Annotated in this window: 104 protein-coding genes and 2 pseudogenes; 57 read left to right on the top strand and 49 right to left on the bottom strand. The window is 40.8% G+C overall.

Annotated features, from left to right (window positions below; translation table 11 throughout):
• Positions 1-239 precede the first annotated feature (239 nt).
• Entirely contained in the window at positions 240-833 is a 594-nt protein-coding gene (locus ACE01R_RS11230) for a Maf family protein (RefSeq protein ID WP_395551269.1), read from the bottom strand.
• On the bottom strand, positions 833-1,216 hold the full coding sequence (locus ACE01R_RS11225; RefSeq protein WP_086196374.1) for a DUF2237 family protein: 384 nt from the start codon (positions 1,214-1,216) through the stop codon (positions 833-835). The genes ACE01R_RS11230 and ACE01R_RS11225 overlap by 1 nt, the downstream gene beginning before the upstream one ends.
• A 141-nt stretch (positions 1,217-1,357) precedes the next feature.
• On the opposite strand from ACE01R_RS11225, the gene ACE01R_RS11220 reads away from it, so the two are divergent.
• The 4 genes from ACE01R_RS11220 (at position 1,358) to ACE01R_RS11205 (ending at position 5,080) form a co-directional block, all read left to right on the top strand.
• Positions 1,358-2,545: a phosphoglycerate kinase gene (locus ACE01R_RS11220; RefSeq protein ID WP_395551268.1), complete on the top strand. Its 1,188-nt coding sequence runs from the start codon at positions 1,358-1,360 to the stop codon at positions 2,543-2,545.
• Between the two features lie 142 nt (positions 2,546-2,687).
• Complete coding sequence (locus ACE01R_RS11215; protein ID WP_395551267.1) at positions 2,688-2,960, top strand: hypothetical protein; 273 nt, start codon at positions 2,688-2,690, stop codon at positions 2,958-2,960.
• Positions 2,961-3,082: 122 nt separating this feature from the next.
• The gene (gene fba, locus ACE01R_RS11210) at positions 3,083-4,120 is read left to right on the top strand and encodes a class II fructose-bisphosphate aldolase (RefSeq protein ID WP_395551266.1); all 1,038 of its coding nucleotides are present in this window, start codon (positions 3,083-3,085) and stop codon (positions 4,118-4,120) included.
• Between the two features lie 96 nt (positions 4,121-4,216).
• The gene (locus ACE01R_RS11205) at positions 4,217-5,080 is read left to right on the top strand and encodes an EamA family transporter (protein ID WP_395551265.1); all 864 of its coding nucleotides are present in this window, start codon (positions 4,217-4,219) and stop codon (positions 5,078-5,080) included.
• 348 nt (positions 5,081-5,428) lie between these two features.
• Here ACE01R_RS11205 and ACE01R_RS11200 read toward each other — a convergent pair whose 3' ends face one another.
• Entirely contained in the window at positions 5,429-5,599 is a 171-nt protein-coding gene (locus tag ACE01R_RS11200) for a hypothetical protein (RefSeq protein ID WP_395551264.1), read from the bottom strand.
• 174 nt (positions 5,600-5,773) lie between these two features.
• On the bottom strand, positions 5,774-6,427 hold the full coding sequence (gene nfsB, locus ACE01R_RS11195; protein ID WP_395551263.1) for an oxygen-insensitive NAD(P)H nitroreductase: 654 nt from the start codon (positions 6,425-6,427) through the stop codon (positions 5,774-5,776).
• Between the two features lie 251 nt (positions 6,428-6,678).
• On the opposite strand from nfsB, the gene hpaI reads away from it, so the two are divergent.
• Positions 6,679-7,476, top strand: a complete 798-nt coding sequence (hpaI, locus tag ACE01R_RS11190) for a 4-hydroxy-2-oxoheptanedioate aldolase (RefSeq protein ID WP_395551262.1) — start codon at positions 6,679-6,681, stop codon at positions 7,474-7,476.
• 87 nt (positions 7,477-7,563) lie between these two features.
• On the opposite strand, the gene ACE01R_RS11185 is transcribed toward hpaI, so the two are convergent.
• Positions 7,564-8,283 (bottom strand): UDP-2,3-diacylglucosamine diphosphatase, encoded by a 720-nt coding sequence (locus ACE01R_RS11185; protein ID WP_395551261.1) that lies wholly within the window; start codon positions 8,281-8,283, stop codon positions 7,564-7,566.
• Between the two features lie 118 nt (positions 8,284-8,401).
• The gene (locus tag ACE01R_RS11180; RefSeq protein WP_166168257.1) at positions 8,402-8,911 is read right to left on the bottom strand and encodes a peptidylprolyl isomerase; all 510 of its coding nucleotides are present in this window, start codon (positions 8,909-8,911) and stop codon (positions 8,402-8,404) included.
• Positions 8,912-9,076: 165 nt separating this feature from the next.
• Here ACE01R_RS11180 and ACE01R_RS11175 point away from each other — a divergent pair, with 165 nt between their 5' ends.
• The 3 genes from ACE01R_RS11175 (at position 9,077) to ACE01R_RS11165 (ending at position 12,424) form a co-directional block, all read left to right on the top strand.
• Positions 9,077-10,801, top strand: a complete 1,725-nt coding sequence (locus tag ACE01R_RS11175; RefSeq protein WP_395551260.1) for a glutamine--tRNA ligase/YqeY domain fusion protein — start codon at positions 9,077-9,079, stop codon at positions 10,799-10,801.
• 130 nt (positions 10,802-10,931) lie between these two features.
• On the top strand, positions 10,932-11,843 hold the full coding sequence (locus ACE01R_RS11170) for a bestrophin family protein (protein ID WP_395551259.1): 912 nt from the start codon (positions 10,932-10,934) through the stop codon (positions 11,841-11,843).
• Between the two features lie 119 nt (positions 11,844-11,962).
• Entirely contained in the window at positions 11,963-12,424 is a 462-nt protein-coding gene (locus ACE01R_RS11165) for an SRPBCC domain-containing protein (RefSeq protein ID WP_395551258.1), read from the top strand.
• A gap of 139 nt (positions 12,425-12,563) precedes the next feature.
• Here the strand turns inward: ACE01R_RS11165 and ACE01R_RS11160 are convergent, their stop codons facing one another.
• Positions 12,564-13,097 (bottom strand): lecithin retinol acyltransferase family protein, encoded by a 534-nt coding sequence (locus ACE01R_RS11160; RefSeq protein ID WP_395551257.1) that lies wholly within the window; start codon positions 13,095-13,097, stop codon positions 12,564-12,566.
• A 184-nt stretch (positions 13,098-13,281) separates the two neighbouring features.
• Here ACE01R_RS11160 and ACE01R_RS11155 point away from each other — a divergent pair, with 184 nt between their 5' ends.
• Positions 13,282-14,016 carry a phosphodiester glycosidase family protein gene (locus tag ACE01R_RS11155; RefSeq protein WP_395551256.1) on the top strand — a complete coding sequence of 245 codons (735 nt, stop codon included), beginning with the start codon at positions 13,282-13,284 and terminating at the stop codon, positions 14,014-14,016.
• 16 nt (positions 14,017-14,032) lie between these two features.
• Here ACE01R_RS11155 and ACE01R_RS11150 read toward each other — a convergent pair whose 3' ends face one another.
• The 4 genes from ACE01R_RS11150 to putA all read right to left on the bottom strand — a co-directional run bounded on the left by ACE01R_RS11150 (position 14,033) and on the right by putA (position 21,214).
• Positions 14,033-15,277, bottom strand: coding sequence for an OmpP1/FadL family transporter (locus ACE01R_RS11150; RefSeq protein ID WP_395551255.1), 1,245 nt, complete (start codon positions 15,275-15,277; stop codon positions 14,033-14,035).
• A gap of 286 nt (positions 15,278-15,563) precedes the next feature.
• Positions 15,564-15,791 carry a hypothetical protein gene (locus ACE01R_RS11145; RefSeq protein WP_395551254.1) on the bottom strand — a complete coding sequence of 76 codons (228 nt, stop codon included), beginning with the start codon at positions 15,789-15,791 and terminating at the stop codon, positions 15,564-15,566.
• A gap of 254 nt (positions 15,792-16,045) precedes the next feature.
• Positions 16,046-17,128 (bottom strand): tRNA (uridine(54)-C5)-methyltransferase TrmA, encoded by a 1,083-nt coding sequence (trmA, locus tag ACE01R_RS11140; protein ID WP_395551253.1) that lies wholly within the window; start codon positions 17,126-17,128, stop codon positions 16,046-16,048.
• Positions 17,129-17,443: 315 nt separating this feature from the next.
• Positions 17,444-21,214 (bottom strand): trifunctional transcriptional regulator/proline dehydrogenase/L-glutamate gamma-semialdehyde dehydrogenase, encoded by a 3,771-nt coding sequence (gene putA / locus ACE01R_RS11135; RefSeq protein ID WP_395551252.1) that lies wholly within the window; start codon positions 21,212-21,214, stop codon positions 17,444-17,446.
• Between the two features lie 118 nt (positions 21,215-21,332).
• Between putA and ACE01R_RS11130 the strand changes: the two genes are divergently transcribed.
• Positions 21,333-21,824 (top strand): Lrp/AsnC ligand binding domain-containing protein, encoded by a 492-nt coding sequence (locus tag ACE01R_RS11130; protein WP_395551251.1) that lies wholly within the window; start codon positions 21,333-21,335, stop codon positions 21,822-21,824.
• Positions 21,825-21,906: 82 nt separating this feature from the next.
• Here the strand turns inward: ACE01R_RS11130 and putP are convergent, their stop codons facing one another.
• The gene (gene putP, locus ACE01R_RS11125; RefSeq protein ID WP_395551250.1) at positions 21,907-23,445 is read right to left on the bottom strand and encodes a sodium/proline symporter PutP; all 1,539 of its coding nucleotides are present in this window, start codon (positions 23,443-23,445) and stop codon (positions 21,907-21,909) included.
• Between the two features lie 460 nt (positions 23,446-23,905).
• Here putP and aspA point away from each other — a divergent pair, with 460 nt between their 5' ends.
• From aspA to ACE01R_RS11100, 5 genes are all read left to right on the top strand, one after another.
• Positions 23,906-25,354 (top strand): aspartate ammonia-lyase, encoded by a 1,449-nt coding sequence (gene aspA / locus ACE01R_RS11120; RefSeq protein ID WP_395551249.1) that lies wholly within the window; start codon positions 23,906-23,908, stop codon positions 25,352-25,354.
• Between the two features lie 137 nt (positions 25,355-25,491).
• Positions 25,492-25,845 (top strand): hypothetical protein, encoded by a 354-nt coding sequence (locus ACE01R_RS11115; RefSeq protein WP_395551248.1) that lies wholly within the window; start codon positions 25,492-25,494, stop codon positions 25,843-25,845.
• A gap of 135 nt (positions 25,846-25,980) precedes the next feature.
• The gene (gene mfd, locus ACE01R_RS11110) at positions 25,981-29,439 is read left to right on the top strand and encodes a transcription-repair coupling factor (protein WP_395551247.1); all 3,459 of its coding nucleotides are present in this window, start codon (positions 25,981-25,983) and stop codon (positions 29,437-29,439) included.
• A gap of 233 nt (positions 29,440-29,672) precedes the next feature.
• Positions 29,673-30,107 carry an HIT domain-containing protein gene (locus ACE01R_RS11105; RefSeq protein ID WP_092819429.1) on the top strand — a complete coding sequence of 145 codons (435 nt, stop codon included), beginning with the start codon at positions 29,673-29,675 and terminating at the stop codon, positions 30,105-30,107.
• Between the two features lie 64 nt (positions 30,108-30,171).
• Positions 30,172-31,632 (top strand): adenylate/guanylate cyclase domain-containing protein, encoded by a 1,461-nt coding sequence (locus ACE01R_RS11100; protein ID WP_395551246.1) that lies wholly within the window; start codon positions 30,172-30,174, stop codon positions 31,630-31,632.
• 71 nt (positions 31,633-31,703) lie between these two features.
• On the opposite strand, the gene fdx is transcribed toward ACE01R_RS11100, so the two are convergent.
• The 8 genes from fdx to ACE01R_RS11060 all read right to left on the bottom strand — a co-directional run bounded on the left by fdx (position 31,704) and on the right by ACE01R_RS11060 (position 37,888).
• Entirely contained in the window at positions 31,704-32,042 is a 339-nt protein-coding gene (gene fdx / locus ACE01R_RS11095; protein ID WP_395551274.1) for an ISC system 2Fe-2S type ferredoxin, read from the bottom strand.
• Between the two features lie 13 nt (positions 32,043-32,055).
• Positions 32,056-33,918, bottom strand: a complete 1,863-nt coding sequence (hscA, locus tag ACE01R_RS11090; RefSeq protein WP_395551245.1) for a Fe-S protein assembly chaperone HscA — start codon at positions 33,916-33,918, stop codon at positions 32,056-32,058.
• Positions 33,919-33,965: 47 nt separating this feature from the next.
• A complete protein-coding gene (gene hscB, locus ACE01R_RS11085; RefSeq protein WP_395551244.1) occupies positions 33,966-34,481 on the bottom strand; it encodes a Fe-S protein assembly co-chaperone HscB in 516 nt (171 codons plus the stop codon).
• Positions 34,482-34,586: 105 nt separating this feature from the next.
• Positions 34,587-34,907 (bottom strand): iron-sulfur cluster assembly protein IscA, encoded by a 321-nt coding sequence (gene iscA, locus ACE01R_RS11080; RefSeq protein WP_395551243.1) that lies wholly within the window; start codon positions 34,905-34,907, stop codon positions 34,587-34,589.
• Positions 34,908-34,945: 38 nt separating this feature from the next.
• The gene (gene iscU, locus ACE01R_RS11075) at positions 34,946-35,332 is read right to left on the bottom strand and encodes a Fe-S cluster assembly scaffold IscU (RefSeq protein ID WP_086174262.1); all 387 of its coding nucleotides are present in this window, start codon (positions 35,330-35,332) and stop codon (positions 34,946-34,948) included.
• Between the two features lie 103 nt (positions 35,333-35,435).
• Complete coding sequence (locus ACE01R_RS11070) at positions 35,436-36,653, bottom strand: IscS subfamily cysteine desulfurase (protein ID WP_395551242.1); 1,218 nt, start codon at positions 36,651-36,653, stop codon at positions 35,436-35,438.
• A 1-nt stretch (position 36,654) separates the two neighbouring features.
• Positions 36,655-37,128, bottom strand: coding sequence for an Rrf2 family transcriptional regulator (locus ACE01R_RS11065; RefSeq protein ID WP_395551241.1), 474 nt, complete (start codon positions 37,126-37,128; stop codon positions 36,655-36,657).
• A 112-nt stretch (positions 37,129-37,240) separates the two neighbouring features.
• Entirely contained in the window at positions 37,241-37,888 is a 648-nt protein-coding gene (locus tag ACE01R_RS11060) for a hypothetical protein (protein ID WP_395551240.1), read from the bottom strand.
• A gap of 189 nt (positions 37,889-38,077) precedes the next feature.
• Between ACE01R_RS11060 and ACE01R_RS11055 the strand changes: the two genes are divergently transcribed.
• The 3 genes from ACE01R_RS11055 to ACE01R_RS11045 all read left to right on the top strand — a co-directional run bounded on the left by ACE01R_RS11055 (position 38,078) and on the right by ACE01R_RS11045 (position 40,977).
• Positions 38,078-38,545, top strand: coding sequence for a phasin family protein (locus ACE01R_RS11055; protein ID WP_395551239.1), 468 nt, complete (start codon positions 38,078-38,080; stop codon positions 38,543-38,545).
• 159 nt (positions 38,546-38,704) lie between these two features.
• Positions 38,705-38,977, top strand: coding sequence for an HU family DNA-binding protein (locus ACE01R_RS11050; protein ID WP_004651791.1), 273 nt, complete (start codon positions 38,705-38,707; stop codon positions 38,975-38,977).
• Positions 38,978-39,108: 131 nt separating this feature from the next.
• Positions 39,109-40,977: a SurA N-terminal domain-containing protein gene (locus ACE01R_RS11045; protein ID WP_395551238.1), complete on the top strand. Its 1,869-nt coding sequence runs from the start codon at positions 39,109-39,111 to the stop codon at positions 40,975-40,977.
• 59 nt (positions 40,978-41,036) lie between these two features.
• Here the strand turns inward: ACE01R_RS11045 and ACE01R_RS11040 are convergent, their stop codons facing one another.
• Positions 41,037-41,909 (bottom strand): DUF2797 domain-containing protein, encoded by an 873-nt coding sequence (locus ACE01R_RS11040; protein ID WP_395551237.1) that lies wholly within the window; start codon positions 41,907-41,909, stop codon positions 41,037-41,039.
• 34 nt (positions 41,910-41,943) lie between these two features.
• Here ACE01R_RS11040 and ACE01R_RS11035 point away from each other — a divergent pair, with 34 nt between their 5' ends.
• Positions 41,944-42,414, top strand: a complete 471-nt coding sequence (locus ACE01R_RS11035) for a DUF6231 family protein (RefSeq protein ID WP_395551236.1) — start codon at positions 41,944-41,946, stop codon at positions 42,412-42,414.
• A 98-nt stretch (positions 42,415-42,512) separates the two neighbouring features.
• Positions 42,513-43,148 carry a YidB family protein gene (locus ACE01R_RS11030; RefSeq protein ID WP_395551235.1) on the top strand — a complete coding sequence of 212 codons (636 nt, stop codon included), beginning with the start codon at positions 42,513-42,515 and terminating at the stop codon, positions 43,146-43,148.
• A 74-nt stretch (positions 43,149-43,222) separates the two neighbouring features.
• Here the strand turns inward: ACE01R_RS11030 and ACE01R_RS11025 are convergent, their stop codons facing one another.
• From ACE01R_RS11025 to ACE01R_RS11015, 3 genes are read right to left on the bottom strand one after another with little or no spacing between them, the layout of a single operon-like run.
• On the bottom strand, positions 43,223-43,840 hold the full coding sequence (locus tag ACE01R_RS11025; protein WP_395551234.1) for an OB-fold-containig protein: 618 nt from the start codon (positions 43,838-43,840) through the stop codon (positions 43,223-43,225).
• A gap of 17 nt (positions 43,841-43,857) precedes the next feature.
• Entirely contained in the window at positions 43,858-44,169 is a 312-nt protein-coding gene (locus ACE01R_RS11020) for a Rieske (2Fe-2S) protein (RefSeq protein ID WP_395551273.1), read from the bottom strand.
• Positions 44,170-44,183: 14 nt separating this feature from the next.
• Entirely contained in the window at positions 44,184-45,188 is a 1,005-nt protein-coding gene (locus ACE01R_RS11015; RefSeq protein ID WP_395551233.1) for an adenosine kinase, read from the bottom strand.
• A gap of 136 nt (positions 45,189-45,324) precedes the next feature.
• On the opposite strand from ACE01R_RS11015, the gene ACE01R_RS11010 reads away from it, so the two are divergent.
• The 3 genes from ACE01R_RS11010 (at position 45,325) to ACE01R_RS11000 (ending at position 50,287) form a co-directional block, all read left to right on the top strand.
• Entirely contained in the window at positions 45,325-45,774 is a 450-nt protein-coding gene (locus ACE01R_RS11010; RefSeq protein ID WP_395551232.1) for a GNAT family N-acetyltransferase, read from the top strand.
• A gap of 394 nt (positions 45,775-46,168) precedes the next feature.
• The gene (locus ACE01R_RS11005; RefSeq protein ID WP_395551231.1) at positions 46,169-49,108 is read left to right on the top strand and encodes an insulinase family protein; all 2,940 of its coding nucleotides are present in this window, start codon (positions 46,169-46,171) and stop codon (positions 49,106-49,108) included.
• Between the two features lie 24 nt (positions 49,109-49,132).
• Complete coding sequence (locus tag ACE01R_RS11000; RefSeq protein WP_395551230.1) at positions 49,133-50,287, top strand: phospholipase A; 1,155 nt, start codon at positions 49,133-49,135, stop codon at positions 50,285-50,287.
• A 65-nt stretch (positions 50,288-50,352) separates the two neighbouring features.
• On the opposite strand, the gene ACE01R_RS10995 is transcribed toward ACE01R_RS11000, so the two are convergent.
• Together ACE01R_RS10995 and ACE01R_RS10990 are read right to left on the bottom strand one after the other, a co-directional pair.
• Positions 50,353-51,693: a TrkH family potassium uptake protein gene (locus tag ACE01R_RS10995; RefSeq protein ID WP_395551229.1), complete on the bottom strand. Its 1,341-nt coding sequence runs from the start codon at positions 51,691-51,693 to the stop codon at positions 50,353-50,355.
• A 3-nt stretch (positions 51,694-51,696) separates the two neighbouring features.
• Positions 51,697-52,347, bottom strand: coding sequence for a potassium channel family protein (locus ACE01R_RS10990; protein WP_395551228.1), 651 nt, complete (start codon positions 52,345-52,347; stop codon positions 51,697-51,699).
• A 283-nt stretch (positions 52,348-52,630) separates the two neighbouring features.
• Here ACE01R_RS10990 and ACE01R_RS10985 point away from each other — a divergent pair, with 283 nt between their 5' ends.
• Positions 52,631-53,176, top strand: a complete 546-nt coding sequence (locus ACE01R_RS10985; protein ID WP_395551227.1) for a hypothetical protein — start codon at positions 52,631-52,633, stop codon at positions 53,174-53,176.
• A 61-nt stretch (positions 53,177-53,237) separates the two neighbouring features.
• Here the strand turns inward: ACE01R_RS10985 and ilvA are convergent, their stop codons facing one another.
• A complete protein-coding gene (gene ilvA, locus ACE01R_RS10980) occupies positions 53,238-54,776 on the bottom strand; it encodes a threonine ammonia-lyase, biosynthetic (protein ID WP_395551226.1) in 1,539 nt (512 codons plus the stop codon).
• Between the two features lie 106 nt (positions 54,777-54,882).
• Here ilvA and rpiA point away from each other — a divergent pair, with 106 nt between their 5' ends.
• Together rpiA and ACE01R_RS10970 are read left to right on the top strand one after the other, a co-directional pair.
• Complete coding sequence (gene rpiA, locus ACE01R_RS10975; RefSeq protein WP_395551225.1) at positions 54,883-55,554, top strand: ribose-5-phosphate isomerase RpiA; 672 nt, start codon at positions 54,883-54,885, stop codon at positions 55,552-55,554.
• 143 nt (positions 55,555-55,697) lie between these two features.
• Positions 55,698-56,384 carry a M48 family metallopeptidase gene (locus tag ACE01R_RS10970; protein WP_395551224.1) on the top strand — a complete coding sequence of 229 codons (687 nt, stop codon included), beginning with the start codon at positions 55,698-55,700 and terminating at the stop codon, positions 56,382-56,384.
• A gap of 22 nt (positions 56,385-56,406) precedes the next feature.
• Here the strand turns inward: ACE01R_RS10970 and ACE01R_RS10965 are convergent.
• Positions 56,407-56,580: pseudogene (locus ACE01R_RS10965) on the bottom strand (ribonuclease E inhibitor RraB); the annotation flags it as partial.
• A gap of 272 nt (positions 56,581-56,852) precedes the next feature.
• On the opposite strand from ACE01R_RS10965, the gene argC reads away from it, so the two are divergent.
• From argC to ACE01R_RS10935, 6 genes are all read left to right on the top strand, one after another.
• The gene (gene argC, locus ACE01R_RS10960) at positions 56,853-57,908 is read left to right on the top strand and encodes an N-acetyl-gamma-glutamyl-phosphate reductase (protein ID WP_395551223.1); all 1,056 of its coding nucleotides are present in this window, start codon (positions 56,853-56,855) and stop codon (positions 57,906-57,908) included.
• 78 nt (positions 57,909-57,986) lie between these two features.
• Entirely contained in the window at positions 57,987-58,742 is a 756-nt protein-coding gene (locus tag ACE01R_RS10955; protein WP_395551222.1) for a DUF6776 family protein, read from the top strand.
• 18 nt (positions 58,743-58,760) lie between these two features.
• On the top strand, positions 58,761-59,183 hold the full coding sequence (gene clpS, locus ACE01R_RS10950; RefSeq protein ID WP_395551221.1) for an ATP-dependent Clp protease adapter ClpS: 423 nt from the start codon (positions 58,761-58,763) through the stop codon (positions 59,181-59,183).
• 9 nt (positions 59,184-59,192) lie between these two features.
• Positions 59,193-61,469, top strand: coding sequence for an ATP-dependent Clp protease ATP-binding subunit ClpA (gene clpA / locus ACE01R_RS10945; RefSeq protein ID WP_395551220.1), 2,277 nt, complete (start codon positions 59,193-59,195; stop codon positions 61,467-61,469).
• Positions 61,470-61,599: 130 nt separating this feature from the next.
• On the top strand, positions 61,600-61,953 hold the full coding sequence (locus ACE01R_RS10940; protein ID WP_395551219.1) for a YnfA family protein: 354 nt from the start codon (positions 61,600-61,602) through the stop codon (positions 61,951-61,953).
• Positions 61,954-62,224: 271 nt separating this feature from the next.
• Positions 62,225-63,808 carry a hypothetical protein gene (locus ACE01R_RS10935; protein WP_395551218.1) on the top strand — a complete coding sequence of 528 codons (1,584 nt, stop codon included), beginning with the start codon at positions 62,225-62,227 and terminating at the stop codon, positions 63,806-63,808.
• Between the two features lie 32 nt (positions 63,809-63,840).
• Here the strand turns inward: ACE01R_RS10935 and ACE01R_RS10930 are convergent, their stop codons facing one another.
• The 3 genes and pseudogenes from ACE01R_RS10930 to ACE01R_RS10920 form a co-directional block, all read right to left on the bottom strand.
• The gene (locus ACE01R_RS10930) at positions 63,841-64,314 is read right to left on the bottom strand and encodes a hypothetical protein (RefSeq protein ID WP_395551217.1); all 474 of its coding nucleotides are present in this window, start codon (positions 64,312-64,314) and stop codon (positions 63,841-63,843) included.
• Between the two features lie 101 nt (positions 64,315-64,415).
• The gene (argF, locus tag ACE01R_RS10925; protein ID WP_395551216.1) at positions 64,416-65,336 is read right to left on the bottom strand and encodes an ornithine carbamoyltransferase; all 921 of its coding nucleotides are present in this window, start codon (positions 65,334-65,336) and stop codon (positions 64,416-64,418) included.
• Between the two features lie 110 nt (positions 65,337-65,446).
• Positions 65,447-66,084: pseudogene (locus tag ACE01R_RS10920) on the bottom strand (TetR/AcrR family transcriptional regulator).
• Positions 66,085-66,421: 337 nt separating this feature from the next.
• On the opposite strand from ACE01R_RS10920, the gene prpB reads away from it, so the two are divergent.
• On the top strand, positions 66,422-67,297 hold the full coding sequence (gene prpB, locus ACE01R_RS10915) for a methylisocitrate lyase (protein ID WP_395551215.1): 876 nt from the start codon (positions 66,422-66,424) through the stop codon (positions 67,295-67,297).
• 24 nt (positions 67,298-67,321) lie between these two features.
• A complete protein-coding gene (gene prpC, locus ACE01R_RS10910; protein ID WP_395551210.1) occupies positions 67,322-68,458 on the top strand; it encodes a 2-methylcitrate synthase in 1,137 nt (378 codons plus the stop codon).
• Between the two features lie 33 nt (positions 68,459-68,491).
• On the opposite strand, the gene ACE01R_RS10905 is transcribed toward prpC, so the two are convergent.
• The 3 genes from ACE01R_RS10905 to ACE01R_RS10895 form a co-directional block, all read right to left on the bottom strand.
• Positions 68,492-69,115 (bottom strand): aminotransferase, encoded by a 624-nt coding sequence (locus ACE01R_RS10905; protein ID WP_395551209.1) that lies wholly within the window; start codon positions 69,113-69,115, stop codon positions 68,492-68,494.
• Positions 69,108-69,593 carry a CinA family protein gene (locus tag ACE01R_RS10900; protein ID WP_395551208.1) on the bottom strand — a complete coding sequence of 162 codons (486 nt, stop codon included), beginning with the start codon at positions 69,591-69,593 and terminating at the stop codon, positions 69,108-69,110. Before ACE01R_RS10900 ends, ACE01R_RS10905 begins: the two co-directional genes overlap by 8 nt.
• A gap of 586 nt (positions 69,594-70,179) precedes the next feature.
• On the bottom strand, positions 70,180-70,602 hold the full coding sequence (locus tag ACE01R_RS10895; RefSeq protein WP_395551207.1) for an internalin: 423 nt from the start codon (positions 70,600-70,602) through the stop codon (positions 70,180-70,182).
• A 226-nt stretch (positions 70,603-70,828) separates the two neighbouring features.
• On the opposite strand from ACE01R_RS10895, the gene ACE01R_RS10890 reads away from it, so the two are divergent.
• From ACE01R_RS10890 to ACE01R_RS10855, 8 genes are all read left to right on the top strand, one after another.
• The gene (locus ACE01R_RS10890; protein ID WP_395551206.1) at positions 70,829-72,469 is read left to right on the top strand and encodes a CTP synthase; all 1,641 of its coding nucleotides are present in this window, start codon (positions 70,829-70,831) and stop codon (positions 72,467-72,469) included.
• Positions 72,470-72,499: 30 nt separating this feature from the next.
• Complete coding sequence (kdsA, locus tag ACE01R_RS10885; protein ID WP_086196319.1) at positions 72,500-73,357, top strand: 3-deoxy-8-phosphooctulonate synthase; 858 nt, start codon at positions 72,500-72,502, stop codon at positions 73,355-73,357.
• Between the two features lie 60 nt (positions 73,358-73,417).
• On the top strand, positions 73,418-74,707 hold the full coding sequence (gene eno, locus ACE01R_RS10880; RefSeq protein WP_395551205.1) for a phosphopyruvate hydratase: 1,290 nt from the start codon (positions 73,418-73,420) through the stop codon (positions 74,705-74,707).
• Positions 74,708-74,714: 7 nt separating this feature from the next.
• Positions 74,715-75,119, top strand: coding sequence for a septum formation initiator family protein (locus ACE01R_RS10875; protein WP_395551204.1), 405 nt, complete (start codon positions 74,715-74,717; stop codon positions 75,117-75,119).
• Entirely contained in the window at positions 75,109-75,801 is a 693-nt protein-coding gene (gene ispD, locus ACE01R_RS10870; protein ID WP_395551203.1) for a 2-C-methyl-D-erythritol 4-phosphate cytidylyltransferase, read from the top strand. The genes ACE01R_RS10875 and ispD overlap by 11 nt, the downstream gene beginning before the upstream one ends.
• Before the next feature lie 76 nt (positions 75,802-75,877).
• Positions 75,878-77,014, top strand: coding sequence for a rod shape-determining protein RodA (gene rodA, locus ACE01R_RS10865; RefSeq protein ID WP_395551202.1), 1,137 nt, complete (start codon positions 75,878-75,880; stop codon positions 77,012-77,014).
• A 55-nt stretch (positions 77,015-77,069) separates the two neighbouring features.
• Complete coding sequence (locus ACE01R_RS10860) at positions 77,070-77,231, top strand: hypothetical protein (protein WP_395551190.1); 162 nt, start codon at positions 77,070-77,072, stop codon at positions 77,229-77,231.
• A complete protein-coding gene (locus ACE01R_RS10855) occupies positions 77,232-77,744 on the top strand; it encodes a DUF6988 family protein (RefSeq protein ID WP_395551272.1) in 513 nt (170 codons plus the stop codon).
• Positions 77,745-77,789: 45 nt separating this feature from the next.
• Here the strand turns inward: ACE01R_RS10855 and ACE01R_RS10850 are convergent, their stop codons facing one another.
• The 10 genes from ACE01R_RS10850 to ACE01R_RS10805 all read right to left on the bottom strand — a co-directional run bounded on the left by ACE01R_RS10850 (position 77,790) and on the right by ACE01R_RS10805 (position 85,688).
• Positions 77,790-78,086: a cyd operon YbgE family protein gene (locus ACE01R_RS10850; RefSeq protein WP_086196312.1), complete on the bottom strand. Its 297-nt coding sequence runs from the start codon at positions 78,084-78,086 to the stop codon at positions 77,790-77,792.
• A 3-nt stretch (positions 78,087-78,089) separates the two neighbouring features.
• The gene (gene cydX / locus ACE01R_RS10845; RefSeq protein WP_002120988.1) at positions 78,090-78,191 is read right to left on the bottom strand and encodes a cytochrome bd-I oxidase subunit CydX; all 102 of its coding nucleotides are present in this window, start codon (positions 78,189-78,191) and stop codon (positions 78,090-78,092) included.
• 24 nt (positions 78,192-78,215) lie between these two features.
• Positions 78,216-79,361 (bottom strand): cytochrome d ubiquinol oxidase subunit II, encoded by a 1,146-nt coding sequence (cydB, locus tag ACE01R_RS10840; protein ID WP_395551180.1) that lies wholly within the window; start codon positions 79,359-79,361, stop codon positions 78,216-78,218.
• The gene (locus ACE01R_RS10835; protein ID WP_395551175.1) at positions 79,358-80,944 is read right to left on the bottom strand and encodes a cytochrome ubiquinol oxidase subunit I; all 1,587 of its coding nucleotides are present in this window, start codon (positions 80,942-80,944) and stop codon (positions 79,358-79,360) included. The genes cydB and ACE01R_RS10835 overlap by 4 nt, the downstream gene beginning before the upstream one ends.
• Positions 80,944-81,135: a cytochrome oxidase putative small subunit CydP gene (cydP, locus tag ACE01R_RS10830; protein WP_395551174.1), complete on the bottom strand. Its 192-nt coding sequence runs from the start codon at positions 81,133-81,135 to the stop codon at positions 80,944-80,946. The genes ACE01R_RS10835 and cydP overlap by 1 nt, the downstream gene beginning before the upstream one ends.
• Before the next feature lie 441 nt (positions 81,136-81,576).
• On the bottom strand, positions 81,577-82,659 hold the full coding sequence (locus tag ACE01R_RS10825; protein WP_395551173.1) for a porin: 1,083 nt from the start codon (positions 82,657-82,659) through the stop codon (positions 81,577-81,579).
• Between the two features lie 256 nt (positions 82,660-82,915).
• Complete coding sequence (locus tag ACE01R_RS10820; RefSeq protein ID WP_395551172.1) at positions 82,916-83,329, bottom strand: HIT family protein; 414 nt, start codon at positions 83,327-83,329, stop codon at positions 82,916-82,918.
• 32 nt (positions 83,330-83,361) lie between these two features.
• The gene (locus ACE01R_RS10815) at positions 83,362-83,631 is read right to left on the bottom strand and encodes a YARHG domain-containing protein (protein WP_086196306.1); all 270 of its coding nucleotides are present in this window, start codon (positions 83,629-83,631) and stop codon (positions 83,362-83,364) included.
• A gap of 82 nt (positions 83,632-83,713) precedes the next feature.
• Positions 83,714-84,586, bottom strand: a complete 873-nt coding sequence (locus ACE01R_RS10810; protein ID WP_395551171.1) for an NAD(P)-dependent oxidoreductase — start codon at positions 84,584-84,586, stop codon at positions 83,714-83,716.
• Positions 84,587-84,596: 10 nt separating this feature from the next.
• Positions 84,597-85,688 carry an alpha/beta fold hydrolase gene (locus ACE01R_RS10805; protein ID WP_395551271.1) on the bottom strand — a complete coding sequence of 364 codons (1,092 nt, stop codon included), beginning with the start codon at positions 85,686-85,688 and terminating at the stop codon, positions 84,597-84,599.
• A gap of 135 nt (positions 85,689-85,823) precedes the next feature.
• Here ACE01R_RS10805 and ACE01R_RS10800 point away from each other — a divergent pair, with 135 nt between their 5' ends.
• The 9 genes from ACE01R_RS10800 to trpB all read left to right on the top strand — a co-directional run bounded on the left by ACE01R_RS10800 (position 85,824) and on the right by trpB (position 93,534).
• Positions 85,824-87,011 (top strand): O-succinylhomoserine sulfhydrylase, encoded by a 1,188-nt coding sequence (locus tag ACE01R_RS10800; RefSeq protein ID WP_395551170.1) that lies wholly within the window; start codon positions 85,824-85,826, stop codon positions 87,009-87,011.
• Between the two features lie 45 nt (positions 87,012-87,056).
• A complete protein-coding gene (locus tag ACE01R_RS10795; RefSeq protein ID WP_395551168.1) occupies positions 87,057-87,386 on the top strand; it encodes a YbaB/EbfC family nucleoid-associated protein in 330 nt (109 codons plus the stop codon).
• Between the two features lie 12 nt (positions 87,387-87,398).
• The gene (recR, locus tag ACE01R_RS10790) at positions 87,399-87,995 is read left to right on the top strand and encodes a recombination mediator RecR (RefSeq protein WP_395551161.1); all 597 of its coding nucleotides are present in this window, start codon (positions 87,399-87,401) and stop codon (positions 87,993-87,995) included.
• Between the two features lie 224 nt (positions 87,996-88,219).
• Positions 88,220-89,362, top strand: a complete 1,143-nt coding sequence (locus ACE01R_RS10785) for a ribonuclease D (protein WP_395551157.1) — start codon at positions 88,220-88,222, stop codon at positions 89,360-89,362.
• Between the two features lie 129 nt (positions 89,363-89,491).
• Positions 89,492-89,800 carry a YcgL domain-containing protein gene (locus ACE01R_RS10780; RefSeq protein ID WP_395551270.1) on the top strand — a complete coding sequence of 103 codons (309 nt, stop codon included), beginning with the start codon at positions 89,492-89,494 and terminating at the stop codon, positions 89,798-89,800.
• A gap of 22 nt (positions 89,801-89,822) precedes the next feature.
• A complete protein-coding gene (locus ACE01R_RS10775; RefSeq protein ID WP_395551156.1) occupies positions 89,823-90,206 on the top strand; it encodes a hypothetical protein in 384 nt (127 codons plus the stop codon).
• A gap of 21 nt (positions 90,207-90,227) precedes the next feature.
• The gene (locus ACE01R_RS10770; RefSeq protein WP_395551155.1) at positions 90,228-91,079 is read left to right on the top strand and encodes an AAA family ATPase; all 852 of its coding nucleotides are present in this window, start codon (positions 90,228-90,230) and stop codon (positions 91,077-91,079) included.
• A gap of 13 nt (positions 91,080-91,092) precedes the next feature.
• A complete protein-coding gene (locus ACE01R_RS10765; protein ID WP_395551154.1) occupies positions 91,093-92,280 on the top strand; it encodes a VWA domain-containing protein in 1,188 nt (395 codons plus the stop codon).
• A gap of 45 nt (positions 92,281-92,325) precedes the next feature.
• Positions 92,326-93,534, top strand: a complete 1,209-nt coding sequence (gene trpB / locus ACE01R_RS10760) for a tryptophan synthase subunit beta (protein WP_395551153.1) — start codon at positions 92,326-92,328, stop codon at positions 93,532-93,534.
• Positions 93,535-93,694: 160 nt separating this feature from the next.
• Here the strand turns inward: trpB and ACE01R_RS10755 are convergent, their stop codons facing one another.
• The 3 genes from ACE01R_RS10755 to ACE01R_RS10745 all read right to left on the bottom strand — a co-directional run bounded on the left by ACE01R_RS10755 (position 93,695) and on the right by ACE01R_RS10745 (position 95,006).
• Positions 93,695-94,126, bottom strand: a complete 432-nt coding sequence (locus ACE01R_RS10755; protein WP_395551152.1) for a CBS domain-containing protein — start codon at positions 94,124-94,126, stop codon at positions 93,695-93,697.
• 132 nt (positions 94,127-94,258) lie between these two features.
• Positions 94,259-94,633, bottom strand: coding sequence for a DUF2750 domain-containing protein (locus ACE01R_RS10750; RefSeq protein ID WP_395551151.1), 375 nt, complete (start codon positions 94,631-94,633; stop codon positions 94,259-94,261).
• Positions 94,634-94,772: 139 nt separating this feature from the next.
• Entirely contained in the window at positions 94,773-95,006 is a 234-nt protein-coding gene (locus ACE01R_RS10745; RefSeq protein ID WP_166168431.1) for a hypothetical protein, read from the bottom strand.
• Between the two features lie 223 nt (positions 95,007-95,229).
• On the opposite strand from ACE01R_RS10745, the gene ACE01R_RS10740 reads away from it, so the two are divergent.
• Both ACE01R_RS10740 and ACE01R_RS10735 read left to right on the top strand, forming a co-directional pair.
• On the top strand, positions 95,230-95,589 hold the full coding sequence (locus ACE01R_RS10740) for a hypothetical protein (RefSeq protein ID WP_395551150.1): 360 nt from the start codon (positions 95,230-95,232) through the stop codon (positions 95,587-95,589).
• 109 nt (positions 95,590-95,698) lie between these two features.
• On the top strand, positions 95,699-96,016 hold the full coding sequence (locus tag ACE01R_RS10735; protein WP_395551148.1) for a hypothetical protein: 318 nt from the start codon (positions 95,699-95,701) through the stop codon (positions 96,014-96,016).
• Here the strand turns inward: ACE01R_RS10735 and ACE01R_RS10730 are convergent.
• Both ACE01R_RS10730 and ACE01R_RS10725 read right to left on the bottom strand, forming a co-directional pair.
• Positions 95,946-97,526: an insulinase family protein gene (locus ACE01R_RS10730; protein WP_395551146.1), complete on the bottom strand. Its 1,581-nt coding sequence runs from the start codon at positions 97,524-97,526 to the stop codon at positions 95,946-95,948. The genes ACE01R_RS10735 and ACE01R_RS10730 overlap by 71 nt on opposite strands.
• A gap of 11 nt (positions 97,527-97,537) precedes the next feature.
• On the bottom strand, positions 97,538-98,851 hold the full coding sequence (locus tag ACE01R_RS10725; protein ID WP_395551145.1) for a M16 family metallopeptidase: 1,314 nt from the start codon (positions 98,849-98,851) through the stop codon (positions 97,538-97,540).
• Between the two features lie 253 nt (positions 98,852-99,104).
• Here ACE01R_RS10725 and ftsY point away from each other — a divergent pair, with 253 nt between their 5' ends.
• From ftsY to ACE01R_RS10705, 4 genes are all read left to right on the top strand, one after another.
• Positions 99,105-100,220 carry a signal recognition particle-docking protein FtsY gene (ftsY, locus tag ACE01R_RS10720; protein ID WP_395551144.1) on the top strand — a complete coding sequence of 372 codons (1,116 nt, stop codon included), beginning with the start codon at positions 99,105-99,107 and terminating at the stop codon, positions 100,218-100,220.
• Positions 100,221-100,394: 174 nt separating this feature from the next.
• The gene (locus tag ACE01R_RS10715; protein WP_395551142.1) at positions 100,395-101,081 is read left to right on the top strand and encodes a nitroreductase family protein; all 687 of its coding nucleotides are present in this window, start codon (positions 100,395-100,397) and stop codon (positions 101,079-101,081) included.
• Positions 101,082-101,268: 187 nt separating this feature from the next.
• On the top strand, positions 101,269-101,862 hold the full coding sequence (locus tag ACE01R_RS10710; protein ID WP_395551140.1) for a nitroreductase family protein: 594 nt from the start codon (positions 101,269-101,271) through the stop codon (positions 101,860-101,862).
• A 201-nt stretch (positions 101,863-102,063) separates the two neighbouring features.
• Complete coding sequence (locus tag ACE01R_RS10705) at positions 102,064-102,732, top strand: DUF2057 family protein (protein WP_395551138.1); 669 nt, start codon at positions 102,064-102,066, stop codon at positions 102,730-102,732.
• Positions 102,733-103,086: the final 354 nt, after the last annotated feature.

The raw sequence follows: 103,086 nt of genomic DNA, 5'->3' as shown, positions 1-103,086 counted from the left end.
GGAAACGTGTGGCATGGATGCCACACTCATGAATTCAATACTTACTAAAATCTATTTTAAATTTTGGCTTCAAGGACGAATTTTAGTAATAGAAAAATGATTTATGAAAGAAGTCTACTATAGATTTTAAATTGAATTTATCGGAGTTGTACTTTGCTGTATTAAAAATAAGGGACATTCAGCGAGTGATGCTATTGATAAATTGGGGGGGAATATTAAATTCCCCAAATAGGATGATTTTAAGGCACTAATACATTTAACTGACGCAGAATATGACACAGCTGAATCATCGGCATACCCATTAAAGTAGTCTGGTCTTGACCAATCATCTGTTCAAACAAACTAATCCCCAAGCTTTCACACTTAAAACTGCCGGCACACATCAAAGGCTGTTCGACTTCAATATAGCGTTCAATTTCAGCCAGACCCAGTTTACGGAATTTGACCTTGTAATGTTCAACCAAGGTTTTTTCAAAGCCAGTAGAGAGTTGTTGGACACTTAAAGCAGTACTGAAATAAACAATTTTGTCAGAATTGGCCTGTAACTGTTTAATAGCCTTTTCCACAGTCAAAGGTTTGCCAATAAAAATATCCGGTGCACCTTCACGCCAGGCCACCTGGTCAGAACCAATCACAATCGCTTCGGGATGCTGTTCTGAAATCGTTTTGGCTTTTTCAAAAGCCAGTCGCTGGGCTAAATGATCGGCATGATTTTCACCGCGAGGTGATTCATCAATATTTGGCACCATACTTTGATAATCAATACGAAGGCGATCCATCAGGTCTTTACGGGTTTGACTGCTTGAAGCCAAGATTATTTGGGGAGTATTCATCACACTGCATATTCCATAAGCACATCAAGCGGGACATAGGAGAGCACAGCTTGATGGCAAGCTTGAATTTTAATGGGAGGGGCAATACCGGCCTGGTACGCTTCAACCCAACGGGTCACACAAATACACCAGAAATCACCCGGCTCTAAACCCGGAAAATCTACTTCTGGCAAAGGCGTGATCAAGTCATTACCTACTTTTTGAGAGAAATTCAGAAACTCAGCGGTCATTTGTGCACACATGGTATGCTGACCTAGATCTGTCGTCGCAGTATGGCAAAAGCCGTTACGAAAATAGCCCGTAATAGGAGAGTAGCAACAGCTTGCCAAGGGTTCGCCTAAAACATTCAAGCGATTGATATTTGGATCTGGATGAATAGACATAAGCTCTAAATCATGAGGTGGCTTTTGACTATGATAATCAAAACTTTGTCTTTCGACAGCTTTTCTGCAAAAGATGCTAACCTTTTTCTACATAATCATTTAAAATCGGGGCGTTTTTTATATCTATAAAGTGAGCTCTACATGAACTTTCAGCGTATGACTGACCTGGATTTGGCAGGTAAGCGTGTACTAATTCGTGAAGATTTAAACGTGCCTGTTAAAAATGGTGTAATTACCAGTGATGCACGTTTGCGCGCAGCATTACCAACAATTAAGGCGGCCTTGGAAAAAGGTGCAGCAGTAATGGTTTATTCACACCTTGGTCGTCCAGTTGAAGGTGAGCCAAAACCTGAACAATCTTTAGCGCCTGTTGCAGCTTATTTAACTGAAGCTTTGGGTCAAGAAGTAAAATTATTTACTGATTATTTGGATGGTGTTGAAGTTGCGGCCGGTCAAGTCGTATTACTTGAAAACTGCCGTTTCAATGTAGGTGAAAAGAAAAACAATCCTGAACTTGCACAAAAATATGCAGCACTTTGCGATGTATTTGTGATGGATGCGTTCGGTACTGCACACCGTGCAGAAGCGTCAACTGAAGGTGTAGCGCGTTTCGCTAAAGTGGCTGCTGCGGGTCCATTGTTGGCAGCTGAGCTGGATGCTTTGGGTCGTGCACTTAAAACACCTGAAAAACCAATGGTTGCCATTGTTGCGGGTTCTAAAGTTTCAACCAAACTAGACGTGTTAACTTCACTTTCTGATATTTGTGATCAAATTATCGTAGGTGGTGGTATTGCCAATACATTCCTTGCTGCGGCAGGTTTCAATGTTGGTAAATCATTATGTGAAAATGATTTGATCGACACAGCCAAAGCGATTGCGGCAAAAGTTTCTGTACCGCTTCCAACAGACGTAGTGGTTGCTGATGCTGCTGAAATTAATTTTGATGATTTCCTGGGTTCATTGGCTGCGGCTAAAGCTATAGTGAAAAAAGTTGAAGATGTTGCAGACAACGACATGATTTTGGATGTAGGTCCAGAAACTGCCAAAGCCTTTGCTGAAATCTTGAAAACGTCAAAAACTATTCTTTGGAATGGTCCTGTAGGCGTATTTGAAGTGGATCAATTTGGTGAAGGCACTAAAGCGCTCTCTTTAGCTATTGCTGAATCGGAAGGTTTCTCTATTGCAGGTGGTGGTGATACTTTGGCTGCAATTGATAAATACGAAGTTGCAGACAAGATTGGCTACATCTCAACAGGTGGCGGTGCATTCCTTGAATTTGTAGAAGGCAAAACGCTTCCTGCAGTTGCTGTGCTTTTAGAACGTGCTTAATTAAGCAGTTTGGCAGCAATGAAAAAAAGGTTGACTTCGGTCAGCCTTTTTTTCATTTGAGTGATTCATTTTTTAGTCATAAAAATGCAATATAACTGAAATAAAATTCCGGTCATTAAATCTCCTGTCGTAGGAAAATGTGATGAACTTAAAATTAACACTTGCAGCACTTGTGATTTTACCTTTAGCTTTGACCGCGTGTGCCAAGAAAGATGAAGCGCCTAAAACTGAAACTGCAGCTTCTGCAGCAGCAGAGGAGCAAACAACACCAGAACAGCAAAAAGCGATTGATGCACTGGATAAGCCAGTTCTGGATGAAAAAAATACCGATGTACCAGCTGAAGTGGCAAATGCACCAGCAGATGAAGCGACTGCCGCTACCGATGATGCTGCTTCTACAGCAACTGCCCAATAAGTTTGTCATTTTTTATTTAAAAGTCCCTGCATAAGCAGGGATTTTTTTTGAAATAGTGTGTTTTGTTGCTGAATTGAAACCTGAGTCCATGTAGAATATGGCGCATTACCTGGGAGGATATTATGGCTCTAATCTCAATGCGCCAGCTCTTGGATCACGCTGCAGAACACAACTACGGCGTACCAGCGTTTAACGTAAACAACTTAGAACAAATGCGCGCAATTATGTTAGCCGCAGACGAAACGAATTCACCTGTTATTGTTCAAGCATCTGCGGGTGCTCGTAAATATGCAGGCGCTCCGTTCTTACGTCATTTAATTTTGGCAGCAATTGAAGAATGGCCACATATTCCAGTGGTTATGCATCAAGATCATGGTACTGACCCTGATGTATGCCAACGCTCTATCCAGTTAGGCTTTTCATCTGTAATGATGGATGGTTCATTGGGTGCAGACGGTAAAACGCCTACAAGTTACGAATACAACGTAGACGTGACTCGTCGTACAGTTCAAATGGCGCACGCTTGTGGTGTTTCAGTTGAAGGTGAAATTGGTTGCTTGGGTAGCCTTGAAACTGGTATGGCTGGTGAAGAAGATGGCGTAGGCGCTGAAGGCGTTCTTGACCACTCTCAACTCCTTACTTCTGTAGAAGAAGCACGTTCGTTCGTTGCTGATACCGATGTAGATGCCTTGGCGATTGCGGTAGGTACTTCACACGGTGCTTACAAATTCACTCGTCCACCTACAGGCGACATCCTGGCGATTGACCGTATTAAAGAAATTCATGCGGCGTTACCAAATACCCATCTTGTCATGCACGGTTCAAGCTCTGTGCCACAAGAATGGTTGGCTGTAATCAATGAATTCGGCGGCGACATCAAAGAAACTTATGGTGTGCCTGTTGAACAACTGGTTGAAGCAATCAAACACGGTGTTCGTAAAATCAATATCGACACTGACTTGCGTTTGGCTTCTACTGGTGCAATGCGCCGTATGATGGCTGAAAAACCAAGCGAATTCGACCCACGTAAATTCTTCGCTGCAACTGTAGATGCGATGAAACAAATCTGTATCGATCGTTATACAGCATTTGGTACTGCCGGTCATGCAGACAAGATTCGTCCAATTTCTTTAGAGAAAATGGTGAATCGTTATAAATAATCGATAAAGATTATTTATAATCAAAAGCCCACATTTCTTGTGGGCTTTTCTGTATCTAATTCTAAACCATTATAAATCAGGAAAATAAGGCAAAAGATGGAACTTATATTGGCTGCTGCATGCTGTAGTGTCATCATCTCGATTTTGTTGAAATTATGCAAGGCTAAAGGTTTTGATGCCTTGCAGATGATAGTCTGGAATTATGCGTCTGCAAGTGTACTCTGTTTTTTATGGTTTAAGCCGGATTTACAGCATGTTTCTGTCATGGATACGCCATGGTGGCTCATTGTAGCTTTAGGTGTGTTATTGCCGAGCATTTTCCTATGTCTGGCGAAATCCTTGCAATATGCCGGTATTATCAAAACTGAAATTGCCCAGCGTTTATCTGTGGTTTTATCGCTCTTGGCCGCCTTTTTTATTTTTCAGGAACAGTTTAATAGCTTGAAAATGATCGGGATCGGATTAGGAATTTCCGCCGTACTGAGTATTTTATTTTCACATCAAGCAACAGCACAAGAGCAGTCATTTTCAAAGCAAGGCTTGCTTTATCTGGCATTGGTCTGGTCAGGATATGCCTTGATCGATGTGCTGCTCAAGTACACGACAGGCTTAGGTGTGCAGTTTGCTGTGGCACTAAACTTGATGTTTATCTGTGCCTTTATCTTGTCGTTGGCTTATATAGCCCTTACAACGAAAACAGTGGGTAGTAAAAAGAACATCTTGGCTGGGTTGGGGCTAGGCGTTTTAAATTTTGCCAATATTGCCCTGTATGTTAAAGCACATATGTTATTAAAAGACACACCTGCAATTGTGTTTGCAGGCATGAACATTCTGGTAGTAATTTTGGGGGCCTTAAGTGGCTTAATTCTCTTTAAAGAAAAATTAAAACCTGCAACAGCATTTGGTCTGGTTTTAGGATTAGCCAGTGTTATTTGCTTAGCTTATGCCATGTCTGTTTGATATAACTCGATACAAAAATCAAGGGATGTTGCAGGAAATCTTCCTTTTCAGCCAAACCCAACAGCAAACCATTTTGATTACAACTAGGACAGGCTGGATAGTGGTGATCTTTTTGTTGATAGAGGTGAAGATAATATTGCTGGCAATGATGACACTCAAATTTCATAGGCATCGGCATAAACATAGACATAGTGAACCTCTTAAAAATTTTAATTGGTATAGATGGGGATGAAGCAAAAAACAGACCATAAAATAGTCAGTGCAAAAAATTGAAATTAAATATACAGCCCATTTAAATGCGCTGTATTTGAAAGCTTTTAGTTTTATAAAATCAAGATATTGGCTCAATCATGAGCGTTGAAAGCGCTGTAATATATCTTTCCAATAGTAGTTGGCCATAGCAATAGGATGTTTGAGTAGATCTTGCATTTCAATCGTGCCCTGAAGTTGACCGGGTTGCTGACAATGAGGGCATTTAGGATAAGAAATCGAAATAGCATCTAAGCTGTATTTCTGCATGTAAACCATTTTGCAAGATAGACATTCAAATTTTATGGGCATTTTAGAAGCAGCAAGCATAACAGGTACTACCGTTTATTTTTTGCGCCAATATACCTTAATACTGTTGCAAAAATAAGTCCTGAAATGACATGAAAGGGGCTTATAAGCCCCTTTTATTGTAATTTTTTTTAATCATAGCTTGGTGAAAATTTCTTCACGACTCAGCCGTGACTTCGGCAACTGAGCATTGAAATCATTTTCGCTGCGATAACCCAGTGTCATAATCACTGATGGAATTAAACCTTTTTCATCTAATTCCAATTCCTGGCGAATGATCTGTTCATCAAATCCGCCAATAGGCGTGGCATCAACACCTTCAATACCAGCTGCTAGCAGTAGTTGACCTAACGCAATAAAAGTCTGATTTTCTGCCCAGCGCTGAATATCCCCTTTTTCATTACGGTAATAATCCACATAACCGCTACGGCTGTCTTTTTGCCCCTGTTTGGCTTTTTCATCTTTAAAACGACCGCTGATATCATCCTGGTTAAGCAAGGTATCTAAATGCTGTTCACTAATATCCGCTTTGGTACAGAATAGAATGGTATGAGAAGAATCTAAAACTTTCGGCGCATTGTAGGCATATTTTCCAACCAGTGCTTTGGCGATACGTTCTTTGGCAGTTTGATGATCTGCAATAAAAAAATGCCAGGGTTGAATATTGATGGAAGATGGAGTGAGACGCAGAATTTCTAATAAACGTTCAAACTGCTCTTGAGGAATTTTTTTACTTGGATCATACGCTTTTGTGGTGTAACGTGATTTTGAAACGTTTAATAAATCCATGAGTGACTTTTCCACTATTAAATTTTTTATGATTTTACCTGATTCATTGCGGAAATAGCTTAGAAGAATTTTTAGATAACTTATATTTTGGCATAAAGAGTGCGAACATTTATTGTAATTTAGAGTAGAAAACTTAATAAAATGAATAAATAATAGCTATATGTAATGACTAAATACGAAATCAATATTGGTACTTTTTGCTAAATCACGTTTAATCGAATAATCACATCGCCTTTAGATTGAGTCGGACAATGATAGATTATACAAACTATTTTAAAAAACGATTAAAAACCCAACAGCAGATTGGATTGTGGGTTGGTCTGGCAGATGCTTACGGCACTGAAATTGCTGCCAATGCGGGCTATGACTGGTTACTCATCGATGGTGAACATGCGCCGAGTGATTTAAGAACCACACTGGCACAATTACAAAGTATTGCGGCCTATCCCTCGCAGGCTGTGGTTCGTCCACCTATAGGCAGTGTACAGCTGATTAAACAATTACTGGATATCGGGGCGCAAACTTTACTGATTCCGATGGTGGAAACGGTTGAGCAGGCTGAGCTGATGGTGAAAGCGGTACGCTATCCGCCAGAAGGGATTCGTGGTGTAGGTGCGGCACTGGCACGTGCAACGCGTTGGAACAGTATCCCGGATTATTATGCAACAGCCCATGAAAATATTTGTCTGCTGATTCAGATTGAATCGGTGACAGGTCTGGAAAATCTGGATGATATTTTAAAAGTGGAGGGAATTGATGGTGTATTTATTGGCGCTGTAGATTTGTCTGCCACTATGGGCTATCAGGGGAATCCTAATCATCCGGAAGTACAAAAAGCGGTTGTTGATGCCATTCAACGCATTCGGGCATCTGGTAAAGCAGCGGGGATTTTATCAACGGCGCATGAAGTGACGCAAAAATATATTGATTTGGGTACCGAGTTTGTTGCTGTAGGTGTGGATACCAGTGTCTTGATGAATTCACTACGCGAACTTTTGGCAAAATATAAAAGTGATGCAGAAGTGGTAAAAACTGAAGGTGGTTATTAATCTCTAATATGAGCTTCTATATTAAGTATCATGGAGTCTGAATGACTTTAGCTGTAATGATAGAAGCTCAGCAATAAAAATTTGTAGTTAATAAGCCCAAGTCTTTAATTCTAATTTTACATTTTTTTGCTCAGAGTCAATCTCTAAAATTTGTGCTGAATGTTCACGCCAGTCTCCCAGCACAATCCGTTTTTTACCCTGAATATCATGTATCGCAGGGCGATGTGTATGGCCATGAATCAGGATATCGACATCATTTAATCCAGTTTTTACCGCCTGCTGGTTCACATCCATGATGTCATAAGACTTCACTTGCTTGGTTTCTGCACTTTTTTTACGAAAACCATTGGCCAGTTTTTGTCGAAAACTTAAAGGCATGCGTTTTAACACAGCTAAAAGGAATGGATTACGAATGATTTTACGGAACTTTTGGTAAGACACATCATCTGTACAGAGCAAGTCACCATGTTCTAAACGGTATGTGGTTTCGGATATTTTTAAAATGGCTGGTTCAGACAGTAATGTGCCATTAAATTGTTTTAAGAATTTTCTGCCTAAAGCAAAATCACGGTTGCCGGCCTGAAAATAAACATGATTACCAGCGTGATGAAAATTTTGCAGAGCATGGATAATTTCATCTAGCCAAGGGGCAGTATAGTCATCGCCAATCCAGGCATTAAACCAGTCCCCCAAAATATAGAGTTGGGTATTTCTATCTTTATAACTGTCTAATAAATCCAAAAACCCCCGAACGAGTCGAGGGTGTTCAGGTGACAAATGTAAATCAGAGATAAACAGATAGGTCACTTATTTTCCTTAATACTTCCTCTCAAAGTCCGTCTATTGGATAGAGGAACTATATCCTTAACATTATTCCGTTTTAAAGCAGTGCTTTAAAACTCATTAAAGACGGAGAGGACGTTTTTTATTCAGAAATGATTTTTGCAGATTCAATTACAACGTTCTCTAGAGGAACGTCAGCGTGGTAGCCACGGTTACCTGTACGAACGCCTTTGATATCAGCAACAACGTCCATACCTTCAACTACTTTACCAAATACGGCATAACCCCAACCTTGAGCTGTTTTACCAGTATGGTTAAGGAAAGAGTTGTTTTTCACGTTAATGAAGAACTGAGCAGAAGCTGAATGAGGAGCTTGTGTACGCGCCATTGCGATCGTACCTTCATCATTGCTTAAACCGTTGTCTGCTTCGTTTTCAATTGAATCGCGAGTTGCTTTTTCTTTGAAATTTTCATCCATGCCACCGCCCTGGATCATGAAACCGTCAATCACACGGTGGAAAATTACGCCATCATAAAAACCATCACGAACGTATTCCAAAAAGTTAGCAACAGTTTTAGGTGCTTTTTCTGAGTTAAGTTCAAGAACAATACGTCCTTTATTGGTGTTTAATTCGACTTGAGGAAAACTCATTCTATAATCTCCTGATCATGGACAAAAAAGCCATGGGTTTTTGGTTGAGAGAAGCATAAGCAAACTGTAAACTACAAGGCAAGCAAAAACGTTATTTTCTTTGTTAAAAATGGAGAAAAGCGTTTTAATTATCCTATTTTATCTTATAGAAGTGATTTATCAACTATGAAGCCGAATGATGTTGTTTCATCCCTGCCAAATAACCCGACAACAAGTACTCAACCTGTCGATGCTGCGCAGCAAGAACAACAGCCGGGCTTAGATTTTGTACGTCAGATCATTACTGACGATTTGGCAGCAGGCCGCACACAGCAAGTGGTGACGCGTTTTCCACCAGAGCCAAATGGTTATTTGCACATTGGTCACGTGAAAGCGATTTGTTTGAACTTTGGTATTGCGCAAGAATTTGATGGCGTATGTAACTTGCGTTTTGACGATACCAACCCAGACGCAGAAGAACAAGAATATGTGGATGGTATTGCCAACGATGTAAAATGGCTCGGTTTTAACTGGAATGGTGAACCGCGCTACGCATCAAGCTATTTCGATCAATTGTACACATGGGCGGTACAACTGATTGAACAGGGCGATGCCTATGTAGATTTACAAACACCTGAAGAAATCAAGTTAAACCGTGGTTCATTTGTAGAGCCAGGTAAAAACTCTCCATACCGTGATGCGACTGTAGAAGAAAACCTGGCGCGTTTTGAACAAATGCGTAATGGCGAGCTGGGTGAAGGTCAGGCAGTACTGCGTGCCAAAATTGATATGGCATCACCGAACGTACATATGCGCGATCCGATTATGTACCGGGTATTGCATTCTGAACATCACCAAACCGGCGATAAATGGAAAATGTACCCGATGTACGACTATGCGCATCCATTATCAGATGCCATTGAAGGTGTTACACACTCGCTATGTACTTTGGAATTCCAGGATCACCGTCCATTCTATGACTGGATTGTGGAGAAAGTGAAATCACCAGCTGTTCCGCATCAGTATGAATCTAGCCGTTTAAATGTCGATTACACCATCACCTCTAAGCGTAAACTGCGTAAACTGGTAGAAGGTGGCTTTGTACAAGGTTGGGATGATCCACGTATGCCAACCGTAGTCGGCATGCGCCGTCGTGGTTTTACACCAGAAGGCCTGCGCGATTTCTGTAAACGTGTCGGTGTATCGAAGGTCGATGGCAGTATTGTCGATGTAGCCATGCTTGAATACTGCATTCGTCAGTCTTTGGAAAATACCGCTGCACGTGGTATGGCTGTGCTTGATCCAATCAAAGTGACATTAACGAACCTACCAAGCGATATGGATCTGACTCACTCACGTCATCCAAACGTCGACATGGGCGAGCGTATCATTCCATTAACGTCTGAGATCTTCATTGACCGTAAAGACTTTGAAGAAGTGCCGCCTAAAGGCTTTAAACGTTTAATCCCACAAGGTGAAGTGCGTTTACGTCATGCCTACGTGATTAAGTGTGATGAAGTGATTAAAGATGAAAATGGTCAAGTGGTTGAATTGAAATGTTCAATTGACCCGGAAACTTTAGGCAAGAACCCGGAAGGACGTAAAGTGAAAGGCGTTATTCACTGGGTATCTGCAACTCAAGGTGTGCCTGCAGAAGTGCGTATCTACGACCGTTTATTCACCGAATCTGACCCAGAAGTGGGCGATGACTTCCTTGCCAACTTAAACCCTGCATCACTCAAAGTGGTTCAAGCGGTGATTGAACCTGCTTTGGCAGAGGCGAAGCCTGAAGACCGCTTCCAGTTTGAGCGTGAAGGCTACTTCGTGGCAGATCAATATGATCACACAGCAGCAAAACCAGTGTTTAACCGTATTCTGGACTTAAAAGACAGCTTTAAGCCTGGAAAATAACTTTGTTGATTGTCTAGGATGATTCACTGTTGAGTCAAAAATGTTTAGATCAAGCTCAACTTCGGTTGGGCTTTTTCATGACAGCTATTTTATAAACATTGAAGCGACTAGGTTTCATGAGGGTAAATTTGTGATTATTCGAGATAAGAATAATAGCTTTATGCTGTTATTTGCGTGGCATGGCACAATTTTACCGAAAGTGATGCCAGCTCTAGCGGTTGTAGTCAGTTTATCGGCACTGTTGGTGTATTTAAGTGCAGCACATTTCTTGAGTATGCCAGAAGTTCCTGCCATTGGCTTTACCATCTTCGGTGTGATTCTTTCGATCTTCTTAAGTTTTAGGAATACGGCTTGTTATGACCGCTGGTGGGAAGGGCGCAAGCTTTGGGGTGCACTGATTGCCAATACACGGCATATTATTCGTGATGGTCATGTGCTGGAAAATTCTCAACGTCAGATTTTGATGTATCGGGTTATGTTATTTTGCTACCTGCTACGCGACCGGTTACGTCATCAAGCAACAGATATTCAACATTTCCGAAATGCTGTCAATTTAAGCGATGTGCAATGGCGGCAATGTGCTGAACATATCAATGCACCACAGTATTTACTTGAGATCATCCAGAAAGATTTGGTGCTGTGTTATAAGCAAGGTCAAATCAGCGACATTATTTATAGCACCTTGACTCGACATACGGTTGCCATGGGCGATATTCATGCAGGCTGTGATCGTATTATGACTACGCCATTGCCATTTTCTTATTCAGTTTTATTGCATCGGGCAGTTTATTCATTCTGTTTAATTTTGCCGTTCAGTATTGAAGCGAGTTTCGGTATTTGGACACCTGTAATTGTGGCATTAATTGCCTATTTGTTTTTAGGTTTGGATGCGCTCAGCGCAGAGTTGGAAGAACCATTTGGACTTCAGGAAAATGATTTACCCCTTAATTCGATTGTGCGAAATATTGAACGGGAAATGTTAAGTTCATTAGGGGCTGAAATTCCGCCAGTACTTTCAAGCTATAAAGGTAATTTAAGTTAAGTTTAGAAAAATCATTTTTGCTTCTACACGGCGCCGTTTAAGTCTTTAACAATTCAGTGATAGCCATGAATTTCAGATGTGTGCTATCACTGAGAAGAAGAATAAAAAGGAAGATATCAATGAGCGTAGTCATAGAAACCCAGATGTTAATTCGCAAACCGGTTGCAGAGGTGTTTAATGCCTTTATTGACCCCGAAATCACCAGCAAGTTTTGGTTTACTTCATCTACCGGACACTTGATAGAAAACTCAACGGTAGACTGGTATTGGGAAAAATATGAAGTGACCATAAGTGTGTACGTAGAACAGTTGATTAACAATGAACTGATCCAGATCATCTGGGGCGAGCCCAAGAGCACGGTAGACTTCATTTTTGAGAAGTTGACAGCACACGAAACTTATCTTCGCATTCGCAATTATGATATTCCACTGGAAGGCTCAGACTTACTTGCTTTTGCTATTGAGCAAACAGGCGGTTTTACTACTGTGCTGGATGGCTGCAAAGCTTATCTGGAATATGGCGCGCAGTTAAATCTGGTGAATGACAAGTTTCCGCCCTTTGCTGAAATGGGGGTGATATAAACCTGAAGTTAAACGGTCTTGATCGTTGGTTACTTGGTATGCAGGTGGAGAAGTAGTTGCCCTAAAGCTGGCTAAAATATCTGGATGTCTAGGGGTGATTGCAATTTTATTCTGCAACAGAAGAGACAGGCCGGTTTAATCACTGCTTGGGATTTTGTTCTTTTAACAATAAATAATGCGGAATCCTTTTTTTTGCCTTATCGCGTAACTTTTTCTTGATGTACAACACTAGGGCAAAACAGGTGGTGGTGAGGGTCAGCAACATGCTGTTCATAAAGCTCATGAGGGAACTGACATAACCAATGGTGGTTAAACGGTTCATCATGTGGATGACCTGCGGACTACTTTCGACACCGGTAATGGCCCAGGTACATAAGTGTTCGCAGTTGTTAATAATCAGATGATACTGGTTTTCGTTCATGCGCGAACGCATACGCCGTACCACTTTGCGGCCGCGAAATTTGGGATTGTGATATTGCTGGATAATAATGGTTTTGCCAAAGCTGAATTTTTCTACTGAGGTAATCTCAATGGGGCGTTTCTTAAATAAATGGGCAAAACCTGAATAATGAATAACCCGGCCACGACCTGCATAGATGCCGTGATGAGAATATCCAAAGTGTTTAACTATAAGATGTGCCCCTAAAGGAAATCGTATTTTCTGCTGTTGCATGTAGACGTTTAACCAATAAAGTTACAAATATATTTTAGTGAGCTAGTTTACTTCTTCTTTGTGAAAGAATCGACTGTTTCACTAAGCTGACAGGCTTTTATATCACAACTACATCACAGTATAAATGTGAGGATTCAGCATACCTCATGAGCCATACCAGCATGAAGAAAATATTGTTAATAAAATGTGCAGTTATCACCTTACTCGGTTTGACCAGCATCACTTATGCAGACCTTTATACCCAGCACTGGCAGAGTGTACTGTGGATGTAGACATTGTTCAGATTGATCAGCCACAAAACCTGCGCCTGTTTTTAAATGATAGCCAAACCCATCAACCGCTGCGTAAATTCAAGGCCGTAGCAGAGCAGCTGAAACCATGTGAAAAGCTATTATTTGCCATGAATGCAGGTATGTATCATACAGACTATTCTCCGGTCGGGTTATATATTGAAGCATCCCAGCAACAGCAAAAACTTAATACGGTAAAACAGGCATATGGCAATTTTCATCTGCAACCGAATGGTGTATTGGCCTGGAATCAGCATCGCAGCCTGATCGCAAAGACGGAAGATTATCAAAAGCTTAGGTTTAATGCTGAATACGCGACACAATCTGGACCCATGCTGGTGATTGATGGGCAGATTAATCCCAGGTTTTTAAAAAATTCCGACTCATTTAAAATTCGTAATGCCGTGGGCATTAAAGATCAAACCTTATATTTCGTCATCAGTCGAAATGCGCTGAGTTTTTATCAGTTTGCACAATTTTTTAAACAGCAGCTTAAAGTGCAACAGGCCTTATATCTGGATGGCTCAATCTCAAGTGCCTATATTCCACAATTAAAGCACGCAGACTCACTGTTTAATTTAGGAGCAATAGTTGCCTATGTCGAGCAACGTAACTGTTTTGCTCAATGAATTAAATCATCAATAATTAAAATTTGTAGCCAATTTTTAAACCGTAGCCTATGGCATGGTTATGATTAAACTCACCGACTTGGGATGCTTCAGATACACCGGGAAGGGGAAGATAATAAGTACCATCTTGTGCAGTTGCATCACCGAGCCAATAGTATTTGACGCCGCCTGAAATAAAATAGTTGGGTTCAGGATTAAACTGTAATCCCAGGCCGATGCTCTTATAGCCTTTTGTAGGATTTAAAATTGATGCAGGATTCCCCGTGCCTGAATCCCAACCGAGATCAAATGCAGCGGACCATTTCGTGGTCAATTGTTGTGCCATGCCTAAAGTTACACTCCATTGGTCCTTTTGATAATCATCCAGATTAAAGCCTTCGCTATAACTGCCATTGCTGAGCGCAGTTGTGGCAAGCTCCGATAATGCACCGAACTGGGTAGGACGTATCACAAAATCTTTCCAGTTGACCCAGCGAATGGTCGAGTACAGTAAAGTTCCATCCATAATACCGGTCTGGAAATCCAGATTGACCGATTGCGGGGTAGAAACTCTGGTTTTGGCATTGTCTATAAGCAGTAGCGGGGTACCTAAAATGTTTTCTTCTACATTGATTTTATGATTGATTTTTGAGTGGTAGGTCAAGGAGGCTTTTAAGGCGAGCTCGGGAACCTGATAGGCAAGACCCGCTTTCCAGCCGAGGCCAGAATCTTGTTTAAATTTGGCGTTATAACCATTAAATTCTGCATATACTCGCCCACGAAGTGCAATATGACCTTCCACGGTTTGATAGGCGGGACCGGCATAGAGATTAATATTTTTGAAAGGTTGATAGCCTAAAATAAAACCCAGGTTTTGGCTGTCGACATTGACCTGAGTACCTTGCTGGCTAAGCGCTGTATCGGAGAAACTGCCATTGTCTTTTAATGGATAGTGTAAATCTGAACCAAAGGGCTGATCATAGAGAATGCCAAAAGAAAAATTTGGAATGAATTGCAGTTTCAGCGCGGCACTATGGTACTGGAAAGTCTGGGCAATATTATCGGTTGTAGAGTCGGTACTGTCAGGGTTAACCAGATCTGGACGTGAACCGAGGGTATGCCCGGACACTTCAGGATCTGCAGCAGTAATGGTGGCTTCAAAATAATGTCCGGATTCCAGAAAAGGCAACACGGATTGTCCTGATTGATCCATGGCTGCCGCCAGACTATGGGTTGAGATTAGGCTGCATAATATTGCCAGTCTAGGATAATACCGTTTCATATATTTTCCTTTTTCGGCTTATTTTTATTTTTGCTCTTGTTGTTTTTTATCTTGTATTCTTGCTTGCTTTTATTCTTACTTGTTTAGCTGTTCTATCGGTTTGTTAAAATTCTTATTCTAGTAGAGCATTTTTACATTGTGTGGCATAGCAGATTCTGGAAAAATGATGGGAACTATGTTTCGAAGTATTAAAATTTGGCCATAACGGGCTATACAACAATTTTCGGGGACAAATAAAAAGGCATTTAGTTGACTAAATGCCTTTATCTAGAGGGTTTAGACTCTATTATTGAAGTGGTAGATGCTGTAATTCATTTAACTCTTTACGGCTATAACCTCTCGAAATTAAAACTTTTTTAATTCCGGTGATGACTTTTTCATCTGTTGCTTTAGTTAAAGCTTGGATCAATTGTTCATTCGATTTACAAGAGCAATCATTTTCGACACACGAGATTTGATTCTTGTGTTCGTTTTGCTGTTGATTAGCAGAAAACAGCTTTTGCCAAAAACTCATAGAGCCTTCATACGCAACCTAACATAGATCGAAATATATCCAGTTTTATGAGAAATACAAGACTATAGCAGTGATAAAAGCAGCAGTTAGACACAAAAATTTCCGATAATGTCATAATAAGTTAACGGTAATATGACAGTCACTACTTAGTGATTCTTTATAAGCATTTAATTTACAATACAATAAAAAATGAAGCCCAAGTGGACTTCATTCATAAGTAAAGCAATTCAGAACAATATAATGAAATAAATTGTTTAAATCTTTTCCAGTAACACACCTGATTCGACATGATGGGTATAGGGGAACTGGTCAAACATCGCAAACTGGCTGATTTTATGCGTCGTTGACAAGGTCTTTAAATTGTCCTGCAAAGTGTCAGGGTTGCATGAAATATAGATGATGCGTTCAAAACGCTGTAGCAGTTTTAATGTTTCATCATCAATACCTGCACGTGGCGGATCAACAAATACTGTATCAAAGTCATAGCTGGTGATGTCGATTTCTGCTTCCTGCAAGCGACGGAATTCACGTTCGCCATTATAGGCCTCGGTAAATTCTTCAGCTGATAAACGTGCCACCTGAATATTGTCAATCTGGTTTTGTTCAATATTCCACTGCGCCGCATAGACCGATGATTTGGCCAATTCGGTTGCCAGCACGCGATTGAATTTTGTTGATAAAGGCAAGGTAAAGTTACCATTGCCACAGTACAATTCGAGCAAGTCTTTATCAGACTGTTTGGCCGCGTTACAAGCCCATTCCAGCATCTTTTGGCACACTTGAGCATTGGGTTGGGTAAAGCTGCTTTCGATTTGCTTATATTGATAAGTACGATCGAATACTTTTAACTCTTCCACCACATAATCATCTGTCAAAATGACACGTTGACCACGGCTACGACCATAAATTTTAATGTTGAGCTTATCAGACAGTGCTTTTGCTGCAACTTCCCATTCTGCATTGAGGGGGCAACGGTAAACCAGTGAAACCAGCATTTCACCTTTTAATGTTGCTAGAAAATGAACTTCAAATAAACGCTTAGATAGAATTTCTGTCGCTTTCAGTTCTTTTAACAGAACAGGCATTAAATCGTTAATGCTTTTATCTGCAATTGGAAATTCGTCAATGCGAATCACCTGTTTTTGATTATCTTCACTGCGTTCAAACATCGCATAAAACATATCGTCGTCAGTATGCCAAATGCGGAATTCTGCGCGCATACGGAAGTTTTGTTCAGGCGACTGAAATACTTCTAAAGAAGGAGGATTAAACTCGGCAAATTGAGCAGAAATACGTGCAATCTTGGCATCAAGTTGTAACTGATAAGCTGAAGTCATATGCAGTAAAAATCACAAACACATTGAAAACAGGGATGGTAACAAAGTTTGCCTAAGATGACTAAACTTATTCCCCGATAAGCAGTAGAAATATACAGATTGAGCTCAAATTCAAATGCGATTTTTTGATATTAAGAATGATAAAGGCAGATTTTTATTCAAAGGAAAAAAAGAGGGTCGTTGGAATGGTTTCGGAACAAAAAAGAAACCAAGTCAACCAGACCAGGGAGAAGTTGACTTGGCAAAGAGGAAACGACATTTCGTTATATTGTTAAGCACTGAAGTATTTTTTAAGTTTGGGATGACGTTAAAGTTTTAATTTAAGGTCATCAGGCTGGCATTACCTCCTGCAGCTGCAGTGTTAATACTGATGGCACGTTCAATCACCAATCGCTCTAAAGGAATATCATGATCAAGAGATTTTAAATGCGTGATACCAATAATCGCACCTGAACGGGCAGCAATTTGAGTTTGCAAATATTGCAGTTGGGCTTGGGTGCCATGATGCAACACGGCATCAAACTCACCGCTTTCAATGTTCTGGATCACGGCAAAACGCTGTGCAATTTCTTTTGGCATTTTAGCTAGATACTTCAGAACAAAGATATTATTTGCGAGTACCACGGGTTGACTGCCAACTGCAAAAATTGCAGCCAATTGTTGAATCTGATCCTGTTCCTGCTCCGCCAGAGAAAGTACGCGTTTTCTTGGCAAAACTACATATTGATTACTTTCACCGGTCGGGCCTTGCAATTCATAATGATGGCCAGCACAGAATGCAGGGCACGGTTGCAATTCATATTGATGGAAGGTCTTTTCTGCCCAAGCGTAAAACAGTTCATATAAAAGCTGATGTGCTGGCTGTTTGACCTGTGCCAGAGTTGCGAAAGGCTGAGCCAGTTTTTTCGCAGAACAATGCTGCATCAGACGGTATAGATAGATCGGGCCGCCAGCTTTAGGGCCGGTACCGGATAATCCTTCACCGCCAAAGGGTTGAACACCCACCACAGCACCGACAATATTACGGTTGATATATAAGTTACCGACTTCTGCCTGTGCAATGACAGTCTGAATGGTCTCATCAATACGGGTATGCAGTCCCATCGTCAGACCATAACCTTTGCTATTGATCTGCTCAAGTAACTGTTCTAATTGACCGTATTTATAGCGAATGACATGCAGCACTGGACCAAATACTTCACGCTGTAAATCATCTAGATTAGGTAATTCAATCAAGGTCGGTGGAATAAAGGTGCCTTGACTTAAAGCCTGATCCTGTGCTGTATTCAGCATCAGCTGATGAACGGGATGACCTTTAGAGCGCATTTGATCAATATGTTTTTGAATATTGCTTTGTGCCTCAAGATCAATCACCGGGCCGATATCGGTTTTAAGCAGGAAAGGATTGCCGACTCGAAGTTGTTGCATGGCGCCTTTGAGCATGCGGATGACAGTATCTGCATTATCTTCTTGAACGCAGAGCACACGCAGGGCGGAACAGCGCTGACCTGCACTGTCATAGGCTGAACTGACTACATCCAGAATCACTTGTTCGGTTAATGCAGATGAATCGACAATCATGGCATTTTGACCGCCGGTTTCTGCAATTAAAGGAATTGGATGACCTGATGGACTCAGTCTTTGCGCCAGCGTCTTTTGTAAAATTTTGGCGACTTCGGTTGAACCGGTAAACATGATGCCTTGAATACGCTCATCAGAACTTAATTGTGCACCGACCGTTTCACCTTGTCCTGGCAAGAGTTGTAGTACGTCATTTGGAATGCCGGCTTCCCATAAGATTTGAATCGCTTGTGCAGCAATCAGTGGTGTCTGTTCGGCAGGTTTGGCAATCACGATATTACCGGCAACCAGTGCCGCGGAAATTTGCCCGGTGAAAATGGCTAAGGGGAAATTCCAAGGGCTGATACATAACACCGTACCCAGTGGCTGAATAACGGCATCATCGTCCAGATCAATCATTTGTGCTGCGTAATAACGCAGAAAGTCTATTGCTTCACGAACTTCGGCAATCGCATTGGCATAGGTTTTACCACTTTCACGGCATAACAGAATCATCAGTTCTTGCATGCGTGATTGCATGATATCCGCTGCACGCTGTAGGCAAGCGGCACGTGTATCTTTAGCTGTATTGCTCCATTCAGCTTGAGCATTAACGGCATTATCTAGGGCTAGACTCACTTGTGCAGCAGTTGCTTCATGCACGTGGCCGACAAGATCAGAGTGATTTGCAGGATTCACAATAAGAAGTGATTGTGAAGTTGCCTCATTTGAGTCATTTTCAAGACCGAGGTTTTTACCCAAAGCCTGAGCTTGCCATTGCTGCTGACTAACATCCTGTGCAGTTTGATTTAGTAGCATTAACTCATGATCATTGGCTAAATCCAGACCAGCAGAGTTTGGACGGATATCGCCGTATAAATCTGCAGCCAGAGGAATAGCAGGGTGCTTTTGACCAATATGTGATTCTTTGGCTGCATTTTTCAAAATTTCTGCATGCGGATTTTCAATCAGGTCCTCAATTTTTAAGGTTTTGTCTGCAATCCGGTTAACGAAAGAAGTATTGGCGCCATTTTCCAGTAAACGACGGACTAAATAAGCCAGCAAGGTTTCATGATTCCCTACAGGGGCATAGATACGGCACGGCACCCCCAGTTTGTTATCTGTTTTATTCCCCACCACCTGTTCATACAGTGGTTCACCCATGCCATGCAGGCACTGGAATTCATATTGACCCGCATAGTAATGGTTTGGATCTGCCAGATGGTAAATAGTCGCCAGTGTTTGGGCATTATGGGTGGCAAACTGCGGGTAAATCTGCTCTGGGGCTGCAAGTAACTTTTTAGCGCAGGCAATATAAGATAGGTCAGTATGCATTTTACGGGTAAACACCGGATAGTCCGTCATGCCTTCAATTTGGGCTTTCTTGATTTCGCTATCCCAGTACGCGCCTTTGACCAAACGGATCATCAGGCGTTTTTGACTGCGTTTGGCCAGATCCACCACATAGTCCACCACGTAGAAACAGCGTTTCTGATAGGCCTGAATCACAAAGCCAATGCCCTTCCAGTCAGTAAGAGTCGGTTCAAAACACAGACGCTCCAGTAATTCTAGGGAAATTTCCAGACGTTCAGATTCTTCTGCATCAATATTCAGACCAATATTGTATTGTTTGGCAAGTTGAGCCAGCTGCAGTACTTTTGGATACAGCTCCTCATGCACACGGTCAATCTGCGCACGCTGATAGCGTGGATGCAGGGCAGAAAGCTTGATCGAGATGCCGGGGCCATCGTAAACATCTTTGTCTTTGGAGGCCTGACCAATGGCATGTATGGCATTGTTATAATCCTGAAAATAACGTTCAGCATCATGTTCGGTCAGCGCGGCTTCACCGAGCATGTCATAGGAATAACGGAAACCTTTATCTTCTAGAGGTTCTGCATGTTTTAGCGCTTCCTGAATGGTTTCACCGGTGACAAACTGTTCACCCATCATGCGCATCGCAACATCGACGGCCTTACGGATAATGCCACGACCACTACGGGCCAAAAGACCGGTCAGTACGCTAGACAAACTTTTCTGTTTGGGTGTTTCCATCAGCTTGCCGGTCAGCATGAGGCCCCAGGCTGCAGCATTAACAAACATCAGGTTGCTTTGCCCGACATGTTCTTTCCAGTTGCCCTGATTGATCTTGTCACGAATCAGCAAGTCACGCGTAGCACTGTCTGGAATCCGCAGCAGAGCTTCTGCCAGACACATCAGGGCAATGCCTTCTTGCGAGGAGAGGGAAAATTCCTGTAATAAACCCTGAACAATCCCGGCTTTACCGGCAGAGCTTTTGCGTTCACGCAAGCTATGAGCCAGATTAAACGCTAGATCATAAATGCGCTGATTCAGTTGTTCAGAAATCTGGCTATATTCAAGCAGGTTTTCAACACACTCGGGTTCAGCACGGCGCCAGGCAGTATTAATTTCAACTTCATAATCATTCTTTTCTTTGAATTCAGTAATATATTCAAAGTGAGGTTTTGCTTCATCGAAGTGAGTTTCGGTATCCATCATATTCATGCCAACGTCCTGTGCTGCCAATATTTTTGTTGAGTCAAATGCCTTATATAATTTATGATTACAGAATGAACGCCGAATAACTCACTATAATTTGTATTCATTTTAGAGAATAATTCTGATGACAAGCCCGATTTTCACCTTGGACAGAACGGATATCAAAATTTTAGATATTCTGCAAAATGATGGACGCATTTCAAATATAAAACTGGCTGAAGCGGTGAATCTATCCGCCACAGCAGCGTTGGCACGGGTGCAGAAATTAGCCAAAGATGGTTTTATTTTAGGCTATGAAGCCAAGCTTAATCCTGACATGCTGAATGCCAGTTTCGTGGTTTTTGTCGAGATTTTACTGGATAAAACCACCCCCAATGTTTTGGAGGAATTTTCAGATGCCATCATGCAATATCCTGAAATTGTGGAATGCCATATGATCAGCGGCGGTTTTGATTTTGTAGTGAAAATACGCTGTGCCAATATGGAAGAGTTCCGCAAAATTTCAGGACAAGTGCTGTGGCAATTGCCTGGAATTAAAGAAACACGAAGTTATCCGGTGATGGAAGTGATTAAAGAAAGTTCCAAGATTTATCTGAAAAGCAAAGGGTCTAAGTAAGGAAAAGTAAAAAGTTAAATAGAGCTAAGGGGCATCAAGCCCCTTAAATCCAATGATAATTCAGTTCATATTTATTTAAATTTTATAACGAATTTTCAGGTTGAGCCGGTATGCTATTTTGCAATTCAGCCATTTCTTTTTTATACAATTCATCGGCTTGTTCAAAACGTTGAATCACGTCCTGAGACGGTGCTTTTTCTAGCAAGCTCACAACAACAATGCTGACAAATGAAAGAATGAAACCGGGAATAATTTCATATAGTCCGGTACCGGCCATGGTGTTTTTCCATACAATCACGGTCAGGGCACCGACAATAATGCCTGCAATTGCGCTGTTTAAGGTCATGCGTTTCCAGAACAGCGATAGGATAATCAGTGGTCCAAATGCAGCGCCAAAACCTGCCCAAGCATAGGCCACCAGACCAAGCACTTTGCTGCTTGGGTTACTTGCAAGCACTATGGCAAGTACGGCAATGGCTAAAACCATAAAACGTCCCACCCAAACCAGTTCCTTTTGAGATGCATTTTTACGTAAAAATGATTTATATAAATCTTCGGTCAGGGTGCTTGAGCAAACCAAAAGCTGACAGCTAAGGGTACTCATGACCGCAGCTAAAATGGCAGCCAAAATGACTCCAGCAATCCATGGGTTAAACAGGATTTTGGTTAGTTCCATAAAGATGGTTTCCGGGTTTTGAGAAACTACAGTAGCCAGTTCAGCATGTTGCTGGAAATAGGCAATACCAATAAAACCGGCACCGACTGCACCACCCAGACATAGAATCATCCAGCTCATGCCAATACGACGTGCCGCTGGAATGGTTTTCACCGAATCGGCCGCCATAAAACGCACTAGAATATGGGGTTGCCCAAAATAGCCTAAGCGCCAAGCCAGCGAGGATAAAATGGCGGCAGTACTTAATCCTGAAAGCATATTGGTCGCATGAGGGCGGGCAGTTTCAATCATGGTTGCGAACTGCTGACTATGATCACCAATAGCCATATACGCCATGATCGGGGTGAGTAATAGGGCGAAAATCATCAAGCCAGCCTGGAAGGTATCTGTCCAGCTAATCGCGAGAAAACCACCGATGCATACATAACTAATGGTCGCAATCGCACTGATCCAAAGCGCCGTGGTATAGGACCAGCCAAAAATGCTTTCAAATAATCGTGCACCAGCCACCATGCCCGAAGCACAATAAATCGAGAAAAACACCAGAATAACCAAAGCGGAAATAATGCGTAAAACACGTTTGGAGTCACCAAAACGACTGGTGAAATAATCGGGCAGGGTGAGGGCATTGTTTTGCACCTCGGTATGTACCCGCAAGCGACCGGCGACCAATAGCCAGTTCAGCCATGCTCCGACAATCAGTCCAATCGCAATCCATGCTTCGGATAATCCTGAAAAATAAATGGCGCCGGGCAAGCCCATGAGTAACCAGCCACTCATATCGGAGGCACCTGCAGAAAGAGCAGTGACCACACTGCCCAGGCTGCGGCCACCAAGGATATAATCTGAAAAATCGCTGGTGGCTTTATAAGCATAGAGCCCAATCCCCACCATGGCGACAATATAAAAAATAAATGTGATTAAAGTCGGGTTCAGTTGACTCATGTACTCATCCTTCTGTCCATAGAAATACATCTGTCCAAGATGAATTTTTATCCATATTCGGTAAGGAGCTGATTCAAGCACAGAATCAAAATTACCTTCTGTTACATTTCTAAGGGATTTAATTATATGTTCTGTAGTGGAATGTATCTTTAGATACAATTAATAAAAAATTAGTAAAATTATATAATTACAAATATGGTGCTAAATGTCATTTATCAAATGAACAGCAATGCATATGTTTAATTGAAAAATCAGGCGATATGATTTGGAAATTGTATTTGTTAATTGGAACATTCAAGAGCAGACGGAAATTTACAACTGCTTACATTCGCTACAAAGTTCGACTCATTTGTTATAGAGCATTGCCAAATCAATATCGTTTTACTGTATTTAAAATTGAACAAAGCTTTAGGATTTCGATATTGCATCATTCTAGTCCATACCTGTGAGTATATAAAAAGTGTCTATAGTACAACCTGATAATACAAGAATAGAACGTGATTTGCTGGGAGCCAAGGAAGTTCCAGCAGCATGTTATTACGGCATTCATACTTTAAGGGCTTTGGAGAACTTTCAAATCTCCAATCAGAAAGTAGGGCATCAGCCACATTTTATTCGTGCCTTGGCACAGGTGAAAAAGGCTTCGGCTCAAACCAACTTCCAATTTGGCAAACTTTCAGAACAACTGAGTCAAGCTATTCAGCATGCCTGTAATGTCTTGATCGAACAACCTGAACAATGGCGTGAGGCTTTTCCTTTAGATGTCTATCAGGGCGGAGCCGGAACCTCGATCAACATGAATACCAATGAAGTACTGGCCAATATTGCACTGGAGCATTTGGGTTTTCATAAGGGGCAATATGAACATATTCATCCCAATGATCATGTTAATAAATCCCAATCGACCAACGACGTTTATCCTACGGCACTGCGTTTAGCGACTTATTATAGTCTGGATGATTTGCTGCTTCAGATTCAAAAACTGATTGATAGCTTACAGATCAAGGTAGCAGAGTTTCAGTTTGTATTGAAAATGGGACGGACCCAATTACAAGATGCTGTGCCGATGACCTTGGGACAGGAGTTTCGTGCTTTTGCCACATTGCTCAAAGAAGATCTACGTCTGATTCAACATACCCGTGAGCTGTTGCTGGAAGTCAATTTGGGCGCAACGGCAATTGGGACTGGAGTAAATACGCCTAAAGGTTATGCATATCAAGCTGTCCAGGCCTTAAGTAAAATCACCGGTCTGAACCTGATGGGCGCGGAAGATTATGTCGAAGCCACCAGTGATTGTGGGGTCTTTATTATTTTATCCAGTACCCTGAAACGACTGGCAGTCAAACTTTCAAAAATCTGTAATGACTTGCGCCTGTTGAGTTCTGGGCCACGAACCGGTCTGGCGGAAATACGCCTACCGGAATTACAGGCGGGTTCATCCATTATGCCGGCCAAAATCAATCCGGTGATTCCAGAAGTGGTCAATCAGATTGCCTATAAAGTGATTGGCAATGATCTCACCGTGACCATGGCCGCAGAAGCAGGGCAATTACAGTTAAATGTAATGGAACCGGTGATCGCTCTTTCGATTCATGAATCGATTGAATTGCTGACTCAAGCTATTGCCAGTCTGGAAAGTAAATGTATTTCAGGCATTCAGGCCAATGAGCAAACCTGTTATGACGCGGTGATGCGCAGTGTCGGCATTGTCACTTTACTTGATCCGATTTTAGGGCATGCCAAATGTGATGAGATCGGCAAGCAATGTATTGCCGAAAACAAAACTATTCAACAAGTGGTTTTGGAGCTGAAATTACTGACTCAGGTGCAGCTGGATGAAATATTTGCATTTAGCAACCTGGTTTCAGAAGTAAGCCTGCAGCATGAACCTTTGGCACAGGTCGGCTAATTGCTTGTTACAAGAATTAAATATGACGCTAATAGAAAGGTAGCTGTTTAAACTGCTACCTTTTTTATAAAAAATAATCTCTAGATCAGGCTGTACAGGGTTAAAATAGCAGGCGATCTTAAATATTTGTAATGCTTATGTTGAATAAACTGACTGGACTGTTTAAAAGTTCAAAACCTACTCCCGAACAGCTGTATCTACAAGAAAATAATATCCAGTTCGATCCGGAGCAAGGGTATATCGTTGATGGCTTAGTCGTCAATGAATGGTCAGAACGTTTAAGTTATTTCTCTAATCGCAAATTAACCAAGTTTGATGATTTAAAAGCCTTGTATTTCACAGCCATGATTATCAATGAAAAAATTGATCTGGAAATTGCCAATCAGCGTTTTGTCGCACATTTAGGCAATACGGAAGAAAATCTGTTGCAGTTGAAGCAAGTGGTCAAAAAGCTGAATGACTATTATCGCAACTTTAAACGCGAAAAATAATCACCTCATCCTATATGAGTACATGACATTTAAAAGGATTTAGCTGTCATGATTTGTGGAATATAAAAATAACTCAACCAAGAAAAAACCCATGTTAATATACTGCTCATGTCATTTAGACCAAAAGCTATATACATGTTCCAACAAGAAATTTCCCAATTAAATCTGCAACAGTTAAAGGCAGGTGAAAAACGCTGGGTCGGTAATTTACAAGGCTCATCTGCTTCTTTATTGTTTAAAGAAATTGCAGCACAAAGCCAGCAGTTATTTATTGTGGTGGCCAGAAATAACCAGCATTTGGGACAGTTGGAAAGTGAACTGGAATTTTACGGGATTAAACCCACCATTTTTCCGGATTGGGAAATTTTACCCTATGACAGATTGTCGCCCCATCAGGATATTGTGTCAGAACGTCTTTCGATTTTATCCAATATGCCAAAGCAGGGTGTGTTGCTGCTTTCGGCATCGACTTTAGTTCAGCGCGTTGCGCCAACCTCTTGGGTATTAGGTGAACATTTTGATATTAAAGTAGGACAAAAGTTTGAATTAGAACAGCAAAAACTGCGTTTGATTCAGGCTGGCTATCATCTAGTTGATACTGTTTATGATCATGGCGAATTTGCGGTGCGCGGTAGCATTATGGATATTTATGCGTCGGGTCAAAATGCGCCTATCCGTATAGATCTGTTTGATGATGAAATTGAAAGTTTAAAATTCTTCGATCCAGAAACACAAAGAACGACACAAACACTGCAACAGTTTTCAGTTTTGCCTGCCAAGGAATTTCCACTCAAAGAAGGACGCGCGACTTTCCGTGACCGTTATGCAGAAAGTTTCCCTAATGCAAATCCCAAGAAAAATCCGGTCTATCAGGATGTTTTAGAAGGCATTGCATCACCCGGACTAGAGTTTTATTTCCCTTTATTCTTTAGCAAAGAAGCCATGCAAAGCCAAAGTACACTCATGGCGTACTTACCAAAGAATGGCATTGTCATTACAGATAAGCATTTAGATGAAGGTTTAAGCAATTTCTGGAAAGATGTGCTGCATCGTTATGAAGATCGTCGTCATAATGTCGATCATCCAATTTTGCCGCCAGAAGACATTTTCTTGCAGCCGAATCAGGTGCTGGAACAGCTGAATCACTTTGCGCGAATTATTGCCTCACCTGAAGAATTTGTAGAAAAATCCGGGGTGATCAATTTCAATACTGAAATACCGCCACGTTTGCCGGTAGATCCAAAAAAAGAGAAACCGTTCGCTGTTGTTAAAAAATATATTGATGCGGTCAATCATCCAGTGCTGCTTGTGGCAGAAAGTGCTGGTCGCCGTGAAACACTCAAGGACGCCTTGCGTCCAGCGCTGGGAGACATTCCCAATGTTGAAAATTATGCACAATTCACAAGCTCTTTACATGCTATAGCCATTACCAGTGCACCGCTGGATCGGGGTCTGGTCATTCCTGATCAGCTTACCATCATCTCGGAAAACCAGCTCTATGAGCATCGGGTGGTGCAGCGCCGCCGCAAGCGTCAGCAAGAAGTATCCGAAGAATTCCTGATTCGCAGTTTAACTGAACTGAGTATTGGTGCCCCTGTGGTGCATATCGATCATGGGGTCGGACGTTATGCCGGCCTGGTCACTTTAAGCATTGACGACCAGGAACATGAATTTTTACAGTTGGATTATGCTGATGCTGCCAAGGTCTATGTTCCGGTCACCAATCTGCATTTAATCAGCCGTTATAGCGGCGGCGATCCAGATTTGGCCCCCTTGCATAAACTGGGCACCGATGCCTGGAGCAAGGCAAAACGTAAAGCGTTGGAACAAATCCATGATGTTGCTGCTGAACTGCTGCATATTCAGGCACGCCGTCAATCTAAACCCGGTTTCAGCTTTGAACTGGAACAAAGTCCATATATGCAGTTTGCCAGCGGCTTTGCCTATGAAGAAACCTTGGATCAGGCCAATGCCATTGAGGCGACTTTGCATGATATGCAACTGGCCAAACCGATGGATCGTCTGGTGTGTGGTGATGTTGGTTTTGGTAAGACTGAAGTGGCGATGCGTGCAGCATTTGTTGCAGTACAAAACAACAAGCAGGTGGCTGTTTTGGTTCCCACCACCTTGCTGGCACAGCAGCATTATGAATCGTTTAAAGACCGTTTTGCTGACTGGCCGATCCGTATTGAAGTGCTGTCACGGTTTGGTTCAAGTAAATCCCATAGTAAAACCATTGAAGACCTGGCTGATGGTAAAGTCGATATTGTGATTGGTACGCATAAAATTTTGCAGCAGAATATCCAGTTTAAAAATCTGGGCCTGATGATTGTCGATGAAGAGCATCGTTTTGGGGTACGTGATAAAGAACGTATTAAAGCTATGCGTGCAGATGTCGATATGCTGACTCTCACCGCGACGCCAATTCCACGAACTTTAAATATGGCCTTTAGTGGGATGCGCGACCTTTCGATTATCGCTACACCGCCTGCACGTCGTCTGGCTGTAAAAACCTTTGTACAGGAACAGACCAGTGAGTCGGTTAAAGAAGCCATTCTGCGTGAATTGCTGCGCGGTGGACAGGTATATTTCCTGCATAATGAAGTGGATACCATTGAGCGCACTGCTGAAAATATTCGTGAACTGGTGCCTGAGGCCCGGGTGGCGGTTGCTCATGGCCAAATGCGGGAACGTGAACTGGAGCAGGTGATGCAGCAGTTCTATCATAAAGAATACAATGTGCTGGTCTGTTCAACCATTATTGAAACCGGGATTGACGTTCCCAATGCCAATACCATTTTAATTGAACGCGCTGATAAGCTGGGGCTTGCCCAGTTGCACCAATTACGCGGCCGTGTCGGACGTTCACACCATCAAGCTTATGCCTACTTGCTGGTACCTTCAATCAAGGGGTTAAAGGGAGATGCGGAAAAGCGTCTGGATGCGATTCAGCGCGCATCGAATTTAGGGGCTGGTTTCATGCTGGCGACGGAAGATCTGGAAATTCGTGGTGCCGGTGAACTGTTGGGCGAACAGCAAAGTGGTTCCATGCAGGCGATTGGTTATAGCCTGTATATGGAAATGCTGGAAAAAGCCACCAAAGCCATCCAAAAAGGCAAAACCCCGAATTTCGATGCACCATTGTCCCTGATTGCGGAAATCAATCTACATATGCCAGCCTTGATTCCAGATGAATATCTGGGAGATGTGCATCAGCGCCTATTGTTCTATAAACGCATCAGTAATACCGATACCCAGGAAAAACTCGATAATATCCGCATGGAGCTGATTGACCGGTTTGGTGTGCCACCGCAGCCAGTGAAGCAGTTATTTGCTGTGCATCAGATTCGTTTGAAAGCTGAGCAGCTGGGCATTACCAAAATTGATATCAGTGCTAATGGTGGTCATATTGAATTTTCACCAGAAACACCAGTACAGGCCATCAGTATTATTCAAATGATGCAAAAACATCCGACCTTTTTCCGCATGGATGGCGGGCAACGCCTGAAAGTCATGGTCATGCTGGAAGATTATCAAAAACGTATCCAGTTTATTATCGATTTATTGGACAGTTTATTGAAAGAAATTCATTGATTTGACAGGGAGTGCATAAGATTTATGCACTCGCTTTGCAATTTGTGCATATTTTAAAAATTAGTGCGATGAACCGCTTGATTTTTTTAAGAAATTTATTAAATTCTTCAGTGCTCAGGTATTCATTGCAAATAGTGGTTTATTTGTAATGAAACACATAGCATAGAATATTCACGTCCCATAGTATGTGATAGTATTAGCCATCATTCTAATTTTGCATAATTTATAAAGATATGTTTAGTTTGCATCCACAACTTGCTCAAGATACTTTTTTTGTAGGCGACTTTCCACTGTCAACATGTCGTTTAATGAATGATATGCAATTTCCGTGGCTCATATTAATTCCACGCGTACCTGGCGTGAGCGAATTATATGAATTAAGTCAGGCTGACCAAGAACAATTCCTTCGCGAATCTAGCTGGTTATCCAGCCAGCTTTCACGTGTATTCCGTGCCGACAAAATGAATGTGGCAGCACTTGGAAACATGGTTCCACAATTACATTTTCATCATGTTGTTCGTTACCAAAATGACGTGGCTTGGCCAAAACCAGTTTGGGGAACACCTGCAGTTCCTTATACCAATGAAGTCCTTGCACATATGCGCCAAACTTTAATGCTTGCGCTGCGTGGTCAGGGTGATATGCCTTTTGACTGGCGCATGGATTAATTCCTGCCATTAAAAGCCATAGTATGGAATTTATGGTGTAAAGACTCGGATCAGGAGTGATTGAGTGTCATTAGACGACTGGATTAGAAAAGAACCCAGACAATTTGAATATTTCCATCGTTTGATGGGATATATGATGTTGTCCTTACTCGTTATTGTCTACCATTACACGGCTTCTGACACTCAATACCAGATCTATATTCCATTTTTCCTGTTGTTCATTTTTCTGATTACACCGAAATTATCGACCTGGCTCCAGTACCGTTATAATTCCAATATAAAACGTAGCGTCTTATTTATTATCGATGTTATTGTTATTTCGGTGATTTTATCTGCTATTCATTTAAACCTGGTTCTGACGTTTATTTCTCTGTTTGTTATTTTATATACCGCAATCAGTAACAAAATTTCTTTTTTAGCGGTGTCATTGGCAAGCCTGATTGGAATCGCAAATTTTTATCTGTGTAACATTCTGGTTTTCGGTTTTGGCGAGTATTTTGAACAAACCACAGGTGAGTTAACCGTTTTAGGTTTTATCTGCTTAATTACTTTTTTTGGTGTGGGCAGTTTTTACCAAAGCAGCCAGATTCAGCATATCAGTGATCGCCGAACCTATTATTACGATCAAATGAATCGTTATATGGAGTTCGCAAATCAGCTGAGCCGATATGCACCTGTGCAATTGTGGCAGTCGATCATGAAAGGCGAATCGGAAGCCAAAATTGAATACAAGCGTAAGAAAATGACCATTTTTTTTTCGGATATTCAAGGTTTTACCGAACTTTCTGAAACGCTGATTCCTGATGATTTAGCCTTCCTGCTCAATGACTATTTAAGTCATATGACCGAAATTGCCAAACAGTATGAAGCGACTGTCGACAAGTTTATGGGGGATGCCATCCTGATTTTCTTTGGTGATCCGATCTCGCAGGGTGTTGAACAAGATGCCAAAACTTGTTTAGACATGGCGATTGATATGCGTCAGCAAATGAAACTGTTACGTGAACGCTGGATCAAGATGGGCTATCCGGCTCTGCATATCCGTATGGGGATTAGTACAGGATATTGTCACGTGGGTAACTATGGCGCGGCACATCGAATGGCCTATACCATTGTCGGACGTGATGCCAATTTGGCCGCGCGTCTACAAAGTGCAGCAGCAGTTGATGAAATCCTGATTTCTGATGAAACCTATAATTTAATTAAAAATGACTATTTATGTGCACCTAAAGCACCGATTACACTGAAAGGCATTCAAGGTCCAGTGAAGACCTGGCAAGTCATGGAAAAATATACCTCGCGTAAATCGGATTATCAGCGCTGGTTTGATTATGAGTACAAGGGCTTCCATTTATTGTTGAATTTGGATGAAGTTCAAAACTATGAATATCCAGAGCTGATTCAAGTCTTAGAGAAGATGATTAAGCGAATTCAGAAACAACAAAAAATGACCAATTCAGAAGGTATTGTTCGACTCAATTTAGCAGATGTGATTGAAGATGAGAAAAACGAACAGTATCACTAAAAATAATTATTTTGATGAAGTTTTAAAGATAAAAAACCACGCAATTGCGTGGTTTTTTATGGCTAAAAATCTTAATGATTTTCAGAGGCGTGGTTGATGGTGTATTTTGGAATTTCAACTTCCAAATCTTCATCGACAATTTTAACCTGGCATGAAAGACGTGAATCAGGTTCAAGACCCCAGGCGCGATCGAGTAAATCTGCTTCAACATCGCTCATTTCTTCAAGGCTGTCAAAGCCTTTACGAACAACGACATGGCAAGTGGTACATGCACAAGACATGTCGCAGGCATGTTCAATCTTGATGCCATTTTTTAAAAGGCTTTCGCAAAGGTTAGCATCTTGTTCAACTTCAAACTCGGCACCATTAGGGCAAATTTGCGCATGTGGAAGAACTTTAATACGTGGCATAATTTTTTCCTGTTTATTGGTCCGAGTTTGACCAGTCATCAAGTTTAGTACCTTTTAGCGCTGCATCAATATGTTGATTCATACGCGCAGCAGCAAAAGCATCACTGTGTATTTTAAGCTGTTCTACAGCCTGTTCAATAGCTTTGATATCGGTGGTTTCGAGTTGAGCTTCAAGTTGAGCTTTGGCTTGATTCAAGGACGCTAACTGTTCCGCAGTTAAAAGCTGAGCATCCACTTTAAGTGCCTGTTCCAATGCTTCCAGTTCACGTTTGGCTTCAACCTTGGTTTCCTGCAAATGGCGAAGATGCTTATCTTCTTCGGCGTATTTGAAACCATCAACTAGCAAACGTTCGGTATCTGCATCGGATAAACCATAAGAAGGTTTAATGTCGATTTGCGCATGTACGCCAGACGTGGTTTCTTTCGCAGAGACAGTCAATAAACCATCTGCATCGACCTGGAAAGTCACTTCAATACGTGCCTGACCGGCGGTCATTGGCGGAATGCCATGCAATACAAAGCGACCCAGGCTACGACAATGTTCAACCAGATCACGTTCACCTTGCACCACATGAATCAGCATGGCGGTTTGGCCATCTTGATAAGTGGTGAATTCTTGGCGACGCGCCACAGGAATGGCTGTATTACGTGAGATTAAACGCTCAACCAGACCACCCATGGTTTCTAAACCTAAAGACAGTGGAGTCACGTCTAGTAATAGTGAACCATCTTTAGAGTTACCAATCAGCTGATTCGCTGTAATCGATGCGCCAATGGCAACTACTTCATCCGGGTTGATGGTGCATAGGGGTTCTTGATTAAAGACTTCAGCAACAGTTTTTTGCACGGCATAAGAGCGGGTAGAACCACCCACCAGTACGACATTTTTAATGTCGTCCAGCTCAAGTTTGGCATCACGCATCACACGTTTACATACGCTAATGGTTTTGTCTAAAGCAACTTTAATGATGTCTTCAAACGTAGCACGGTCTAATGTTAAAATCTGATCTAAAACTTTCAGTTCAACTGACTCGGCATCTGACAAGGCTTCTTTAGCTTTGCGTGCAGAAACAATAAAATGTGCATATTCAGCATCATCTAGTGTTTCAATATTGAGCTGTTTTTTAGCCCATTTCACAATCAGGCGATCCAAGTCATCACCACCTAAAGCAGTATGTCCGCCAGTCGCTAAAACTTCGAATACACCTTGCGAGAAGCGTAGAATAGATACGTCAAAGGTACCACCACCCAGATCATAAATCACATAGTTTTGATCATGCGCCAGATTGGTTTCTTGATCCAAGCCATAAGCCACAGCCGCAGCAGTTGGCTCATTGAGTAGACGTAAAACATTTAAACCCGCCAGTTGCGCAGCATCACGGGTTGCCTGACGTTGGGCTTCATCAAAATAGGCTGGAACAGTAATAACTGCACCATTCACTTCATTTTTTAAACTTTCTTCAGCACGGTCTTTCAGCTGTTTTAAAATTTCTGCAGAAATCTCGACAGGTGTTTTACGACCCTGAGCAGTTTCAAAAGCAGGCATCTGATTGTCTTCACCCACTAAAGTGTAGGGGTGTTGAAATTTGATGTCCGCTTTGGAACGTCCCATAAAACGTTTTACTGAAACAATGGTGTTTTTTGGATCTGTGGTAATAAAAGGTTTGGCTTCATCACCATAATGACTATTGTTATGGCTATAGTGAACAATAGACGGAAGTAACACACGACCTTGTTCGTCATTGAGTACTTTGGCTTTACCTGAAAGTACCGTGGCAACCAATGAATGCGTAGTACCCAAGTCGATACCAATTGCAATGCGGTGTTCATGCGGTGCACTTGATTGACCGGGTTCTGCAATTTGCAAGAGAGCCATTGTGTTACATCCTTAGAACTAAAAATTAAAAATAAAATTAAAGCGGATTAAAAATCATCATCTAAATCAAAGCTGTCATCATCCAGAAAACGATCTTCAGCTTTGTCGATATCAGCCAATACTTTGACAAAGAAACGCAATTTACGAACGGTATCGCGAGCTTCGCCCCAGTCTTCATCGTCATAGTCGATTTTGAATTCACGGACTAAACCGTCAATCCATTGTTGAACTTCATGTTTTAATGAAATCAGTTCATCGGCCGATGCAGCTTCATCCAGCTGTTCACGAATTTCCAGTGCAGACTGTAAAAACTCGAAATCCCCAATGGATTGATCCAGATGATAATCTTGTTTTTTAAGACTCAATAGATAAGCTGCGCGGCTATCAACATTGGATAAAGCCTTGAATGCCTGATTGATCTCGCTCGATTTAATCAGGGCCTGATCTTTGTCTTCGGCTTTATCTGGATGATATTGTTGCTGCAACTTCAAAAATTCAGTTTTTAATGCTGCTAAATCAATATCGAGTGCTACAGGGAGGTTGAACAGCTCAAAATGATTCATGGGAGATTGGATCCGCGATAGATATGCAAAAGTGACTGCTATAAATGCAATTAAAACAGTGCATTTTACACTGTTTTAATCACCAAAAGAGAGGGAGTGGGATGTTTAAACGGTGAAAGATTCACCACAACCACATTCACCTTTTTTATTCGGGTTGTTAAATTCGAAGCCTTCATTGAGACCATTTTTCACGTAGTCCATCTCCATACCTTCAAGATAAACCAGGCTTTTCGGGTCAACAAAAACTTTAACACCAAACTGCACGAACATTTGGTCATGGGTATCGACTTCATCGACGAATTCGAGTACATAAGCCAAACCAGAACAGCCTGAAGTTTTCACCCCAACGCGAATGCCTTCACCCTTACCACGATTCTTTAGGTAATTGCTGATATGAGTTGCAGCATTTTCAGTTAAATGGATCATGAAAACTCCGTTAATCTTTTATCAAAAACTTGAAACACTTAAGCTTTTGTTTTTTTGCTGCGATAGTCTTCAACAGCAGCTTTAATTGCATCTTCAGCCAGTACAGAGCAGTGTACTTTTACTGGAGGTAAAGCTAGTTCTGTTGCAATGTCGATGTTCTTGATCGCTTGAGCTTCATCCAGGGTTTTACCTTTGAGCCACTCAGTCACAAGCGAGCTAGATGCAATCGCAGAACCACAACCATAAGTTTTAAAACGTGCTTCTTCAATGACACCTTCATCATTCACTTGAATCTGAAGACGCATTACATCGCCACAAGCTGGTGCGCCGACCATACCTGTACCAACATTTTCAGCATTTTTATCTAAAACACCAACATTACGAGGGTTTTCGTAATGATCAATTACTTTTTCGCTATAAGCCATGATGCTTCTCCAAACCTCGGGGTCAGCCTTAAGATTAATATGGGGGTGAAATTACCTTTATCAACGAGATAGCTTTAAACTAAAACTATCTCGCTGGAATGAATTAGTGCTCAGCCCATTCAACAGTTGAAAGGTCGATACCTTCTTTGTACATATCCCAGAGCGGAGAAAGTTCACGTAATTTCTCAACCGCAGCTTTAGTGATTTCAAGAACGTGATCGATATCTTCTTCAGTGGTGTACTTACCGAAACTGAAACGGATTGAACTGTGGGCAAGTTCGTCAGAAAGACCCAGTGCACGAAGTACGTAAGACGGTTCAAGTGTCGCAGAAGTACATGCTGAACCCGAAGATACAGCTGCATCTTTCAATGCCATCATCAATGATTCACCTTCAACGAAATTGAAGCTGACATTCAGATAGTTTGCAACGTTGTAAGTAGGGTGGCCATTCAAGAACACTTGTTCTAAACCTTGTAGGCCATTCCATAATTTGTCGCGTAGAACGCGGATACGTGCCTGTTCAGATGCTAGGTTTTTGCCTGCAAGTTCAAATGCTTCACCCATACCTACGATTTGATGGGTTGCAAGTGTACCTGAGCGCATGCCGCGTTCATGACCGCCACCATGCATTTGGGCTTTAAGGCGTACGCGTGGTGAACGACGAACGAACAACGCACCGATGCCTTTAGGGCCATAAATTTTGTGCGCAGAGAAACTCATTAAATCAACTTTTAAAGTTGAAAGATCGATCTCTACTTTACCCGCAGCTTGAGCAGCATCAACGTGGAAGAAAATTTTCTTGGCACGGGTAATTTCACCGATAGCTGCCACGTCAGTGATAGTACCAATTTCGTTGTTCACCATCATCAGGGAAACAAGAATGGTATCTGGACGAATAGCCGCTTCAACCATTTCAGGGGTAATTAAACCTGTTTGTGGTTGTGGTTCAATATAGGTAATTTCAAAACCTTCTGCTTCTAATTCACGGCAAGTATCTAAAATTGCTTTGTGTTCAATTTTACTTGTGATGATGTGTTTGCCTTTAGACGCATAAAACTGAGCCACACCTTTCAGTGCCAGGTTGTCAGATTCTGTTGCCCCTGAAGTCCAAACAATCTCGCGTGGATCTGCTTTGATCAAGTTCGCAACTTGTTCACGTGCATATTCTACTTTTTCTTCAGCCTGCCAACCGTAAGCATGAGAACGAGATGCAGCATTACCGAAAGTACCGTCGAAAGTTAAGCACTCCATCATGCGTTCTGCAACTTGAGGGTCTACAGGAGTGGTTGCTGCATAATCAAGATAAATCGGACGTTTCATGTCAAATACCTGTAACCGATAAAAGGGCTGAATCAAATGATGCTGTATTTTGGCGAATTGCAACGGTTTGAACGTTGTCTCGTGCTACTAGGTCAGCAAGGGTGATTTTTGCTAGATAATCGGCAATGTGGTGGGAGAGTTCTTGCCATAAATCATGAGTCAAGCACATTGCACCATTTTGGCAGTTACCTTTATGGTCACAACGTGTTGCATCAACTGCTTCGTTTACAGCTTCAATAATTTCTAATACTGTGATTTCTTCAGCGTTACGAGCCAGGTGGTAACCACCATTGGCACCACGAACACTAGAAACTAAGCCGTGGCGCTTTAATTTCGCAAATAACTGCTCAAGATAAGCAACAGAAATAGTTTGACGAGCTGCAATTTCAGCAAGCGTGATCGTTTGTTCAGTTGGCTGCAAAGCTAAATCAAGTAGAGCAGTCACTGCGTAACGACCGCGAGTAGTAAGACGCATGATTCGATACACATATTAAGACTAGATGTGTCGATTTTATGAATCCTGACTAAAATAGTCAAGTTTTTTTATTGGGCTTTAAGTTATTTTGTTTTATAGGAAAATTATATATTTATCCAATCCACCAATTATACACCAATAACGCAACTAATAGCACGATAGTTAGACTAAAAGCGACAGTCATTCTTTTTTGTTTTTGCTGCATATGACGAATACGATTCTTATATTGTTTAACTTCTACCTCTAAAGTATTGATCTTTGAACGTTGCTGATCAATTTTTTCCAATAGGGGAGCAATACGTTTTTTGGAAGCTATCACTTCCTGGTCATCTGCAGGTTCGCTAAGCCATTGTTTCCAGTCTGATAAAACTTTTGGAAAGCTGAACAATAAGGTTAAATCACGAAACTCGTCTTTTAAGGTAGAGTCGCCATCAATGCGCATTTTTTTAATGCTGCGGCGATTGGCAAACACAAATACTTTAATCAAATCCATGAGCGTAGTGCGGATATCCAGATCGACTACTTTCTCGGGTGCTTTGGTGTCAAAGAGTATGCCGTGTTCAGTGAAAACGACATAAAAATCAAAATAAGGTAAATAGCTATTAATTTTAATGGTTATTTTTTGATCTATAAATTTTTTAGCCTGCAAGCCAACGACCCGATCATGTTTTAAGATGAAGGTAAATATTGTCTCCAAAACAATCATGGTCATTGTGAGCAACAAATGTGGTTGATTTTGACCTTGTTGCGATTCACTCATAAAACTTAATCCTTACCTGAAAGGAGCATCCGATGCTCGAAAATGTGCTTCAGGACTTGTAATAAATATATTAATGTTGCTTTGTAGAACAGTTTAGCAAATCGATCAAGTATTTAATTTGTTATTATAACTGTATTTTTTGAGTAATTATATTTAAGTTGTATGGAAAATAGGCAGGAGATTGGGTGCATGGATAAACCAATAAAAGATCAAGAGATTGATCAACTAAAAAATGAAAATGCTGATAAAACAAAGAATAAATCACGTTCAGGTCGTAAGTCAGGTCTGGATTTTCGTAAATATACGCAACAAATATGGCTTGCTGGTTTAGGTGCCTTTTCACGTGCAGAAGAAGAAGGCAATAAATTATTTGACTCTTTAGTCAAGGTGGGTGAGGAACTGGAATCCAAGACTACCGAGATTGCGGATCAAACGGTTGAAAAAGTATCCGAAAAAGCCAAAGAGTCAGTGACGGACACCAAAGATAAAGTAGAAAAATTGCTCGACCATAGCGTTAACCATTCTTTAAACAGAATCGGTTTGGTTACGGTAAAAGATATTCAACATTTAGAAAGTCTCATATTACAATTACATAACAAGGTCGATTTTTTGATTGAAGAAAATAAGCAGTTGAAAGCACAAATATTAAAAAAATGAAACTTTTTTTGCTTTTTCTGCATTTTTCAACAATTTTTTTCGCAATTATTTTGCAGAAAAGCTGATTCAGAGTATTGCGTTTTGCCCCAAAGCATTGATATAAAGGTGCTATGGAATCCTTAGACCTTAAATAAACGATATTAAGAGGACGTAATCTTCATGAATAAATCAGAATTAATCGATGCAATTGCAGAGAAAGGGGGATTGTCTAAGACTGATGCAGGTAAAGCCTTAGATGCAACAATTGCTTCAATTACTGAAGCGCTTAAATCTGGTGATACTGTTACACTTGTTGGTTTTGGTACATTCAACGTTAAAGAGCGTGCGGCACGTACAGGCCGTAACCCGCAAACTGGTGCAGCTTTAGAAATTAAAGCAAGCAAAGTACCAAGCTTTAAAGCAGGTAAAGGTTTAAAAGATTCTGTAGCTTAATCTTTTTTAATGCCGATCAACGCGCCCTATAAGGCGCGTTTTTTATTAATAATGCCGATTTACAGTTGAACGCATTCATTCAAAGTAGGTTTTCGGGTAAAATCCCCCCCAAATAAAATATTGGAATACTTATGGAATCTTTTCGTAAAGTTATTAAAGGCTGGTTGGGCAAAGTTTTGCTCATTTTGTTTTTGACCCCTTTAGCACTTGTAGGTATTGAAGGATATTTTAGCGGTGGAAAATCTGAAGACACAGCAAAATTGGTCAATGGCCAAGAAATTTCTAAAAAAGAATTAGAATCGCTGAGCAAAACATTTAAAGAACAATATTTGGCTTATGCCAATGGTGACGAAACTCTACTGAACCAATCTTTCATCGAAAACAAAGCGATGGATAGCCTGGTTGCTCGTACCTTGTTATTGCAACAGGCAGAAGAGTTGGGCATTTCATTGAGTGATGCACAAATTGAACAGATGGTTGCCCAGCAACCGAGCTTTCAGGAAAATGGTAAATTTTCCGAAGCCTTATACTCAAATTATTTACGTTCAGTGGGCATGACCAGTCAGGCTTTGATTGCAAACTTGCGTCAAGACCATGCTTTAAAAATGTTGACTTCAACATTTATGGATTATGCATTGGTGAGCAAGCTTGATATTCAACAGATTGCCAACTTGCAAACTGAACAACGCACTTTGCATCTTGCCAGCATTAAACTGGATGAATACAAGAAAAATGTCAAAGTAATGCCTCAGGAGATTGCAGCTTACTACAACAAGCATCAAAATTCATTTAAGCAGGTTGCAAGTGTTGATGTAGATTATGTGGTGTTAACACCTGCCAATGTTGCACCGGCGAATACTCAAATCACAGATGCTGAATTGCAGCAAGCTTATACGGCATTTGTCGATGCACAAAAGCAAAATATCAAGCCTTTAGTAAAACATATTTTAATTACTGCAGACAGTCGTTCAGATGCTGAAGCGAAAAAATTAGCTGAAGATGTTGCTGCAAAAATTAAAGCAGGTATGTCTTTTGCTCAAGCTGCAGCGCAATATTCAGATGATACTGAATCGAAGGCTAAAGGTGGTGTGGTAGAAGCTTATGCAAAAGGAGTGTTTGGTGATGCATTTGATCAAACTGTTGCTTCTTTAAAATCAGCCCAAGTTTCAGCGCCTGTTAAAACCCAGTATGGTTATCATTTAATTGAGACAGAAGCCGCTGCGGTGAAATTACCTTCATTTGAAGCTGAAAAACCACGCTTGCTGGCCGAGTTGCAAAAGAACAAGGCGGCTAATTCATTCTCGGATGCTGTAAATAGCCTGAATGAATTAGTGGTGGGTAGCGATGCACTGGATGTGGTGGCTCAGGAAGTTAAAGGTGTGACCGTTCAGTCTGTGAAAAGTATGACCCTGTCTACACAACATCCTGTACTTAGCGATGCCAATGTCAAAGTTAAGCTGTTTAATGATGATGTGAAAAATGGTGATCGTAATGCTTCTAGCAGCATTCAAATGGCAAATGGCAATACTGTTTGGGTAAAAGTGCGTAATTATCATGCTGCTGGTGTGCAAACACTTGCCGAGGCAACACCTCGTGTAAAAGCGAAACTCATTGAGCAAAAAGCAGTTGATGTAGCTAAAGCTAAAATTCAAACGGCATTAAATGGCTTTAAATCGAAACCGGCTGCAACTGTGGTGGCACAAAATAATATCGCATTTGAAAGTGCAGGTGTATTTACGCGTTCGCAAGGTCTGAAACGTGAGATTGAGCGTGCAGCATTTAGTGTTCCTGCACCTAAAGCAGGCATGTGGTCAGTGACTACTGCATCATTACCAGATGAGTTGGTGGTCGTTGCTGTATCGAATGTCAATAAAACTGCTGCAAATGCTTTAACTGATGAGCAGTTGAGTGAATTGTCCAAGTTGTACCAGCAACTTCGCGGTCAACAGGAACTGGATGATTACACGCAATATCTAAAATCACATGCGAAGATTAAATAATTTCATGTGAAATAAAAAAACCTGCGTTAGCGCAGGTTTTTTTATGAATGAATACAAGCTTATTCGGCACGGATTTTAAGTTCATAGCCTGAATATTTCCGGATATTAATGACCCCGGTATCTAAAATCAGGTACTGTCCTTTAATGCCTTGTAATTTGCCACGAATGATGGGTGTCTTGTCCAGATTATGCGATTTGATTTTCTCTGGATATTGCTCAACCGGATAAACAAACTCGCGCGGTAGCTCATCTTCCATGACTTCAATCGTTTCATTAAATTCGAGGTTCTGACTAAATTCATCGCGAATGGTCTGAATTTTCGGCGCAAATTCTTCAATCAGCTGTTCACGCACTTCAATCAAATTGAGCGGTTCAGCTTCGCCTTTCAGTAATTTACGCCAATCAGTCTTATCTGCAACTTGTGTTCCAAACATAATTTCCAGTTGACCTGAGAGACGGCGGGAACCCACTTTCATAATCGGTAAGGCCTGAGTTGCACCCTGATCTAGCCAGCGCGTTGGCATTTGTCCAATACGGGTAATGCCGACTTTTAATGCACTTGAATTGGCAAGATAAACAATATGTGGCTGGAAGCAAACCTCATGAGCAAAGCTGTCTTCACGGCAAGTGCCGAGATGATAATGACAGGTTTCAGGTTTCATAATACACATGTCGCAAGACGCTTTGGTTTTGAAACATTTAAAACAGTGACCTTGCGAAAAGGATTTATTGGTTTTGCTACCACAAGATACGCAATAGATATTGCCGGTCCATTCGATCTCAATTTCCTGGCCTAAATTGAATGGCAGGTCAACTTCTGAACGATCCAGAATAAATTTATATTCAACATTTGCCTTGTGTGTATGTTGATCAGTTACACTAAGGTCCTTAAGACCTGCATGCATTTTATGGCAAATGCCTTGTAGTTCCATACAGAATACTCTCTTAAATAATAAGGATGCAGTTATGGCTGAACACAATGTCATCACTTCAATGCTAGACGATTTATCCAACGAACAGCCTATTCAAACTGCATTATGTATTGGTCAAAATCTTACGCAATACGATAACAATCAATCAATTCAATGGCACTATTTTAACGTAACTGAGTTTTTAAATCTGCCTTTTACCCAGCGATATGACCTGGGTTTTGTGCTGCTGGATTCACAAGAGCTAGCAATACTTTCTGATGTGCAGAAGTCTCAGATTTTGGTAAAACTGCGTGACTTAATGGCAAAACGAATTGTGGTGGTGAGTCGATTACAGGATGAAAAATTATTGCGCGCTTTAGGTTTTACCCAACTCATTGACAAGACCCAGCATGATAGTGATTTTGCCCTGTGGCAATTTAATATTTTAACTTATAAACATGTGCCTGACTGGTTTAATTCTAAATTTTGGGCAAACCCGGAAAACTGGAATAAATTTCGCTGGTAATTGGTTGATTTTTGTAATTGCAAATTTTAACAATAGGTGTTTATTCATTGCTTTAAAAGCGTCGTATTCTTTTATTAGGCTCATAAAAGGATAAGGTGATGACTAATCTTAGTAATATTGTTGAAATGCTGGCTAAACAGGCTTTGGGTGGAAACCAGCAACAATCACAGCAGGGCGGTTTAGGTGATATTTTAGGGTCGGTATTTGGTCAAATGAGTGGTAATAACCATCAGCAGAACCAGCAAGGGCAACAAGGTGGATTAGGTGGAATACTGGGATCGGTGCTGGGGCATTTGAGTGGCCAACAGAACCAGCAAAGTCAGCAGACCCAGCAACGAGCTAATGTTGGGAGTAGCACTACCAAAACTTTATTAATTGCCGTGCTTCCTCTGGTACTTGCCTGGATTCAGAAACAGGGTGGCATACAGGGTGCACTGGATAAATTAAAAGGCATGGGACTCAGTCGCCAGGTGGATGATTGGGTCTCTACAGATCCAGGTGAAAATGCCAGCGTAGATCAGCAGCAGGTTCAGGGTCTTTTTGATGATCAGGAAGTAGAGCAGGTCGCACAAGAAACCCAGGTACCCAAACAGGATATTTATGGGGCGATTTCAAAAGTATTACCCCAAATCATTGATTCATTAACCCCCCAAGGTGAACAAACCAATAAACAGGAAGCCAATGCTGATATTCAACAGGTGATGAACTTGGTGTCTGGTTTTCTGAAGCGCTAAAATTTTTTAAACCAGTTGAGTGAATGTCTCAGCTGGTTTTTTTATTATTGCGAATGAAGTGATGGATTGGAATATTACTGATGAGTTTCCATGCTAAATAAGGTATTTGATTTGGAAATTTTTTTAGCAATATAGTGAGACTTTTTTAAGCGAATTAAAATGATCTGCGATTGAAATTCCAGTTCGCCAAATTCAGGTTCGACCTGGACATAATGTAATTGTCCAAAACTGTCTCTCACGCGTGCCTGTGCGGAAAACCCGGGGCGGGCATTGCCACTGGAAATGGTCGCCAAGCGTCCCAACAGACTGACCTGTTGCCTGGTCAGTGTGGGCTTGATGACCTGATCAAGGCAATGGATCATAAATACAGTGAAAAAAACCGCAATGATCAGTGCCGGGATAATCAGATAATAAGCAGGCAGGAATTCTTGCTGCTGTGCAAATACACAAAGTTGCAGAAAATAGCCTGAAAAACTGAAGTTCATCAATAAAAACACTACAATCAGTGTTTTGGAGAACTTGACGTTGAGCAGTGGTGATTCGGTAAGTTTCTTTGGAGAAAGCATTTTTAGAAAATTGGTGGGGCGAATGTTAAAGTAATAGCCGATGGTTTCTACCATGCTGAGTAAAATTAAAGCCAATAAACTTAAATGAAAAGGCATCAAGTTATAGTTTTGCAGAAACTCAAGCATGGCAAATTCCATAGGGTTTATTCTTCTTTCAGGTAAATTCCACCATCAGAATGCACATTAATTTCCACTTTTTCAAGTGATTGTCCTTGGCAAGGCCCAGAAATACATTCACCCGTTTCAGCCAGAAATAGCGCTCCATGGGTAGAGCATTCAATATATTCCTGATCACGATCTAAAAACTGGTTTTCCAGAAATTCCAGTTCGACCTGCAAGTGAGGGCAGAGATTATGATAGGCAAAGAATGAACCATCACGCTGGGTAATGAAAATATTGTCACCATTCGGTGTTTCGTATGAGCGTGCTTCACGTTCAGGGATATCTTCCGTCATGGCAATTTTAATCATTATGCGCATTCCTTTTGGAAGTTGTTTAATAATTCTGCGTAACTTTCTACACTGAGACGTGGGCCAAATTGTGAAACCACTTCACTTGAAATCAAGATTGACAATTCAGCAGCCAGTTTAAGGCTTAAACCTGCATTTAATGCATACAGGAACGCACCTGCAAATGCATCACCGGCACCATTGGCATCTACCGCAGTCACTTTACGACCTGGAACTTTCAGTGTTTGCTCAGAATCGGAAATTAAAGCACCTTCGGCTGATAATGTAATGACAGTGTATTTGCTTTTTAATTGCAATTTAGCCAATGCTGCTTCAATTGAATCAGTTTCTGTATACATTAAAGCTTCATGATAATTACAAAGCAATAAATCGACGCCATCATCCAAAAGTTCATCTAAACCTTGACGTGCATACTGCACCATTGCCGGATCAGAAAGCGTCAATGCAATTTTTACCCCGTGTGCTTTTGCAATTTCACGTGCTTGCTTAACAGCTTGTCTTGCAGTATCGCTAGTCGATAAATAGCCTTCAATATAAAGCCATTTTGCAGTTTTTAAGGGTTCAAAATTGATTTGTGCTTCACTCAGTTCAGCAGTAATGCCGAGGTAAGTTTGCATGGTACGTTCAGAATCCGGACTCACCAGAACCATACATGTTCCAGTCACACCTTCACTGACTGATTGCTCGGCGGTTTTAATACCTGCTTCATTTAAGCCTTTAAGGTAAATACTGCCAAGTTCGTCGTTACCTACGCGGCAAGCATAAAATGCCTTACTTCCCAAAGCACTGAATGCAACGGTGGTATTTGCAGCAGACCCACCCGATGCTTGACCTTTGTATAGTTGTGTTTCTTTTAAATTATTATATAAATTTGCTTGCGTTTCACCATCAGTCAACTGCATAGTGCCTTTTTGCAAATTTTGTTGAATCAGGAAATCGTCAGAGACTTTAAATTCTTGGTCGATTAGTGCATTACCAATTGCAAAAAGATCAACAGTTGTCATGTCTTTCATTCACATTTAAATTAAAACGCTAAGTTTACACCAATGCTCATGATTGCTGTAGATTGATGAATAAAATTCAATATATAGTCAGTTTATTCGTTCAAAATACGATGTAGGACAGAATAAGGAAGGTTAGATGAATATCACGATTGATAAAGCTGAACAATTACCTGAACAAATCAAGGAATTAGCCAAGCAAGCTCAGAAAGAAGGATTTCAGTTTGTTGATCGATTGATTGAAGAATATGAAAGTGGCAAAAACCGGTTTGACCAACCCGGGGAGTTTCTACTTTTTGTTTATGATAATGACAAGTTGATTGCCTGCGGTGGCTTAAACCAGCAGTGGAATGAAAATGAAATTGATGCGCGTATTGGTCGAGTACGTCGTTTTTATGTGTTGCCAAAATACCGTAAGCATGGGGTTGGCAAACAGCTTTTACAACATCTTGAAAAAAATGCCCGTGCCAATTTTTCTGCACTTTGCCTGAATACGGATACCAAATCTGCGGCTAATTTTTATCAGAAACAAAATTATGTCTTTGTAGAAAACCATCCGAACTATAGTTATTTCAAGTATCTGATCTAGTTTTGTTAAGGTTGGGAACATTGCTAAGTCTGGTTGGACTTGGCAGTGTCCTGGTGGAATGAACATACTATTTTGAAATGTTTTTTCATGATTTAAATATTTGTCTAAATCTTGATTATTTTCTAATTCAATAAAAAAATTATCTATTTACCCTCATTTCTAGAAAGTTCCTGATTTTATTTTTTCTGATCTTGAATCCATATCCGTGAATGTGTATGGAAAAATACAAAGAGCAATTGTTTTTTAGATCAAAAATTACGCTTATTTGATTAAAATATCACGATATTTAAACTAGACTTAAATGCTTGGAATTTCGTAAATGTACGAATCCAAATGATGTAAGATTCAGGTATAATCGAGAACATCTTATAAATATTTAAATGTTGGAGATCACATGACTGTAGATGTCACTGAAACCATTACTCAAACTGTTCATCCTGCGTTTCAGTTGATACGTCAACACCATGTTGAAGCCTTAGATATTCGGGTGTCTGAATATAAGCATAAAGTGACGGGTGCAACGCATTATCATCTTGCCAGCGATCTGGATGAAAATGTCTTTCTGGTGGCTTTTCGTACTCAACCGATGGATTCAAAAGGTGAGGCGCATATTCTAGAACATACTGCGCTCTGTGGTTCTGAAAAATTTCCGGTCCGTGATCCATTCTTCCTGATGATTCGTCGTTCACTCAATACCTTTATGAATGCGTTTACTTCAGCAGACTGGACAGCCTATCCTTTCGCAACGCAAAACAAAAAAGATTTCCAAAATCTGTTGGAAGTGTATCTGGATGCCGCTTTTGCTGCGAATTTAAACGAACTTGATTTTGCTCAGGAAGGTATCCGTATTGAGCTGGAAAATGGTGAACCGGTCTATAAAGGCGTGGTCTTTAATGAAATGAAAGGGGCAATGAGTTCTCCTTCAGATCAGCTCTATCATCAATTGGCCCATCATTTATTTCCGAATACCACTTATCATTACAATTCAGGTGGTGATCCCAAAGATATTCCAGATCTAACTTACCCAGAGTTAGTTGATTTCTATAAATCACATTACCATCCAAGTAATGCAGTATTTATGACTTTTGGAAATGAGTCGGCTTATCACTTGCAGGAACAGTTTGAAACTTTAGCCTTGTCTAAATTTGAGAAAGGCCAGACTCTGCATTCAACGCCTGAAACGCGTTTAACTGCACCGCTTGAAGTGACGGAAAGCTATGCTGTCGATGCAGAAGACTTAACAGATAAAACCTATCACATCATTTCATGGTTATTGCCGCAAGCCAGCGATATTAAATTGCGTTTGGGCATGCGTCTGGTTGAAGGGATTTTGCTTGAAGATTCAGCTTCGCCATTACGTCATTATCTTGAAACCTGTGATTATGCACAGTCTACCGGTCCAATTATGGGCGTAGATGATTCCAACTTTGAAATGACCTTCTTCTGTGGTGTACAAGGTTCAAATCCTGAACATGCCCAAGAATTTAAAGAAGGTGTGTTTAAGGTTCTTGAAGAAGTTGCTTCTAAACCGGTTGATGCCGAAATGGTAGATGCGATTTTGCATCAAATCGAATTGCATCAGCGTGAAATCAATGGCGATGGCATGCCGTACGGTTTAAGTTTGATCTTGAATGGTTTAAGCAGCGTCATTCATCACAGTGATCCAATTCAGGTCTGGGATGTAGACACGGCTATTGAGCAGGTTAAAGAAGAACTCAAAGACCCAATGTGGTTATCTAATCTGATCAAACAATATCTGCTGGATAATCCGCATCGTGTACAAATGACTTTGCTGCCTGATGCAACCAAATCTGCTAAGGAAGCTGAAGCGGAAAAAGCACGTTTGGCAGCCATTGGTGCCCAACTGACTGATGAGCAAAAAGCGGAAATCATCAAGCAAACCGAAGCTTTAAAAGTCCGTCAGGACACGCCTGATGATTTGAACCTGTTACCCAAAGTCGGTCTGGAAGATGTACCGGCAGATTTGCACATCGTACAAGGTCAATTGCGTGAAATTATCAGCAATAATTTAGACACGCCTTTGAATCTGTATCATGCCGGAACCAATGGCATTTACTATCAACAGGTGTTGGTAAAAATTCCGGATCAGGTGGTTCAGTCACCATATTTCAATTTACTTTCAATTTTGCTGGGTGAAGTCGGTGCGGGCGAGTACGATTATCTGGAGCTACAACAACTGCAAACCGCGGTGAGTGGTGGCGTAGGGATGGGCGCATCTTTACGTTCAAAATATGATGATAAAAACAAGATTAGCGCATGGCTTACGTTGACCACCAAATCATTGGTGAATAATTTTGAAGCCATCCGCCTGTTGAAACTGGCATTTGAACAACTGCGTTTTGATGAAAAAGACCGTATTATTGAATTATTGCAACAACGTAAAACACGCTGGAATTCACGTATTTCCGGTTCGGGACATAGTTATGCCATGCAAATTGCAGGGCGTAACCACAGTGCTTTGGCACAGCGTGACTATCAAAATACCGGTCTGGGTGCGCTGAACTGGTTAGGCGATTTGGTGACTAAAATCGAAAGTGATGAAGCCGCTTATGCTGCATTAATTGCGGAATTAAAAGCCATTCATCGTTTACTTTTACAGGCACCAAAACAATTCTTGCTGGTGTGTGAAGAACATCAGTCCGATCGTTTGATTGAAGAAGTGCAAGACGTTTGGGATAAGTTGGCTGTTGATAAAAGTCCGGTAGAATTAACTCAAATCATCACAGAAAATAGCAATAATGACGAAGCCTGGCTGATTCAAGCCAATGTTCAATTCTGTGCGGCTGCTTATGCTGCAGTAGAAGTTTCTCATCCAGATGCTGCACCTCTCATGGTATTGGCTGCTTATTTGCGTAATGGCTTTTTGCATAGTGCAATTCGTGAAAAAGGCGGGGCGTACGGCGGTGGAGCAAGCTACGATGGCAATGCCTGTTCGTTCCGTTTTTATAGCTATCGTGATCCACGTTTGGCAGAGACTTTTAAAGATTTTGACGCCAGTCTTGACTGGTTGCTGAATAGCGAACACAAACCGCATCAACTTGAAGAAGCAATTTTGGGCTTAATTGCGAGCATGGATAAACCGGGTTCTCCGGCTGGAGAGGCGATTACAGCCTGTTATGCATTATTGCATGCACGGACACCTGCGGTGCGCAAGCAATTACGTGCACGTTTACTTGCTGTAACTCTGGATGATCTAAAACGGGTTGCAGAACAATATCTAGTTCAACAAAAACCGGTCAAAGCTGTGGTTGCACCTGTAGCCAAGCGTGAAGCGCTGCTTGAGCTTGGTTTTGATATTAAGCAAGTGAACTAAAAACATCATTTGAGGTAAGACCATATGGCGTTCAAAACGTTTGAACGCACTACGTTGCAACTGAGCATAATCATGCTCAGTTCTTTGTATGTGACGAATATCAATGCGCAAACACCAGCATCTTTAATTACGCCAGCAAGTCCTGAAGCATGTGTGGCATTACAATCCAATGCGGATCGTCTGGCTTGCTATGACACTTTGTTCAAAGTGCCTGAGACAGAGAAACCTCAGCTGGTGTCAGAACGTCAAGCAGCCAATCAAATTTCACCTGAACCGACTGAACCTGTAACGGTGAAAGAAAAAATCAGTCATGGGGTGAGCAATGTATTTGCAGTTGAGGGGCCAAAAATTGATCCCAATACTTCCTTATTGGACAAGCGTTGGGAACTGTCTCCTGAAAGTAAACTTGGAACCTGGAATATTCGTGCACATCAACCGGTTTATTTACTTCCGGGATTCTGGACTTCAGACAAAAATGAGCGACCTTCCAGTCCGAATGAAAACAATACGGTACAGGTAGGTGACGACCAAAACCTGAAATCGATGGAAGCAAAATTTCAGTTGTCGTTAAAAACCAAAGCAGTTGAAAACCTGTTTGGTGATAATGGTGATATCTGGTTTGGTTATACTCAGTCATCCCGCTGGCAGGTTTATAATGCGGATGCCTCGCGTCCTTTCCGTGAAACCAACTATGAGCCTGAAGCCAGTCTGGTTTTTCGGACCAATTATGAAATTTTGGGCTTAAATGCACGCTTACTTGGGGTGACCTTTAACCATCAGTCCAATGGTCGTGCCGATCCTTTATCACGTAGCTGGAACCGTATTATTTTTAATGTCGGTTTGGAGCGCGACAACTTTGCACTGATGTTACGTCCTTGGTATCGCATTGAAGAAGATGCCAAAGATGATAACAACCCGGATATTAAAAACTATATCGGTCGTGGTGATTTAACTGCATTCTACCGCAAGAATGATCATGAATTTTCCCTGATGCTGCGTCATTCGCTCAAAGGCGGTAATGATGCACATGGTGCAGCGCAGTTTGATTGGGCATTCCCGATTAGCGGTAAATTGCGTGGTCATTTCCAGTTGTTTGATGGCTATGGTGAAAGCCTGATTGATTATAACCACCGTGCGACTTATGTCGGTCTAGGTGTATCTTTAATGAATTGGTATTAAAATTTATCCATGCATGATAAAAAACCACTCCTGATGAGTGGTTTTTTATTGGAATTGAATCTGGCTTAACCAATCTGAATATCTGCCGGAGGATGTTTTAACCGGCTCTTTTTTGGGGTTGCAATCAGATAGGCCAAGGTTAGTGGACCCAAACGGCCCGCGAACATCAGCAAGATTAATGCAATCAGACTGGCAGGCTGTAGTTCACTGGTGACGCCACGTGATAAACCGACCGTACAGGCGGCTGAAACCGCTTCAAAGAGTAAATCCAGAAAGTCTTTAGTCGGCTCTAAAATAAGTAAAGTAAAAAATCCTAGAAATATCAGTATTGCCGTAATGGAAACCACGGCTAAGGCTTTAAATGAGGTGGTTTTTGATACGGAGTGGTTGAAGACGCGTAATTCTTCAGAACGGCGTAAAAAGGTCATCACACTTAAGACCACAATAATAAACGTCCCGACTTTAATACCACCTGCAGTACTTAAAGAGCCACCGCCAATAAACATCAAGATCATGGTCACCAGGGTAGAAGCATCAGTCATGCTGGACATATCCAGGCTGTTAAAACCAGATGAACGCGGTACAGTCGCATGGAACCAGGCATTTAGGGCTTGATCGCCCACGCTCATGCTGGAGAGTGTCAGTGGATTATTGGCTTCCAGGATCCAAATCACGATAAATGCAGCCAGGTTTAAGCCCGCAATGGTAGAGAGTATTAATTTGCTATTGGTACTGAGTTTTTTCCAGCGCCGGGCGCGCTTGATATCCATCAGTACCACAAAGCCAATACCGCCAATAATGTAAAGCATACTGATGGTAAAGGTAATCAGGTAATGGTCGGCAAAACTCATCAAGCTATTTGGGAACAGGGAAAAACCACCGTTATTAAAAGCAGAAACACTATAAAAAGCCGCATAAAAAAAGGCACGGGGAAAATCGTATTCTTGCATCCAGGCAATGGTGAGTATCACCGTACCGACGGCTTCAAAAAACAGGGAATATAACAGCACCCCTTTAATGGTGAATGACACTTTGGCCAGACTGGTTTGTCCAATGGTTTCCTGAGCCATGACTTGCTGTTTTAATTTGATGTTGGAAGAAAGGCTTAAGGCGGCAAGAATGGCAAAGGTCATAAAACCTAAACCGCCACTTTGCAGTAACAGCATAATTACGACTTGCCCAAAGGTTGTATAAGCATCTCCGACATTCACCACTGAGAGTCCGGTAATGGTCACGGCCGAGGTTGAAGTGAACAGGGCATTGAGCCAGCTTAATTCACCATGATGTGAAATGGGGAGTTTGAGCAATAAAGTTCCGATCACAATAAAGCTCAAGAAACCCAAAGCCAGTAAACTGGGAGGACTCAGATTGATAGTATTATGTTTTTTGTTTTGCGCTTGATTCATATTCTATTTAAACCGGGCAGACAGTTTTCGTAAGGGTTCAAGTTCACCTTCCACCACTAAGATATCACCTTCTTGCAGGATTAAATTGGGATCAATGCTATATAAAACTTCTTTGCCTCGTTTATGCAGAATCGTTTTGATTTCGGGGACATGGCTCATAAGGTTATGAAAGCGTTCACCCTTTTGACTGGCTTTGATTTCAATTTTGACAAGGAAATGATTGTCCTCCAAACCCATATAGCGGCTGACCATCGGGTAGCTTAAAGACTGGGCCACGCGGGTACCCATATCTTCTTCTGGATGAATGATTTTATTCACGCCAAGATGGGTCAGAATCATATGATGCGCTTTAGATTTAGCCTTGGCCCAAATTTTTTTTATGCCCATATTCTTCAGATGCAAGACGCATAAAATACTGGCTTCAATATCCTCACCAATCGCCACCACAACGGCTTCACAGTTTTGAATATTCAGTTCTTTGAGCACATGTTCATCGGTCGCATCTGCAATGACAGCATGGGTGATTTGATCTGAAATGCTTTCAACATTTCTTTTGTCGTTGTCGATACCAATGACATCGTGATTTAAACTGACCAGCTGGGTTGCAATGGTGGAACCAAAACTACCTAAACCAATGACTGCAAATAATGCCATGCAACGTATTCCTTATCCATTTTTATATGGTTTTGATTTATGCGGGGTATGGGTCTATAGACTGATTTTATAATTTTATGATTCATTCAGCTATCCGGCTTACAAAATTATTAATAACAAAGGCTTATTTCTAAAGTTTTTTATGCACATGTTGTTACATCGTACCCATGATGTTTCACTGTTAGCTATCAGGCATGATCGTACCGAGTACAGCCTGTCATTAAACGTTCAAACATCATGTATATCCTTTATTCATATAATTCTATTTTTATAGGGAATGAAAATGGATGATAAAAAGATTTTTAAAATATTGCAGGGATGGTTTCCGCTGTTGAAACATCGGGAAATCCCGAAGAAGAAACATCGAGGCGATTTTCAGCAATTTCTGGCATGGCTTGTCACTGAAAAAGTAGGACAGCATCAACATGCTTATTTAATGTCTATAGATGTTGAAAATCCTTATGAAAACGGCTTGGAACACTGTGCAATTTTACAGCACATCAGTATTGATATTGGTTTAATCCAGCAAACAATTCGTAAAAGGGCTACACCTTTATATCAGCATTATGAAAAACATAAAGAAGTGATCGGGAAATATTACAATGTCAATGCACATGTTTTTGATATTGTTTTTGAAGAAATTTATACTTTTTTAAAGTCACAAGATTTTGAATTATTGATTATTTATGCAGATACAGCGTATTGGATAGCCGTACCTGATGAAGATGTCAAAATTCATAAATTCTGCAAATCTTTTTCCAAGCAATTCAAGGAAGAAGGGATTTGTATAGAACACTATATCAAACTGGACTGTTTAAGATCGACTTGAATATTTTAGGATTAAAAAAAGAAGAGCCAATTAATGGCTCTTCTTTATTAAAGGATTAGGCTTATTTCAGGAAGCGTTGATAACCCAGATTGTTGGTAATCTCTGCATATGGATAAGTAATATTTTCCAATGTCTCGATTAGACCATCGGGATTCTGTTTCGCATCGGTCGCTTCGAGGCCAACCAATACACGACCTTCAGCCGCGCCGTGGTTACGGTAGTGGAACAGGGTAATGTTATGCGTAGGACCAAGGCGTTCCAGGAAAGTTAGTAATGCACCTGGACGTTCAGGGAACTCGACACGGAATAGACGTTCATTTTCAATGTCTGCATGACCACCGACCAAATAGCGGATATGGAGTTTTGCAACTTCATCATCAGACAAGTCATCGACATCATATTGCATTTTTAAAGTGTTGAAAATGTCGTGACGTTCTTTTTCACCACCTTTCAGGCTAATGCCGACAAACACCTGAGCAGCACTGGCATTGCTGGCGCGGTAGTTAAATTCGGTAATATTACGTCCTTGAAGGGCACGGCAGAAATTCAGGAATGAACCTTTTTCTTCCGGAATAGTCACTGCGAAAATGGCTTCTTTACGTTCACCGAGTTCTGTACGTTCAGCAATATAACGTAGGCGGTCGAAGTTCATGTTGGCGCCACATACAATGGACACCATGTTTTTGCCTTCTATGCCATGTTCAGCGACATATTTCTTGATCCCAGCCAATGCCATAGCACCAGAAGGTTCTACGATGCTTCGGCATTCGTCATAGGTATCTTTAATTGCGGCACAGATCTCGTCTGTATTTACCAGGACAACGTCACGCTCAACGATAGGACCCGAGTTGTCAGATTTTTGCAGGCGAATTACATCAAACGGTTTTTCACCAATTTGAGCCACTGCCGTACCATCAGCAAACAAACCCACAGATGGCAGAATCACACGTTCATTGGCTTCAAATGCAGCTTTTAAACACGCAGATTCATCATATTCCACCGGAATGACTTTTACATGTGGTGCAACATCGCCAAGGTAAGCGGCAACACCGGCAATTAAACCGCCACCGCCAACAGCAACAAATACATATTCTACATCACGCCATTGACGCAAAATTTCATTGGCAATGGTGCCTTGACCGGCCATGACCAGTTCATCGTCATAAGGTGGAATAAAGGTCATGCCATCTTCGGTAGCACGTTGAATGGCATATTTATTGGCAACATCAAAAGAATCGCCATGCAAAACTACTTCACCACCCAAACGTTTTACTGCCTGAACTTTAATATCAGGAGTAGTTTTCGGCATCACAATAATGGCGCGAATTCCCAGTTTTTGACCAGATAGAGCCACACCTTGTGCATGGTTGCCTGCTGAAGCCGTAATAACGCCACGTTCCAACTGAGATTTCGGTAATTGACTAATACGGTTGTAGGCACCGCGTAGCTTGAAGGAAAAGACAGGTTGTAAATCTTCGCGTTTAAAGCGAATGTTATTATTTAGCTTTTCACTAATTCGTGGCGCTGCTTCGAGTGGAGTTTCGATTGCAACGTCATACACCGTTGCCTGTAATATTTGTCGAACCAAACGAGACAGCATGTTAATTTTCCATCTAACAGTTTAAAATAAGCCTTTATTGTAACAAACCCCTGTACCTTTGGGCTGTTTAATCAGCAACAAATGTCAAAAATAGTTGAGCCAAGTTATGAGTCTGTATGCTACCCAAGATGAAAAGAAACAAGCTGCTGCAAAAGCTGCTTTAAAGCACTTGCCTAAAGGCGGGATTTTGGGTGTAGGTACAGGAAGTACTGTGAACTTCCTCATTGAATTATTACCAGAATTGCAACTGGAAGCTGCGGTTGCCAGTTCTGAAGCAACAGCACAGCGCCTTAAAAAATTAGGCATTGAAGTGGTCGATATGAACTCTGTAGGTGGCTTGGATGCTTATGTGGATGGCGCGGACGAAATTGACCGTCATATGCATATGATCAAAGGCGGCGGTGCTGCATTGACCCGTGAAAAAATTGTGGCATCGATTGCAAAGAAATTTGTCTGTATTGTTGATGATTCGAAATGGGTAGAGCAATTGGGTCGTGATTTCCCGCTCCCTGTAGAAGTCATTCCAATGGCGCGTTCTGCAGTAGCACGTAAAATTGTTTCACTCGGTGGTGATCCGGTTTACCGTGACGGTGTAGTGACAGATAACGGCAATGTGATTTTAGATGTGCATAATTTGAATATCTTAAACGCGCTGGAACTTGAAAAAACCATTAACAACATTCCGGGTGTGGTGTGTAACGGTATTTTTGCATTGAACAAAGCGGATATCGCAATTGTTGCAACCGATAATGGCATTGAAGAGCGTACTGCGGTTTAATAAATCTTCCCCTTGCGCAGCAGTGCTGCTCACCTTTGCAAAAGGAGGGAAAAAGCCCTTCTTTTTCTTGCGCTAAATGTTAAAGCACTGCTTTAACATTTGCTCAGGGCTGGGGAGGATTATTAGATAGAAGAATAATATTAATGACCTTAGCAGACCTTCCTGAAATTCAAATCACTCGAAATGTCCGCGCGACACGTTTACGCTTACGGGTAGAGCCGACCCAAATTCGTTTAACAGCACCTGTATTTTGTAGCAAAGGTCAGATTCAAAAGTTTCTTGCAGAATCAGAAGCCTGGATCATCAAAACTTGGCAAGCCCAACAGCAAAAAGCATTGAGTATTGATCGATCTTTTCCCAAAGCATTACAGCTGTTTAATTTAGAAAATCCTTTACAGATTACCTGTGCCACACAAAAGCAGAATTTTATTTACGATGCACATACCGCGGAGTTGTGGATTAGTGACCGAAATCCTGAAAGCTATTTAAAGGCTTTTGTGATTGCTTATGCCAAGCATCAACTCCCGCTCTATTTAGAGCAGGTGAGTCAACAATGTAAATTAAATTTTGGTCAATGTACGATTCGACAGCCCAAAACACGTTGGGGTAGTTGTACATCGAAGCATGACATTATGTTGAATAGTGGATTGGTGTTATTTCCGGAGCATATTACCCGTTATGTCTGTGTACATGAGCTGGCGCATACTAGGCATTTTGATCATAGTCCGCATTTTTGGGCAGAAGTGCAAAAACATGATGCCAATTTTCAACAGCACCGTAAAATTTTAAAAAGTTCGCCAATGCCATATTGGTGGAATCATGTTCAATGACATTTTCAAAGCTTGGAATAATCACTTTGGAACATTCACAAGTCCAACTTAAATTTTCTTCATCTTGATAGATTGAGGCCTTAAAATCTAAGTTAAAAACCTCCTGGGAAAGTTTTAATGCAGCTCCTTGGCTAGGTAAGCAAGGTTGAAAGTCAAAAAGGCGAGGTTTGGCTAAATCTAAGCCTGCATTTTTCATTCAGTTTAAAGCATCTTGTGTTGAAGCTTCATCTATTTCATTTTGTAGAGCTATCCTTGTATGATTTGATTATATTTTTTTCAATTTAACAAAAGGTTATGTGAACTCAAGCATAACGTGATAGCGGTATAATTATTAGTATCAATAAAAACAAGATTTTTAATTGGGTTGGTTTGCAAATAAAACCGCCAAATGCCACCAAAATAGTTCAGAAAAGAATGACTTCCTGTCATACTACGCAGTTACGAAATGGAAACTTTTGATTTGAGGTAGTGATCGTGATTACTGTTGGTATTGTCGGTGGTACAGGTTATACAGGCGTTGAATTGTTGCGTCTTTTACTACGACACCCAAATGTGCAAGTGAATGTACTGACATCACGTACCGAAAATGGTCGCCGTGTAGATGACATGTTCCCAAGCTTACGCGGTCATACCGATCTTCAATACTCAGATTTGAACATCGATGAACTAAAAAAATGCGATGTCGTGTTCTTTGCAACCCCTCATGGTGTAGCAATGAAACATGCGGCAGAACTTATCGCTGCCAATACTAAAGTCATCGACTTGGCAGCAGATTTCCGCTTGCAGGACTTGGAACAATTTGAAAAGTGGTATGGTCTTGAACATGCCTGCCCAGATATTCTAAAAGATTCGGTTTACGGCCTGTCAGAATTGAACCGTGACAAAATTAAAAATGCCAATGTGATTGGTAACCCGGGTTGCTATCCAACGACTGTGCAACTTGGTCTTGCGCCGTTATTTAAACAAGCTGAAGCATTGGTGAAACCTGAAAGTATTATTATTGATGCGAAATCAGGTGTATCTGGTGCAGGTCGTAAAGCCAGCCTCGGCATGATTTATTCTGAAAATGCTGACAACTTCAAGGCATATGGCGTGGCTGGACACCGCCACCATCCTGAAATTGTGGAAGCGCTGGAAAATATTTCCGGTCAAAAAGGTGTATTTAATCACATCGTCTTTGTACCGCATTTAGTACCGATGATTCGTGGCATGCTCAGCACTATTTATATAGATTTGACCGATGCAGGCGATGCAGCAGACCTGCAAAGTTTATATGAGCAATTCTATGCCAATGAACAGTTTGTAGATGTCATGCCAGCTAACAGCTCGCCTGAAACACGTTCGGTGCGTGGTGCAAACCAGCTTCGAATTGCCTTGTATAAACCACAGCCGAAAAAGCTGATTGTGTTATCTGTACAAGACAATTTGGTCAAAGGTGCGGCAGGACAGGCGGTGCAAAATATGAATCTGATGTTTGGCTTTGCGGAAGATGCAGGTCTTGCAGGAATTGGTTTATTACCATAAAAAACGTTTTTCAGCTTCACACACATTTGGATTTGGATTTAAATGTGTGTTTTGAATGAATCAAAATAAGAGATGACGATGCCGAATTCTGACTCAAATACTCCGTCACAACTGTCTTTCCTCAGTAAAAAGCCTTTCTTAAAAGGTAATTTGCCGTTGGGAATTAGTGCTGCCATTCTTGTTCTGGGAAGTGGTTTACTGGGCTATTCAGTTGGGCATCGGCAAGGTTTGACTGTGGTCGGCTATGAGGCAGATGCAGAACAGCTGGTCGAAGTAGTGCAAAAGCAAAAAGCCAGCCTGGAAACGCTGAATAAAAATTTGAATCTGGCGGTACAGGAACGTGATGTTGCGGTCAGCAATTCGAATGATTTGTTTACTGCTTTGAATCAGGCACGGGAAGATAAGGCCCAGTCCGAAGGTTTAAGTGCAATTTACCGTGAAGTATTGCGTCAGCGTGGTGGATTAAGTCTGACCATACAAAATATCGGTATTAAACCTTTACCTGAAAATGCCTATGAATATGAACTTGATCTGGTTCAAGTGAGTCCAAATAGACGCGGTATTTCAGGAACTGTAGAATTGCGTTTGATTCAGGGTACTGAAGTTTTAGTGGTTCCGATGGAAGACAAAAACTTTAACTTTGAAGATTATGAGCGTTTAACCGGACGCTGGACCATGCCTAAAGGCTTTACGCCGCAATTCATTGAAGTGCGTTTAACCGGCGCAACAAGTACACCGGTGATTAAACGTTTTAGCTGGGGCCGTGGCAAACCTATAGAGAGTCAATCTGCGTTTATTTCTGAAATTCCTCAAGCAGAAGCAAATGCGCAATAAATGTGAATTAAAAATCCTATGCGAATGAATAAGCGTCAAAATTGTTTAAACACCATCAAAAATTCTTTTCATCAATCAGGATATGTCGATTGGCATATTAGTCCACGCTTAGGCAATGACTCGCAGGATGACTCTGAGGGGACTGAAGGGGATATTGCGGTACAAACTGCTCCCCCTGAGTTAAAGCGTCCACCCTTGTATGTTGTTGTTTTAATGAACGACGATTACACCCCTATGGATTTTGTAATTGAAATTTTACAACAATACTTTGCTTTGAATCTTGACCAAGCGACCCAAGTAATGCTAACTGTACATTATGAAGGGAAAGGTGTTGCAGGCGTTTATCCACGAGACATTGCGGAAACGAAAGCGAACCAAGTCAATAATTATGCTCGGTCTCAAGGTCATCCATTACTTTGTCAGATTGAGCCAAAAGATTAAGGGGATTACATGCTCAGTCGTCAATTAGAAGTATCTTTACGTTTGGCTGTAAGCATGGCTCGTCAAAAGAGACATGAGTTTCTCACGGTTGAACATTTATTGTTGGCTTTACTTGATAATGACTCTGCGGTAAATGCGCTAAAAGCGTGCGGTGCGGACATTATCGTTCTTCGTAAGGAACTGGAAGAATACGTTGAGCAACACACCCCTAAATTAGGCGAACATAGCGATCAAGCGCCACATCCGACCGAAAGTTTTGATCGTATTTTGCAACGTGCGATTTTCCATGTGCAATCCAGCGGTGGGGATCGAACTGTTGAAGGTGCAGATATTCTTGTTGCAATGTATTCTGAACGTGATTCTTTTGCAGTTTACTTGCTTAAACGACATCAAATTAATCGTTTAACATTAACTCAATATTTATCGCATGGTACACGTAAAGAAGACATACAGGCCGAAGAAGAAGTGGAAGAGCTGGATGGAGAAACAGCGAGTTCTTCCAATGCAGGTCCACTCGATTTATACACCACCAATTTGAATATAGAAGCGCAAAAAGGTAAAACCGATCCTTTGATCGGGCGCGAAAAAGAAATTGAACGTACAGCACAAATTTTATGTCGTCGCCGTAAAAACAATCCCTTGCTGGTGGGTGATCCAGGAGTAGGCAAAACTTCGATTGCTGAAGGGCTGGCTTGGTTGATCGTCAACGGTAAAGCCCCTAAGCCATTGGCGAATGCGGAAATCTACAGTCTGGACATTGGTGCTCTGGTTGCAGGAACCAAATATCGTGGTGACTTTGAAAAGCGCTTGAAACAGTTGTTGAATGCGTTGAAAAAGAAACCGGAAGCTGTGTTGTTTATTGATGAAATTCACATGATCATTGGTGCTGGTTCAAGCATGGGCAGCACCATGGATGCATCAAACTTAATCAAACCGGCTTTGTCGAATGGTAGCTTGCGTTGCATCGGTTCAACCACTTTTCAGGAATATCGTCAGGTTTTTGAGAAAGATCATGCCTTGTCACGTCGTTTCCAGAAAATTGATGTTAATGAACCTTCTATTTCAGAAACCATTGATATTTTGCGTGGCTTAAAATCGAAGTTTGAAGATTTTCATCACGTGCAATATGAAGATAAAGCTTTGGTTTCTGCTGTGGAGTTATCGGCCAAGTTTATTAACGACCGTTTCTTGCCAGATAAAGCGATTGATGTGATTGATGAGGCGGGTGCTCAGCGCCGTTTGAAGGCAGAGCAAGAAGATAGTTTAATCACGGTTGAAAACATTGAAGATATCATCTCTAAGATTGCCCGTATTCCACCGAAAACAGTATCGAAAGATGACAAAACGGTGCTTTCAAATCTTGAGCGTGATCTTAAACGTGTAGTCTTCGGTCAGGATGAAGCGATTGAAGCACTTGGTTCTGCAATTAAATTGTCACGTGCAGGCTTGAAATCACCTGATAAACCTGTCGGTAGCTTTGTCTTTGCAGGCCCTACCGGGGTAGGTAAAACTGAAGTGACCAAGCAATTGGCAAAACTGTTGGGTGTGGAACTGGTTCGTTTCGATATGTCTGAATATATGGAACGTCATGCGGTTTCCCGCTTGATCGGTGCACCTCCGGGTTATGTTGGTTTTGATCAGGGCGGTTTGCTCACAGATGCAATTCATAAGAGTCCACATTGTGTATTGCTGTTGGACGAAATTGAAAAAGCGCATCCCGATGTGTTTAATTTGTTATTGCAAATTATGGATCATGGCTCGTTAACAGATAACAATGGTCGTAAGTCAGATTTCCGTAATGTGATTCTTGTTCTTACCACCAATATTGGTGCAGAAAGCATTTCACGCGTCAGCATTGGTTTTAGAGAGCAAGATAATAGTAATGACAATCAGGAAGCAATGAAACGCGCATTCTCTCCAGAATTCCGTAACCGTCTGGATGGTGTGATTCAGTTCAAGGCATTGCCAACGACAATTATTGAAAATGTTGTGGATAAATTCTTGACTGAACTTCAGGCACAGCTGGATGATAAAAAAGTTATTCTTGAAGTGGATAAGAGTGCACGTGAATGGATGGCTGAAAATGGCTATGATCGTTTAATGGGTGCTCGTCCAATGCAACGTTTGATTCAGGAACATTTGAAGAAACCATTAGCCGAAATGATTCTATTTGGTGAATTGGCAGAACATGGCGGTAACGTTGCAGTTTCTGTGAAGAAAGAGAATGGCAAAGCAGTTGGTCTTAAACTGGAAGTATTTGAAGATCAAACCGCAGAACCTGCATAATTTAAAATAAGTCAAAAAAACCCGTGTTCGCACGGGTTTTTTATTTATTTCAATATAAATTTTTTGTGTTTTATTTAAAGTATGATTTTAAAATCTTTAAAACAGCGCAATCGGATGTGAACTCCACTTTATGGATATTCAAATTACTAAAATTTTAACCACAGTCTTTTTATTTCTTGTCACTGCAATTATGGAAATTCTGGGGTGTTATTTTCCCTATCTTATTTTAAATCAGGGGAAAACGCAGTGGTTTTGGATTCCAACAGTCTTGGCACTGGCTGCATTTGTCTGGTTGCTCACTCTGCATCCAGCAGCGTCCGGGCGAATTTATGCAGCCTATGGTGGTATTTATATTTTTAGTGCACTGATGTGGTTAAGATTTGTGGATCAGGTGATATTAAGTCGATGGGATCTACTAGGTGGACTAGTGGTGATCATGGGGGCACTGATTATTATTTTACAACCACAAGGTTTGATACGTTAATAAGTTTATTATCTTAATACACTGTATTTTTTAAGTCAGATTAATCGGATTTAATAAATAAAAGCATGTAAATAGGATATTTACGATTATAGGTAGATATATTATTTAACCAGCCTAATAAATTTTAAGACAGTTATATCTTTAATAAGTATTTGTTTTTTTGTTTGTAATGAAATGTAATTAGTATAATTACATTGAGCCAATAATTATGAAAAACATATACTTAATTAGAGCTATCTATGCTTTTATCCTTTTGCTTATCGTTTGTATATTGGTAGCGATTAACAATTTTTTCTTTTACAAGAATGAAGAAAAAGCCACTGTACGTGAAATGCGTTATGAAGCGGCGCAATTGCAGGCATTGATTCAAAATTGTGAATCTAAGGCTGATAATTGCACTCAAATGATTAAAACATTTATTGATCATTCTAGCATTAAAGGCAAAATCACCCTCAGTGCGAACACACAGCCATTTTACGTGCAAAATCTGGAAGGCTATAAAGATAACCGGATTGCCGTGACCTATCAGCAGTCAATGCAGGTAAAGGACAATCTCTATGTGGTGAGCTTTGAAAAACTTGTGACTCCACCTTTGCTGAAAAGTATGCTGCGTAGTCTGACTTTCTCGGTGATGGACTGGAAGTATGCTGCACAAAATGGAATAAATCAAAGCTATTGGAAAAACCTCACCAATTTTTGGCAATTCGTTGCAATCCCACGTTCTAGCCCGGCGTTATGCTACTTCTTTCTGATTATTGTTTTATTGCTCTTGGGCAAAGGCTATTTTAAAACATTGCTGCGAAAATGGGAGAGTTCAGAGCAGGCAATCGTTGCCAAGAATGATTTGATTGAACAACTCCATAACGAAAAAGTAAAATTAAAATCACAAAATACTGCTTTAAGCGAACAATTGGATCAGGCTGAATCGGCAGTGAATGAGTTGGAAAAACAGCATTTAGCAATTACTCAGGAAAAACAGCAGCTAGATTCGGCACTCATAGAACTAAACACAAAAATTGCATTCGAGAAAGAGCAGCTGAATACACATATTCAGGACATAAAAGAGGAAAAATTAAAAGTATTGCAGGAAGCGGAGCAGAAATATGCCAATGATGTAAACCACATTATGCAAGAAAAAATGCTTGAAATTAATCAATATTATGCAAATGAAATCAGTTTAATTAAAGTGGACAGTCAGCATAAAATCGATAATTATGAGCATAATCTACAAGTTCTTGCAGAAGCAAGACAGGACTTGGCATTACGCAACACTAAACTGTTGGAAGATCTAGAGGCTTCTACAACATTGATGGATGAAGTTGATAAAAAATTAAAATCCACAGAAACTGAAAATAAACAGCTGCAGGAAAAATTAAAAGTAGTGCAGAATGAGCTTGTTCAGGAAAAGCAGACACAAAATACCTTCATGACGAAGGACTTAAAAAAATGGATAGGACGCTATTTGCTAGCAAATCCAAATTTTAATGTTAAATCAAATCATTCCGCACCTAAACATAATGGAAATGATCATCATGGCAATGACTACGTTGAGAAAATTTTTAACTTGGTCAGAAAAAATGAAGAAATTTCCAAATTTGTGAAAGCAGTTAAATCTGTAAATAATAATGCATTCCAGCAAAGAACGATTGTGGTTTCTAAATTAAAGCAAAAAGGCTTAAATGATCTAAATTATGGTTATATTGCAGAAGTAGTGGGTGAGGATGATCGTGGCAGCTGTGCTGGGCTTTTTTTAACAGCGCAAACCGATTGGGAAGCTATTGTACAAGCTAAACTTTTATTGATACACGTCAAACAGCTAGAGAAGCATACCATTATTGATAAGATATCTAATTAAATAAAAAGCCCTAAATTTTTAGGGCTTTTTATTTACTGGAATTTACACTCACTACTTCTAATCTTAAAGTCATAGTTTTGGCTTTCTGATGACAGCTTTAATTCAACCAGATATGGATTAACACGCTGAAATTCATTTTCAAACAATAAGCTGCAGCTTTGCAGGATATTTTTTCTAAGCAGTTTTTTGACTTCCTTATCACCGACATCTTGGGCAAACTGGGTAAAATCAGGTGTGGTGATAATACCTTCAATTTTTACTTCATTCGCGCTCATTTGGTATTTTTCCAGCAGCATGTTTTGATCGATCTGGAAAGGCAGGGTGCGCGAATCTTCATCACTGATGACATCTAAAATTTCATTCAGGGCTTTGCGGTCTTTAATTTTAAAAGATGAATCCAGAATTTGCTTTTTAACAAAATATTGATCGAGCTCGGTGGCTTTGGCGTGTGCTGTATTAAATATGAGAAAAGTACTTAAACAAAAAAATATTGTTTTAAATGGCATGATCATAATCACTTAAAATGTTTATAATTTAAATTAAACAATTTATAAGCATAAAAAAAGCACCCGAAGGTACTTTTTTTAGAAAATTTTAGTCTGAAGACTTAGTCTTTTTTCAAATTTTCATTAATCAAGAATTCAACCAGTGCTTTTTGCGCATGCAGACGGTTTTCAGCTTCATCCCAAACCACGGCATTTTTGTGGTCTAACATGTTTTCTGAAATCTCTTCGCCACGGTGAGCTGGCAGACAGTGCATGAATAGGCAATCTGGGTGAGCAAGATCCATTAAACGTTCATTCACCTGATAGTCAGCAAAGGCTTTTTCACGGATTTTTTGCTCTTCCTCCTGTCCCATACTTGCCCAGACATCAGTCACAATTAGGTCGGCATTTACGGCAGCATCTTCAGCAGAATCTACAAGTTCTACGCAATGGGCAAATTCAGTCAAGAATTTTTCTTGTGGTTCATAGCCTTTAGGTGCAGCAATTTTTAATTTAAAGCCCCACATATGTGCAGCTTCAATATAAGAGTTACACATGTTGTTGCCATCCCCAATCCAGGCAACTGTCTTACCTTCAACTGAACCACGGTGTTCAAGATAAGTTTGCATGTCGGCTAAAAGCTGGCAAGGGTGGTGGTCATCAGTTAAAGCATTAATGACTGGAACTTTTGAATAAGAGGCAAAACGTTCCACAATGTCATGACCAAAAGTACGGATCATCACAATATCAAGCATGCTTGAAATCACACGTGCTGAATCTTCAACAGGTTCACCACGCCCCAATTGTGAGTCACGTGATGATAGGAAAATTGCACTACCACCAAACTGGCTCATACCTGCTTCAAACGAAACACGCGTACGGGTGCTCGATTTTTCAAAAATCATGCCCATGACTTTGCCAACAAAAGGTTGGAAAACTTCGTTGTTATGCTGCTTGCGTTTGAGTTCAATTGCACGCTGCAAAATTTGATTCAGTTCTAAAGTCGATAAATCGCGTAAAGTCAGAAAATGACGTAGAGCCATGGTTACTCCACAATAATTGCTGAATCGAGAAAAACAACAATTAGTTGTTGGTTGGTTAAATGAAAAGGGAATCGATTAATATACTATATGCAGAGAGAATTGCAAAAAAACTAGACCTGTTGATGACCTTCCAGGAAACGATCTACACAATAAGTGATGTAATTGATGGTTTCTTGATCATTTTCGCGGATTGGAACACCCATGAGCACACACCATTCAATATTGCGGATAATTCCAAAATAAAGTTGAGCAGAATAAATTGGCTGTTTACATTGAATAAGACCAATTTCATCGGCTTTGGTCAGCGCATTGGCTATGGCGATTTGAATATGTTTTGGACCCTGTTCATGAATGTAGAGCGCGAGTTCCGGGTTGCGCTGTGTCTGTTCAATGATTAAACGCAGAAAAGCTACATTTTCTGGAAGCATTAAGTGTTGCTTAACATTCATCAGGGTTTGGATTAAATAGACACGAAGATCATCTTTACCGTGTTCAAAAGGGATGCAGATATCTTTAAAAAACTGTTCCCGACGATAATCACAAATTGCTTTGAATAAGCCTTCTTTATTACCAAAGAAGCCTTAGATCCGCCTGCGTGTTGCACAATATCATCCAGTGATACAGCATCGTAACCACGTTCTAAAAACAGGTCGGTTGCACTGACTAATAATGCCACACATCGCTCATGACCACGCTTGGTTGGTGGTATATCTTTACCTAAAGGAGCTAAATGGGCGATTTTATGCATATTGGATAAAAAACTAACAATTAAATAGGAGGGAAATTGTTATTATAACAAATATATGTACAGCGTGCTGTGTAGAAGTGTACTCGCGTACGGCATGATTTGAACTGAAAAAAGTCATTATTTCAGAAAATAGCTCAAATTTAGCTTATTTAGCGTACAAAAAAGCTGTGTTTATCAAAAATAAATAATACCTAATATCACGAAAATTTATTGTGCAATAAATTTGAGAATTATTTGACTAAAGTTATAGAGTAAAAATTCTAAAGAGTCATGGTCAAACAGAGGTTTATGGATATACTCAAACTTCGATAAATAAAGTGAAACTGTGGAAAGGAAGATGACACAACAAATGTCTGCAGGCTTAAGATTTAGACAAGCACTGGAAGTTGAAAAGCCATTACAAATTATCGGCACAGTGAATGCCTATGCAGCCATGATGGCGAAAGAAGTGGGTTATAAAGCCATTTATGTATCGGGTGCAGGAGTTGCCAACTATTCTTACGGATTGCCTGACTTGGGTATGACCAGTTTAGACAATGTTCTTGAAGATGTTCGTCGTATTACTGAACGTGTTGACACCCCATTATTGGTCGATATCGATACAGGTTGGGGCGGCGCATTTAACATCGCCCGTACTGTTAAACAAATGATTGCGGCTGGTGCAGCGGCAGTGCATATTGAAGATCAGGTCGCACAAAAGCGTTGTGGTCACCGTCCGAATAAAGAAATCGTGACCCAGCAGGAAATGGTAGACCGTATTAAAGCTGCGGTGGATGCCAAAACCGATTCAAATTTTGTGGTGATGGCGCGTACCGATGCCTTGCAAAAAGAAGGTTTGCAAGCTGTGATTGACCGTGCATGTGCATGTGTGGAAGCGGGTGCGGACGCGATTTTTGCTGAAGCAATGACTGACATCACCATGTATAAAACCGTATGCGATGCAGTCGGTGTACCGGTTTTAGCGAATATTACCGAATTTGGTGATACCCCTTATTATACCGTAGATGAATTGGGTGAACAGGGCATTCGCATGGTGCTGTATCCATTGTCAGCAACGCGTGCAATGCAGAAAGCAGCTTTGGAAGTGATGCGTTCTATTCGTGAAAATGGTACGCAAGTCAATGTCTTGGATAAGATGCAGCAGCGTAAAGAGCTTTACCAATTCCTTGATTATCACACCTTTGAAAACACCTTGGACAAATTATTTAAATAAAACATTCAAAACGGAGTATTGAAAATGGCTGAAGGAAAAGTACTGACAGGCGCAGGTTTGCGCGGACAGGTAGCAGGTAAAACAGCACTCTCAACAGTTGGTAAAAGCGGTGCTGGTTTAACCTATCGCGGTTATGATGTGCAAGATTTGGCTGAAAACTGCCAGTTTGAAGAAGTGGCTTACCTGATTTTCTTTGGTGAATTGCCAACCAAAGAACAGCTTGCTGCTTATAAAGCTAAATTGAAATCACTTCGCCATTTGCCGCAGGCATTGAAAGAAGTTCTGGAACGTATTCCTGCGGATTCGCATCCAATGGATGTGATGCGTACTGGTGTTTCCATGTTGGGTAATCTGGAAACAGAACAATCTTTCGATATACAGCAAGATGTTGCAGATCGTATTTTGGCGACTTTACCTGCAATCATCTGCTACTGGTATCGTTTTAGCCATGATGGCGTACGTATTGAAGAAAATACCGATGATGATTCGATCGGTGCGCAATTCCTGCATTTACTTCGTGGTGAAAAACCAAATGAATTGCATGAACAGGTGATGAATGTATCGCTGATTCTTTATGCTGAGCATGAATTTAACGCTTCAACATTTACTGCACGTGTATGCGCTTCGACATTGTCTGATATGCATTCATGCATTACCGGTGCGATTGGTTCACTACGTGGTCCATTACACGGTGGTGCAAACGAAGCAGCTATGGAAATGATTGAAAACTGGACGTCTCCGGAAGAAGCTGAGCGTGAAATGCTGGGCAAGCTTGAACGTAAAGAAAAGATCATGGGCTTTGGTCATGCAATCTACAAAGACAATGACCCACGTAATAGTATCATCAAGATCTGGTCTGAGCGTTTAGCAAAAGACGTGGGTGATACGGTGCTTTATCCTGTATCCGTGCGCTGTGAAGAAGTCATGTGGCGTGAGAAGAAATTGTTCTGTAATGCGGATTTCTTCCATGCATCTGCCTATCACTTCATGGGTATTCCGACCAAACTGTTCACGCCAATCTTTGTGATGAGCCGTGTAACAGGCTGGGCAGCACATGTAATGGAACAGCGTGCAGACAACCGTATTATCCGTCCAAGCGCGGATTATACTGGTCCTGAACTGCGTAAAGTGGTTCCAATTGCAGAGCGTACTGCAGCTTAAGATAAAAGCATGAATAAAGCCTCTTTGGAGGCTTTATTTTTTTGCTAACAATAAAACCGGATCTTCAATGGTGTAACCGGTTTCAAAAGGAATCCCCAGATATTTCACTACTGCGAGGATTTTCTGTTGCTGAGGAATTTTGTAGGCTTGGGAAATGCTTAATCCATGGCGATAATCAATTGCCTGGTGGATCTGGCTTTTCAAGGTCTTATTACTAAGCTGGTATTTGTAAGTATATTTGGGAATATATTGTTGCGGGTCATACCAGGATTTTTCCTTAGAGGGTGTTTTCTTTAAAACCTGAATTTTGATCGATTGCTTTGGTATGGGCACCAGTGGAGTCAGTCGTTTTTTAATTTTTGCGACTTCTTTGTCGAATCGTTGACTGTCCTGATCATAATCAATTTGTTTGGTTTTAGGATTAATATACAGCGAATTAACCTGAATCAGCTTTTCAGGCTGTGTATTATTTTTAAATTGATAATAATAAAGCTGCGGCAGGCGACCACGTCCATCGAGATAATGTTTAAGCACATAGACTTTTTGCTCTTTGCCTTCATAACCCAAGACTTCTATATTTTGAGGACCGCCGACGGTTGCAAAACTGGTGCAGGGTAGCAGTATTAAGCTAAATGAGAAAGTTCTAATATTAAACATTATTAAATTCCTGAATGAGTTTGGTTATTTCATCTGCAATATATTGAGTTAAAACAGAAAGCCGTTTTAACGGTGTACCATGAATAAAATAATGAAAGTTGTGTATTTTATTTAAATATAAAATTGAGATGAAAAATGTGCCTTCAGGTTTACTTTCGGTTGCACTGCCACCTGGTTTCAGTAAACCGGTACAGGCCACCACAAAATCTGCATGGGTAAATAACTTTTTGCCTTGTATTGCCATTGCCTCTGTAACTTCAGCAGATTCGGCGGTATATTTTTCTATAAGCTTGGCATCAATATCTAGGATATCGATTTTGATTGATGGATCATAACTGACTAGTCCACCCAGCAAAATCTCGGCACCACTGTTTTTGCAAATAGAAAATTGACTGCAAAGGTAGCCAGAGCTGGCGCTTTCAATAAAGGCAATCTTTAATTGATGTTGTTCAAGTAAGTCACAGCATTTTTTTATCATTTTTAAAATAATTAAACTTTAAAGTGGTCTACATTGTAATGCAAAAATTGACGAGAACATCTGAATTTCATTTGGAGTATCCGATCTCAATAATTGCTACTTTATGTGAGAGAGTTCGATATTATTATTTTTTATTCAGTACAGAATAAAACCTATTACTTTAATAATGTTCATATAGTTTTATTTATATTGCTGATTAATATGAATTAAATTTCATGAAAAGTTCTTTATAATTGTATCTGAACTGTAATTTTATTTTAATTAATGTTAAAATGAGGCAGATTGTTGTATGTCGCTTTGATGGGGTCGATTGGGTGGAAATTATAAAATTCGTTAAAAGTTTTAATACGGTAAACACTTATTTAATGGTTTCACTGGTTCTTTTAGCTTTTATTGTGGTTTATTTCTATTTTATTAATCCTGTTTAGGGGTTTAAAAAACTATTTCAATTGATCAGGATAAATGATCTTTGAGGAATCAGATATTGAATATTCAAATTTGGATATATCCAATCTTAAAAAGATTGGAACCTGAACAAATAAAAACCCAGTGATTGCACTGGGTTTTTTGCACTTGAAAATTGGATTTAATTTTCAAGTGCAGGAGTCGCAGCAGCAATGGCAGCAGCAACTGCATCATCTTCAGACTGAGCTTCATTGTTTGATTTGGCTTGAGTTTCTGAAGCTGGTTTTGGTTCAGTTTTCGGTGTTACTGGTTTTGGTTCAGCTTTTGGTGTTTCAGTAGCACTTTGCTGAGGTACTTCACGACGAATGACTGTAGTTGTATTTGGCGTTTCTTCACGTTCAACTTCTACCTGTGCTGGAACTTGAGCATCGTTATTTTCAACAGATTCCAAAGGTACAGCTTCTGCAGGCTGATTCATTTGTTCAGTTTGCTCGGTTGTTTCAACCTGTTCTTGCTCATCTTCCTTTGGTGTTTCTTTTTTTACACACGCTGTTAAAAGTAAACTTGTTGCAATAGCACCACAAAGTAAAAGTTTGTTATTCATAATCGCACAAAATAAAGCATTAATTGGATGTTGCCATTATAACAGCAAATACGAATATAAAAATCCTATCAAGTTGCTCTAATTTTTTATCGGAAATGCTGATAGAATAACCAATTGTTTATTGTTCTATGAATTGATGCGGAATGACTTTGCTTTATTGGTACAGAGTAAAGTAAAATCGCACAACATTGTAGGCCAATTTAGGCTCCATTGTACGAGAAACTTAATGACCCATTTTATTTTCGTTACTGGTGGTGTTGTATCATCACTAGGTAAAGGTATTTCAGCTGCATCTGTGGCTGCGCTTTTAGAAGCCCGTGGTTTAAAAGTGACCATGGTCAAAATGGATCCATACATTAATGTCGATCCAGGGACGATGAGTCCGTTCCAACATGGGGAAGTTTTTGTCACAGAGGATGGTGCTGAAACTGACTTAGACTTGGGTTATTACGAACGTTTCTTACGTCGTGCGAAAATGACCAAACTGAACAACTTCACATCAGGCCGTGTTTATCAAGACGTTTTAAATAAAGAGCGTCGAGGTGATTACCTGGGTGGTACAGTTCAAGTTATTCCACATATTACCGATAATATTAAAGAACGTGTTCTTCGCGCTGGTGAAGGCTATGACGTTGCAATTGTGGAAATTGGCGGAACAGTAGGTGACATTGAATCTCTCCCATTCATGGAATCTGTACGTCAGTTAATGGTAGAGCTTGGTCATAAACGTACTATGCTTATGCACTTGACCTTACTTCCATATATTAAGTCAGCAGCAGAACTGAAAACCAAACCGACTCAGCACTCTGTGAAAGAGTTGTTATCTATCGGTATTCAACCAGACATTTTGATCTGCCGTACCGAACATGATGTAGATGCGGATACAACCCGTAAAATTGCACTATTCACTAACGTTGAAGCGCGTGCAGTTGTGGTATGTAAAGATGCACGTTCTATTTATCAAATCCCACGTACTTTCTACGAACAAAATGTTGATGATTTAATCTGTGAACGTTTTGGCTATAACGACCTTCCAGAAGCTGATCTTTCAGATTGGGATAATGTAGTTGAAGCATTATTGAATCCTGAATATACAGTTCGTGTAGCGATGGTGGGTAAATATGTTGAACTTCCAGATGCCTACAAATCTGTAAACGAAGCACTTTTACATGCTGGGGTTAAAAACCGCGTTAAAGTTCAAATTGACTACGTGAATGCGGAAGAACTTGAAAGCCAAGATGTTGCGACAGTATTAAAAGATGCTGATGCAATCCTGGTTCCAGGCGGCTTTGGTGAGCGTGGTACTGAAGGCAAAATGCAGGCGATTAAATACGCACGTGAAAATGGCGTGCCATTCCTAGGTATCTGCCTAGGTATGCAGCTTGCAGTGATTGAATACGCGCGTAATGTTGCGGGTATTACCGATGCAACATCTACAGAATTCAACCGTTCAACTAAATCGCCTTTAATTGGTTTGATTACTGAATGGTTAGATGAGCGTGGTGAGGTTCAACAGCGTTCAGCAGATTCAGACCTTGGCGGTACGATGCGTCTTGGTGCACAAAAATCTGAACTGGTTGAAGGCACTAAAACTCGTGAAGTGTATGGTAGTGCAGACATCATTGAACGTCACCGTCACCGTTACGAAATGAACAACCGTTATATTCCAGTGCTTGAAGAAAAAGGCATGAAGATTTCAGGTTATTCACCAGTACAACATTTAGTAGAAACTGTTGAAATTCCTCAACATCCTTGGTTTATTGCTGTACAATTCCATCCGGAATTTACAAGTTCACCACGTGATGGTCATCCATTGTTTGCTAGCTTTATTGATGCTGCGAAAAAACAGTACCAAAAAACCAAATAATGGCTGAAGGACTAAACTAGGAAAGTTTAAATGTCGCAATTAAAACCACAAGAAATTGTACGTTTAGGCGATATACAAATGGCAAATCACTTGCCATTTGTATTATTCGGCGGAATGAATGTACTTGAGTCAAAAGACCTGGCTTTTGAAATTGCAGAAACTTATGTAGACATCTGCAAACGTCTGGAAATTCCTTACGTGTTCAAAGCAAGTTTTGATAAAGCCAACCGTTCAAGCTTGAACTCTTTCCGTGGCCCTGGCCTCGAAAAAGGGATCGAGTGGTTAGCGGACATTAAAAAACATTTTAATGTACCCATCATTACCGATGTGCATGAGCCGTATCAGGCTGCTCCTGTGGCGGAAGTTGCTGATATTATTCAGCTTCCAGCATTTTTAAGTCGTCAGACTGACCTGGTTGAAGCGATGGCGAAAACAGATGCCATTATCAACATCAAAAAAGCACAGTTCCTTGCTCCGCACGAAATGCGCCATATCCTGCATAAATGTCTGGAAGCCGGAAATGACAAACTGATTCTTTGTGAACGTGGTTCAGCATTTGGCTACAACAACCTGGTTGTAGACATGTTGGGCTTCGACATCATGAAAGAAATGAATGTACCTGTGTTCTTTGATGTGACCCATGCGCTGCAAACCCCGGGTGGTCGTGCTGACTCTGCGGGTGGCCGTCGTGCGCAAATTACAACTTTGGCGCGTGCAGGTATGGCAACCGGTCTTGCAGGTTTATTCCTTGAAGCACATCCAGACCCGGAACATGCTAAATGTGATGGTCCATGTGCACTCCGTATGTCACAACTTGAGCCTTTCTTGGCGCAGCTTAAAGAATTGGATACCTTGGTCAAAGGTTTCAAAAAGCTAGATACACACTAAATTAGATACATATTGATGCCTTCTAAAGCATCTTGTTATTCATCAACTGAGGAATTGTTCATGAGTCAAATCGTTGACATTCGTGCACGTGAAATTTTGGACTCTCGTGGTAACCCAACCATCGAAGCAGACGTAATCTTGGCATCTGGCGTAGTTGGCCGTGCATGTGCACCATCAGGTGCTTCAACTGGTTCTCGTGAAGCTTTAGAACTTCGTGACGGCGATAAAGCACGTTACTTGGGTAAAGGCGTTAAAACTGCGGTAAACAACGTTAATACTTTGATCCGTGATGCGTTAGTGGGCAAATCAGTATTCGAGCAAAAAGACATTGATAACACGATGATCGCGCTTGACGGTACTGAAAACAAAGAAAAATTAGGTGCAAACGCAACTCTAGCTGTATCTTTGGCTGCTGCGCGCGCTGCGGCAGAAGAAAAGAAAATTCCACTTTTCCAATACATCGCAGACCTACGTAATAACACAAATTTAATCATGCCTGTACCAATGATGAACATCATCAACGGTGGTTCGCATGCTGACAATAATGTTGATATTCAAGAATTTATGATTGAGCCAGTTGGCTTCAACTCATTCGCTGAAGCTTTACGCGCAGGCGCTGAAATTTTCCATTCACTAAAATCAGTATTAAACAAAAAAGGTTTAAACACTGCAGTTGGTGATGAGGGTGGTTTTGCGCCAAACCTTCGTTCTAACGAAGAAGCGATTACTGTCATTCTTGAAGCAATTGGTCAAACAGGTTACAAGGCTGGTTCTGATATTATGCTTGCGCTTGATTGTGCATCTTCAGAATTCTACAAAAATGGTCAATACATCCTTGCGGGTGAAGGCAACAAAGCATTCACAAGCAACGAATTTTCTGACTATTTAGCTGGTCTTGTAAACCAATACCCAATTATCTCAATTGAAGATGGTTTGGATGAGTCTGATTGGGAAGGTTGGTCTTACCTGACTTCTATCCTTGGTGACAAAATCCAGTTGGTTGGTGATGACCTGTTCGTTACAAACCCGAAAATCCTTCAACGTGGTATCAACGAAAAAGTTGCTAACTCGATTCTGATCAAGTACAACCAAATCGGTACTTTGACTGAAACTTTAGACGCGATCTACCTTGCGAAAGACAATGGTTACACAACTGTTATTTCACACCGTTCAGGCGAAACTGAAGATTCTACAATTGCAGATCTTGCTGTAGGTACTGGGGCTGGTCAAATCAAAACTGGTTCACTTTGCCGTTCTGACCGTGTAGCAAAATATAACCAATTACTTCGTATCGAAGAATTGACTAAAGCTGCATATCGCGGTAAAGCTGAGTTCAAAGGTTTGAACTAAGCACATCATGCTATCTCTATTAAATGTATTTGACTCCAAAGTGAGTAAAGCATTATTGGGCCTTGCGATCATTTTGATCGCAGGGTTTCAGTACTTATTCTGGTTTGGTGAGGGTGGTTACCATGATCATCAAAAACTGGCGCAAAAAATTCAACAACAAACAGAATTAAATACCGAACTCAAAGAACGTAATCGAGTTCTTGCTGCTGAAGTCTATGACTTAAAAAATGGTATTGAAGCCATTGAAGAGCATGCACGTTTAGACCTAGGCTTGATCAAGCCGCATGAAACTTTTGTACAAATGAGCACCATTGGCACTCACTATAAACCGATTTATATTGATCCAAATGCCAAAGTCGATTTAAGAACCAATGAAAATGAAACTGGAGCACCTGTAGAAAGTGCACCATAAAATTTGGGCAGTCATTCCTGCCGCTGGTTCCGGAAGCCGTTTTTCTAAAACTGAACTTAAACAATATCAACAGATTCAAGATCAAACTGTACTTGAACATACCATTGCACGTCTGAATCAGTTGCCTCTGGCAGGTTATGTTCTTGCTATTGGGACGCAGGATGATGTTGCAAAAAGCTTGGCATTATCCAATCCTGAAAGGGCACATTTTTGTTCGGGTGGTGCAGAACGGGTCAATTCGGTTCTCAATGCCTTAAGCTATCTTGAAGCATTTGCAGCTGAAGAGGATTGGGTATTTGTCCATGACGCAGCACGTCCTTGTGTGACCCAAGACTGTTTGCAGCGTTTAGTGAATACCGCTATTCAGGAAAATTGCAGTGCGATTTTGGCGATTCCTGTCCGTGACACGTTAAAATATGTTGAACAGACAAATACTATTACTAAGACGGTCAGTCGCGATCATTTATGGCAAGCTCAGACACCACAAATTTCAAAACTGGGTATTTTAAAACATGCCATTGAAAAAGCATTGCAGGATGGCATGATCATTACGGATGAAGCTAGTGCTTTAGAATATGTGGGTGAGCAGGTGAACGTGGTACAGGGCCGATCAGATAATATTAAAATCACCTATGCGGATGATCTGGAACTGGCCAAATTGATTTTAATGTCGCAAAAATAAATTGGCTGTAGATATGTTATCTACATCGCTTTAATTTTATAATTTCTCACCTCATCTAAACGTTCAATTATTTCAAATGGTGCCATCCCCCCAGTATCGTTTTTTACGTCACTCATTACGTGACGGTAGAAGCATTAAACATGACTCATCCAGATGGGCGAAACTCCACTTAGATCCGTGGCTACTTTCTTTTCTGGTATTGAATGCAATTCTGGGATTGATGGTGGTTTATAGTGCCACCATGCAGGATAGCAGTATGGTCATCCGCCAGGCGACCAGCTTTGGTGTGGGCTTTATTATCATGTTTCTTTGTGCCCAGGTTCCGCCAAAAGTTTACCAGGCTGTCAGTCCCTATTTTTATATTCTGGGTATGGTGCTATTGGTATTGGTACTGGTTATTGGTGATACGCGTTTAGGGGCGAAGCGTTGGCTGACCATTCCGGGCATTGGCAGTATGCAGCCGAGTGAAATCATGAAATTTGCCATGCCACTGATGATGGCTTGGTATTTCTCGCGTCGTGCATTTCCACCTACATTTCTGCAAATTATGACCGGACTCATCTTGATGATGATTCCTTTTGTACTGGTGGCATTACAGCCTGACCTGAATATTGGTCTGATTATTCCTGGTGTTTTTGTCTTGTTCCTGTGTGGCATGTCTTGGCGTTTGATTCTGGGAGCTCTGACGGCTTTGGCAGTTGCGGCACCGGTTTTATGGATGTTTGTACTGCAAACCTATCAGAAGAAACGTATCTTGACTTTATTTGATCCTGAGTCAGATGCCTTGGGTGCTGGCTGGAACATCATCCAGTCTAAAATTGCCATTGGTTCCGGTGGTTTAACCGGTAAAGGCTATTTGACCGGTACTCAGTCACATTTGGGTTATTTACCTGAACATCATACCGACTTCATTATGTCGGCCTATGCTGAAGAATATGGCTTTGTCGGGGTATTTTTATTATTTAGCTTGTTTGCTGCGATTATTATTCGTTGCTTGATGATTGGGTTAAATAGCTTCCATAATTTTGGACGGTTATATGCAGGTGCTATAGGACTGACGTTCTTTTTCTTTGTATTTTTAAACTCAGGTATGGCAAGTGGGATTCTACCTGTGACTGGAGATCCTCTGCCACTAATGAGTTATGGGGGTTCGGCAGTAATTTCCTTGCTGGCAAGTATGGGGATTGTGATGTCGATCCATACCCATCGTTGAGGATGATATTGAAAAGCTAGATTTGATCTAGCTTTTTTATTTTTGGGGAAAATAAATGGATTTATTTGAACAATCAATGAGGATGGTTAATGAATTAAATCAAGAACTATCACAGTCTGAATTTGTAGATGGCGGGCTACGTTTAGATTTAGTATATCAATGTTGTGACATATCGATTGAACATGGATTAGCGGTTAAAACATTATTAGAAGCTTAACTGTTTATATCGGCTCTTGCACTGTTTCGTACGCAATTTGAATCTTTAGTACGCGCTTATTGGATATTATTTGCAGCAACGGACGAGCAAGTGTGTGAGTTGGGCGTGCTGGATTCAATAGAGCAGCTTACTTTAAAGGAACATAAAAGTATTAGCCGTTTTACTGCAACGCCGATGATTGAAGCTTTGAAGGAAATTCAGGAAATCAAGCATATTGTCGCTCAACTCGAAGAGTTCAAGTTATTCTCTTTGGATTATCTTAATTCAATTGTACATAGTGGGAAGCAAACATTTTTGCGTCACACCTTTGGTTTGGGTGATGAACACAAAAAATTGATTATTAAGCAATCTAACAATTTAACGATGATGAGTGCACAGATTTATTTAAAACATACATTGCCTGATCGTCAAAAGCTTATTCAGATTTTTCTTCAAAAGTATCGTGAATGTTTTATGTTGCCTGAGGATATATCGAAAGAAGAGCGGGAAAAGATTTTAGCGCGTTATAAGTAGATGTAAAAAAACCCGCAATTGCGGGTTTTTTATTTCGAGATTATATTAGGTGAGGAACCAGGTGTAATAACCCCAGATCATCAATGGCCATGCGATATATGGACTAAACAGCCATTTCCACAGCCAAAACTTAGGCAGAAATCCTACTCCGTAAATAAATCCACCTGAAATGCCAATCATGATCATCATCAAGGCCCTATGGTTATAGTGGCCATTGGCATCGAGCATGAGGGCTGGGTGAATTAGCAACACCGTAGCAAGAGGCAATGCCATCAAAAATGAAATGGCCATTACAAATTTATTTGGCTTGCTTCCTTCTGCTGTCATTGCGATCTCTGTCATGTTTTATTCCTCATCCAAATCTTGATGATGTTCGATATAAAGGGCACTTAATACGCCTGCAAAGCACGCCATTAAAATCCCGAGAATCCATGCGAAATACCACATAATTTTATCTCCTAAAACACAGCCTTAGTACAGGCTGTGTGAATTCTCTTGAATATGTTTTTTGGTAATTACGCCCCACATCTTATAGTAACACCAAGTGGTGTAACTCAAAATAATTGGAACAAAAATACAGGCAGCAACAGTCATTACAGTCAGTGTGTTTTTACTTGATACGGCATCCCACATTGTCAAGCTGGCAACAGGGTTGATGCTTGAAGGCATAAGGAATGGGAACAATGCAAAACCAGCTGTTAAAATTGCACCAATTACCATGAACGAGGTGCCCAGGAAGCTTAAACCGGCTTTTGCTTTCGCAGCAGCGGCAATTACAATCAGGCTTCCCAAGATTGCCATGATCGGTGCAATCATGGTGATTGGATAAGTCGAGTAGTTATTCATCCAGCCATGGTTGCCATTAGTAATGACTTCTTTGGCAAGAGGGTTTGCTACAGCATTTGTATCAAATGGTTGAGCTAAAGTATAACCTTCAATGTTACCGAAGTATAACCATGCTCCAGCGCCTAGGAAGCAGACAAGGAACACTACACCCATTAATTGAGTTGCTTTCGCAGAACGTGCGTGTAAGTCGCCATCGGTACGAAGCATCAACCAGGCACCGCCATGCGCACTTAGCATGGATAAGCTGACAATACCGCAAACCAAGGCAAATGGGTTGAGCAGGGCAAAGAAGCTACCAGTATAAGTTGAACGTACAGTTTCATCTAAGGTGAATGGTACACCAAGGAACATATTACCGAAGGCAACACCGAAGACTAAAGCAGGCACGGCACCACCAACAGCCAAACCCCAGTCCCAAGAGTTACGCCATTTTTTGTTCTCAAGTTTAGAACGATAGTCAAAACCTACAGGTCTTAAGAACAGGGCAAACAGTACCAGTAATAGTGCCCAGTACATGCCGGAGAATGCGGTTGCATAAACCATTGGCCATGCAGCAAACAGTGCACCACCTGCGGTAATGAACCAGACCTGGTTACCGTCCCAGTGCGGGGCAATCGTATTGATTGCCGCACGGCGTTCTTCATCATTTTTGCCCACGAATGGCATGATTGCCATAGAGCCCATATCGAAGCCATCGGTGAGGGCAAAACCAATCAGTAGTACACCAACCAGAACCCACCAGATAATTTTGAGTAATTCATATTCGATCATGATTGAGCCTCCGCAGCAGCGTGGTTTTGATCAGCGCCTTTTTCAAAGTGGTATTTACCAGTATGTAAAGAACTTGGACCTAAGCGCGCGAATTTGATCATTAAGTACATTTCGATAATAAGAAGTACTGTATAGAACGCTGCAAGTGCCAGGATTGAACCCCAAATGTCCCCAGTACTTAAGCTTGAAGCAGAAAGGTGTGTAGGTAAAACCTCACCAATCGTCCACGGTTGACGACCGCCTTCAGCAACATACCAGCCAGTCTGTGTAGCAATCCACGGTAATGGAAGGCCGTATAGTGCAAATTTAAGTAACCAAGGCTTGTTTTCTGCATTGCGTTTAGCCACTGCATAAGTTGCAAGGATAAACAGAAGCAGCATCAAGAAACCGGAAGCAACCATTGCACGGAACGAGAAGAACAGGGCAGTTACGTTAGGAACAGTATCCTTAGTTGCTGCTTTGATTTGCTCTTCAGAAGCATCTACTACATTTGGTGTGTATTTTTTAAGAAGTAAGCCGTAACCCAAGTCTTTTTGGTTTTCTTTGAAGGAAGCCATAAGCGCTGGTGAGCGATCGCCTGCACGAAGTTTTTCAAGTTCGGCATATGCAGTCATACCATTGCGGATACGAAGCTCATGTTGAACCATCAGGTCTTTCAGGCCAGTCACTTCTTTATCAAGAGAACGTGTTGCAATGATACCCATCACATATGGAATTTTGATGGCATAGTCAGTGCGTTGTTCTTCCTGATTTGGAATACCAAACAATGTAAATGGAGCAGGTGCCGGGTGAGTTTCCCATTCTGCTTCAATTGCAGCCAATTTGGTTTTTTGTACATCACCCAGTTCATAGCCTGATTCATCACCCAGTAAAATTACGGATAATGTAGAAGCTAAACCAAAGATAGCAGCAATCGCGAAAGAGCGACGAGCAAAAGGTAAGTCACGTTTTTTAAGCAAGTAGTAGCTAGAAATTGCCAAAACGAAAACTGCACCAGTCACATAACCTGAAGATACAGTATGGACGAATTTAACCTGAGCCACCGGGTTGAAAATCAGTGCACCGAAGTCAACCAGTTCCATACGCATGGTTTCAAAGTTAAACGCTGCGCCCACAGGATTTTGCATCCAGCCATTGGCAACTAGAATCCAAAGTGCCGACATGTTTGAGCCGAGAGCAACCAGCCAGGTCACGCCTAAATGCTGAACTTTGGAAAGCCGGTCCCAGCCGAAGAAGAATAGACCAATAAAAGTCGATTCCAAGAAAAACGCCATTAATCCTTCAATAGCCAGTGGCGCACCGAAAATGTCACCGACATAATGCGAATAGTACGCCCAGTTTGTACCAAACTGGAACTCCATGGTTAAGCCTGTAGTTACACCCAAGGCAAAGTTAATACCAAAAAGTTTTCCCCAGAATTTGGTCATGTCTTTATAAATTTCTTTACCGGAAATCACATAGGTGGTTTCCATGATGGCAAGAATAAAAGCCAGACCAAGAGTAAGAGGTACAAATATAAAGTGATACAACGCGGTCATTGCAAATTGGAACCGCGAAAGATCGACCACGCTTTCAGAAATCATCAACGTGTCTCCTTGATTTGGGAAGGGCTGCCAGCAATATGCTCGGCAACTTGAGTGTCAAAATTTTGAGGGATAGTCGGGGCGTCGAACCAGATGTGTTTAATCGTCAGTAAGAGTGCAACCTTAATTATTAAAATGACTGCGATCTCTCGAACTAAACGTTGATTGTAATCTTTCGGTATTAAGCTCATACAAATAAGCCTATTTTTTTAAACTTGATCTATATTATTAAACAAAAAATAACTAAAAATAAATAGATGAAACAATTAAAATAAAAATATATTATATTTATGTTTTAAAACAATGATTTATGTTGAGGTTGTGATAAAAAATATACTGATTTTTTGCAATTATTAAGTTGACTAAAACGCTGCGTATTTAATTTTTAATTCTGACTAAAATAGTTATATATACTTTTAAATCCAACTAAACACTTGTATTTTTTTAGTAGATATAATTAATTGATAATTGTTCTTGTTTAAATTTCAATTTAATATGTTTTATATAAACGCAATTAAACACATTTACCTAAAATGTAAGATGGATGAGAGAAGAAGTTATAATTCTTTCATCAAAAAAAGACCACACGAATGTGGTCTTTTTAATAACTTTTCTAATTAGATGAAGAGGGCTTAGAAGTTATATTCCATACCAAGACCGAATACAGTCATAGTGTCATCTTCACCAGCAGCTGTTTTCCAGTCACGTTCTTGAGAAGCAACGATACCGTACATACGAGCTTGTTTGTTGAAGTAGTAATCTACACCAAGGCCGTATTGATTGATGTCACGATCAACAGAAGTAGTTCCAGCTGTGTATTCTGTATTCGCATTTGCGTATTCAGCTTTTACAACCCATGGAGTTGAACCGATTTTATATGCAGCGGCAATTGTGAAAGCATCTTCTTGTAAGCCTTTAGCAGCGGTCAGATCGTCAGATGGTTCAGCAGTTTGCCATAAACCACCTAAAGTAAAGCCGTTGATACCCACTTTAGAGAAGTCATAAGCTCCAGTGATACGGAAAGCATCAGAAATATATTTTTTACCATCAAAACCTACATATTTACCTTCAACAGCAGAGTTTGCTGCTAGGCCTAAAGATAAGCCAAGGTCTTTGTTATCATATAGGACAGATGCTGAGATACCATCACCGAAGCCATCACGGGCACTATCGTCACCAGAAGTGCCAGCTGCAGCAGCAGTTGAATTTTCACCTTGTAGCGCCATAATGTTGAATTGAACGCCGCCAAGCAATTTTTTGTCAGTTTCGATACCGATCGCATTTTTAGGACGTTCTTCACCGTGCATCATGTTGGTAATGTCAAGACGAGTGTGATCGTTGAAGATATCTTGAGCACTGCCAGCAGCTGTTTTGAAATAAGAATCGTAGTTACCTGCTTTTAGTGTACCTAAACCAGCCCATTTAAGACCGATGAAGCGGTTACGTGCACTCCAGTCAGTATCTGAACCAGAACCATCAGTAGAAACAGCCCATTCTGCTTGATAAACAGCTGACAGGTTGTCAGTCAGTTTCTCTTCACCTTTTACACCAATACGTGAAGCATGAGAGCTTACTTCAGAAACATCGTTACCTTTGAAATCGTAGTTATCAACTTGGTCGATAGATACGTTCAGTTTGCCATACAAAGTTGGTGCCGCTTGTGCTGCACTCATCCCCAAAGCCGCTACTGCAGTAGCGAGAAGTAATTTTTTCATTGAGATATTTCTCCAAAACACGGTTCTAAATGGCATTTGCCTTACTTAACACTTCTTTTTTAGTTTGCTTAAGTACAAAAAATTACAAAAGCTCACCAACTTGCTATGCAGTATCTGTAATGTTTGTGACAGAGAAGTGAATGAAAAATGACAGTTTGATGACGTATTGAAGGACAAAAATTAAATTACATTTCTTCTTTTTGTTATGAAAATAAAAAAATGGAGCCGAAGCTCCATTTTCTTTTTATGATTTAAATCAAAGTGCGGCTTTAATTCTTTCAGCCAAAGCCTGGATTTGTTCTTGATCACCCATATGCAATGCATGTTTTCCAAGTTCATGAACTGAACTTGGAATGAGGTGAAAATGAACATGTGGAACCGTTTGACCAGCAGATGCACCTGAGAGTTGCATCAGTACAATACCTTGAACATCGAGTGCTATTTTCATTGCTTGAGCAACTCTTTGCACAATTTGAATGGTATAAGCAGCAGCATCGGGTGGTAGATCAAGCAATGTAATTGCAGGTGTTTTCGGGATGACCAGCGTATGACCCTCTGCCTGTGGCATGATGTCCATAAAAGCCAGAACCTGTTCGTCCTCATACACTTTTATTGCAGGAAGTTCATTACGAATAATTCGTGCAAAAATATTTTGATCATCGTAAAGCATGTCTAGTCCTTGAAAGTGATTGGGTACTGTAATTATTTACAGTTCAATTCTTTCTGACGATCTTTGATGGCGTCAAGTCGTTGTTGCTCTTTTTCTGAAAATTTAGGTTTAGTTGTATAGCAATTGTCATTGCCAAACTTCGCCTTAGCTTCCGGGTCTTTAAAGCAAAAACCTTTAGACGCATAAATGACATCATGGTCATTTTTTAATTGTTGACACTCTTGCTCTGCTGTCGCTGCAAAAGCAGTTGCCCCAAAGAAAGTTGTAAAACTAGCCAAAACTGCAACACTAAGCTTGGTCATGAGGGTTTCCTCTGTGAGAACATTGTGTAGAACACTTCTACACAATATTAGGTTTAATTTATTATTATTCAATGGCGAGTAATTACTCAAGTGTAATTTTACTCCAGGATTCATACATTTTTACAGCACTAGAAAAGTCACTGTCTTTTTCTGCTAAATTGCTGGCTGCCTGAATCAGGCTTTGCGTTAAGGCAATAACCGGCGCTGAGAGTTTAGCATTACGCACCAGGTCAAGTGCAATACCTGTATCTTTGGCTAATAGCGGTAAGGCAAAAGTCAGAGGGAATTCGCGGTTTAAAACCCGTTGTGGCAACACTGTTTCAGTCACACCACTTTTACCGCTTGACGCATTAATGCAGTCTAAAGCTTCATGCAGATTTACGCCATGCGCTTTTAAGGTAGTGAAACCTTCAGCCACTGAACAAAGATTGACAGCCAAAAGCATATTGTTCACGGCTTTGACTGCGAAACCGGCACCTGATTCACCGACATGTTTAATCAGCTTTCCGAAGGCTTGAATTGCAGGAAGGGCTTTTTCAAAAGCAGTGGCTTCACCGCCAATCATCACGGTTAAAGTACCATTTTCGGCACCAATGGTTTGACCGCTTACGGGTGCATCAAGAAAATCTACATCCAATGCTTTTAACTGCTGGCTGAGCTTTTTTGCCGATTCAGGAACACCACTGGTGCAATCGACCCATACCGAACCCGATTTAATCTGAACCGTTGCAATGAGGTCTTCGACTTCCTTGCTGGTTGGTAGGCAGGAAAAAATGATATCTGCTTGAACGGCTTGCTCGAGTTCGACTGCCTGCGTGCCATATTCAGTTGCATGTCCTTTGGCTTTTTCAAAATTACGGTTCCATACATACACCGTATCAAAATGTTGAGGTAAATGTGCTGCCATACGGTAACCCATTGCGCCCAAGCCGATAAATGCAACTGACTGAATCATGATGTTTCCTTTATATTTTGCTTGATCTCTGTTTTAACCAGGTGGTCATGAAAGGCCAGAATTCGTTGGCACTGGACTGACTAGACATCAGTCCTAAATGACCACCGGGGATAAGAGTAAACGTGACATCCTTGCTATTTGTCAATTCAATTAAAGGCTTAACGGCATCTTCGGAAACAATCTGATCGCTACGACCCGCGCCTACCAATAAAGAGCAGTTTATATTTTTTAATTCGATATGTTTATCTTGTAATTTGATAACGCCATTTTTGAGCGGATTTTGTAGCCAGACATTAAAAATCATGTCCTGATTGATGCCGCCAGGGTAGTCAATCATCCGGTTCAGAAAATGACCCATGGTGGCATGTTCGTATAAGGCTTGCAGGTTGTCGAGGTTCGCTAAAAGCTGCTTTTTGCTTTGTATCCATCCCATAGGATCAATAATTTTAAAACCGAGCGAGTTAAGTAGGCCTGGGCTATGAGTCAGATGCTTGGGTACAGTTCCTGAATAAATCTTGTTTTGCAGCGCCTTATTTTTGGCAATCAGTTGATTAACCTTTTGAAACAGCTTCCCGGTACGACCCGAGGCATGACTGTCTACCGGACTACCCAACACAATTAAATTTTTAACGTGGTTCGGTTGATGCAGGGCACAATACAGCATGACAAATACCCCGGCCATACTCCAGCCATGCAGTGAAATTTCATCACTGTTGGAATGCTGACGAATTTGTGCAATGCAATGTGGAATGGCATCGTCAATAAAAGACATGAAATTGAGGAAGCGATCTTTATAGTTATATTGACCCCATTCGATTAAATAGACATCAAAGCCACTATGTTGAAAGTGTTTCACCAATGAGCGGTAAGGGTACAGGTCGTAAATGGCCATGTTGATTGCAAGGGGGGCAACAAAAACCAGAGGTTCTTTATATTGTCTATCCGGTGAGGCGTAATAACGCACCCGGGTTTGTTTGTACTCTGCAATGACTTCATAAGGAGTGTTTTGCGATAAAACCAGTGATTTTGCGTTAAATAAAGTTGTCGATAGGTTTTTGAGTTTTCTTTTATGTTTGGCAATTTTATTTTTAACTTGAATCATTGCTGCAGGTACTAACATATAGGTGGATTGATCGAAGTGTAGGCGATATTTATGCATTATACCTTGACCTTAAATGCCATAGGCGCTCAAAATGTTGGCAATTATTAGCAAAGGCACCAGGACTGGGTAGCAAAGATGAGCCAACAAGACGACCTTGAATACCAATTAGATACTTTAGCCATTCGTACAGGTCATACACGCAGTTTTGAAGGTGAGCACGGCGAGCCAATTTTTCTGACATCTTCATTTGTCTATGAAAATGCAGCAGAAGCCGCAGCTAAGTTTTCAGGTCAGGAACCTGGCAACATTTATTCGCGTTTTACCAACCCGACTGTAGCAATGTTCGAAAAACGTCTTGCAGCCTTGGAAGGTGCTGAACGTGCGGTGGCAACCAGTTCTGGTATGGCAGCAATCATGGCTGTGGCAATGTCCTATTTGAAATTGGGCGATCATGTCATCTGTTCACGTGCGGTATTTGGTTCAACTGTTTCGTTATTTGAAAAGTATGTGGCTAAATTTGGCGTAACTGTTGATTTTGTTGATTTGACAGATGTGCAAGCATGGAAAAATGCCATCAAACCTGAAACAAAATTATTGTTTGTCGAATCTCCATCAAACCCGCTGGCTGAAGTTGCAGATGTTCAAGCTCTGGCAGATATTGCTCATGCCAATGGTGCATTGCTTGCAATTGATAACAGCTTCTGTACCCCAGTATTGCAACAACCAATCAAATTTGGTGCGGACTTGGTTGTTTACTCAGCAACCAAATATCTGGATGGTCAAGGTCGCGCTTTGGGTGGTGCTGTGGTAGGTAATCATAAACTGCTTGAAGAAGTATTTGGTTATGTGCGCACCACTGGCCCGTCAATGAGCCCATTTAATGCCTGGGTATTCTTGAAAGGTCTGGAAACTTTACGTTTACGTATGCGTGAACATTCAGCAAGTGCACAGAAACTGGCTGAATTTTTAAACAATCACGACAAAGTTGAAAAAGTGTATTACGCTGGTTTGCCTTCACATGTCGGTCATGAACTTGCAGCCAAACAGCAAAGCGGTTTTGGCGGTATTGTATCCTTTGAAGTCAAAGGTGGTCGTGAAGGGGCTTGGAAAGTTATCGACAATGCCCAATTTATTTCAATTACCGGTAACCTGGGCGATGTCAAATCCACCATTACCCATCCAGCAACCACCACTCACGGTAAGCTTTCACCAGAAGCAAAAGAGGCTGCAGGGATTCGTGAAGGTTTAATTCGTGTCTCTGTTGGTTTGGAAGATATTGATGATATTATTCGCGACATTAGTCGTGGTTTAGATTTAATCTGATTTTTTATAGATATTGATTTAGAAACTGATTGTTCGGAGAATTTTATGAACATTAATATGTTGATGCAGCAAGCACAGCGCATGCAAAAAGATGTTGAAAACAACATGAAAAAAGCCAAAGAAGAACTTGCTCAAACTGAAGTTCATGCTGAAGCAGGCGGTGGTTTGGTGAAAGTCACCATGACTTGCCGTAACGTGGTAAAACGTATCGAAATCAGTCCTGAACTTCTTCAAGATGATGCCGATATGATTGAAGACCTAATCGCTGCTGCAATGAATGATGCTGCGCGTCAGGCTGAAGCAGTTTCTGAAGAAAAAATTAAATCTGCTAATTCTGGTATGGGCTTGCCACCAGGCCTTGCTGGTTTATTTTAAGGAATGCGTTGAGTGTTTAGTGATCGATTTGATCAGCTGGTACAAGCTTTACGTATTTTGCCAAGTGTTGGGCCGAAATCGGCTCAGCGCATGGCATTACACCTGATCATGAAAAACAGGGAAGGTGCAGTTGGTTTGGCACATGCTTTGAATGAAGCAGCCACCTACATTCATGAATGTAGCATTTGTCATTCACTGACGGAAAATGAAGAGTGTGATATTTGCCTTTCGCATGAACGTGATGATCAATTGTTATGTGTGGTGGAATCACCGGCAGATGTGATGGCGATTGAACAAAGTGGTAGTTTTCGCGGTAAATACCATGTGTTGGGTGGGCATTTATCGCCACTGGATGGTATTGGACCTGAGGAAATTGGTATTCCATATCTGATTCAGCGCCTCAGTCAAGGCCATGTTTCTGAAGTCATCCTGGCAACCAATGCCACAGTTGAAGGTCAGGCGACAGCACATTATCTGGTTGAAGCAACCAAGCATTTGCCTGTTCAGATGACACGAATTGCTCAAGGTGTTCCTCAAGGGGGAGAGCTTGAATATGTCGATAGTCATACCTTAAGTCAGGCTGTGCATAACCGTATGCGTATGAAATAAGTACACAGGTGCTTATTTCATTATTTTTGACAAGAATAAGAAGTGGGTAACATTTAGTTCAAACAAACCTGCACTTATACAAAAAATATATAAAAAATGTTTATTTTCTTATTTAAATGCTCAAATAGCGATAATATACCTTTAAGATATAAATTTTGTTATATCTAAATGTTATATATAGGGTAATATACGTTTAAGAGAATCTGGTTTTTAGACTCGGTAATATGTTTCAGTTCATTCAGCAACAAAAAGATTTAGAAAATATTCTGCACTTGATGGGGCAGACATCCATTTATGGATTGGATACCGAATTCATCAAGGTCGATACCCTGTGGCCTAAACTCGGTGTATTTCAAATTAATGTTGCCGGTCAGGTTTTTTTGCTCGATGGCACAAGTCTAGATTTGTCGGCATTCTGGAAAAAACTGTTCCATGCTCAGCAAAATATCTTTCATGCCTGCAGTGAAGATATCGATTTAATCTATCACTATTCTCAGCAAAAAAGCCTAAGCAATGTTTTTGATACCCAGATAGGCATGTCCTTTTTGGGGCACGGGCTACAGATGAGTTATCAAAATGCGTTAAAGCATATGCTGGATGTTGAAATTGATAAAGACCAGACCCGATCTGACTGGTTGGCGCGTCCGCTTAGTACAGAGCAACTGAATTATGCTGCCAATGATGTGCTTTATCTCATGAACCTGTCCAATAAAATTCAGCATGAATTAAGCGATAAGCATTTGCTGGATTTTGCACTGGAAGATTGCCGTCATCTGACTCATGAAATTGGTCAGGAAACTCCGCTAGAACTGCTTTATCACGATATTGGCAATTATCGACATTCACGCCGTCAATTGATGCAGCTGCAGCAACTGGCAGTATGGCGGGAGCAGATGGTCAAAGCCTTGAATTATCCGCGCAGCTTTATCCTGAAAAACTCTACCCTAATTGATCTGGTGGAAAAAAATCCGCGTAATCATTTTCAGCTGTCCGGCATTAAAGATATTCGACAAAATATTGTGCGTGAATATGGTAAAACCATTCTGGATTTACTTAAATTCTTGCCCAAGCAGGCGGAATGGCCACTGCGTATGGCACGTCCAATTCGTCACTCATCCAAAGAGATTGGGGAAAAAGTCGAAAATGTCATTCAGGCTGTGGTTCAGGAAACCACGGTGCCAAAAGAAGTGTTGATGCGTAAAAAGTGGCTTAATGCATTGTACCAACATGTGGTCTTTCATAATGATGAACAGGATTTACCTGCTTATCTGCTTGGCTGGCGTTATGACGTGCTGACCAAGCCGCTGATTGAAGTTCTGCATGCGGATGAAAATTATCTGTCTATCCAGATGAAAGTGATGGATTAATTTTTAATCATTCTGTTTAAAGAATTAGCATTTATACAAAATCACGACTGATGCGTTAATAATCACTAATGTATCGGTCTTTTTTTTGCTGTATGCTTTGTCCTGAGTTTAATGAGTACTGTTTCAACTATGCAATGTTCAATTTTTAAATCTAGCAAAAAAGATGAAATGTATCTTTACATCGCCCGCCCAGAAGCAACTGAAAATGAAGCTGAGGTAGTAAATCCGCTGGAAATTTTACCGGAAGCGATGCGCGTTGCATTTGGCCGTGCAACTTTTGTCATGGATTTAGAGTTAACCGAAAGCCGTAAACTGGCACGTGTAAATGTCTTGCATGTGATCGACTCTATTGAAACTAAAGGTTTCTTTATTCAAGTACCTCCAGAAGGATTAATCAATCCCAATGCGGTTGCACCTGAAGGGCTACGTGGCGCTTAATAGTTAATCAGGAGTTGTAACGATGAATAGTTTTTTTTCACTACTAGATTCAATTCCTGAAGATAACATTGCTGTCACGGTGTATCTTGTAGGAAGTCTGATTATTCTCTGGGCTTGGTACGTTATTGCAAAACGTTTGCCTAAACCATTAGGTGGAATGACATGGCTGATCGGCTTTGCGATTTTACTGACGCCTACAGTTTCTGAAGGAAATAATGCTTCTATCGCCCCAGCCTTTTTTGGACTGTTATTTGGTATTTTAACTAAAGAAAAAGTTTTGGTCTGGACAAATGCCTCTCTCATTCTCTTTGTGGTAGGGTTAGGCTTGGTTATTGGAGCATTATGGTCAAAATACATGGCCAACAAGGCAAAATTCGTAGCAAACAAAAATAGTTCACCGCTTTAAGTAAAAAAATAAGGTTAGATCATGTCTGTGGATACTCAACAATTTTCCGGTACAGATCAGTACATTGCGACTGATAGTTTAAAACTTGCTGTTAAGGCTGCACGTAGTCTGCAAAAGCCACTTTTGGTTAAGGGTGAGCCGGGTACAGGTAAAACCTTGCTTGCTGAACAAGTTGCAGAAAGCTTGGGGCTTAAACTGCTCACTTGGCACATCAAGTCGACTACCAAGGCACAGCAAGGCTTGTATGAATACGATGCGGTATCACGTTTGCGTGATAGCCAGTTAGGCGACGATCGTGTTTATGACATTAAAAACTACATCAAACCTGGAAAATTGTGGGAAGCCTTCACCAGTGAACAACGCTGTGTATTGTTGATTGATGAAATTGACAAGGCAGACATCGAGTTTCCAAATGACTTATTGCATGAACTCGACAAAATGTCGTTTTTTGTCTATGAAACCGGTGAAACCATCACTGCGACGCAACGTCCAATCGTGATTATTACTTCAAATAATGAAAAAGAATTGCCCGACGCATTCTTGCGCCGCTGTTTCTTCCATTATATTGAATTCCCTGATGAAGCGACTATGCGCGAGATTATTGATGTGCATTTCCCGCAAGTATCAGCCGCTTTGGTCAACGAAGCCCTACAGGTTTTCTTTAAGCTTCGCCAGATTCCGGGCTTAAAGAAACCACCATCAACTTCTGAATTAATCGACTGGTTAAGCTTGCTGATGGCAGATGACATGCCTGAAGATATTCTGCGCAATCATGATAAATCCAAAGCGATTCCACCACTTTATGGTGCATTAATTAAAAACGAGCAAGATGTACAGTTGCTTGAACGTTTAGCCTTTATGTCACGTCGCTAAGGGAGAAACACGCATGTTTGTGCGATTGTTTTATACCTTACGCAAATACGGTGTGCCGGTATCGACGCGTGAATTGATTGATCTGAATGAAGTGGTGGCTTCAGGTCTGGTGTTTGCAAATCAGGATGAATTCTATCAACTGGCCAAAACCGTTATGGTCAAGGATGAGCGATTCTTTGACAAGTTTGACCGTGCCATGAAAGATTACTTTGATGGCATCTCTACTTTTGATCTGGATGATTTGCTCAATCAAGTACATAAGTTGCCAAAAGACTGGTTTGATCTAGAGCTTCTGGAAAAGCATCTGACACCTGAACAGCGCGAAGAGCTAAAAAAAGCCGGTTCACTGGAAGAGCTGATGAAGATGCTGGAAGAGCGTCTTCGTGAGCAGCACAAGAAGCATCAAGGCGGAAACAAGATGATCGGTACCGGTGGTACGTCGCCATTTGGTGCCTACGGTGATCATCCTGAAGGTGTGCGAATTGGTGGGCCGGGACGTAAACGCTCTGCTGTAAAAGTTTGGGAACAGCGCAAATACCAAAATCTCGATGATGAGCAGATTCTGGGTACTCGGCAAATGCAAATGGCACTCCGCCGTTTACGTAAATTTGCCCGCCAAGGCGCTGCTGAAGAGCTGGATATCAATAGCACCATTCGGGAAACCGCCAAGCAGGGCATTCTGGATGTCCAGTTGGTGCCGGAACGTCGCAACCGGATTAAAGTGTTGATGTTGTTTGATGTCGGTGGGTCTATGGATTCGCACATCGCGCAATGTGAAAAACTGTTCAGTGCGGCCAAAACCGAATTCAAGACTTTAGAATATTTTTATTTTCATAACTGCCTCTATGATTATGTCTGGAAGGACAATATTCGTCGTTCTAATACCCGTATGAATACCTGGGATCTGTTCAATACTTATGGACGAGACTATCGGGTAATTGTGGTGGGGGATGCCAGTATGGCACCTTATGAGCTGAACTCGGTGGGTGGTTCTGTTGAATATATGAATGATGAAGCGGGCAATGTCTGGCTACAGCGTTTACGTCAACACTTTGAAAAAACCGCCTGGTTGAATCCGGAAGAAGACAGTTATTGGCATTACACCCATACCATCGGTCAGATCAAGCAGATTTTTGAAGATCATATGTATCCCATGACCTTAAAGGGCGTGGAAGACATGACAAAATATTTGGCTCGTTAAACGTATTGAAATCAAATGCGTTCTTTTTAAATGAAGGAATTGAAAATGGATCATCAAATTAATGGCATACCATTACCCAATGAAGAAGGTTTCTTTGGACAATACGGTGGTCAGTTTATTCCACCTCATTTAAAAGAAGCGATGGACGAAATTAATGTCGCGTATGAGCAAATTCGTCATACTGCAGAATTCCAGAATGAATTGGCTGACCTATTTGCCAACTATGTCGGTCGTCCAAGTCCACTGTTTCATGCCAAGCGTTTGTCTGATCTATTGGGTGGAGCGCAAATTTACCTGAAACGTGAAGATTTAAACCACACCGGTGCACATAAGATTAATCATTGCCTAGGCGAAGCTTTGCTTGCCAAATATATGGGTAAGAAAAAAGTAATTGCTGAAACCGGTGCAGGCCAGCATGGTGTGGCGCTTGCAACGGCATGTGCTTTAGTCGGTATTCCATGTGAAATTCATATGGGACAAGTGGATATTGAAAAAGAACATCCAAACGTAGTCAAAATGAAGATTTTGGGTGCCAACCTGATTTCTGTTACACGTGGTACGGCAACATTAAAAGATGCGGTAGACAGCGCGTTTGAAGAATATTTAAAAGATCCGAAAAATTTCATTTATGCGATTGGTTCAGTGGTTGGTCCACATCCATTCCCGAAAATGGTGCGTGACTTTCAAGCAATTATTGGTGATGAAATTAAAGTTCAGACCAATGACCGTTTTGGCTCAAACCCGGATTATATCGTAGCTTGTGTCGGTGGTGGTTCAAATGCCATGGGGGCCTTTTCTGCATTTTTAAACGATGCCGATGTAAAACTAGTAGGTGTAGAACCTGCAGGTCATGGTCTGGATACCACTATGCATTCGGCAACCTTAACTTTGGGTAAGCCAAGTCAGCTACATGGTATGGCGTGTTATGTCCTTGAAGACGAAAAAGGTGAGCCTTTGCCGGTACACTCGATTGCTTCAGGTCTGGATTACCCGGGCGTGGGTCCGCAGCACAGCTTGCTGAAAGACTTGGGCCGTGTGGAATATACTACAGCGACTGACCAGGAATGTCTGGATGCCTTTATGACACTTTCTCGTGTAGAAGGTATTGTCCCAGCATTGGAAAGTTCACATGCGGTCGCTTGGGCTTTACGTGAAGCACCAAAAATGGCTAAAGATGTGAAAATTGTGGTCAATGTTTCTGGTCGTGGTGATAAAGACGCAGACTATGTTGCTGCAAAGTTAGGTTTGAATTAATTATAAAATCTTCCTCTTGCGCCTGCGGCTCATCTTTTAAAAAGAGAGACTTAATTTCCATCTTTATAAGAAGATAGTAAAAGTCTCCCTTGATTAAAGGAGATTTAGAAGGATTAAAAAAACCTCTCATTTCGAGAGGTTTTTTTATGTGTTTTAAAGCTTAACTGGCGATATATTGCTGCAGTTGGTCAATCAATTTGCGCTGATCATCCATCACGGCTTTGACCAAATCACCAATCGAGATCAAACCCACCAGTTTTTCATTTTCAACGACAGGAAGATGACGTAAATGGCGATCAGTCATTAAACCCAAACAATCTTCAACACTGGCTGATTTAGTTACAGTAAGTACTTTGGCAGTCATGATTTCACCGACTGTCGTTTCTTTAGCGGTTCGTTCCATCAGCGTGACTTTACGAGTGTAATCACGTTCAGAAAAAATACCGACCACTTTCTCTTGATCAGTCACTACCAGTGCACCAATGCCTTTATCTGCCATAAGCGAAATTGCTTCAAGTACCGTTGATTCCGGACGAATTGTAAAAATAGTTTTATCAATTTTATCGTGAATAACTTGTGCAACATTGGTCATTTATTATCATCCTTCTTGTTCTTTGTTTGACATTAAACTTAGCGCGAAATCAGAAAAATGCAAATACTTTTCAGGTCATTAATAAAATTTTACATTTCTCTAAATTTCAGTTTTAACACTTTGGACAAAAACTTAAACGGGCTGTAAAGATTCAGCAAAAAAGAAATGCCGCATCTGTTGCGTGGTTAATTTAAATTTTTGGCTCGATGAATTACAAAGTGCAGGGGTTACATTTAAACGCGTTAATGTCGGTAGCAGGGATTCCTGAAAATCTGCCGGGGTAATTTTACGCGGTGTATAATTTGGCCAATGGCGTTCAGCATATTTCTGTGCCTGCAAACCATTTAACCAAAATGGGAAAATAAAATCTTCATGGTCAGACATCATGGCCCAACCTTGCTGATGATATAAACCCCAAAGTACTCCGCAGTACATCATAGATTTTAAAATCGTGATCTTAAAAAATAAATCTTTAGGAATAGGCTGTAATGAATTAATTCGACTCATACCCGAATACATGTAGTGAATTCAGCCATTATTGTAAGGAATGAAGATGAAACTTCAGTGTAAGCTTTGAGAAACAATGTAAATAAATATGTATTTAAAAACAGAAGGCATTAAAAAACGCCACCTTGGTGACGTTTGATTAAGCTTGCATGGTGGCCAGTTTCTGCCAATATTGAGCTTTGAGAGAGTCGCGTTCTACTCGGAAACCTTGATAATAAAGTTCTGCTAAAAATAAAGCTGCTTTACCATGTCCGGCACGAGCGACTTCTTCCAGTTTTTGAACCGCATCTGCAAAATTCATTTGAGATTGAATAGTATTTACTGCATCTGCATATGCATGTTCTAGGTCTTGATGAGAGAGTTGTTGAATCATATTAAACTCCTTATTGTAATTATGATTGCTAAATAAGACTATTAAATTTGTCTTGATACTAATTTAACTAGGTGTTGTTAAAGTAATATTACATTGAACCTAAATTGTCAAACAATATCTATGGGCTGTATTGTTAAAATCAAGGTTACATGATTAAACAATGTACAAAATGATCTTTGATTAGTATGCTAATAGAGGAATTTTAAAATATAAGGAGAATAATATGACAAAAACATTTGATGGTTTTACGTTTGATTTGCCTCCGACTGCAGATCAGATCATTGAACTCGCGCATCAGCATCGTAAAAATTTAGATGAAGCTATTTTCCATCAAGAAATTCACCTGGGTAATTTTTGTTTGGCCCAGCGTAAAAGAGTTTATGATTTTACTCGACAGCTTGATGTTCAGCAACGTGAGGATTTTTATAATGTTTATAATGGTGAGTTGCTGCGCATAGCAGATGATGATGAGCTGCATCCCGTGCATGCCGAAAGAGGAGTGGGAGCTTTCGCAATTCTACTGGTATTGGGGATTATCGCATTGGTACTTTACTTTGCAGTGATCCGAAATGTAATTGGCTAATCGCTGATTTTGATTTGCTCAATTTCTGTTACAAATGCGGCGAAATTGAGCAAATTTGCTTGTGCTTCTTCATGCTGCATCCTACACTACCTTGAATTCGAGGTAGGTTATGCATATTGCTTTACAAAAAATTGTTCAATTAAAATCTCAAATAAAGCTGGAAGATATTTATAACGGATTCGTCGTTACAATCATTGCCATTATCTTGATTCTTGCTTTCATTGCTCTGCATCGTCCCATTACTGTTAAACAGTTTGGAAATGTAGTGCAACTTTCAGCTCAAGCCAGTTATCCGGCAACTCAGGAAATGGCCATGCTGCTGATGCAACAACCTCAAATTCCTTATGCCCAATATTTTAAATTGATGCAGGCGCATCATGTTGAGATGACACAGGCTCATCAATTACCTCCTTTGCAACCGGAGTAGTAATTGTTTTGGGGATTTGCTCAATCGAAGGTATGTTTGAGGGAGTTTGTGGATTTAAATCTTGTTTCAGTACAGCTTCCAGCGCGGGTTTGTCTAATTTTTCATTCACAATGATGATGGTGAGACGTTCAGGATGCAGATGTTTTTGAATGGCATTTTGCACATCTTGCACAGTAATTTTTTCTAGTAATTTTGGATAATTACTCAGGTAGTCAGCGGGTTGATTATAAAAACCTATAGAACCTAACTGTGCATTGATACTGGCATTGCTACTATAATTGTTCGGAAAAGCGCGTAACATGCCAGCCTTGGTTTCTTGCAGCTGTTTCTCGTCAATGGGCTGTTTGACAAAATTGACCAAGGCCTGATGGGCGACCTGTATACTGTCGTACAGCTGGTCTTGTCGGGTCGAATAACTAAAACTAAAAGTTCCGGGAGCCTGGCTAAATGAAAAAGAACTATAGACGCTATAGGTAAAACCACGTTTCACCCGTAGTTCTTTCATTAAAATGGAATTAAAACCACTTCCGCCAAACATCTGGTTGGCTACTTCTAGTGCCAGTCGATCCGGATCATAGCGTGTAGGGCCTAATTGTCCCATCATCACATGGGCCTGACTGGAGTTAAACTTGATGTGGCGAATATCAAAGCCTGATTTATCGATGGGTTGAGCCAGTGGTTTGGCTTGTTCTCCCTGTTTTAAGCTGGCAGCGATACGTTCAGAAAGTTGCTGTGCCTGTTTAGGACTGAGTTGGCCGGTAATGGCAATATTCAGGTTCTGAGCCACTAGAAATTGATTGCTAAATTGTTGTAATTGCTCTGGTGTGATTTTACTGATACTACGCTGAGTCCCGGTAATGGGTTCAGCATAGGCATGTTTTCCATATAAAGCACGGTAAAATAGAATACTCATCATGCGACTAGGGCTTTCCTGGATCTGTTTCTGGCCTACTAGCGTATTGCTTAATACCAGATTGATACTGGATTTTTTAAAGGTTGAATGGTTTAGCATTTCAAGTAGCATGGCTAAAGCAGATTCAAGTTTATTGGGGTCAGACAATACCCGTAATTTAACGATGAACATGTCCCGATAAGCACTGGCACTAAATTGAGCGCCTACGCTTTCAAAAGCACGGGCAATTTGATTGGCGGTATATTTTTCTGTTCCTTCATCAATCAGTTTTGCCGCCATATTGGCGATGCCATATAAACCTGGTGCGATTTCTTCATCCCGTGCTGAGCCAGCATTAAAGGTCAGTTGAATATCGACCATGGGTAGGTCTTGCGATTCCACAAATAGCGTACGAACATTATATTTGTTTTTCAGATCATGCACATAAGGGGCATGAAATTGATTTTGTGGATTGCTGATTTTTAAACTTTGTAGCAGTGGAATGGATTTGAGCTGTGTCGGATTGTCATCGGGAAGGGTATTCAAGTCGATGTCAGCCATTGCTGCTTGAGCCCAGATCATGGAACCAAAAATAAAAAAAGAATTCAGCTTGAACATGGCAAATTCCACTATGGAGCTTTATTTTCAGGAGAAAGATATAGGGTACTGAGATTATCACGGCTAAAATAAACATTCGCCACACGTTGTATATCTTGCGGGGTGACAGTTTCAAAATGTTTGGGCAGTTCATCCATCAAGCGAAAACTTAAACCGTTAATCTCCAGATTGCCGATCATCCGGGCTTGTCCGGCAATGTCATCCTGGCTATAGACTAAATTGGAGACATATTTAGCCGTCACTCGCTCGACTTCTGCGGCTTTAATCAACTCGGTTTTGAGCAGCTCAATTTCGGCTTGAATGGCTTGTTCAGCCTCTGGCAAACCCACCCCATCAGTGGGCAAGGCAGAAATGCTTAATAAGCTGTCTCCACGGCTATAAGGATCATAAGACACACTGACTGCGGTCAATATTTTTTTATCACGAACCAGACGATCTTGCAGTCGTGAAGAAATTCCGCTGTCTAAGATGTTTTTGATAATTGTTAAGGCATAAGCATCTTGCGGATTTTTTGTTGTGACCAGTGAGCGCACGTTCCAGGCCATAAACAGGTTGGGTACTTTCACAGGAAAATTCAATTCCATATGGCGATAACCGATATGGTCAAATTCTAATACGTCATTGCGTGGCGGGGTTTTTCTGACAGGGATATCGGCAAAATACCTTTGTACTTGTAGCAAGGTCTTTTCAGCATCAACATCACCGACAATGACCAGTATGGCATTATTAGGTCTATACCAGTCGCGATACCATTTTTTGACATCTTCAAGCTGAATGTTTTGCAGATTTTTCATGTAACCAATCACCGGCTGACGATAATGGCTGGTTGGATAGGTGATCCATTTGAACCGTTCGAAAGCTAAAGATCGTGGATTGTCATCTGTGCGTAAGCGCCGTTCTTCCATCACCACTTTAATTTCAGGGTCAAAATCCTGCTGGCGTAACAGCAGGTTGCTCATCCGGTCTGCTTCGAGTTCTAAGGCCATCGGTAAATAGGTTTTAGGGTAAAGCTGATAATAATTGGTGTAGTTGGTAAAAGTCGCAGCATTGACCCGTCCACCATACATGCGGCTTAAACGGGTAAATTCATCATCGGGAACTTTTTGCGTACCTTTAAACATCATATGTTCCAGTACATGCGAAATGCCTAATAAGTTCCCCGATTCATCACTGCTGCCAACCCGGTACCAGATTTGCGTCATGACCATGGGAGAATGGTGATCTTCGCGAATAATCACTTTTAAACCGTTTTTAAGCGTAGTTTCAAAGGTCGTACGTGCCAATTTACTTTGCGTTTCTGCATGTACCCAGCCACTTTGAAGCATCAATAAAGCCAGAGTGAGAGTCAAAATAAAATTTTTAAGAAAAGATGGCTTTAAAAAAAGTGGGTAGTTGCTTTTGAACACAAGATATACCCCCTAGTAATAAATTATATTTATGATCATTTTTCAGAAACTGCTTCCTGAAAGCAAAGGTTAAGTTGTTGGTTTTTGGTGTGTTCAGTGTCTACTGGAAAACGTACGACAAAACTATGCTAGAATCCTTGTTTTTTAACGCTATGCTTTTCAAGGATTCGGCATGCAACAGCAATCTAATGGGCAAAATAAATTTTTGATTGATGCTGATATCGGGGATGACGATGTCACTTTACCGAATTTACCTGCGGTAAATATCCCTATTGTTGAAACTCAAAATGAACAAGTGAATGTTTCTGCGCCTGTAGCCACAGAAACAGAGCAAACAGAAATAGAGCAAGACGATACGCCTAAAGGTGGCTTTTTTAGCCGCATGAAAGAAGGGTTAACGAAAACCCGTAAAAACCTTGCTGATGGTATGGTCAACATTCTCATTGGTGGTAAAGAAATCGATGATGAATTGCTGGAAGAAGTTGAAGAGCAATTACTGGTTGCAGATATTGGTGTAGATGCAACTAAAACCATTATTGCCAACTTAACCGAACGTACTGCGCGTGGTGATCTGATTTATTCACATTCGCTTTACAAAGCGCTGCAAGAAGAATTGGTGGCATTACTTGCACCGCGCGTTAAACCCTTGCATATCGATCCAAATAAAAAACCATTTGTGATTTTGGTAGTAGGTGTGAATGGTGTAGGTAAAACTACTACGATTGGCAAGCTAGCAAAACGCTTGCAAGGCGAAGGCAAAAAAGTCATGCTGGCTGCGGGTGATACCTTCCGTGCGGCGGCAACCGAACAATTGCAAATTTGGGGCGAACGCAACAATATTTCAGTGGTTGCACAGGGTCATGGTGCAGACAGTGCTTCGGTAATTTTTGATGCCTTTGAAAGTGCACGTGCTAAAGGTGTGGATGTGCTGATTGCAGATACAGCGGGTCGTTTGCATAATAAAGGTCACTTAATGCAAGAATTGACCAAAGTAAAACGTGTGATGCAAAAAATTGATGCGACAGCACCACATGAAATTATGCTGGTTGTGGATGCGGGTACTGGCCAAAATGCAATTAATCAGGTTGAAATGTTTGACGAAGCTGTTGGCTTGACAGGGCTAACCATTACCAAGCTCGATGGCACGGCTAAAGGTGGTGTGCTATTTAATATTGCCAGCCGTACCCATGTGCCTATCCGCTTCATTGGTGTGGGTGAGAAAATTGATGATTTACGCCCATTCTCGGCAAAAGCATTTGTTGCTGCACTCTTTGAAACTGAAAAGTAAAATGCGTTATATTTCACACAAACTCCGCTAAATGCGGAGTTTGTTGTTTTAGTGATAATTGTTTGATTTAAAAAACAACATTCAAAAATCCCGGATCCAAAGCTCAGCCTTATAAAACCGCTAGAATATTAGAAAATCTTAAAAGCTTTAGCATTCTTATTGGGGAGTACTGTTGTGGCATTATTAGAGAAAATTGGTCACGTCTTGACGACAGATATCACTAAAGAATTGAGATTTAAAAAAAGAGCTGCTGAAGAGGTGAATGAATTAACATTTGTCGATCATTTAAAAAAACGTCGCAGTATTTATGTTCTAGGAAGAAAAGTTCCTTTTAGTCAGGCCTATTTGGCGGAATTGATTCAAGAGGCGGTACGGAGCTGCCCATCTGCATTAAATTCTCAAAGTTCAAGAATTGTAGTGTTATTTGGTGATTCCCATGAGCAATTTTGGCAAATTGTCAAAGAGGTACAGCGTAAAATAGTCGCGGTACATGTATTTGATGGTGCAGCAATGAAGATAGATCAATGCATGGAAGGATATGGAACGGTACTGTTCTACGAAGATCAGAATACTATTCAAAAATTGCAAAAGAAAATCCCTTTCAATGCGGATGATTTTCCAATCTGGTCAGAACAGACGTCTGGTATGGCGCAGTATGCGGTATGGACAGCCTTGGCTGATTCAGGCATCGGTGCTTGTCTACAGCATTATAATCCCAGTATAGATGCTGCAATTTCGCAACATTTTCATATTAATGAATCCTGGTTGCTGCGAGCACAGCTGGTTTTTGGTTCCATAGAACAAGAAGCAGACATGAAACCGATTACTCAGGATGCTGAACGATTTAGAATTTTGAGTTAATCTCATCGCTGTATTAATTAAGCACCCTTACTGGGTGCTTTTTTATTTTATAATAGTTGAAAATCAGCTATAGAGCTGTTCTATAAATAAACACAATGTCACTCTTTTAATCCTGTAATACGCCTAAAATGAATATAAGATCAATCTATTCTAATTATGCTTATTAAAACTCAAAGAAGGTGAGCTCATGTCATTTTTAGCACATATGAAACAACGCCGTACTATTTATGCAATTGGTAAGAATGTTCCTATCACAGCAGATCAAATAGAAGATGTCATTAAAGATGCAGTGCGTAATAGTCCCTCAGCTTTCAATTCACAAACTTCACGTGTGGTCACTCTATATGGCGAGTCGCATGCGAAATTCTGGAGTATCGTACGTGAAACATTGCGGAAAATCGTGCCAGAAAGCGCATTTGAAAATACCAATGCAAAAATTAACAGTTTTGCAGCAGGTTATGGCACGGTATTGTTTTTTGAAGATCAGGACGCGGTAAAATCGCTACAAGAACAGTTTCCATTATATGCAGAGCATTTTCCAGCGTGGTCAGAGCATTCTACAGGCATTGCGCAGTTTGCTGTATGGTCATCATTGGCAGAACAGCATATAGGAGCTTCATTGCAGCATTACAATCCTGTCATTGATGATGAAGTTGCAGCTACTTTCGATATTCCTGATAACTGGAAATTACGTGCCGAATTGGTATTTGGTTCAATTGAAGCACCCGCGGGAGAAAAAACATTTATGGATGATAGTGTTCGTTTTAAAAGATTTGATTGATTTTTCTTCAATTAAACCGAAATAAAGCAGAGTGTTAATTTATGGATGAGAAGATATAAAGATAAATCGATTAATTTGCAAAGCTTATCTCAACAAAGTCTTGAAACTAAAGCTGTATTAAAAATGGTTTTGTCATAAAATTGCCATTTATTCATTGCATAGTGCAATGAATTTTTAACAATCAAATGAAGAGATAGTGAAATGAGCTTAAAATTAACTTTAGCTGCAGCTGCATTGATGTTAAGTGGTACCGCATTCTCAGCAGTCACTATTTCAGCACCAGAAGAAATTAAAATTTTGGCGGTGAATGATCAGGAAGTGAATACCGGATTATTTCGCGCCAAAAACAATCAATATAAAGTTGATGCCGGCACCAGCAATATCAGTGTACGTTACACTCAGTATTTTGAACATTTGAATGGTGAACACGATATTGTAAAATCAGCTTTAGTGACCATACAAACACCAGTTTTACAAGACGGTGGAGAATATCGACTAGACTTAGTCAATGCACCAGCAAATTTTGAAGCTGCAAAGAAATATGCGGAACAACCAATCGTGGCGTTGTTTGATAAAAATAATCAGATGCTGGTTCAACAAGCGGGTGCAAACACAGAACAAAAACCATGGTTAGCACAGAGTATCTTTTCAAAAACTACTGATTTAACGCAAAAGAAAATAAAGTTGGAAAATCAGCCAGCACCCGTATATACACAAGCGGCAGTGCAGGCCAAAGTGGCAGCGGTTAGTTCCGGTGAGTCAGTAACGTCAGCAGTAACTGGTGATCAGCAACTGATTCAATTATGGCAAAAAGCAAATAAGGCAGAACGTCAGAAATTTATGTCATGGCTGGCAGAGCAGGCCAATTAATTCAAATAAAACCAGCATTAAGCTGGTTTTATTGTTTTAAGGGAAAAATAATCATAATTAAAGTGATCGAGATGATCTAAAAAATGAATGTTGCAATGTGTAAAAAACACTCAAAATAGTCTTTAAATATGCTAAAAATAGCTTCTTGGGTTAAAAAACAAACGCTCGAATGCAAAATTATAGAAAATTCTATAATAGGGGTTGCGTTGGTTTAAAAACTCTATAGAATATGCTGCATCCCGACGCGATACAGCAAACGAACTTAGCTGAACAGGTTAAGTTGTTAAATGTTTATTGCGTTATATTTTCTACTGACGAGGTAGAAAATAGATCATTAAGAGATTATGAAGAACA

The sequence above is a fragment of the Acinetobacter sp. BSP-28 genome, from assembly GCF_044130285.1.
In the GTDB taxonomy this organism is placed as follows: domain Bacteria; phylum Pseudomonadota; class Gammaproteobacteria; order Pseudomonadales; family Moraxellaceae; genus Acinetobacter.
The sequence above is the reverse complement of the archived record's forward strand: the minus strand, read 5'-3'. Positions and strand labels throughout refer to the sequence as shown.

Bases quoted from the DNA above. Each gene is read 5' to 3' on its own strand.
- hpaI (WP_395551262.1), top strand. From the start codon at position 6,679: ATGATAGATTATACAAACTATTTTAAAAAACGATTAAAAACCCAACAG.
- ACE01R_RS11105 (WP_092819429.1), top strand. From the start codon at position 29,673: ATGTTTAGTTTGCATCCACAACTTGCTCAAGATACTTTTTTTGTAGGC.
- eno (WP_395551205.1), top strand. From the start codon at position 73,418: ATGAGTCAAATCGTTGACATTCGTGCACGTGAAATTTTGGACTCTCGT.
- ACE01R_RS11145 (WP_395551254.1), bottom strand. From the start codon at position 15,791: ATGAGTTTTTGGCAAAAGCTGTTTTCTGCTAATCAACAGCAAAACGAA.
- clpS (WP_395551221.1), top strand. From the start codon at position 58,761: ATGCGAATGAATAAGCGTCAAAATTGTTTAAACACCATCAAAAATTCT.
- ACE01R_RS11230 (WP_395551269.1), bottom strand. From the start codon at position 833: ATGAATACTCCCCAAATAATCTTGGCTTCAAGCAGTCAAACCCGTAAA.
- ACE01R_RS10810 (WP_395551171.1), bottom strand. From the start codon at position 84,586: ATGATTCAGTCAGTTGCATTTATCGGCTTGGGCGCAATGGGTTACCGT.
- ACE01R_RS10800 (WP_395551170.1), top strand. From the start codon at position 85,824: ATGAGCCAACAAGACGACCTTGAATACCAATTAGATACTTTAGCCATT.
- ACE01R_RS11150 (WP_395551255.1), bottom strand. From the start codon at position 15,277: ATGAAACGGTATTATCCTAGACTGGCAATATTATGCAGCCTAATCTCA.
- ACE01R_RS11005 (WP_395551231.1), top strand. From the start codon at position 46,169: ATGACTGTAGATGTCACTGAAACCATTACTCAAACTGTTCATCCTGCG.
- hscA (WP_395551245.1), bottom strand. From the start codon at position 33,918: ATGGCTCTCTTGCAAATTGCAGAACCCGGTCAATCAAGTGCACCGCAT.
- ACE01R_RS10725 (WP_395551145.1), bottom strand. From the start codon at position 98,851: ATGCTTCAAAGTGGCTGGGTACATGCAGAAACGCAAAGTAAATTGGCA.
- ACE01R_RS10905 (WP_395551209.1), bottom strand. From the start codon at position 69,115: ATGTTTAATATTAGAACTTTCTCATTTAGCTTAATACTGCTACCCTGC.
- ACE01R_RS10770 (WP_395551155.1), top strand. From the start codon at position 90,228: ATGTCTGTGGATACTCAACAATTTTCCGGTACAGATCAGTACATTGCG.
- ACE01R_RS11215 (WP_395551267.1), top strand. From the start codon at position 2,688: ATGAACTTAAAATTAACACTTGCAGCACTTGTGATTTTACCTTTAGCT.
- rpiA (WP_395551225.1), top strand. From the start codon at position 54,883: ATGAGTCTGTATGCTACCCAAGATGAAAAGAAACAAGCTGCTGCAAAA.
- ACE01R_RS10900 (WP_395551208.1), bottom strand. From the start codon at position 69,593: ATGATAAAAAAATGCTGTGACTTACTTGAACAACATCAATTAAAGATT.
- ACE01R_RS10815 (WP_086196306.1), bottom strand. From the start codon at position 83,631: ATGACCAAGCTTAGTGTTGCAGTTTTGGCTAGTTTTACAACTTTCTTT.
- clpA (WP_395551220.1), top strand. From the start codon at position 59,193: ATGCTCAGTCGTCAATTAGAAGTATCTTTACGTTTGGCTGTAAGCATG.
- ACE01R_RS10970 (WP_395551224.1), top strand. From the start codon at position 55,698: ATGACCTTAGCAGACCTTCCTGAAATTCAAATCACTCGAAATGTCCGC.
- ACE01R_RS10730 (WP_395551146.1), bottom strand. From the start codon at position 97,526: ATGTTCAAGCTGAATTCTTTTTTTATTTTTGGTTCCATGATCTGGGCT.
- ACE01R_RS11010 (WP_395551232.1), top strand. From the start codon at position 45,325: ATGAATATCACGATTGATAAAGCTGAACAATTACCTGAACAAATCAAG.
- iscA (WP_395551243.1), bottom strand. From the start codon at position 34,907: ATGATCCATTTAACTGAAAATGCTGCAACTCATATCAGCAATTACCTA.
- trpB (WP_395551153.1), top strand. From the start codon at position 92,326: ATGGATCATCAAATTAATGGCATACCATTACCCAATGAAGAAGGTTTC.
- ACE01R_RS10705 (WP_395551138.1), top strand. From the start codon at position 102,064: ATGAGCTTAAAATTAACTTTAGCTGCAGCTGCATTGATGTTAAGTGGT.
- ACE01R_RS11180 (WP_166168257.1), bottom strand. From the start codon at position 8,911: ATGAGTTTTCCTCAAGTCGAATTAAACACCAATAAAGGACGTATTGTT.
- ACE01R_RS11165 (WP_395551258.1), top strand. From the start codon at position 11,963: ATGAGCGTAGTCATAGAAACCCAGATGTTAATTCGCAAACCGGTTGCA.
- ACE01R_RS11220 (WP_395551268.1), top strand. From the start codon at position 1,358: ATGAACTTTCAGCGTATGACTGACCTGGATTTGGCAGGTAAGCGTGTA.
- putP (WP_395551250.1), bottom strand. From the start codon at position 23,445: ATGAGTCAACTGAACCCGACTTTAATCACATTTATTTTTTATATTGTC.
- hscB (WP_395551244.1), bottom strand. From the start codon at position 34,481: ATGAATCATTTTGAGCTGTTCAACCTCCCTGTAGCACTCGATATTGAT.
- ACE01R_RS11155 (WP_395551256.1), top strand. From the start codon at position 13,282: ATGTGCAGTTATCACCTTACTCGGTTTGACCAGCATCACTTATGCAGA.
- ACE01R_RS10955 (WP_395551222.1), top strand. From the start codon at position 57,987: ATGCCGAATTCTGACTCAAATACTCCGTCACAACTGTCTTTCCTCAGT.
- ACE01R_RS11045 (WP_395551238.1), top strand. From the start codon at position 39,109: ATGGAATCTTTTCGTAAAGTTATTAAAGGCTGGTTGGGCAAAGTTTTG.
- rodA (WP_395551202.1), top strand. From the start codon at position 75,878: ATGGTGCCATCCCCCCAGTATCGTTTTTTACGTCACTCATTACGTGAC.
- ACE01R_RS11115 (WP_395551248.1), top strand. From the start codon at position 25,492: ATGTTGAATAAACTGACTGGACTGTTTAAAAGTTCAAAACCTACTCCC.
- ACE01R_RS10895 (WP_395551207.1), bottom strand. From the start codon at position 70,602: ATGAATAACAAACTTTTACTTTGTGGTGCTATTGCAACAAGTTTACTT.
- fdx (WP_395551274.1), bottom strand. From the start codon at position 32,042: ATGCCACGTATTAAAGTTCTTCCACATGCGCAAATTTGCCCTAATGGT.
- ACE01R_RS10740 (WP_395551150.1), top strand. From the start codon at position 95,230: ATGACAAAAACATTTGATGGTTTTACGTTTGATTTGCCTCCGACTGCA.
- ACE01R_RS11035 (WP_395551236.1), top strand. From the start codon at position 41,944: ATGGCTGAACACAATGTCATCACTTCAATGCTAGACGATTTATCCAAC.
- ACE01R_RS10850 (WP_086196312.1), bottom strand. From the start codon at position 78,086: ATGACAGAGATCGCAATGACAGCAGAAGGAAGCAAGCCAAATAAATTT.
- ACE01R_RS11130 (WP_395551251.1), top strand. From the start codon at position 21,333: ATGACAAGCCCGATTTTCACCTTGGACAGAACGGATATCAAAATTTTA.
- prpB (WP_395551215.1), top strand. From the start codon at position 66,422: ATGACACAACAAATGTCTGCAGGCTTAAGATTTAGACAAGCACTGGAA.
- ACE01R_RS11040 (WP_395551237.1), bottom strand. From the start codon at position 41,909: ATGGAACTACAAGGCATTTGCCATAAAATGCATGCAGGTCTTAAGGAC.
- ACE01R_RS11050 (WP_004651791.1), top strand. From the start codon at position 38,705: ATGAATAAATCAGAATTAATCGATGCAATTGCAGAGAAAGGGGGATTG.
- ACE01R_RS11020 (WP_395551273.1), bottom strand. From the start codon at position 44,169: ATGACGGAAGATATCCCTGAACGTGAAGCACGCTCATACGAAACACCG.
- ACE01R_RS10805 (WP_395551271.1), bottom strand. From the start codon at position 85,688: ATGATTCAAGTTAAAAATAAAATTGCCAAACATAAAAGAAAACTCAAA.
- ACE01R_RS10875 (WP_395551204.1), top strand. From the start codon at position 74,715: ATGCTATCTCTATTAAATGTATTTGACTCCAAAGTGAGTAAAGCATTA.
- argF (WP_395551216.1), bottom strand. From the start codon at position 65,336: ATGGCTCTACGTCATTTTCTGACTTTACGCGATTTATCGACTTTAGAA.
- ACE01R_RS10820 (WP_395551172.1), bottom strand. From the start codon at position 83,329: ATGCTTTACGATGATCAAAATATTTTTGCACGAATTATTCGTAATGAA.
- ACE01R_RS11015 (WP_395551233.1), bottom strand. From the start codon at position 45,188: ATGACAACTGTTGATCTTTTTGCAATTGGTAATGCACTAATCGACCAA.
- ACE01R_RS10995 (WP_395551229.1), bottom strand. From the start codon at position 51,693: ATGAATCAAGCGCAAAACAAAAAACATAATACTATCAATCTGAGTCCT.
- ilvA (WP_395551226.1), bottom strand. From the start codon at position 54,776: ATGCTGTCTCGTTTGGTTCGACAAATATTACAGGCAACGGTGTATGAC.
- ACE01R_RS11000 (WP_395551230.1), top strand. From the start codon at position 49,133: ATGGCGTTCAAAACGTTTGAACGCACTACGTTGCAACTGAGCATAATC.
- ACE01R_RS11200 (WP_395551264.1), bottom strand. From the start codon at position 5,599: ATGCAGAAATACAGCTTAGATGCTATTTCGATTTCTTATCCTAAATGC.
- ACE01R_RS10835 (WP_395551175.1), bottom strand. From the start codon at position 80,944: ATGATTTCTGAAAGCGTGGTCGATCTTTCGCGGTTCCAATTTGCAATG.
- mfd (WP_395551247.1), top strand. From the start codon at position 25,981: ATGTTCCAACAAGAAATTTCCCAATTAAATCTGCAACAGTTAAAGGCA.
- ACE01R_RS11160 (WP_395551257.1), bottom strand. From the start codon at position 13,097: ATGCAACAGCAGAAAATACGATTTCCTTTAGGGGCACATCTTATAGTT.
- cydB (WP_395551180.1), bottom strand. From the start codon at position 79,361: ATGATCGAATATGAATTACTCAAAATTATCTGGTGGGTTCTGGTTGGT.
- cydX (WP_002120988.1), bottom strand. From the start codon at position 78,191: ATGTGGTATTTCGCATGGATTCTCGGGATTTTAATGGCGTGCTTTGCA.
- ACE01R_RS11070 (WP_395551242.1), bottom strand. From the start codon at position 36,653: ATGAAACGTCCGATTTATCTTGATTATGCAGCAACCACTCCTGTAGAC.
- ACE01R_RS10785 (WP_395551157.1), top strand. From the start codon at position 88,220: ATGTTTCAGTTCATTCAGCAACAAAAAGATTTAGAAAATATTCTGCAC.
- ACE01R_RS10860 (WP_395551190.1), top strand. From the start codon at position 77,070: ATGGATTTATTTGAACAATCAATGAGGATGGTTAATGAATTAAATCAA.
- ACE01R_RS10780 (WP_395551270.1), top strand. From the start codon at position 89,492: ATGCAATGTTCAATTTTTAAATCTAGCAAAAAAGATGAAATGTATCTT.
- ACE01R_RS10930 (WP_395551217.1), bottom strand. From the start codon at position 64,314: ATGCCATTTAAAACAATATTTTTTTGTTTAAGTACTTTTCTCATATTT.
- cydP (WP_395551174.1), bottom strand. From the start codon at position 81,135: ATGAGCTTAATACCGAAAGATTACAATCAACGTTTAGTTCGAGAGATC.
- nfsB (WP_395551263.1), bottom strand. From the start codon at position 6,427: ATGGATTTATTAAACGTTTCAAAATCACGTTACACCACAAAAGCGTAT.
- ACE01R_RS10990 (WP_395551228.1), bottom strand. From the start codon at position 52,347: ATGGCATTATTTGCAGTCATTGGTTTAGGTAGTTTTGGTTCCACCATT.
- iscU (WP_086174262.1), bottom strand. From the start codon at position 35,332: ATGGCTTATAGCGAAAAAGTAATTGATCATTACGAAAACCCTCGTAAT.
- ACE01R_RS10775 (WP_395551156.1), top strand. From the start codon at position 89,823: ATGAATAGTTTTTTTTCACTACTAGATTCAATTCCTGAAGATAACATT.
- putA (WP_395551252.1), bottom strand. From the start codon at position 21,214: ATGAATATGATGGATACCGAAACTCACTTCGATGAAGCAAAACCTCAC.
- ACE01R_RS11055 (WP_395551239.1), top strand. From the start codon at position 38,078: ATGGATAAACCAATAAAAGATCAAGAGATTGATCAACTAAAAAATGAA.
- prpC (WP_395551210.1), top strand. From the start codon at position 67,322: ATGGCTGAAGGAAAAGTACTGACAGGCGCAGGTTTGCGCGGACAGGTA.
- kdsA (WP_086196319.1), top strand. From the start codon at position 72,500: ATGTCGCAATTAAAACCACAAGAAATTGTACGTTTAGGCGATATACAA.
- ACE01R_RS10940 (WP_395551219.1), top strand. From the start codon at position 61,600: ATGGATATTCAAATTACTAAAATTTTAACCACAGTCTTTTTATTTCTT.
- ACE01R_RS10745 (WP_166168431.1), bottom strand. From the start codon at position 95,006: ATGATTCAACAACTCTCTCATCAAGACCTAGAACATGCATATGCAGAT.
- ACE01R_RS11225 (WP_086196374.1), bottom strand. From the start codon at position 1,216: ATGTCTATTCATCCAGATCCAAATATCAATCGCTTGAATGTTTTAGGC.
- ACE01R_RS10750 (WP_395551151.1), bottom strand. From the start codon at position 94,633: ATGAGTCGAATTAATTCATTACAGCCTATTCCTAAAGATTTATTTTTT.
- ACE01R_RS10710 (WP_395551140.1), top strand. From the start codon at position 101,269: ATGTCATTTTTAGCACATATGAAACAACGCCGTACTATTTATGCAATT.
- ACE01R_RS11030 (WP_395551235.1), top strand. From the start codon at position 42,513: ATGACTAATCTTAGTAATATTGTTGAAATGCTGGCTAAACAGGCTTTG.
- ACE01R_RS10890 (WP_395551206.1), top strand. From the start codon at position 70,829: ATGACCCATTTTATTTTCGTTACTGGTGGTGTTGTATCATCACTAGGT.
- fba (WP_395551266.1), top strand. From the start codon at position 3,083: ATGGCTCTAATCTCAATGCGCCAGCTCTTGGATCACGCTGCAGAACAC.
- ACE01R_RS10765 (WP_395551154.1), top strand. From the start codon at position 91,093: ATGTTTGTGCGATTGTTTTATACCTTACGCAAATACGGTGTGCCGGTA.
- ACE01R_RS10795 (WP_395551168.1), top strand. From the start codon at position 87,057: ATGAACATTAATATGTTGATGCAGCAAGCACAGCGCATGCAAAAAGAT.
- ACE01R_RS10735 (WP_395551148.1), top strand. From the start codon at position 95,699: ATGCATATTGCTTTACAAAAAATTGTTCAATTAAAATCTCAAATAAAG.
- ACE01R_RS10985 (WP_395551227.1), top strand. From the start codon at position 52,631: ATGGATGATAAAAAGATTTTTAAAATATTGCAGGGATGGTTTCCGCTG.
- ACE01R_RS11205 (WP_395551265.1), top strand. From the start codon at position 4,217: ATGGAACTTATATTGGCTGCTGCATGCTGTAGTGTCATCATCTCGATT.
- ACE01R_RS11060 (WP_395551240.1), bottom strand. From the start codon at position 37,888: ATGAGTGAATCGCAACAAGGTCAAAATCAACCACATTTGTTGCTCACA.
- ACE01R_RS11065 (WP_395551241.1), bottom strand. From the start codon at position 37,128: ATGCGTCTTACTACTCGCGGTCGTTACGCAGTGACTGCTCTACTTGAT.
- ACE01R_RS11175 (WP_395551260.1), top strand. From the start codon at position 9,077: ATGAAGCCGAATGATGTTGTTTCATCCCTGCCAAATAACCCGACAACA.
- trmA (WP_395551253.1), bottom strand. From the start codon at position 17,128: ATGACTTCAGCTTATCAGTTACAACTTGATGCCAAGATTGCACGTATT.
- ftsY (WP_395551144.1), top strand. From the start codon at position 99,105: ATGCAACAGCAATCTAATGGGCAAAATAAATTTTTGATTGATGCTGAT.
- ACE01R_RS10825 (WP_395551173.1), bottom strand. From the start codon at position 82,659: ATGAAAAAATTACTTCTCGCTACTGCAGTAGCGGCTTTGGGGATGAGT.
- ACE01R_RS10755 (WP_395551152.1), bottom strand. From the start codon at position 94,126: ATGACCAATGTTGCACAAGTTATTCACGATAAAATTGATAAAACTATT.
- ACE01R_RS11025 (WP_395551234.1), bottom strand. From the start codon at position 43,840: ATGCTTGAGTTTCTGCAAAACTATAACTTGATGCCTTTTCATTTAAGT.